The sequence below is a fragment of the Afipia sp. Root123D2 genome, assembly GCF_001425835.1.
GTDB lineage: Bacteria > Pseudomonadota > Alphaproteobacteria > Rhizobiales > Xanthobacteraceae > Afipia.
The window spans coordinates 168977-284319 of the sequence record NZ_LMDP01000001.1 but is presented as its reverse complement, the minus strand read 5'-3'; the positions used below and the strand labels follow the sequence as shown (position 1 = coordinate 284319).

Annotated in this window: 104 protein-coding genes, 1 tRNA gene, 1 other RNA gene and 2 pseudogenes (2 of these 108 running past the window's edge); 42 read left to right on the top strand and 66 right to left on the bottom strand. The window is 60.6% G+C overall.

All coding sequences use genetic code 11. From position 1 onward, the window contains the following. The 4 genes from ftsZ to ASC80_RS01305 form a co-directional block, all read right to left on the bottom strand. Nucleotides 1–37, bottom strand: the beginning of a protein-coding gene (gene ftsZ, locus ASC80_RS01320) for a cell division protein FtsZ (protein WP_056292142.1). 1739 nt of this gene lie to the left of the window's left edge; the window shows 37 of its 1776 coding nt (coding positions 1–37); its start codon is at nucleotides 35–37; the stop codon falls past the left edge of the window. Between the two features lie 87 nt (nucleotides 38–124). Then, the gene (ftsA, locus tag ASC80_RS01315) at nucleotides 125–1447 is read right to left on the bottom strand and encodes a cell division protein FtsA (RefSeq protein WP_056292140.1); all 1323 of its coding nucleotides are present in this window, start codon (nucleotides 1445–1447) and stop codon (nucleotides 125–127) included. After that, entirely contained in the window at nucleotides 1444–2409 is a 966-nt protein-coding gene (locus ASC80_RS01310) for a cell division protein FtsQ/DivIB (protein ID WP_056292137.1), read from the bottom strand. Before ASC80_RS01310 ends, ftsA begins: the two co-directional genes overlap by 4 nt. Next, complete coding sequence (locus ASC80_RS01305) at nucleotides 2376–3302, bottom strand: D-alanine--D-alanine ligase (protein WP_056292134.1); 927 nt, start codon at nucleotides 3300–3302, stop codon at nucleotides 2376–2378. The genes ASC80_RS01310 and ASC80_RS01305 overlap by 34 nt, the downstream gene beginning before the upstream one ends. Nucleotides 3303–3414: 112 nt before the next feature. Here ASC80_RS01305 and ASC80_RS01300 point away from each other — a divergent pair, with 112 nt between their 5' ends. After that, on the top strand, nucleotides 3415–4188 hold the full coding sequence (locus ASC80_RS01300; RefSeq protein WP_056292133.1) for a bestrophin-like domain: 774 nt from the start codon (nucleotides 3415–3417) through the stop codon (nucleotides 4186–4188). A 15-nt stretch (nucleotides 4189–4203) separates the two neighbouring features. Here the strand turns inward: ASC80_RS01300 and murB are convergent, their stop codons facing one another. From murB to rsmH, 13 genes are all read right to left on the bottom strand, one after another. Next, nucleotides 4204–5124 carry a UDP-N-acetylmuramate dehydrogenase gene (murB, locus tag ASC80_RS01295; RefSeq protein ID WP_056292130.1) on the bottom strand — a complete coding sequence of 307 codons (921 nt, stop codon included), beginning with the start codon at nucleotides 5122–5124 and terminating at the stop codon, nucleotides 4204–4206. Beyond that, a complete protein-coding gene (locus ASC80_RS01290; protein WP_056292127.1) occupies nucleotides 5121–5819 on the bottom strand; it encodes a glutamine amidotransferase in 699 nt (232 codons plus the stop codon). Before ASC80_RS01290 ends, murB begins: the two co-directional genes overlap by 4 nt. A gap of 30 nt (nucleotides 5820–5849) precedes the next feature. Next, nucleotides 5850–6329, bottom strand: a complete 480-nt coding sequence (locus ASC80_RS01285; RefSeq protein WP_056295406.1) for a DUF6653 family protein — start codon at nucleotides 6327–6329, stop codon at nucleotides 5850–5852. Nucleotides 6330–6343: 14 nt separating this feature from the next. Continuing rightward, a complete protein-coding gene (murC, locus tag ASC80_RS01280) occupies nucleotides 6344–7747 on the bottom strand; it encodes a UDP-N-acetylmuramate--L-alanine ligase (protein WP_056292124.1) in 1404 nt (467 codons plus the stop codon). 78 nt (nucleotides 7748–7825) lie between these two features. Next, the gene (gene murG, locus ASC80_RS01275) at nucleotides 7826–8926 is read right to left on the bottom strand and encodes an undecaprenyldiphospho-muramoylpentapeptide beta-N-acetylglucosaminyltransferase (protein WP_056295405.1); all 1101 of its coding nucleotides are present in this window, start codon (nucleotides 8924–8926) and stop codon (nucleotides 7826–7828) included. A 4-nt stretch (nucleotides 8927–8930) separates the two neighbouring features. Beyond that, nucleotides 8931–10076 (bottom strand): putative lipid II flippase FtsW, encoded by a 1146-nt coding sequence (ftsW, locus tag ASC80_RS01270; protein WP_056292122.1) that lies wholly within the window; start codon nucleotides 10074–10076, stop codon nucleotides 8931–8933. Continuing rightward, nucleotides 10073–11482 (bottom strand): UDP-N-acetylmuramoyl-L-alanine--D-glutamate ligase, encoded by a 1410-nt coding sequence (gene murD / locus ASC80_RS01265; RefSeq protein ID WP_056292119.1) that lies wholly within the window; start codon nucleotides 11480–11482, stop codon nucleotides 10073–10075. The genes ftsW and murD overlap by 4 nt, the downstream gene beginning before the upstream one ends. Before the next feature lie 4 nt (nucleotides 11483–11486). Continuing rightward, nucleotides 11487–12572: a phospho-N-acetylmuramoyl-pentapeptide-transferase gene (mraY, locus tag ASC80_RS01260; RefSeq protein WP_056292118.1), complete on the bottom strand. Its 1086-nt coding sequence runs from the start codon at nucleotides 12570–12572 to the stop codon at nucleotides 11487–11489. Nucleotides 12573–12581: 9 nt separating this feature from the next. Beyond that, nucleotides 12582–14021: a UDP-N-acetylmuramoylalanyl-D-glutamyl-2,6-diaminopimelate--D-alanyl-D-alanine ligase gene (locus ASC80_RS01255; RefSeq protein ID WP_056292117.1), complete on the bottom strand. Its 1440-nt coding sequence runs from the start codon at nucleotides 14019–14021 to the stop codon at nucleotides 12582–12584. After that, on the bottom strand, nucleotides 14018–15463 hold the full coding sequence (locus tag ASC80_RS01250; RefSeq protein ID WP_056292116.1) for a UDP-N-acetylmuramoyl-L-alanyl-D-glutamate--2,6-diaminopimelate ligase: 1446 nt from the start codon (nucleotides 15461–15463) through the stop codon (nucleotides 14018–14020). Before ASC80_RS01250 ends, ASC80_RS01255 begins: the two co-directional genes overlap by 4 nt. 45 nt (nucleotides 15464–15508) lie before the next feature. After that, entirely contained in the window at nucleotides 15509–17257 is a 1749-nt protein-coding gene (locus tag ASC80_RS01245; RefSeq protein ID WP_056292115.1) for a peptidoglycan D,D-transpeptidase FtsI family protein, read from the bottom strand. Next, entirely contained in the window at nucleotides 17254–17634 is a 381-nt protein-coding gene (gene ftsL, locus ASC80_RS01240; protein WP_056292112.1) for a cell division protein FtsL, read from the bottom strand. The genes ASC80_RS01245 and ftsL overlap by 4 nt, the downstream gene beginning before the upstream one ends. A 1-nt stretch (nucleotide 17635) precedes the next feature. Then, entirely contained in the window at nucleotides 17636–18634 is a 999-nt protein-coding gene (gene rsmH, locus ASC80_RS01235; RefSeq protein ID WP_200941134.1) for a 16S rRNA (cytosine(1402)-N(4))-methyltransferase RsmH, read from the bottom strand. A 521-nt stretch (nucleotides 18635–19155) separates the two neighbouring features. Between rsmH and ASC80_RS01230 the strand changes: the two genes are divergently transcribed. The 3 genes from ASC80_RS01230 (at nucleotide 19156) to ASC80_RS01225 (ending at nucleotide 21479) form a co-directional block, all read left to right on the top strand. Further along, nucleotides 19156–19932: an N-acetylmuramoyl-L-alanine amidase gene (locus tag ASC80_RS01230; RefSeq protein WP_056292107.1), complete on the top strand. Its 777-nt coding sequence runs from the start codon at nucleotides 19156–19158 to the stop codon at nucleotides 19930–19932. A 32-nt stretch (nucleotides 19933–19964) separates the two neighbouring features. Then, an RNA gene (gene rnpB, locus ASC80_RS09170) (RNase P RNA component class A) lies at nucleotides 19965–20384 on the top strand. A 183-nt stretch (nucleotides 20385–20567) separates the two neighbouring features. Then, entirely contained in the window at nucleotides 20568–21479 is a 912-nt protein-coding gene (locus ASC80_RS01225; RefSeq protein WP_056292106.1) for a DMT family transporter, read from the top strand. A 39-nt stretch (nucleotides 21480–21518) separates the two neighbouring features. Here ASC80_RS01225 and ASC80_RS01220 read toward each other — a convergent pair whose 3' ends face one another. From ASC80_RS01220 to ASC80_RS01210, 4 genes are all read right to left on the bottom strand, one after another. Then, entirely contained in the window at nucleotides 21519–23321 is a 1803-nt protein-coding gene (locus tag ASC80_RS01220; RefSeq protein ID WP_056292102.1) for an ABC transporter ATP-binding protein, read from the bottom strand. Between the two features lie 193 nt (nucleotides 23322–23514). After that, nucleotides 23515–23688, bottom strand: a complete 174-nt coding sequence (locus tag ASC80_RS23450; protein ID WP_156464210.1) for a hypothetical protein — start codon at nucleotides 23686–23688, stop codon at nucleotides 23515–23517. Nucleotides 23689–23729: 41 nt separating this feature from the next. After that, entirely contained in the window at nucleotides 23730–25334 is a 1605-nt protein-coding gene (locus ASC80_RS01215) for a DHA2 family efflux MFS transporter permease subunit (RefSeq protein ID WP_056292099.1), read from the bottom strand. A 41-nt stretch (nucleotides 25335–25375) separates the two neighbouring features. Further along, complete coding sequence (locus tag ASC80_RS01210; protein ID WP_056292097.1) at nucleotides 25376–26635, bottom strand: HlyD family secretion protein; 1260 nt, start codon at nucleotides 26633–26635, stop codon at nucleotides 25376–25378. 201 nt (nucleotides 26636–26836) lie between these two features. On the opposite strand from ASC80_RS01210, the gene ASC80_RS01205 reads away from it, so the two are divergent. Continuing rightward, a complete protein-coding gene (locus tag ASC80_RS01205) occupies nucleotides 26837–27469 on the top strand; it encodes a TetR/AcrR family transcriptional regulator (RefSeq protein WP_056292094.1) in 633 nt (210 codons plus the stop codon). A gap of 34 nt (nucleotides 27470–27503) precedes the next feature. On the opposite strand, the gene ASC80_RS01200 is transcribed toward ASC80_RS01205, so the two are convergent. Together ASC80_RS01200 and ASC80_RS23960 are read right to left on the bottom strand one after the other, a co-directional pair. Beyond that, nucleotides 27504–28706 (bottom strand): extensin-like domain-containing protein, encoded by a 1203-nt coding sequence (locus tag ASC80_RS01200; protein ID WP_056292091.1) that lies wholly within the window; start codon nucleotides 28704–28706, stop codon nucleotides 27504–27506. Between the two features lie 93 nt (nucleotides 28707–28799). Further along, nucleotides 28800–29048 (bottom strand): hypothetical protein, encoded by a 249-nt coding sequence (locus tag ASC80_RS23960; RefSeq protein ID WP_162244564.1) that lies wholly within the window; start codon nucleotides 29046–29048, stop codon nucleotides 28800–28802. A gap of 129 nt (nucleotides 29049–29177) precedes the next feature. Here ASC80_RS23960 and ASC80_RS01195 point away from each other — a divergent pair, with 129 nt between their 5' ends. The 3 genes from ASC80_RS01195 to ASC80_RS01185 all read left to right on the top strand — a co-directional run bounded on the left by ASC80_RS01195 (nucleotide 29178) and on the right by ASC80_RS01185 (nucleotide 32575). Continuing rightward, nucleotides 29178–30224, top strand: coding sequence for an MBL fold metallo-hydrolase (locus ASC80_RS01195; protein WP_056292088.1), 1047 nt, complete (start codon nucleotides 29178–29180; stop codon nucleotides 30222–30224). A 102-nt stretch (nucleotides 30225–30326) separates the two neighbouring features. Next, complete coding sequence (locus ASC80_RS01190) at nucleotides 30327–31877, top strand: DUF4403 family protein (protein WP_056292085.1); 1551 nt, start codon at nucleotides 30327–30329, stop codon at nucleotides 31875–31877. Nucleotides 31878–32092: 215 nt separating this feature from the next. Then, nucleotides 32093–32575, top strand: coding sequence for a transglycosylase SLT domain-containing protein (locus tag ASC80_RS01185; RefSeq protein ID WP_056292083.1), 483 nt, complete (start codon nucleotides 32093–32095; stop codon nucleotides 32573–32575). A 65-nt stretch (nucleotides 32576–32640) separates the two neighbouring features. Here the strand turns inward: ASC80_RS01185 and ASC80_RS01180 are convergent, their stop codons facing one another. From ASC80_RS01180 to ASC80_RS01140, 9 genes are all read right to left on the bottom strand, one after another. Continuing rightward, nucleotides 32641–33072: an acyl-CoA thioesterase gene (locus ASC80_RS01180; RefSeq protein WP_056292079.1), complete on the bottom strand. Its 432-nt coding sequence runs from the start codon at nucleotides 33070–33072 to the stop codon at nucleotides 32641–32643. A gap of 26 nt (nucleotides 33073–33098) precedes the next feature. After that, a complete protein-coding gene (locus ASC80_RS01175; protein ID WP_056292076.1) occupies nucleotides 33099–35186 on the bottom strand; it encodes a 3-hydroxyacyl-CoA dehydrogenase NAD-binding domain-containing protein in 2088 nt (695 codons plus the stop codon). 10 nt (nucleotides 35187–35196) lie between these two features. Beyond that, complete coding sequence (locus tag ASC80_RS01170; RefSeq protein ID WP_056292075.1) at nucleotides 35197–36480, bottom strand: acetyl-CoA C-acetyltransferase; 1284 nt, start codon at nucleotides 36478–36480, stop codon at nucleotides 35197–35199. Beyond that, entirely contained in the window at nucleotides 36480–38747 is a 2268-nt protein-coding gene (locus tag ASC80_RS01165) for an acyl-CoA dehydrogenase (protein ID WP_056292072.1), read from the bottom strand. Before ASC80_RS01165 ends, ASC80_RS01170 begins: the two co-directional genes overlap by 1 nt. Before the next feature lie 262 nt (nucleotides 38748–39009). Beyond that, complete coding sequence (locus tag ASC80_RS01160; RefSeq protein ID WP_056292067.1) at nucleotides 39010–39627, bottom strand: flavin reductase family protein; 618 nt, start codon at nucleotides 39625–39627, stop codon at nucleotides 39010–39012. Continuing rightward, entirely contained in the window at nucleotides 39624–40268 is a 645-nt protein-coding gene (locus tag ASC80_RS01155; RefSeq protein ID WP_056292065.1) for a TetR/AcrR family transcriptional regulator, read from the bottom strand. Before ASC80_RS01155 ends, ASC80_RS01160 begins: the two co-directional genes overlap by 4 nt. Nucleotides 40269–40294: 26 nt before the next feature. Further along, nucleotides 40295–43438 carry an efflux RND transporter permease subunit gene (locus ASC80_RS01150; RefSeq protein WP_056292063.1) on the bottom strand — a complete coding sequence of 1048 codons (3144 nt, stop codon included), beginning with the start codon at nucleotides 43436–43438 and terminating at the stop codon, nucleotides 40295–40297. Between the two features lie 20 nt (nucleotides 43439–43458). Then, on the bottom strand, nucleotides 43459–44568 hold the full coding sequence (locus tag ASC80_RS01145) for an efflux RND transporter periplasmic adaptor subunit (protein ID WP_056292059.1): 1110 nt from the start codon (nucleotides 44566–44568) through the stop codon (nucleotides 43459–43461). Between the two features lie 111 nt (nucleotides 44569–44679). Further along, on the bottom strand, nucleotides 44680–45201 hold the full coding sequence (locus tag ASC80_RS01140; protein WP_056292056.1) for a cupin domain-containing protein: 522 nt from the start codon (nucleotides 45199–45201) through the stop codon (nucleotides 44680–44682). Between the two features lie 134 nt (nucleotides 45202–45335). Here ASC80_RS01140 and ASC80_RS01135 point away from each other — a divergent pair, with 134 nt between their 5' ends. From ASC80_RS01135 to ASC80_RS01115, 5 genes are all read left to right on the top strand, one after another. Further along, on the top strand, nucleotides 45336–45551 hold the full coding sequence (locus ASC80_RS01135; protein WP_056292054.1) for a CsbD family protein: 216 nt from the start codon (nucleotides 45336–45338) through the stop codon (nucleotides 45549–45551). A 225-nt stretch (nucleotides 45552–45776) separates the two neighbouring features. Continuing rightward, the gene (locus ASC80_RS01130; RefSeq protein ID WP_056292052.1) at nucleotides 45777–46130 is read left to right on the top strand and encodes a nuclear transport factor 2 family protein; all 354 of its coding nucleotides are present in this window, start codon (nucleotides 45777–45779) and stop codon (nucleotides 46128–46130) included. 213 nt (nucleotides 46131–46343) lie between these two features. Further along, nucleotides 46344–46880, top strand: coding sequence for a hypothetical protein (locus ASC80_RS01125; protein ID WP_156464209.1), 537 nt, complete (start codon nucleotides 46344–46346; stop codon nucleotides 46878–46880). 351 nt (nucleotides 46881–47231) lie between these two features. Then, a complete protein-coding gene (locus tag ASC80_RS01120; protein ID WP_056292048.1) occupies nucleotides 47232–47894 on the top strand; it encodes a protoglobin domain-containing protein in 663 nt (220 codons plus the stop codon). 141 nt (nucleotides 47895–48035) lie between these two features. Then, a complete protein-coding gene (locus ASC80_RS01115; protein WP_244487214.1) occupies nucleotides 48036–49118 on the top strand; it encodes a substrate-binding periplasmic protein in 1083 nt (360 codons plus the stop codon). A 101-nt stretch (nucleotides 49119–49219) separates the two neighbouring features. On the opposite strand, the gene ASC80_RS01110 is transcribed toward ASC80_RS01115, so the two are convergent. From ASC80_RS01110 to ASC80_RS01040, 15 genes are all read right to left on the bottom strand, one after another. After that, a complete protein-coding gene (locus tag ASC80_RS01110) occupies nucleotides 49220–50305 on the bottom strand; it encodes a glycerol dehydrogenase (RefSeq protein ID WP_056292043.1) in 1086 nt (361 codons plus the stop codon). Further along, complete coding sequence (locus tag ASC80_RS01105) at nucleotides 50302–51078, bottom strand: SDR family NAD(P)-dependent oxidoreductase (protein ID WP_056292040.1); 777 nt, start codon at nucleotides 51076–51078, stop codon at nucleotides 50302–50304. Before ASC80_RS01105 ends, ASC80_RS01110 begins: the two co-directional genes overlap by 4 nt. Before the next feature lie 2 nt (nucleotides 51079–51080). Continuing rightward, nucleotides 51081–51914: a carbohydrate ABC transporter permease gene (locus ASC80_RS01100; RefSeq protein WP_056292037.1), complete on the bottom strand. Its 834-nt coding sequence runs from the start codon at nucleotides 51912–51914 to the stop codon at nucleotides 51081–51083. Continuing rightward, nucleotides 51914–52774: a carbohydrate ABC transporter permease gene (locus ASC80_RS01095; protein WP_056292036.1), complete on the bottom strand. Its 861-nt coding sequence runs from the start codon at nucleotides 52772–52774 to the stop codon at nucleotides 51914–51916. Before ASC80_RS01095 ends, ASC80_RS01100 begins: the two co-directional genes overlap by 1 nt. Nucleotides 52775–52838: 64 nt before the next feature. Further along, nucleotides 52839–54161: an ABC transporter substrate-binding protein gene (locus ASC80_RS01090; RefSeq protein WP_082512464.1), complete on the bottom strand. Its 1323-nt coding sequence runs from the start codon at nucleotides 54159–54161 to the stop codon at nucleotides 52839–52841. A 58-nt stretch (nucleotides 54162–54219) separates the two neighbouring features. Then, entirely contained in the window at nucleotides 54220–55272 is a 1053-nt protein-coding gene (locus ASC80_RS01085; protein ID WP_056292033.1) for an ABC transporter ATP-binding protein, read from the bottom strand. Nucleotides 55273–55275: 3 nt separating this feature from the next. Continuing rightward, nucleotides 55276–56802, bottom strand: coding sequence for a xylulokinase (xylB, locus tag ASC80_RS01080; protein ID WP_056292029.1), 1527 nt, complete (start codon nucleotides 56800–56802; stop codon nucleotides 55276–55278). A 41-nt stretch (nucleotides 56803–56843) separates the two neighbouring features. Then, a complete protein-coding gene (locus tag ASC80_RS01075; RefSeq protein WP_056292026.1) occupies nucleotides 56844–58325 on the bottom strand; it encodes an FAD-binding oxidoreductase in 1482 nt (493 codons plus the stop codon). 142 nt (nucleotides 58326–58467) lie between these two features. Next, complete coding sequence (locus ASC80_RS01070; protein ID WP_056292024.1) at nucleotides 58468–59469, bottom strand: LacI family DNA-binding transcriptional regulator; 1002 nt, start codon at nucleotides 59467–59469, stop codon at nucleotides 58468–58470. A gap of 238 nt (nucleotides 59470–59707) precedes the next feature. After that, the gene (locus ASC80_RS01065) at nucleotides 59708–60397 is read right to left on the bottom strand and encodes a response regulator (protein ID WP_056292023.1); all 690 of its coding nucleotides are present in this window, start codon (nucleotides 60395–60397) and stop codon (nucleotides 59708–59710) included. Further along, the gene (locus tag ASC80_RS01060) at nucleotides 60394–63111 is read right to left on the bottom strand and encodes a DUF4118 domain-containing protein (RefSeq protein WP_056292020.1); all 2718 of its coding nucleotides are present in this window, start codon (nucleotides 63109–63111) and stop codon (nucleotides 60394–60396) included. Before ASC80_RS01060 ends, ASC80_RS01065 begins: the two co-directional genes overlap by 4 nt. Nucleotides 63112–63152: 41 nt before the next feature. After that, on the bottom strand, nucleotides 63153–63755 hold the full coding sequence (locus ASC80_RS01055) for a K(+)-transporting ATPase subunit C (RefSeq protein ID WP_056292018.1): 603 nt from the start codon (nucleotides 63753–63755) through the stop codon (nucleotides 63153–63155). 12 nt (nucleotides 63756–63767) lie between these two features. Then, a complete protein-coding gene (gene kdpB / locus ASC80_RS01050; protein WP_056292016.1) occupies nucleotides 63768–65882 on the bottom strand; it encodes a potassium-transporting ATPase subunit KdpB in 2115 nt (704 codons plus the stop codon). Nucleotides 65883–65908: 26 nt separating this feature from the next. Beyond that, nucleotides 65909–67612, bottom strand: coding sequence for a potassium-transporting ATPase subunit KdpA (gene kdpA / locus ASC80_RS01045; RefSeq protein WP_056292013.1), 1704 nt, complete (start codon nucleotides 67610–67612; stop codon nucleotides 65909–65911). A gap of 43 nt (nucleotides 67613–67655) precedes the next feature. Then, nucleotides 67656–67745, bottom strand: coding sequence for a K(+)-transporting ATPase subunit F (locus ASC80_RS01040; RefSeq protein WP_007595755.1), 90 nt, complete (start codon nucleotides 67743–67745; stop codon nucleotides 67656–67658). Between the two features lie 528 nt (nucleotides 67746–68273). Here ASC80_RS01040 and ASC80_RS01035 point away from each other — a divergent pair. Together ASC80_RS01035 and ASC80_RS01030 are read left to right on the top strand one after the other, a co-directional pair. Then, on the top strand, nucleotides 68274–68741 hold the full coding sequence (locus ASC80_RS01035; protein ID WP_056292011.1) for a hypothetical protein: 468 nt from the start codon (nucleotides 68274–68276) through the stop codon (nucleotides 68739–68741). Between the two features lie 18 nt (nucleotides 68742–68759). Further along, nucleotides 68760–69143: a hypothetical protein gene (locus ASC80_RS01030; protein WP_056292010.1), complete on the top strand. Its 384-nt coding sequence runs from the start codon at nucleotides 68760–68762 to the stop codon at nucleotides 69141–69143. A 205-nt stretch (nucleotides 69144–69348) separates the two neighbouring features. Here ASC80_RS01030 and ASC80_RS01025 read toward each other — a convergent pair whose 3' ends face one another. After that, the gene (locus ASC80_RS01025) at nucleotides 69349–69639 is read right to left on the bottom strand and encodes a hypothetical protein (protein ID WP_056292009.1); all 291 of its coding nucleotides are present in this window, start codon (nucleotides 69637–69639) and stop codon (nucleotides 69349–69351) included. 503 nt (nucleotides 69640–70142) lie between these two features. Here ASC80_RS01025 and ASC80_RS01020 point away from each other — a divergent pair. The 4 genes from ASC80_RS01020 (at nucleotide 70143) to mgtA (ending at nucleotide 78062) form a co-directional block, all read left to right on the top strand. After that, entirely contained in the window at nucleotides 70143–70508 is a 366-nt protein-coding gene (locus tag ASC80_RS01020) for a hypothetical protein (RefSeq protein WP_056292006.1), read from the top strand. A gap of 119 nt (nucleotides 70509–70627) precedes the next feature. Continuing rightward, entirely contained in the window at nucleotides 70628–71785 is a 1158-nt protein-coding gene (locus ASC80_RS01015; RefSeq protein ID WP_082512364.1) for an efflux RND transporter periplasmic adaptor subunit, read from the top strand. Nucleotides 71786–71794: 9 nt separating this feature from the next. After that, nucleotides 71795–74953, top strand: coding sequence for an efflux RND transporter permease subunit (locus ASC80_RS01010; RefSeq protein ID WP_056292003.1), 3159 nt, complete (start codon nucleotides 71795–71797; stop codon nucleotides 74951–74953). A gap of 535 nt (nucleotides 74954–75488) precedes the next feature. Further along, nucleotides 75489–78062 (top strand): magnesium-translocating P-type ATPase, encoded by a 2574-nt coding sequence (gene mgtA, locus ASC80_RS01005; protein ID WP_056292000.1) that lies wholly within the window; start codon nucleotides 75489–75491, stop codon nucleotides 78060–78062. 36 nt (nucleotides 78063–78098) lie between these two features. On the opposite strand, the gene ASC80_RS01000 is transcribed toward mgtA, so the two are convergent. Together ASC80_RS01000 and ASC80_RS24610 are read right to left on the bottom strand one after the other, a co-directional pair. After that, the gene (locus ASC80_RS01000; protein ID WP_056291997.1) at nucleotides 78099–78761 is read right to left on the bottom strand and encodes a phosphoribosyltransferase; all 663 of its coding nucleotides are present in this window, start codon (nucleotides 78759–78761) and stop codon (nucleotides 78099–78101) included. A 195-nt stretch (nucleotides 78762–78956) separates the two neighbouring features. Then, complete coding sequence (locus tag ASC80_RS24610) at nucleotides 78957–79274, bottom strand: dienelactone hydrolase family protein (protein ID WP_349509644.1); 318 nt, start codon at nucleotides 79272–79274, stop codon at nucleotides 78957–78959. A 454-nt stretch (nucleotides 79275–79728) separates the two neighbouring features. Between ASC80_RS24610 and ASC80_RS00990 the strand changes: the two genes are divergently transcribed. The 9 genes from ASC80_RS00990 (at nucleotide 79729) to pstS (ending at nucleotide 89212) form a co-directional block, all read left to right on the top strand. Then, a complete protein-coding gene (locus ASC80_RS00990; protein WP_056291994.1) occupies nucleotides 79729–80415 on the top strand; it encodes a CBS domain-containing protein in 687 nt (228 codons plus the stop codon). 397 nt (nucleotides 80416–80812) lie between these two features. Then, nucleotides 80813–81796, top strand: a complete 984-nt coding sequence (locus tag ASC80_RS00985) for a zinc-dependent alcohol dehydrogenase family protein (protein ID WP_056291992.1) — start codon at nucleotides 80813–80815, stop codon at nucleotides 81794–81796. 39 nt (nucleotides 81797–81835) lie between these two features. Further along, entirely contained in the window at nucleotides 81836–83374 is a 1539-nt protein-coding gene (locus tag ASC80_RS00980; protein WP_056291990.1) for a bifunctional aminoglycoside phosphotransferase/ATP-binding protein, read from the top strand. A 136-nt stretch (nucleotides 83375–83510) separates the two neighbouring features. Continuing rightward, complete coding sequence (locus ASC80_RS00975; RefSeq protein WP_056291987.1) at nucleotides 83511–83909, top strand: hypothetical protein; 399 nt, start codon at nucleotides 83511–83513, stop codon at nucleotides 83907–83909. A gap of 47 nt (nucleotides 83910–83956) precedes the next feature. Continuing rightward, entirely contained in the window at nucleotides 83957–85012 is a 1056-nt protein-coding gene (locus ASC80_RS00970; protein ID WP_244487156.1) for an efflux RND transporter periplasmic adaptor subunit, read from the top strand. After that, on the top strand, nucleotides 85009–86244 hold the full coding sequence (locus tag ASC80_RS00965; RefSeq protein WP_056291986.1) for an ABC transporter permease: 1236 nt from the start codon (nucleotides 85009–85011) through the stop codon (nucleotides 86242–86244). The genes ASC80_RS00970 and ASC80_RS00965 overlap by 4 nt, the downstream gene beginning before the upstream one ends. Beyond that, nucleotides 86241–86948, top strand: coding sequence for an ABC transporter ATP-binding protein (locus ASC80_RS00960; protein ID WP_056291983.1), 708 nt, complete (start codon nucleotides 86241–86243; stop codon nucleotides 86946–86948). The genes ASC80_RS00965 and ASC80_RS00960 overlap by 4 nt, the downstream gene beginning before the upstream one ends. A gap of 130 nt (nucleotides 86949–87078) precedes the next feature. Next, entirely contained in the window at nucleotides 87079–87729 is a 651-nt protein-coding gene (locus tag ASC80_RS00955; RefSeq protein WP_056295399.1) for a BON domain-containing protein, read from the top strand. A 472-nt stretch (nucleotides 87730–88201) separates the two neighbouring features. Then, a complete protein-coding gene (gene pstS / locus ASC80_RS00950; protein ID WP_056291980.1) occupies nucleotides 88202–89212 on the top strand; it encodes a phosphate ABC transporter substrate-binding protein PstS in 1011 nt (336 codons plus the stop codon). 381 nt (nucleotides 89213–89593) lie between these two features. On the opposite strand, the gene ASC80_RS24090 is transcribed toward pstS, so the two are convergent. From ASC80_RS24090 to ASC80_RS24075, 4 genes are all read right to left on the bottom strand, one after another. Further along, nucleotides 89594–90064 (bottom strand): SGNH/GDSL hydrolase family protein, encoded by a 471-nt coding sequence (locus ASC80_RS24090; protein WP_200941133.1) that lies wholly within the window; start codon nucleotides 90062–90064, stop codon nucleotides 89594–89596. Continuing rightward, the gene (locus ASC80_RS24085) at nucleotides 90043–90591 is read right to left on the bottom strand and encodes a hypothetical protein (protein ID WP_200941132.1); all 549 of its coding nucleotides are present in this window, start codon (nucleotides 90589–90591) and stop codon (nucleotides 90043–90045) included. Before ASC80_RS24085 ends, ASC80_RS24090 begins: the two co-directional genes overlap by 22 nt. Next, nucleotides 90548–90916 (bottom strand): MBOAT family O-acyltransferase, encoded by a 369-nt coding sequence (locus tag ASC80_RS24080; RefSeq protein ID WP_056291977.1) that lies wholly within the window; start codon nucleotides 90914–90916, stop codon nucleotides 90548–90550. The genes ASC80_RS24085 and ASC80_RS24080 overlap by 44 nt, the downstream gene beginning before the upstream one ends. Before the next feature lie 244 nt (nucleotides 90917–91160). After that, nucleotides 91161–91370, bottom strand: a complete 210-nt coding sequence (locus ASC80_RS24075; protein ID WP_056291976.1) for a hypothetical protein — start codon at nucleotides 91368–91370, stop codon at nucleotides 91161–91163. Nucleotides 91371–91478: 108 nt separating this feature from the next. On the opposite strand from ASC80_RS24075, the gene ASC80_RS24690 reads away from it, so the two are divergent. The 3 genes and pseudogenes from ASC80_RS24690 to groL all read left to right on the top strand — a co-directional run bounded on the left by ASC80_RS24690 (nucleotide 91479) and on the right by groL (nucleotide 94136). Next, the gene (locus tag ASC80_RS24690; protein WP_162244563.1) at nucleotides 91479–91778 is read left to right on the top strand and encodes a cytochrome c3 family protein; all 300 of its coding nucleotides are present in this window, start codon (nucleotides 91479–91481) and stop codon (nucleotides 91776–91778) included. A gap of 102 nt (nucleotides 91779–91880) precedes the next feature. Continuing rightward, nucleotides 91881–92423: an Hsp20/alpha crystallin family protein gene (locus ASC80_RS00930; protein WP_056291973.1), complete on the top strand. Its 543-nt coding sequence runs from the start codon at nucleotides 91881–91883 to the stop codon at nucleotides 92421–92423. A 94-nt stretch (nucleotides 92424–92517) separates the two neighbouring features. After that, nucleotides 92518–94136 (top strand): annotated as a pseudogene (gene groL, locus ASC80_RS00925) (chaperonin GroEL). A gap of 244 nt (nucleotides 94137–94380) precedes the next feature. Here the strand turns inward: groL and ASC80_RS24070 are convergent. From ASC80_RS24070 to ASC80_RS00910, 4 genes are all read right to left on the bottom strand, one after another. Beyond that, nucleotides 94381–94548 (bottom strand): hypothetical protein, encoded by a 168-nt coding sequence (locus ASC80_RS24070; protein ID WP_200941130.1) that lies wholly within the window; start codon nucleotides 94546–94548, stop codon nucleotides 94381–94383. 389 nt (nucleotides 94549–94937) lie between these two features. Continuing rightward, on the bottom strand, nucleotides 94938–95756 hold the full coding sequence (locus ASC80_RS00920) for a universal stress protein (protein ID WP_056295396.1): 819 nt from the start codon (nucleotides 95754–95756) through the stop codon (nucleotides 94938–94940). Between the two features lie 121 nt (nucleotides 95757–95877). After that, on the bottom strand, nucleotides 95878–96330 hold the full coding sequence (locus ASC80_RS22860) for a host attachment protein (RefSeq protein ID WP_082512463.1): 453 nt from the start codon (nucleotides 96328–96330) through the stop codon (nucleotides 95878–95880). 41 nt (nucleotides 96331–96371) lie between these two features. Then, entirely contained in the window at nucleotides 96372–98414 is a 2043-nt protein-coding gene (locus tag ASC80_RS00910) for a protein-L-isoaspartate(D-aspartate) O-methyltransferase (RefSeq protein ID WP_056291967.1), read from the bottom strand. Nucleotides 98415–98541: 127 nt separating this feature from the next. On the opposite strand from ASC80_RS00910, the gene ASC80_RS00905 reads away from it, so the two are divergent. Beyond that, nucleotides 98542–98910 carry a hypothetical protein gene (locus ASC80_RS00905; protein ID WP_056291964.1) on the top strand — a complete coding sequence of 123 codons (369 nt, stop codon included), beginning with the start codon at nucleotides 98542–98544 and terminating at the stop codon, nucleotides 98908–98910. 327 nt (nucleotides 98911–99237) lie between these two features. Here the strand turns inward: ASC80_RS00905 and ftsH are convergent. Further along, nucleotides 99238–101080 (bottom strand): annotated as a pseudogene (gene ftsH / locus ASC80_RS00900) (ATP-dependent zinc metalloprotease FtsH). 446 nt (nucleotides 101081–101526) lie between these two features. Here ftsH and ASC80_RS00895 point away from each other — a divergent pair. The 4 genes from ASC80_RS00895 (at nucleotide 101527) to ASC80_RS00880 (ending at nucleotide 105572) form a co-directional block, all read left to right on the top strand. After that, nucleotides 101527–102105: a nucleoside deaminase gene (locus tag ASC80_RS00895; protein WP_082512361.1), complete on the top strand. Its 579-nt coding sequence runs from the start codon at nucleotides 101527–101529 to the stop codon at nucleotides 102103–102105. 118 nt (nucleotides 102106–102223) lie between these two features. Beyond that, nucleotides 102224–102631 carry an Hsp20/alpha crystallin family protein gene (locus ASC80_RS00890; protein WP_056291961.1) on the top strand — a complete coding sequence of 136 codons (408 nt, stop codon included), beginning with the start codon at nucleotides 102224–102226 and terminating at the stop codon, nucleotides 102629–102631. Nucleotides 102632–102640: 9 nt separating this feature from the next. Continuing rightward, on the top strand, nucleotides 102641–105046 hold the full coding sequence (gene lon / locus ASC80_RS00885; protein WP_082512360.1) for an endopeptidase La: 2406 nt from the start codon (nucleotides 102641–102643) through the stop codon (nucleotides 105044–105046). Nucleotides 105047–105071: 25 nt separating this feature from the next. Continuing rightward, a complete protein-coding gene (locus ASC80_RS00880) occupies nucleotides 105072–105572 on the top strand; it encodes an NUDIX hydrolase (RefSeq protein ID WP_056291958.1) in 501 nt (166 codons plus the stop codon). Nucleotides 105573–105810: 238 nt separating this feature from the next. Here the strand turns inward: ASC80_RS00880 and ASC80_RS00875 are convergent, their stop codons facing one another. From ASC80_RS00875 to mnmA, 7 genes are all read right to left on the bottom strand, one after another. Then, the gene (locus ASC80_RS00875) at nucleotides 105811–106080 is read right to left on the bottom strand and encodes a hypothetical protein (RefSeq protein WP_056291955.1); all 270 of its coding nucleotides are present in this window, start codon (nucleotides 106078–106080) and stop codon (nucleotides 105811–105813) included. Further along, complete coding sequence (locus ASC80_RS23955) at nucleotides 106080–106241, bottom strand: hypothetical protein (protein ID WP_210168402.1); 162 nt, start codon at nucleotides 106239–106241, stop codon at nucleotides 106080–106082. The genes ASC80_RS00875 and ASC80_RS23955 overlap by 1 nt, the downstream gene beginning before the upstream one ends. A 126-nt stretch (nucleotides 106242–106367) precedes the next feature. Beyond that, nucleotides 106368–106505, bottom strand: coding sequence for a hypothetical protein (locus tag ASC80_RS24065; protein ID WP_200941129.1), 138 nt, complete (start codon nucleotides 106503–106505; stop codon nucleotides 106368–106370). Between the two features lie 337 nt (nucleotides 106506–106842). Further along, nucleotides 106843–106919 (bottom strand) — tRNA-Met (locus ASC80_RS00870). Nucleotides 106920–107022: 103 nt separating this feature from the next. Further along, complete coding sequence (locus ASC80_RS24275; RefSeq protein ID WP_082512359.1) at nucleotides 107023–107394, bottom strand: hypothetical protein; 372 nt, start codon at nucleotides 107392–107394, stop codon at nucleotides 107023–107025. Nucleotides 107395–107446: 52 nt separating this feature from the next. Further along, the gene (locus tag ASC80_RS00865; RefSeq protein WP_056291952.1) at nucleotides 107447–108085 is read right to left on the bottom strand and encodes a class I SAM-dependent methyltransferase; all 639 of its coding nucleotides are present in this window, start codon (nucleotides 108083–108085) and stop codon (nucleotides 107447–107449) included. A gap of 21 nt (nucleotides 108086–108106) precedes the next feature. After that, nucleotides 108107–109300 (bottom strand): tRNA 2-thiouridine(34) synthase MnmA, encoded by a 1194-nt coding sequence (mnmA, locus tag ASC80_RS00860; protein ID WP_056291950.1) that lies wholly within the window; start codon nucleotides 109298–109300, stop codon nucleotides 108107–108109. Between the two features lie 276 nt (nucleotides 109301–109576). On the opposite strand from mnmA, the gene ASC80_RS00855 reads away from it, so the two are divergent. From ASC80_RS00855 to ASC80_RS00830, 6 genes are all read left to right on the top strand, one after another. Beyond that, the gene (locus ASC80_RS00855) at nucleotides 109577–111262 is read left to right on the top strand and encodes a flagellar hook-length control protein FliK (protein WP_056291948.1); all 1686 of its coding nucleotides are present in this window, start codon (nucleotides 109577–109579) and stop codon (nucleotides 111260–111262) included. A 10-nt stretch (nucleotides 111263–111272) separates the two neighbouring features. Next, complete coding sequence (locus ASC80_RS00850) at nucleotides 111273–111971, top strand: flagellar hook assembly protein FlgD (RefSeq protein WP_056291945.1); 699 nt, start codon at nucleotides 111273–111275, stop codon at nucleotides 111969–111971. 193 nt (nucleotides 111972–112164) lie between these two features. After that, a complete protein-coding gene (sciP, locus tag ASC80_RS00845) occupies nucleotides 112165–112440 on the top strand; it encodes a CtrA inhibitor SciP (protein ID WP_002714638.1) in 276 nt (91 codons plus the stop codon). A 172-nt stretch (nucleotides 112441–112612) separates the two neighbouring features. Continuing rightward, nucleotides 112613–114223 carry a flagellar basal-body MS-ring/collar protein FliF gene (fliF, locus tag ASC80_RS00840; protein ID WP_056291943.1) on the top strand — a complete coding sequence of 537 codons (1611 nt, stop codon included), beginning with the start codon at nucleotides 112613–112615 and terminating at the stop codon, nucleotides 114221–114223. Nucleotides 114224–114229: 6 nt separating this feature from the next. Then, nucleotides 114230–115324, top strand: coding sequence for a flagellar motor switch protein FliG (gene fliG / locus ASC80_RS00835; protein ID WP_056291940.1), 1095 nt, complete (start codon nucleotides 114230–114232; stop codon nucleotides 115322–115324). After that, nucleotides 115324–115343: the 5' portion of a FliH/SctL family protein gene (locus tag ASC80_RS00830; protein ID WP_056291937.1), read on the top strand. It continues 625 nt past the right edge of the window; 20 of the gene's 645 nt are visible here — the first part of the coding sequence; the start codon lies at nucleotides 115324–115326; its stop codon lies beyond the right edge, outside the window. The genes fliG and ASC80_RS00830 overlap by 1 nt, the downstream gene beginning before the upstream one ends.

Below are 115343 nucleotides of genomic sequence, written 5' to 3'. Positions count from 1 at the left end.
GCTCGCGAACATCAGGTGGGGTAAGATTGATGGTCATGGTTGCCTCTCGATTACGCGCGGGCGTTATGGCTTGGGCTGCACGCCAAAGCTGTTGATGGAATGGTCCGATCCGGTGTTGAGATCATCAGAAGCCCTCTCGAAGCCATCGTCCGACCTTTCCGAAATAGCCTGTGGTCCCTGTCATGACCTGCCGCGTATGCCGCGGTTCAACGTGTTCAAGATGAGCGAACTGCGGATAGACCAGCAGTCCGGCAGGCACCGCGAATGACGCGGTCTTGGCCATGTTGGGCAGCCGGCCGAAGCCGAGCGGACGGCCGACCCGCACGGGACGGCCCAGAATCTGGCTCGCGAGTTCGGGGATGCCGGTCAGCTGCGATGCGCCGCCGCTAAGGACAATGCGTCCCTGCGGCTCTGCCGCAAACGGAGAATCCGCAAGGCGGTCCCGGACCATCTCAAACGTCTCCTCGACTCGCTGCCGCACGATATTCGCGATCGTGGCGCGAGAGACGATCTGCGGCGTGTCGCGATCATGATCTCCCGCTGCGGGCACGCTCATGACTTCTCGCGCGTCAGACCCGCCGGTCAGTACCGTGCCATATAACGTCTTGATTCGCTCGGCATCCGCAATGCAGGCACCGAGTCCGCGAGCAAGATCCATGGTGACGTGTTGCCCGCCGAGCGCAAACCCGCTAGCGTGAACGAACTGCCCGCCGGAATAGGTCGCGATCGTTGTCGTTCCTGCCCCCATCTCAATGACGGCAGCGCCGAGATCGGCTTCATCATCGGTCAGGACCGAAAGACCTGCGACATATGGACTCGCAGCCATCGCCTCGACGTTGAGGTGGCAGCGCTCGACCACCAGCATCAGGTTCTTTGCCGCGGACGCATCGGCGGTCACGACATTCATGTCGACGCCGAACTGCCGGGCCACCATGCCGTTGGGATCACGGATGCCCTTGACGCCGTCGAGCGAGTAATTGACCGGCAGCGCATGCAGAACCGTGCGGCCGGGAGCGGTGGCGTGGTGCATTCCCGCGCTGACCACGCGTCCGATGTCGGATGGTCCGACCGCCCCGTTGCGAATCTCCGAAGAGGCTTCGATCAACTGGCCGCTCAGACGTCCCGACGAGACTGACAGCAAAACGGATTCGACCCGGACCTTGGCCATGCGCTCTGCAATCGCGACCGCCTGCCTCACGGCCTGCTCGCATTCGTTGAGATCGCTGACCGCGCCGGCCTTCACGCCGCGCGACTGGATATGGCTGATTCCGATCAGTTCCACCGCATGGGTCCGGCCCCGCAGCGAATCGCTCGGCGGGCACGGCTTCAACCGCGCGATCAGGCACGCGATCTTGCTGGTGCCGATGTCGAGCGCAGCCACCAACGCCGTCTTGTTGGGCGGCATCTGGCGTGTCTTCGGAGTCTGGCCGCCGTCGAGCCCGCTCATGCGTTACCCGCCTTGCGTTTGGCCTTCTTGTCTTTGTTGAGTGCTTCGTCACGCGCCTTCGCCGCATCGTCGGACAGACGCACGGTCAGGCGGTCCGGCAGGCGCAGATCGATCGCAGTGATGTCGCGAGAAAAGAGATGATCTTCCGCCTCGGCTCTGGTGAGGGTCGCGAGTGCGCGTTCGACATCATGCTCAGGCAGGCGGACGTCCAGCTTGTTGGCCAGCCGCAGGTTCCAGCGCCGCTCGCCGACGAACACGACCGCCTTCACCGCCGACCGCACCTGCGGATATTGCGCAAGCACCTTGAAAAACTCACTGACACGGCTCGCCGCACCCTTGCCTACCACCAGCGGCAGCGACACGAAACGGCGCGCCACGTAGGGCTCGAGGACGGTACCGTCCTCGTCGATCACGGAAACGCGGCCATCCTCCTGCCACAGCGCGAATGGCTTGCGCTCGGTGACATCGATCTGCAGGCGGCCCGGATAGAGCTTCTGGACAGTGGCCTCGCGAATCCACGGATCGGCTTCCAGCTTCTCGCGCACGGTCGCGGCATCAAGGAACAGCAGCGACGACCGGCCGTTGACGCCGCCGATCGCGAGGACCTCGTCCTGCGTGAGCTGTTTGCGGCCGGAAATCGCGACGGACGTAATCCGGAAGCCGACCGCATTGGCAGCCGCGTTCCGGGCATCGCTCATGGCGGAGGTGACGTCATCCGCATGGCCGCCCTTGACGATTCCCAGCGTAATCGCGCCGATCAGCACAGCCACGGTCGCAGCAAGGCCGGCCCCGCGAGGCAGACGTTCGAACACGGCAACCAGTTGGTTGAGCTTGGGATCGCGGAAAATCGGTTCCGACGACCGGCCTCGCGACCGGGAACCTCCGGACGCAGTCATCCCGACCGAATCAGACCGGCGCCCCGGCTGATTTACCGACCGAGAGAGGCGTCCTCCACCATCCATTGCACAAGCTCGTCAAATGTTATGCCCGCATCCGCTGCGAGCTCAGGAACAAGTGACGTCTCGGTCATGCCGGGTTGGGTGTTAACCTCGAGGCAGATGAGTCCACCCATCCCTTCGATGCGGTCGTCATAGCGGAAATCCGCACGACTCACGCCCCGGCAGCCAAGCGCCACATGCGCCGCCAGCGTTAACCTTCGGACTTCCTGGTAAACAAAAGGTAAAATAGGCGCAGGCAGGATGTGTTTTGATGCGCCTTTTGAATACTTTGCCTCGTAATCGTAAAATTTGAGCATTGGGACGATCTCGATGACCCCGGTGGCCTCCCCGCGAATCACCGCACAGGTCAGTTCCTTGCCGGCCACGTATTTTTCGACCAGCAACTGGTCACCGTGATCCCAATCGTCGCGAAAAAGCTCCTGCGGCGGATGGGCATGCTCCTCGGTGACGATGAAAACCCCGACACTGGAGCCATCCGCCACCGGCTTGATCACGTAAGGCCGCTCCATCGCATGCCCTTTCGCGACCTCGGCGCGTGTCAGGGTCAGTCCTTCCGCCACCGGAACGCCCGCCGTCGCCATCACCGTCTTGGCGAGGTCCTTCTGCATCGCCAGCGACGACGACAGCACACCGGAATGCGAATAGGGAATCCCGAGCGTTTCCAGCACGCCCTGAATGGTGCCGTCTTCCCCGGGCCGGCCATGCAGCATCACGAGCGCAACGTCTGGTTTCAACACATCGAGCACGGTCGCGATATCGCGCTTCACATCGACGCGCGTCACGCGATAGCCCCGGCGCTCCAGCGCGCTGGCGCAGGCTGCTCCCGATCGCAGCGAGACCTCCCGCTCCGACGACCACCCGCCCATCAGCACCGCAACGTGTCTGAACCGATTCATGACGCCTCCGATGCGCCTACCTACGCTGATTTGGACCGATGACCAAGCCACTGCAATTCGGCTATCGTTACAGTGATATCGAAATCCTGGCACCCGGACCGCGGCAACTCCCATGATCAGAACCTGGCTCGATCTGCCTATCCCCGGAATCTTCGCGTTACTCATCGCGCTTTATTTCGGCATGGCGATTGTGCTGGCGATCGTCGCCTTTTGCCGGCCGTTTACGAAGGGTGTTCAGTCGCTGGGCGGGGTCGTCGCTCCATTCTTCGGCGCGATAGCGCTGTTGTTCGCGCTGCTCGCCGGTTTTCTCGCCAACGATATCAGCACTCGCAATCGCCAAGCTTACAACGCGGTGCAAACCGAAGCTGGAGAATTGCACAACATCTACACTCTCAGCGTAGCTTCCGCTTCCGACATGCAACCAATCCGGGCGGCCCTTAAAACCTACGTCAGATCCGTGGTTTCCGATGAATGGCCAAAGATGGCCGACGGCAGCACCTCGCCAGCGACGAATACGGCTTACGACAAGCTGCTAAGCGAAATCAGTGCGCCGACGATCGACGCCAAGGCGGGCGGCGCGGTTCACTCCGCGTTGCTCAATGCGACAATCAGGTTGGCAACGGCGCGCAACGATCGGCTCGCTTTGTCTCTGGACCAGACCAATGACCTTAAATGGCTGGCCGTCATTATCCTCGGCCTGTTCACTCAGGCTGCGATCGCACTGGTGCATCTGGAACGTCCGCGAGCGTTCATCGCCTCCCTCATGTTATTTTCGGGCGCCGTCGTCGCCACGCTGGGTATCATTGCGTTGCAGGAATACCCGTTCTACGGCGCGTTCCAGATTTCGCCGGCGCCGTTTCAGGCGATCCTGTCCTTGAGCGATTGAACGGCGTCGTGCGTCTCAAGATGCGATTCCGATTCGCTTGATTTCCCATTGCAGATCGACGCCGGAGTGGTCCTTGACGCGGCTACGAACGGTCTCACCCAGCGTTTCGATATCGTGGCCGGTGGCCTCGCCGGTGTTGATCAGAAAATTGCAGTGCATTTCCGACACCTGCGCGCCGCCGATGCGCAAGCCGCGGCAGCCGGCGGCATCAATCAGTTTCCAGGCGCTGTGTCCCGGCGGGTTTTTGAAGGTCGAGCCGCCAGTCTTCTCGCGGATCGGCTGCGCGATCTCACGATGGGTTTGCACCTCGTTCATGCGCGTACGAATTTTTTCGGCGTCGGCGATTGCGCCGCGAAACAGCGCCGAGGTGAAGACGATCGACGGATCGACACCATTGCCGCGGTAAACGAACTTCATTTCAGCATTGCTGAACGTGACTGTCTCACCGGCGCGCGTGACGCCCCGCGCCTCGACCAGCACATCTTTCGTTTCGTCGCCATTGGCGCCGGCATTCATGCGCAACGCGCCGCCGATCGAGCCGGGAATTCCGAAGTAAAACTCGAGTCCACCGATGTTGGCGGCCGCTGCCGCTTCGGCAACCCGCTTGTCGAGCGCCGCGGTACCGGCGCGAACCATATCGCCGTCCGCTTTGCTTTCGCCGAAACCGCGGGGCGACAACCGGATCACCACGCCGGCCATGCCGCCATCGCGTACGATTAGGTTAGAGCCGACACCGACCACATAAACCGGAATCTCACTCGGCAGCTTCGAAAGAAAATAAGCGAGATCGTCTTCGTCCGCCGGCGTGAACAACACCTGCGCCGGGCCGCCGACGCGGAACCATGTCAAAGGCGAAAGGGATTCGTTGCCGAGCAGACGTCCCCGCAGATCGGGCATCGCGGGCTTCAGCGTCGGAAGAAGATCAGGAAAGCTCATGGTAACGCTCCGTCCAGCCACTCCTCTAGCACACGGCGCCCCGCAGCGGCGGTGGAGGCACCGTGCCGTGCTGCCTGCGCACGTAGCGCACCGGGGTCGATGCCCGCTTGCGCCAGCTCACACGCATGACCGATCACCCAGCGTTCCAGCGCTTGCGGTGGCGTTTCGATATGAAACTGAAGACCGAGGACATGCTTGCCGATCGCGAAGGCCTGATTGGGGCATGACTTCGTTGACGCAAGACGCTCCGCACCCGGCGGCAGTTCGAGATTGTCGCCATGCCAGTGCAGCACAGCCACGTCTTCAAGCGGCGCGATCGCCGAGCGCTGCCCCTCTTCTGTCAACATCAGCGGCGCATAGCCGATTTCCTTGGCTGGCCCGGCCGCGACGCGCGCGCCGAGCGCAGCCGCGATCAATTGTGCGCCGAGACAAATGCCGAGAGTCGGCCGTCCGGTATCGAGGCGCGCGCGCAGGCTGGCTATTTCCTCAACCAGAAACGGATAAGCACCGGTTTCGTAGACGCCGATCGGACCACCCAGCACCACGAGCAGATCGGGCTGCAACAGTTTCTCCGTGCCGAGCGGATCGACGCCCGCTTCGACATAGTTCAGATCAATACCTCGCGCGGCGAGAATTGGCGTAAGGAGGCCAGTATCCTCGAACGCGACATGACGAATGGCGAGACAGCGGGTCATCGCCGGATCAGCACCTAATATCAGGAAACATCAGTACAGCCATTCCCGGTATTCATCGCTGGTGCGGCTCCGTTCGCTGAACAGCCAGACCATCCGATCGTTACTCCATGATTTGCCGATCAACACGTTGAGCGTCGCCACCACGGTTAGCACGATGTCGGCGGAAATGATTCCCCATACCAGTGCCGCGAGATTGACGACCGCAGCTATCATCAGCGCATAAAAGACGCTCGCATGCTGATCAGGCAGAAAGCGCCTGTCCTCTTTCAACCAAACCCGCTCGCCAAGCACCGCTTTCGACGCCCAGTTCATCGTCGAACGTGGAGGCGGAAACAATCGCGGATTGACGATCAGGAATCCGATGGTCATGGCGACGGGGATCAGCGCCCACCAACCAACGGCATGATAGCTCCATACAGCGGCGACCAGTATCGGAAACGCGGCATAGCGCGTCCATACACTCCAGGGATTGGCATGGCGCTTCCAGGTTTCATCACTGAGAACAGCCATCGGCATTACTCCCGCTAACCCAGCGCCTTCAATTCATCCGGTAGCGCATAGGCCCACTGGGTGATATTACCGGCGCCAAGGCACACGACGAAATCGCCCGGCTTGGCGATATCGCCCACGAGTTCCGCAAGCTGCGCAGGTCCTTCGAGCGGGATTGCCTCACGATGACCATGGGCGCGCAGCCCGAGCACGAACGAGTCGCGATCGATGCCCGGAATGGGCGCTTCACCTGCTGGGTAAACGTCGGCAACGATCACTGTATCGGCATCGTTGAAGCAGGTGCAGAACTCTTCGAACAGCGACTGCAGCCGCGTGAAGCGATGCGGCTGCACCACCGCGATCACCCTGCCCTTGGTCGAGTCACGCGCGGCCTTCAGCACCGCTGCGATTTCGACAGGGTGGTGGCCGTAGTCGTCAATAATGGCGACGCCGTTCCACTCGCCGGTGCGGGTGAAGCGCCGCTTGACGCCACCAAACCCGGCCAGCGCCTTGCGGATGACGTCGTCCGGAATTCCGATTTCATGCGCAACCGCAATGGCCGCCGTCGCGTTGAGCGCATTGTGACGGCCGGGCATCGGCAAAACCAGGTCGCCGATTTCGTGAGCGATGTCGGTCTTGCGGTTACGGAATTCGACCGCGAACTTCGAACCACCGCTGAATGGCGACAGATTAACAAGGCGCGCATCGGCCTGCGGATTTTCTCCATAGGTGATGATGCGGCGATCCTCGATCTTGCCGACGAGTGTTTGCACCACCGGATGATCGATGCACATGACCGCGAAGCCGTAGAACGGCACGCCTTCGACGAAGTTCTTGAAAGCATCCTGCACAGCGTCGAACGTCTTGAAATGATCGAGGTGTTCGGGATCGACATTCGTGACGATGGCGACGTCCACCGGCAGCTTCAGGAAGGTACCGTCGCTCTCGTCAGCCTCGACCACCATCCACTCGCCGGCGCCAAGCCGCGCGTTCGTGCCATAGGCGTTGATAATGCCGCCGTTGATGACGGTGGGATCGAAATTGCCGGCATCGAGCAACGTGGCAACCATCGATGTGGTCGTGGTCTTGCCGTGAGTTCCGGCAATCGCGATGCAGCTTTTCAGCCGCATCAGTTCAGCGAGCATCTCGGCGCGCCGAACCACCGGAATCCGCAGGCCGCGCGCGGCAATCAGTTCGGGATTGTCGCGCTTGATCGCGGTGGAGACCACCAGAACGTCGGCGCCATTCACATTTTCCGCCTTGTGGCCGACAAAGACCTTGATGCCCTTATAGCGCAGGCGGGTCACGTTGGACCCTTCAGCAACGTCCGAGCCCTGCACGGTGTAGCCAAGGTTGCACAGCACCTCGGCGATGCCGCTCATGCCGATACCGCCGATACCGACGAAGTGAATGGGTCCGATCTCGCGCGGCAATCTCATGGGAATAATCCTTAGCACAAGGCTACTGGATGCCTTGCTTCGGCCCGGTATGACAAGGCCAAAATCTTTGGAAGCCGCCTAGATTCCGGCCACTTTCCCAACCAGATCAGCCAGCCGCTCGGCGGCATCGAGTCTTCCGACCGAACGCGCGGCCGCAGCCATCGCCGCCAGACGCGACGGCTCCGCCGCCAAAGCGGAGATTTCAGCGGCCAGACGATCCGGCGTGAACTCAACCTGCGGAATCCGCACCGCGCCGTTCACGGCGGAGAGAACGCCGGCATTGGCGAACTGATCCTGATCGATGGCGCCAGGCAGCGGCACCAGAATCGAAGGCCGCCCGATGGCGGCGAGTTCGGCAACGGTCCCCGCGCCCGAACGCGACACCACGAGATGGCTCGATGCGAGGCGTCGCGGCAGGTCGCTGAAAAACGGAGCCAATTCGGCATTGATCTTGAGCCGGTCATAAACCGCGCGCACCCGCGCCATGTCTTCGTCGCGCACCTGCTGCACCAGCACGAGCCTGTTCCACAATGCAGGCTCAAGACGCTCGATCGCGCCGGGGACGATATCGGCCATCACCCGGGCGCCTTGGCTGCCGCCGACGACGAGCAGCCGCAACGGCCCCTGCGCATCGGGCGCAACATAAGGAACCGCAGCCGCGGCAAGAATAGCCGGCCGCATCGGCGTGCCGGTCACGGTCGTCTTGCTGGCCAGCGCGGGATCACGATCCAGAACACCGGGCAGCGAGGTCGCGATCGCGCTGACGCGGCTCGACAGGAAACGGTTGGCGCGGCCGAGCACCGCGTTGGAATCATGGATAATTGTCGGCACACCAGCGAGCTTGGCAGCGAAGACCGGCGGCAGCGTCGGATAGCCACCGAAACCGACCACGGCAGTAGGCTTCAATCGCTTTATTAATGTGAACGCCTTGATCGTTCCGGCCGCAAGCATCGTGCCGGTTCGCGCCAGCGCCCACGGGCTGCGCCCGCGCACGGTTTCGCTCGGCACCACATCGATCATGTCCTTCGAGAACAAGCCGCTATAGCGAACAGCGCGGGAATCCGTCACCAGCCGCACCCGAAGGCCACGCTGCATCAGCACCGTTCCGAGCGCCTCCGCCGGAAACAGGTGACCGCCTGTCCCTCCAGCGGCGAGCAGAATAAGCGGCACGTCCGTCATCGCGTCAGGCATAAGCCGCGTTGGCGGCGCCGATCGATTCCATTTCGACCCGCGGCCGCTGCCGCGTCAGAGCCAGCAGCATGCCGACACCATAAGCCAGCGAGATCATCGACGATCCGCCGTAGGAAATGAACGGCAGCGTCATGCCCTTGGCCGGGATCAGATGCAGGTTCACCGCCATGTTGATCGAGGCCTGGGTGCCGAACATGACGGCGAGGCCGGCGATGGCGAAGCGCGAGAACAAATCCTCGGTGGCGTAGGCGCGCGACAGCGAACGGATGACGATAAAGGCGTAAAGCGCAAGCAACGCGAGACACAGGATGATGCCGAACTCCTCGGCCGCCACCGACAACACAAAGTCGGTGTGACTGTCCGGCAAGAGCCGCTTCACCGTGCCCTCGCCGGGCCCCTGCCCGAACCAGCCGCCATGCATGAAGGATTCCAGCGCCATATCGAGCTGATAGGTGTCACCCGACGCGGGATCCATGAAGCGTTTGATGCGACCGGCAACGTGCGGCACAAAAAGATAGGCGGTGAACAGGCCTGCCGCCGATGCGCCGACGAGACCGAACACCCAGATCATCCGCATTCCGGCGAGAAAGAACAGCGTCCCCCAGACCGCGAGCACCAGCATGGTCTGGCCGAAATCCGGTTCCGCCACCAGCAACGCGACCAGCAGCAGCAGCAGCACCATCGCCATTGATGTCGCCGGCATTTCCGGACGGCGCGCCGATTCCGAGAACAGCCATGCCACCACCACGACGAAAGCCGGCTTCGCCGCTTCGGAGGCCTGAATGTTGACACCGAGCAGCGTGATCCAGCGCCGCGAACCCTTGACCTCCGGGCCGAACAGCAAGGTCGCGACGATCAGAACGAGAGCGAAGGCGAGAATAATCAGCGCGCTGCGCCGGATGTGCTTCGGCGACAGGAAGGATGTCGCGATCATGACGGCCAATGACGGGACCAGGAACAACACATGGCGGTTGAAGAAGTGGAATGGATCGAGACCGATCCGCACCGCGACTGGGGGACTGGCGGCGAGCGACAGGATGACACCTGCGATCACCAGCGCCAGGATCGCCGCCAGTAGCAATCTGTCGACGGTCCACCACCATTCGCTCAAGGGCGTGCGTTGTTCGCGGGAGATCATAACGTAGCCTCCTTCACCGGCTCGATCGACCCGAGCGCCAGAACAAGATCGCGGAAGCGCGCGCCGCGCTTCTCAAAATTCGGAAACTGATCGAACGACGCGCACGCTGGCGAGAGCAGCACTACCGGAGCCGCAAGACCCGAGGCGGCCGCATCGCGCGCCGCATCGGGAATGGCTTCATCGAGCGTCTTGCTGATCGCATACGGCACATCGCCAAGCGTACGGGCAAATTCTTCCGCGGCCTCGCCGATCAGATAGGCCTTGCGGATGCGCGGGAAGAATTCGCGCAGGGATTCGATGCCGCCGGTCTTCGGCTTGCCTCCGGCGATCCAGAAAATATCGTCGAACGAGGACAGCGCGCGCGCTGCCGCATCCGCATTAGTGCCCTTGGAATCGTTGATGAACAGCACGTTGCCTTTGCGGCCGATCTGCTCCATGCGATGAGCGAGCCCGGGGAAACTGCGCAATCCCTTCAGCAACACGTCTGGCCCGACGCCAAGCGCCAGCGCACAGGCCGATGCGCAAGCGGCATTCTGCGCGTTGTGCAGTCCGCGCAGCGAACCGATGCCGCCGATTCTCGCGATATCCGTCCGCGCGCCGCCCGAGGCTTGCACGATGGTGTCGTGATCGAGATAGATACCGTCCGCAAGCGGGTGCTTCACAGAGACCCGGACAACTTTCTTGCCGGCGCGTTCGACGCGGTCTGCCGCGGCGGCGCAAAATGAGTCATCAACCCCGACGATGGCGGTACCGCCCGGCTGAACACCCGCGACCAGCCGCTCCTTCACCGCCGCATAGTGCTCGATGGTGCCGTGGCGATCGATGTGATCTTCCGTCACGTTCAAAAGAATGCCGACACTCGGATCGAGCGACGGCGTCAGATCGATCTGATAGGATGACATCTCGACGACGTGGACGCGCCCGGCGCGTGGTGGCTCCAGCGACAGGATCGCGGTGCCTATATTGCCACCCATCTGCGCGTCGTAGCCCGCTTCGCGCATCAGATGCGCAATCAGCGCGGTCGTGGTCGATTTGCCGTTGGTGCCGGTGATCGCGACGAACGGTGCATCCGGTGCATGGCGGCGGCGCTCACGGCAGAACAGTTCGACATCCCCGATCACCTCGATTCCGGCCTGTTGCGCCGCCAGCACGCTCCAATGCGGAGCCGGATGGGTCAGCGGCACGCCGGGCGTCAGCACCAGTGCTGCAAAGTTCGCCCACGATACTTTACGAAGATCGGCAGTCATGAAACCGGCGATGGCGGCTTCCGCCAGTTTTTCAGGACTGTCGTCGCTGGCGATCACTTGGGCGCCACCGGCCTTCAGGGCATGGCAACTCGCAAGGCCCGACCCGCCAAGGCCGAACACCGCAACCGTCTTGCCTGCAAAGCTGGTGACAGGAATCACGATCTCACCTCAGCTTCAGCGTTGCGAGGCCTGCGAGCGCGAGCATCACCGACACGATCCAGAACCGGATCACGATCTGCGGCTCGGTCCAGCCCTTCTGCTCGTAGTGATGATGGATCGGCGCCATCCGGAAAATGCGCTTTCCCGTCAGCTTGAACGACGCCACCTGAACGATCACGGACAGGGCCTCGATCACGAACAGACCGCCGATCACTGCCAGCACGATCTCGTGCTTGGTCGCAACGGCAATGGTGCCAAGCATTCCGCCCAACGCGAGTGAGCCGGTGTCCCCCATGAAAATCGACGCCGGCGGCGCATTGAACCAGAGGAATCCGAGACCTGCGCCCAGCACCGCACCGCTCAGCACCGCAAGTTCGCCGGTCCCGGCGACGTAACGGATCTGAAGGTACTCCGAGAACACGGCGTTGCCGACGAGGTAGGCGATCATGCCGAAGCTCGCGGCGGCAATCATCACCGGCACGATGGCGAGACCGTCCAGTCCATCCGTCAGGTTCACGGCGTTGCCCGCCCCGACAATGATGAAAAGGCCGAACACCACGTAGAACCAGCCGAGCTTGACGGTGAACTCCTTGATGAAGGGGATCGATACCGACGTCACCGACGGATCGCGACCCGCCCAGACAATGCAGATACAGGCGATCAGCGCGATCACAGCTTCTGAACCGAGGCGGAGGCGGCCGGAAAAGCCGTTATGCGTCTGCTTGGAAACTTTCAGATAGTCATCATAAAATCCGACGAAGCCGAAACCGAGCGTTACCAGCAACACGATCCAGACGTACGGGTTGCGCAGGTTTGCCCACAGCAGTGTCGAGACCAGCAGCCCTGACAGGATCATCAGGCCGCCCATGGTCGGCGTGCCTTTCTTGGTGACGATATGGGTGGGTGGCCCATCAGCCCGGATCGGCTGGCCTTTGCCCTGCGCAAGACGCAGGTGGTCGATGATCCACGGACCGAACATGAAAACGAACAGCGCGCCGGTGACGATCGCGCCGCCGGTGCGGAACGTGATATAGCGAAACACGTTGATGCCCGGGATCGTGCCAGCGAAATCAATGAGCCAATAAAACATCTGAACCGCCTATACCGCCAGATCGTCGAGTGAGGCGTTGGGTGGGAAGCGCTTTTCCAGCGCGGTGACAATCATCTTCATGCGCGAGCCAAGTGACCCTTTTACGGTAACGACGTCGCCGTTCCCGATCGCCGTGAGGACCTGCGGTTCGAGCGCTGCTGCGTTGTCGGCATAGCCGCCCTTCTTCGCCGCCGGAAGAACATCCCACAGGTTGCGCATCAGCGGCCCGCAGCAGAACACCGCATCGATCCGGTTCGCAATCACTGCCGCCGCAAGTCCGCGATGCAGATCCGGCCCTGTCGCACCGAGTTCGAGCATGTCGCCGAGCACCGCGATGCGCCGCCCGCGTGGCCCGACCTCGGCTTGCCCGAGAACATCGAGAGCAGCAGCCATGGACGCCGGATTGGCGTTATAGCTTTCGTCGATCAGCAAGGCGGAACCGGACGTCAATCCGAGATGGTGCCGCACGCCGCGTCCGGCCGCCGGTTGAATTCCCGACAGCGACAGTGCCGCGAGCGCCAGATCGGCACCTGCAAGCGCTGCAGCCGCCAGCACGGCCAGCGAATTCATCGCCATATGGCGGCCCGGCACGCCGAGCTTATAGGTGACCTCATGTCCCAGAATCTCGGCACGCACCGCCGAGCAGGCCGAATGCAGGGCCACATCGATCAGGCGCGCATCGGACTTCGCATCCGCGCCAAATGAGACGACCCGCGACACACCGGCTTCCCTGGCGCGGGCCTGCAACCGTTCGAACTGGCTGTTGTCCCGATTGAGCACGGCCGCGCCGCCCGGTTCGACGCCAGCGAAAATCTCGGCCTTGGCGTCGGCGATTGCCTCGATGCCGGAGAAAAACTCCAGATGCACGGGCTCGACCGTGGTCACGATGGCGACGTGCGGCCGCACCATTTTGACCAGCGGTTCGATCTCGCCGGCGTGGTTCATGCCGATCTCGAACACCCCGAACGCTGCCGATGCCGGGCATCGCGCCAGCGACAGCGGCACACCCCAGTGATTGTTGAACGAAGCCGCTGACGCATGGGTTTCACCCTGCGCGCTCAAGACGCTGCGGAGCGCTTCCTTGGTCGATGTTTTTCCGACCGATCCCGTAACAGCGATAATTTTGGCTTGAGAGCGCGCACGCGACGCATGCGCCAGATCGATCAAACCGGCCAGAACATCCGGCACCACCAGCAGCGGAAGGCGCTCGTCGAACGTTACACGATGGGATTCAGCAACGACCGCAAGTCCGGCGCCATTTTTCAGCGCAGCTTCGACGAAATCGTGACCATCGTGAACATCGCCCTTGATGGCGAAATAGGCTTCGCCATTGGTTAGCGTTCGGCTGTCGATCGAAATGCCGGTGATTGCGTCAGGCAGCGCGCCAACCCGCACCGCGTGCATCGCATCGGCCATCGCAGCAATGGTCCATAGCGGTTGCGTGCTCATGCCGCCTCCGCAAGCGCCGCTGCGGCGGCATCGTGATCGCTAAACGGCAATACGCGGTCGCCAACGATCTGTCCGGTTTCATGGCCTTTGCCTGCGATCAGCAGTACGTCACCCGGCTGCAATTCGGCAACCGCCACCCGTATTGCCTCGGCGCGGTCGCCAATTTCCTTCGCATCCTTTGCCGCCGCGAGGATCGCGGCCCGGATCGTCGCCGGATCTTCGCTGCGAGGATTGTCATCGGTCACGATGATCTTGTCGGCACCCTGCGCGGCGATGGCGCCCATCAACGGACGCTTGCCGGCGTCGCGATCGCCGCCGGCGCCGAACACGACAATGAGCTTGCGTTTCGCATAAGGCCGCAGCGCTTCGAGCGCCTTGGCCAGCGCATCGGGCTTATGGGCATAATCAACGAAAACCGGTGCGCCATTGCGTTCGCCGACGAACTCGAGCCGCCCCTTCGCACCTTCCAGATGCTCCAGCGCGGCAAATACCTGTTCCGCATCGCTGCCGGTGCCGATGGCAAGACCGGCCGCGACCAGCGCATTCTCGATCTGGAATTCGCCGACCAGCGGCAAGCGCAAGTCTCGCGCCCGCCCCTCGGACGCAATCGACAGAATTTGCGCAAAACCGTCGATCCGCGCGCTGAGCAGCTTGATCGCATCCCCCTTGCGGCCGACGGTCATCACGTTGAGCTTGCGGGCCTGTGACGCTTCAACCACCGCTGCCGAATGATCGTGATCGGCGGCAATCACCGCAGGACCGCCGTCCGCAACCAGATCGGTGAACAGCCGTAGTTTCGCTGCGAGATAATGTTCGACGGTCGGATGATAGTCCATGTGGTCGCGTGACAGATTGGTGAACGCTGCCGCCGTGATCCGCACGCCATCGAGCCGGTGCTGATCGAGGCCATGCGATGAGGCCTCCAGAGCCAGATGGGTGACACCCTCACGGGCGAGTTCGTCGAGCGAGCGATGCAGCGCGATTGGATCGGGCGTCGTCAGCGACCCATACACTTCTCGCTTGGGTGCAACGAGACCGATGGTGCCGATGCTGGCCGCCGAATGGCCGATGCGCTGCCAGATCTGCCGGGTGAAAGCGGCCACCGAGGTCTTGCCGCTGGTGCCGGTCACAGCGGCGATGGTCGCCGGCTGCTCCGGATAAAATCTCGCGGCCGCCAGCGCCAGCGCGCGGCGCGGATTCGGGCTTGCGATGAATGACACGCGGCGGTCGCCTTCCGGCGCGCGATCGCTGACCACGGCGACCGCGCCAGACGCGATCGCCTGCTCGATGAAGCGCGCGCCATCGGTCTTCGCACCCGCCAGCGCGAAGAAGACATTGCCGGCTTTTACCGCACGGCTGTCCATGGACAGCCCGGTGATGGCAACCGAACCGGCCTGCGCATCAACCACGGCATCGCCGCTGAAAAGGTCGCGAAGTTTCATCAGTCTCCAGTCCGGTCCGCGCAGAATTCGGCTTTCGCGCCGCGCTTACCGGCTCTCCTTCGATGTCGCAAGAATAAGGCGCTCGGACGGCGGCAAATCGAACCGGGGCTCGACGCCCAATAGCGGCGCGATCCGCGCAATCACCTTGCCTCCGGTCGGAACCGCGTTCCATCCCGAGGTGATGAAACCATGGGTTTCCGGCAACGGCTGCGGTTCGTCCAGCATAACCAGAAGCTGATACTGCGGTTTGTCCGCAGGCAAAATGGCGGTGAAAGAATTGAGAACGCGCTTCTTGGCATAGCGGCCGTTGATGACCTTTTCCGCAGTACCGGTCTTGCCTCCGATATAATAGCCCTTGACGTCCGCCTTTCTTGCGGTGCCGATCTCGGCGTTCAGGCGCATCAGAAAGCGCATCTTGTCGCTAGTGTCCGGCTTGATCACGCGCTTGGCGAGTGCCTTCGCCTCCTGTTCGGTGCGTTTGAGGAACGTCGGCGGGATCAGGTATCCACCATTGACCAGCGCGTCGATGCCCATCACCGCTTGCAGCGGCGCCACCGACAAACCATGGCCGAACGAGATCGTCACAGTGTTCAGTTCACCCCATCTGCGTGGCACAAGTGGCGAAGCGCTTTCCGGCAATTCGGTTCGCAGCCGGGTCAACTGGCCCATTTTGCCAAGGAATGCCTTGTGGGCCTCGACACCCTGCGCGAGTGCAAGACGTGCAGCCCCGATGTTCGACGAGAAGGTGAAGACCTCCTTCAGATTGATGAAACGGCCGAGCGGATGATCGTCGTGGATCTTGAACCGGCCATATCGCAGCGGCGCGCGCGCATCGACCATCGAATTCAGCGTCGCCTTGCCGGAGTCGAGAGCCATCGCCAGCGTGAACGCCTTGAAGGTGGAACCCATCTCGTAGACGCCCGTGGTCAGGCGGTTGATCCGGTCCGGGTCGTTGGCTTCGCGCGGGTTATTGGGATCGAAGTCCGGCAGCGACACCATCGCGACGATTTCGCCGGTATTGACGTTGCTGACCAGACCCGAGGCTGCCTTCGCCTTGAATTTTACCTTGGCCTTCATCAGTTCATCGCGCAGCGCGTGTTCGACGCGCAGATCGACCGCGAGTTCGACCGGAGCCTGCTGGCGGTCGGTGGCGAAGCCCGCGCGATGCAGATCGGCGAGACCGTTGGTATCGAGCCACTTCTCGATTCCGGCGATGCCCTGGTTATCGACGTTGACGAGGCCGATCAGGTGAGAGACATCGACGCCGCTGGGATAGACGCGCTTGTTCTCACGCAGGAACCCGATGCCGGGAATGCCAAGACGGAACACATCCTTCTGCTGCTGCGGCGTCAGCTCGCGCTTGAGCCAGACGAATCCCTTCCGCGATGACAGGCGCTCTCGCGCTTCCCGCTCGTCGAGATCGGGCAAGGTTGCGGTCAAAAGCTCGACGGCTTCGTCGACGTCGATGATGCGGCGCGGTTCGCCGAACAGCGATGACGCCTTGACGTCGGTCGCGAGAATTTCGCCGTTACGATCGAGGATGTCCGGACGCGCGGTGGCAATCGCATCCTGAGAGGCCGTGCGGCGGGTTCCGTGGCTGTCGCCGACGATCGCGTACATCAGCAGGCGCGCGGCAATAATCGCGAACACCGCGGAGAAGGCGAGGATGGCGAGACCGACGCGCGCGCGGGCCTTGGCCGCGCGGTCGACATTGCGCCCGTACAGCAGGGAGCGCACCAGCCGCTGGCGCCACGGCTCGGGAGGACGTGTGATCTGCGTCGCCTGATCGGTCATCGTCGGCCCTCCCGCGATGGGATCGACCCGGTGGTCTCGTCCTTTTCAACCATATCGATCATGGCTGCGATCGGGTCGGGCTCGTCCGGCGAGATCAGGCTTGGCGGTCGCGGCGGCAGGTTCTTCAATGAATCATATTGCGTCGCGTCGATGGGCCGCAGCGGAAGATGCCGCTCGACCAGACCCTGCAGACGGCTCGGAGCCTGGAGCTTTGCCCAGTCGGCGCGCAACCGTGCAATCTTGTTGCGTTCTTCTCGCACATCGTGACGCAGGCGCAGGACCCGCTCGGTGCGAACGGTCGATTCCATCTTGATGCGATAGACGTAGGCAGCGGCGAAGATCAGCGCGCAGATGACGAAGAAGTGGATGATCCGCATGTCAGCCCCCTCTCATCACGTCGGCAAGCGACGGCCAGCCGAACGTTTCATGATCGGGTTGCGCCGGTGCATCAGTGCGCTGCGCGGCACGAAGTTTGGCAGAGCGGGCGCGCGGATTGGCGGCGATCTCCTCCTGGCCGGGTGTGACCGGCCGCTTGGTTAGAATGTCGAAGCTCGGGGCCGCCTGCTCGATATCCGGCAGATGCCGCGAGCCACCGGCGCGCTTGCCGCGCTGCGCGATGAAGTTCTTGACGATGCGATCCTCGAGCGAATGAAACGACACCACGACCAGCCGTCCGCCCGGCTTGAGCACCCGCTCGGCCGCCACCAGCGATGTATGCAGTTCGTCCAGTTCCTCGTTGATGAAAATGCGCAAGCCCTGGAAGGTCCGGGTGCCGGGATGAATCTCGTTCGGCTTCGATCGCACAACTCGCGAGACGATATCGGCAAGCGCGCGCGTCGTGACGATCGGTGCTTCGCGCCGCGCTGCGACGATGGCGCGCGCTACAGCCCGCGAATGACGCTCCTCGCCGAAGATGTAGATGATATTGGCGAGATCGGTTTCGGAAGCTTTCGCGATCACATCCGCTGCGGTCGGACCGTCATGGCCCATGCGCATATCGAGCGGCCCGTCAAACCGAAACGAAAAGCCACGCTCGGCACGATCGAGTTGCATCGACGATACGCCGACGTCCATCACCACGCCGTCGACCCTATCGAGGCCCTGCGCCGCGCAGATTTCAGCAAGATTTGAAAACCGGTCTTCAACCAGCGTCAGACGCCCGCCCGAGGTATCGACCAGATCGAATCCCGCGGCGATCGCGGTACGGTCGCGGTCGATGCCGATCACGCGGGTGCCGGGAACATCGAGGATGGCGCGGCTGTAGCCACCGGCGCCGAACGTCGCATCGACGTAAATGCCACCGTCGCGTGGCGCGAGAAAATCCACCGCCTCGCGGCCCAGCACGGAAATATGCGGTGACGGCGCATTTGCTGTCATGACAAGCGCCCCCGCCTTTGAGTTAAAGCGTTGCCGTCCGGCACCAGGACGGAATCCGGGCATGCGCCGCCGTTCCGGCGCACACGGAAGCCCTTGAAATGTCCCACTATTATGAAACAGCGGCGCACTGACGGTTCCTTGTCGCAGGGTCGGGTATCCGCATGGAATTGGGTGGCCTGCCATGGGTTTTTAAGCACCAACGGAACCGCGATCGCTCCAATTTCGGCGCGATTCTTCACTCTTCAGTAGTGGTAATTATCGTTAAGGAATCGTTGATAAGGTCGAATCCAACCTTCCGATCATTCCGGCGCAGTTGCGGTATGCGCGCATGGCGTGTGGATAACGATCCCGCCGAATTGCACGCCATCCCCCGGTCTGGTTAGTGCCCGCAGGGATGCCGCCGTTGTCTTGCCCGCTTTGGGTTGTCATGTCGTAAGCCGCTTGCGTTTACGAAGGTCAAGGGACCGCACGGCTCCTGACCGCCGATCGCACGTCCCTAGTTCCGAGGTTTCAAGGCTGACATGCTGAGCTTTATGCCGGACTCGTCCGTCGTCTCCGATGTCATGCCGTCGGCCAATTTCGACGAACGCAGGAACGGCCGGGAGCCGGACATGATCCTGCTCCACTATACCGGCATGACCGACGCTGCCAGCGCGATTGAGCGCCTTTGCGCCACAGGCACGGAAGTCTCGGCACACTATATCGTGCTGGAAGACGGTGCTGTCATTCAGTCCGTGCAGGAATCCGCGCGCGCCTGGCATGCCGGCATTTCGTTCTGGGCAGGCGAAACCGACATCAATTCGCGGTCGATCGGCATCGAGATCGTCAATCCGGGTCATGATCTCGGCTATCCCGATTTTCCTCTGCGTCAGACTGCGGCGGTGATCGCGCTATGCAAAGGCATCATGCTCCGCCGCAATATCGCAAAAGCTCGCGTGCTCGGACATTCGGACGTCGCGCCCGCCCGCAAGAAGGATCCCGGTGAGAAATTCCCCTGGCGGCTGCTGGCCGATTCCGGCGTCGGCCACTGGGTCGAACCGGCGCCACTCGGGCGTAGTGAGCAGAAAATGCGCGGCGCAACCGGCGAACAGGTGCTGCAGCTTCAGCGCGCGCTGTCGCGCTATGGCTACAATATCGCGCTGACCAGCCAGTACGACACCACGACCCTCGATGTCGTGGCTGCCTTCCAGCGCCACTTCCGGCCCGAGCGCGTCGACGGCGTCGCCGATCACTCGACATTGACTACGCTGGAAAATCTCCTCGCCAGCCTTCCCCAGGAAACAGCTCCCGCCTCTTGACCCCGCGGACGGCCGCGCCCATCACTGCAGCGTCAGTCGGCTGGACGGCCGCCCCGGCAAGGATCGAAAGGTCGCCGGGGAGGAAAGTCCGGGCTCCATCGACATACGGTGCCGGATAACGTCCGGCGGGGGCGACCCCAGGGAAAGTGCCACAGAGAACGAACCGCCCCGTTTCGACGGAGGTAAGGGTGAAAAGGTGCGGTAAGAGCGCACCGCGTTTCCGGCGACGGAGACGGCATGGCAAACCCCACCGGGAGCAAAACCGAATAGGGACAGCATCGCGGAAAGTTCGCTCAACCGGGCGATAACTCCGCAGGGCGATGTCAAGCTCGCTGTCCGGGTAGGTTGCTTGAGGCGCCGGGCAACCGGCGTCCCAGAGGAATGGCCGTCACGTCTGCGTGGTGCAAACCATGCAGGCCCTACAGAACCCGGCTTACAGGCTGGCTGATATCTTGAACTGCGATCCGGATGGATCGCGGAACGACAACGAGGGGTTCGGCGCAACCACGCCGGACCCCTCGCCAGTTCTGACCGATATCTGCTTCACGCAATCAACTTTTCATTGCTGCCATGCCTGCTTGTCGGGACCGGCCTGCCTATGCCGGGCGGTGCAAAGCAGCTACGTTCCGCGCCCCATGCCTCCGTCATTCCGCTCTCACGAACAACTCGGCCTGCTGCTCGGCTTCATCGGCGTCGCCATCTTCGGTGGAACGCTGCCGGCCACGCGTCTCGGCGTTTCGGTCATCGATCCGCTTGCTTTCACCGCCATGCGCACGGCGATCGCCGGACTATGCGCGCTGGCACTGATGATCGTGCTGCGCCGGCCACTGCCACCGCGCCGGCTGTGGCCGCAGCTGGCACTCACGATGATCTGCGTGAGTGTCGGATTTCCGTTCCTGATGGCGCTCGCGCTGACGACGGTCGACGCCTCGCACGGCGGTGTCGTTCTGGGAATTCTGCCGATCGCGACCGCACTCGTTGCCGTCGCGATCACGCACGAACGCCCTAAAGCCATGTTCTGGATCGCTTCGGTCGCCGGTGCAGCGATCGTGGTCGCATTTGCGTTGCGTCAGGGTGGCGGCACAGTGTCGGCGGGCGATCTTTTGCTGTTCGCATCGGTGATCGTGTCCGCGATCGGGTATGGCTTCTCCGGCCGTCTGACAGCGTCGATGCCCGGTTGGGAAGTCATCAGCTGGGTGCTGGTGATGTCGCTTCCGATCTCGATTCCCGCGGCAGTTCTGACCATGCCGCCTGATCTCTCGAGCATTCCGCTTAGCCCGTGGCTGGCGCTTCTTTACGTCGCGCTGTTCTCGCAATGGATCGGCTTCTTTGCGTGGAATGCCGGAATGGCGATGGGTGGCATCGCGCGCGTGTCGCAGGTGCAGTTACTGCAGCCGTTCATCACTTTCGCGCTGGCGGCGGTGTTCAACGACGAGACGATCACGTTGCAGATTCTGTTGTTTGCAGCGGCAGTGGTCGTCACCGTTGCGATCAGCGCCCAGGTCCGGGTCAAACGGACGCCGCTCGCGTCGCCTCCCTCCCCCTGATTGGGGGAGAGAGGCCTCTGTTATCATTGCAGTGTGCACTCATTCGGCCGCAAGTATCCGGTCGAGATCCAGCACCTGCCGCTCGAACAGGGCGCGGTAGATGCCTTCCGGTCGCGCCGCAAGGGACGCATGTGTCCCTTCCTCGGCGATCCGGCCACGATCGAACACCAGAATCCGGTCGAGACGACGCACCGTCGACAGACGATGCGCGATCACGATCGCGGTGCGACCCTGGATCAGACGATCCATCGCCTCCTGGATCAGCGCTTCCGATTCCGAATCGAGGCTCGATGTCGCCTCATCGAGGATCAGGATCGGCGCATCCGCCAGAAAGGCGCGCGCCAACGCCACGCGCTGGCGCTCACCGCCCGACAGCTTCACGCCCCGCTCGCCGACCAGCGTTTCGTACCGCTTCGGCAACCGCATGATGAAATCATGCGCGTTCGCAAGGCGAGCCGCTTCCTCGATCTGCGCCAATGTCGCGCCGGGCCGCCCGTAAGCGATGTTCTCGGCCAGTGAACGGTGAAACAGGATCGGCTCCTGCTGCACGATCGCGATCTGACTGCGCAGCGATTGCTGCGTCGCCTTCGCGACATCCTGACCGTCGATCAGGATGCGGCCAGCCGTTGCGTCGTAAAGCCGCTGGATCAGCTTGACGAACGTCGTCTTGCCCGAGCCAGAGCGGCCGACCAGACCGACGCGCTCGCCGGGCTTGATATCGACCGAGAGCCGATCGTAGAGCGGCGTGCCATGCCCACGATAGTGAAACGTCACATCGTCGAACACGATGCCGCCGCCCGCGACTTTCATCGGCTGCGCATCCGGCGCATCGGCGATACCGATCGCTTCGTCGTGAATCTCGACCAGTTCCTCCATGTCGTTCACCGACCGCTGGAGGTGACTGATGTGCTGGCCGATATCGCCAAGATAGCCGTGGATGACGAAGTACGTCGTCACCACATAGGTCACATCGCCCGGCGACGCACGACCCGCGATCCATAGCAGCAGCACGCCGCCGATGACGGTCGCGCTCATCAAAACAAGCACCGCATGCTGCGCGGTACCCACATAGGTGTAGCGCAGCCATGTGCGCCCTGCACGGCGACGCCATTTTCTGAGCACGCCGGCGACGCGGGCGTCTTCCTGCGCTTCCGCACCGAACGACTTCACCACCGCGTTGCAGGTCAACGCATCGGCCAGCGTGCCGCCGACCTTGGTATCCAGCGCGTTGGACAACTGGGCGGCAGGCGCGATGTAGTTCGTCGTGAGGGCAACGGTCATCGCAACATAAGCGAGCGTGATCAACGCAATTGCCGCACCGAGCACCGGCCAGTGCCACCCGACCAGGATGGTCGAGCCAAGCAGCACCACCAATGACGGCACCAGAGCCATCAGGACGGTGTCGTTCATCAGGTCCAGCGCCCACATGCCGCGCGTGATCTTGCGCACGGTCGAACCGGCGAAGCTGTTGGCGTGCCAGTCCGTGGAGAACCGCTGAATCCGAACGAAAGCGTTCTGCGCCACGTCCGACATGATGCGCAGCGTGAACGGCAGGATCGCCTTCAGGCCGATGAAACGCAGCGCCATCGCCGCGAAGCCAAGCGCAACGATGGCGGCAAACGCAATCGTTGCGGCGCGATGGGCTGCGGCCTGATCGGTTGTCGCCAACGCAACCGCGTCCACCAGCTTTCCGGCAAACAGCGGCATGAACACGTCCGCGGCCGCCGCGGCGATCAGGCCACCGGCGACAACGGACAAACGGACCGGCTGATTGCGCCAGTGGCGGAAGACGAACAGCAACACCGCGCGGATCGCGGGTGTCTTCTTGTGAGGTCGGGTCATGACATTATCCGGCTGCTCGCAGGCAAGCCGGCTCCATTAATTGGTGCGACGACGCAGGACAGCGGTGCGTGGCCGCAAGGCAAATCAGTTGTGAAAGAAAGCGGGCGCGGGCTTCAGAACCCGATGCGTCGCAGCCTGGATCGATCCCGATATCCCAGGATCAGCCGGCAACTCGTCACGGAGGACCTCGGGGTTAACCGAGCGGGAAACCGGAGTTGGCGGCGCGAACGCCGATGACGCGCGGGGTCGCGATAAACGCAAAATTCAAATCCATGCGATCCTCCCGCGTTCGAGTGACGGCGCCGCAAATGCGCGCCGGGATTGTTTCCTTGCACATCAATTGCGGCAAATTTTTAGCTGCAGACATCGAAATGTCTTTCCAACTAACCATCCTGCCGCAGCCGGAGTTCAGTGCGCATCCGCAATCGGCCCGGCCATGGTCGGCTTGCGGACCATGACCACGCAGCAGCTCAGCCCGAGATAGAATAGCGTCAAGATGAAAAAGGCGTCGCCGTAGCTCATCACCACCGCCTGGCGATGAACGATCTGCGACAACTGCTTCAGCGCCATCAGTGAGGCGTCACCCATCCCCTGAAATTTCTTCGCGAACATATTGAGCGTTTCGACCGCGGTGGCGTTACCCCAGGTCACGTGGTCATGCAGGCGGGAGATATGCAAATCGGTGCGGTGATCCAGCACCGTGTTGATGAGCGCGAGACCGACCGCACCGCCGAGATTTCGGGTAAGGTTGAACAGCCCGGAGGCATTCTTGATTCGCTCGGGTGGCAGCGTGCCCAGAGCGATATTATTAACCGGAATCATCGCCATCATGATACCGCAGCCACGCAGGATCTGCGGCCGCAACAGTTCATAGAAATCGAAGTCCTTGGTCACCCAGGTCATCAGCCATGAACCGGCGGCAAACATCACCAGCCCGAATGCGATCATGACGCGCGGATCGACCTTGCCCATCATGCGCCCAACCAGCGGCGCCGTCAGGAACATCGCAGCACCGGACACGAACATGGTTTCGCCGATCATCAGGGCGCTATAGCCCCGCACTTCGGCAAGATAGCGCGGATAGAGATAGGTCAAACCGTAAAGGCCGATGCCGACGCAGAACGAGAACATCGACCCCAGCGCGAAATTGCGATCGGTGAAGGCGCGAATATCGACGATCGGTTCCTTCGCCGTCAGCACCCGGTAGAAGAAGGCGACGGCGGAGATGACGCAGACCACCGCGAAGAAGAAAATGGAATCGTCCTGAAGCCAGTCGTTGCGCGGACCTTCCTCCAGCACATATTCGAGCGAGCCGAGAAAGCCGCCCATCGCGATCAATCCCCACCAGTCGAAATGATCCAGCAGTTCAAGGTGCGGCTCGTCGAAATCGACCAGCGCCAGAACACCGATGGTGATGCCGATCCCGGGAATGACATTGATGAAGAACAGCCAGTGCCACGACATCAATTCGGTGATATAGCCGCCGACCGTCGGCCCGATGGTCGGCGCCAGCGTCGCCACCAGCCCGATGATTGGTGTGACGATGGAGAACTTCGAGCGCGGAAAAACCGTGTAGGCCGAAGCGAACACGGTCGGGATCATACCCGCGCCGACAAAACCCTGGATCGCCCGCCACAGGATCATCTGTTCGATCGTCGACGTGAATCCGCACATCAGGCTCGCCGCGGTAAAACCTGACGCCGAGATCGCGAACAAAAGCCGCGTTCCCAGCGCGCGCGACAGGAAGCCTGAGAGTGGAATCGCGATCACTTCCGCGATCAGATACGCCGTCTGCACCCATGCCACTTCGCTGGAACTGGCCGACAGACCGGCCTGGATTTCGGACAGCGATGCCGAGACGATCTGGATGTCCAGAATCGACATGAACATCCCGAACACCATGATCAGGAAGGCGAACAGCCGGCGCGGCGCGATCTTTTCGGATGGCGCAGCGGAAGCTGCCGGGCCGCGAGGGCCCGCGCCATCCATGGTTGGCGATGCACTGGACGCCATGTGGTGTTCCTCAGGCTCTCATCTTCGAGCCCGTGCTTCTCTTATCGCGCGGCAATCGGATCGACGCCGTCGGGCGATGGCTTGGTGTTGACGCTCACCACCACTGACATGCCGGCGCGCAGCATGTTTTCCTTCGCGACCGACGCGGGAATCCGGATTCGGACCGGCAGGCGCTGCACGATCTTGGTGAAGTTACCGGTGGCGTTGTCGGGCGGCAGCAAGGTGAAAACCGAGCCCGAGGCTGGGGCAATGCTGTCGACGGTGCCGGTGATGGTGCGGCCACTGATCGCATCGACGGAAATCTTCACGCGCTGACCGGGCTTCAACCGAGCGACTTGGGTTTCCTTGAAATTCGCATCGATATAGACGCCGTCAAGCGGCACCACGTTGGCGAGGCGCTGACCGGGCTGAATGAAGTCGCCCTCATTGACGAGCCGGTTGGAGAACACGCCATCGACAGGGGCGCGGATCGTCGTGAACGACAGATCGCGTTCCGCCTTTTCGAGTGCGGTTTTCAGCTCATTGAGCTGCCCCTTTGCTTCCGCCTGCTGGGACTTGATGACACCGACCTGCGCTTCGGCGGCGTCGAGAGTCGCCTTTGCGCCCTGCACCGAGGCGACAGCCTGATCGCGCGCGGCCTGCGCGACATCAAAGGTCGCCTTCGATGCGAAACCCCTGTCGGTCAATGTTTGCTGACGGGTGAAGTCCGCTTCCGCGCGTTTGGTTGCCGCATCAGCCGATGCAAGTTGTGCCTTGGCCTGCTCGACCGCACTTTCCTGTGCGACGGCCTGTCGGCCGATCCGTTCGATGGTTGCCTCCTGCGTCGCGATTTTCGCGCGCGCATTCTCGACCGCGATCCGGTAGTCACCGTCGTCGATCTGGAACAGCAGGTCTCCAGCCTTCACCCGCGTGTTGTCGCCAATCGCGATCTTCTCGATGTGACCGGACACCCGCGCACCGAGCGTGGTGTTGTTGGAGCGGACATAGGCGTCGTCGGTGGACACCATGTAGCGTCCCGTGACGAAATAATAATAACCGGCATAGATCGCCGCGAGCGCAGCGATTGCGCCAATTCCGGTCAAAACCTTCGTGCGCCGGCCGGATTTCACAGGAGCAGCCGGTGCATCAACCGTCGGCGCTTCGGCAGTAGCATCACCCGTGCGGCGCGCCTCCGGTTCGGCCGAACGCGCGCGGAGATTTTCAAGTTTGGAGACCGCCTCAGCGCGCTGCGCTTCGTTTTCGGAAGCGCCATCCTCCGGGCGGATGACCCGGGCGGCTTGATCTCGTCCAGACGCGGCCATTTCGGCCTCCCTCTCGTTCCGGCGATCGTTCCAGCCGAAAACAACAATCGGGGCGCACGCAGCCCCAAGGTGACAGTAATTACCATTGACCGAACGGTTCGGTCAATGGTAATTTAAGTGAGCGGACCATACAATTCGACACCGCCCGGGACATCGGCGCCGCGTGCCCATACAAGGGATATTCAAAAGCAGGCTAAACGAATGATTGCTTCAGCTCCGCTCACCCGCCCATCCGGCGAAGATGACAACGCCAAGCGCCGCCAGATTCTCGATGGCGCACGCCGGGTGTTCATGGAGCTGGGCTTCGACGGAGCCAGCATGGGGGAGATCGCGCGGGCCGCCGGCGTCTCCAAGGGCACTCTGTACGTTTATTTCGCCGACAAGAACGCCCTGTTCGAAGCCATTGTCGAACAGGAGTGTCTCGAGCAGGGCAAATTCGCGTTCGATTTCGATCCGACCAAGGACGTGGAAACAACGCTGAAGAATTTCGGCCGGGCCTATATCGAAGTGCTGTGCCGGCCTGACGGCGGCTCAGCAGTCCGAACCGTGATGGCGATTGCCGAACGCAAGCCCGAACTCGGCCGGCGCTTCTACGAGCGCGTGCTGGCCCATACCATCAACCGCCTCGCGGGCTATCTCGATGCGAGGGCGAAGGAAAACGACCTCACCATCGATAATAGCCAGCTCGCGGCTGCGCAGTTCATGATGATGTGCCAGGCGACGTTGTTTCAGCCCTACATTTTTCAGGCCAAACCCGCGCCGACCGCCGCGCAGATCGAAACGGTGGTCAAGAGCGCCATGCGCCTGTTTCTCGCAGGCTACCGCCGGAAATAATCACACGGCTCTGGTTGCGGCGGCGCATTGCGCACTAGCGAATGTGGGACTCGTCCTCGATGCCCTCGTCGTCGGCAGCCTCGCGGGCCTTCGCACTGAGCTTGCGTCCGCCGAGCGAGCCGGTGACGCCAGCATCGCGGCCGGCGTAACGGCCGCCTGACGCACGCGCGGCGATTTCCTCACCGGACACGGCTGCCGGCTTGCAGATCGAACGACCGGACGAACGTCGCATCAGATCGACGTGAATGTGGTTGTAGTGATAGATGTTGGCGCCCGGCGCCAGCACGGTGGTGAATTCCCGGCAGGCCGCGCCTTCGACATCTCGCAGGAAGCCCTGCTCTTCCGGCAAACCCTTCCAGCCATGCTGTACGGAAATGTAACGCCCGTCCGCCAGCGTGAATCCTGCGATATCGAGCGCGTTGCCGAACGCATGTTCGGAGATATGAGCGCGCGGGTTGCCGTTCATGCCGCGGCACGAATAGGCCGAGATCTGCTTGATTTCCACGACACGCGCGCCGAACCAGCGCATCGCGGCCGGCTGCACGGCTTCCGTCAGCCAGCGATCGAGCACCGACACGATGGGACACGCCAGTGTCGCCGCCGGCTTCAATGCGACAGGCCCGAACGACGCCACCGAATTTCCCTGCGCGGGCCCGAGGCGTGGCTGCGAATAAGGCGCGGTGTCGCGACCTTGCGGATAGGGCTGCGCGTTGTAACCCGCACGAGGCTGAGACGGCGCGCTGCCGGGCGGGGGAAGCGGTTCGGCTTCGACGTCATCGGTGTTGGAAGCAGGAATTCCCGGCGCATTCAACGATACCGGGCCACCCGGTGGATTCAAATTGTACTGCGCCGATCCGGACGCCGGATAAGGCTGTTGAGCTGGCGGTGGATAGGCCGGCCGGGCATATGACGACTGCGGCTGTTGCGCGACCGGCCAGCGCGGCTGGCTGCCGACGCTGCCTGGCGGACGGATTACCTCGGCATAGCTAAATGAACTGCTGCTTTCACCGAGAGCTGCGACCTTCAGAGGGTACTCGGCGCCGCAAACGCCCGGTCCCGCGATCGGCTTGATCCGGACCAGATCAGCGTTTTCCTTCACTACGCCCGATTTCAGGCATGCCATCTCGGCCTCTGCCCGCCAAGGTTCGCGCTCCGCGGTAAAAAAGCCGCGGCCGCACCCCACGAGGGAGACGAGGACCAAAGAACCTACAACACACAAGCTAATTCGACGTGCCATGCGGGCACGTTCGGTCAATAAACTTAAAGACTCTTCAACGCATTGTTTTTCAAAGTTTTTTAACCATAACGCTGCGGCTTCTGTGTTTCACCGCTATCCACAGGGAGCCGATGCAGCAGCATGGCTTACTTTTTTCCCCGGGAACGCTCCATTACGTTGCGCGTTACAGCGACGACCCGCGCGAACCAGGGAGCGTCCCATGACTTTCGGCAGCAGTCTGAGCGTTGTGGCCGCATATACGACGATCGCTTTTGTCGGCGCGATCATCCTCGGAATCTTCTGAGGCAAGCCGGCCACGAAATCGAATTCTCGACCGATCATGTGAACGGTGACTGTCGCCATGAATGACTGCGCCTCGTATGTCCAGCGAGGGTGTTGCCAAACGCGTCCTTTCGCGATGGCGTGACATGCGGACCGCCCCACACGGTGATATAAAGTCGGCACTCAGTCGCACCGCAGAATCGGAACGTCATGATCTTTCGCCAATTGTTCGACACCACCTCGAGCACTTACACCTACCTGCTCGCCAGCCGTCAGGGCGGCGAGGCCCTGATCATCGATCCGGTCATCGAGAAGGTCGACCGGTATATCCAGCTCCTGCACGAACTCGACCTCAAGCTCGTCAAGGCCGTCGATACGCACCTGCATGCGGATCACATCACCGGACTTGGCAAGCTGCGCGATCTCACCCATTGCGTTACCGTGATGGGTGAACAGAGCGGCGTCGATGTGGTCTCGATGCGCGTTGCCGACGGAGATCGCGTCAATATCGAAGGCGTATCGCTCGATGTCCTCTATACGCCGGGACACACCGACGACTCATACAGCTTTGCGATGGATGATCGCGTCTTCACCGGCGACACACTGCTGATCCGTGGCACCGGCCGAACCGACTTCCAGAACGGCGATCCTCGCGCGCAATATGAATCGATTTTCAACCGGCTACTGAAACTGCCGGACCGCACTCTTATCTATCCTGCACACGACTACAAAGGCGACACCGTCTCCACTATCGGCGAGGAGCGGGCTTGCAACCCGCGTTTGCAAGTCAAGTCCGTGGATCAATATGTCGATCTGATGATGAATCTGCATTTGCCAAATCCCAAGATGATGGACGTGGCAGTGCCGGCGAACATGCATGTCGGCCTTGCTCAGGATGAAGTGGCGCGGCGTGGCTGGGCACTGACTGCGGCGCAGGCGATCGAAACTATCGGGCGCCCCGGGGTGGTGTTTATCGATCTCCGCGAACCTCGCGAACGCGAGCGGCACGGCATCATTTCGGGATCGGTCCACGCGCCATACACCGACCTTGAGGACAATGTGAAGCCCGGCGGGATTCTTCATCAACTCGGCGTCGCTTCCGGCACTCAGCTTCTGTTCTATTGCGCGTTCGGCGAGCGCTCCGCGATGGCGGTGCAGGCCGCGCAACAGGCCGGGCTGCCGAATGCCCGTCATATCCAGGGCGGAATTGCCATGTGGGAAAAGGCAGGCGGCCCGGTCGCACGCGTCTCGCCTTAAACACCAGAACCCGAAATCGGTCTTCACACCGGCATGCGTTAAGGACTGGCGCGCATTGTCACATGACGATAGCATCGTTGGCCTCAACGAACCGGGGGCGACATGCGCTTGAAATTCATCTTGATCGGGTTGGCGGTCCTCGCCGTTTCGTTTTACGCAAGCCTGAAAGCGATGGATTGGCTGTGGCCGCGCGGCGTCGAGAAGCCGGTGCTGGCAAAACTGCCGCCGCTGCCACCCGTTTCGCGCAATTCCGAAATCATCGCGCCGGTGACGATCGCTCTGACAACCATTCGCGATACGCTCGACCGCGCCGCACCGCGCAATCTCAGCGGCAAGGCCGAGAATCCCGTAAGCCAGATTCTGTCGAACGCCGACATCAGCTGGACCGTCACCCGAGGGCCGGTCGTCGTCAATGGCGCGCAAAACGCACTGGCGCTTTCAACGCCGCTTGACGGCAAACTGACAGTCCTGGGATCGCTGTCGGCCGGAGCCGGAAGTGCGCTCGGCGATGCGCTGGGAGGCCTTCTGGGCAGCAACGCGGCCAAACAGATCGGAAGCGTGTCGATCAAGTCGCTCAATGCCAGCGCCGCCATCCGCGGAAATGTCGCGATGACGGCCCGCCCGGAAATCCTGACCGATTGGCACATCGATCCGAGACTGACCGCGCAGGTCAATCTCGGCGACACCACTCTCACGGTCGCCGGCGCCCGGGTCGCAGTGCCGGCGCAGGTCAAGCCGGTCCTGGACCGGACTGTGAACGAGCAGGTCAATCTGTTGCAGCAACGGCTACGCAGTGACCGCGCCCTCGAGCAGAGTGCGCGCCGCGAATGGACCAGGATGTGCCGCACGATTCCGCTTCCACCGGTCAATGCCGATGCGCCGCCGCTGTTCCTTGAAATGAAGCCGACCAAGGCGGTGGCCGCCCAGCCGCGCGTCGATGCGCGCAATGTCACGCTGATGGTTGGCCTGCAGGCCGAGACCCGCATCACCGCACGGCAAACCAAGCCGGACTGTCCGTTCCCATCGACGCTGCAGATCGTTGCACCGCGCGATAACGGACACGTCAGCATCGGCGTGCCGATCGACCTGACCTTCACCGAGGTCAGCCGGATCGTCGAGGCGCAGCTCAAGGGACGCACATTTCCTGACGATGGCAGCGGCGCCGTTGCCGTCACAGTCAAGGCCGCCAGCGTCAACGCCGCCGGCGATCGGCTGCTGATCTCGCTGCTGGTGAATGCGAAGGAGAAAAAATCCTGGTTCGGCCTCGGCGGTGAAGCCACGATCCACATCTGGGGACGGCCGGTGCTCGATCAGAAGAAGCAGCTGTTGCGGCTGGCCGATCTCGAACTCGCCGTTGAATCGAACGCGGCCTTCGGCCTGCTCGGTGCCGCCGCTCGCGCGGCGGTGCCGTATCTCCAGCATGCGCTGGAGGAACGGGCGACCATCGACCTCAAGGCTCTCGCAGCCAGCGCTCAACAGAAGCTCGCTGCCGTCATCACCGATTTCCGCAAGAATGATGATGGGCTGCGGATCGATGCAGCGGTGACTGGCGTTCGGCTCGGCGATATCGCCTTCGATTCCACAACGCTGCGGGTGGTGGCCGAAGCCACCGGCACGATCAACGTCGCCATTACGGCGCTGCCCGACCTGTAACGACCCACTACTCGCAGCGATTCAGCCCCGCAGTAGTCAGCGACCCGACCGGCCCGATAAGCCACTCGTTTCGCTGACAAATTCGGCTGCCACGATGTCTCCACATTATCCCCGCAAATGAGTATGCAGTTTTCATGTGCCGCATAAGTTGCCGCACCTCGTTCCCGCGCCGGTGATGCCGCCCGCCCGGGATGATTTGATCAGGGATAGACATCATGAAACGCATTCTGCTCGTCGCTGCTGCGGCGTTACTGATGATTTCATCCGCTCAGGCACAGCCCGCCGAATATCAGGCCATGGTTGCGAGCCACGCCGCTGCCAATGGCGTTCCCATCGAACTCGTCCATCGCGTGATCATGCGAGAGAGCCGCTACAATCCGCGTGCCGTCCATGCGGGCAACTACGGCATGATGCAGATCAAGCTGCAGACCGCCCGCGGCCTTGGCTACACGGGAACCGCGCAGGGCCTGCTCGATCCGGAGACCAATCTGACTTATGCGGTGAAGTATCTCGCCGGAGCCTATCGCGTGGCGAACGGCAACGCCAATCGCGCGGTGTCTTACTATGCCCGCGGCTATTATTACGCCGCAAAACGACAGGGGCTGATGCAAGCCCGGGCAGAGCAGACGCCGCTCAGCCTTCTGCCGGTGAGCGACGAAGTCCCGGCGCGGCGCCATCATCGTCACCACCGCCGCTGAGTATTTTGGCGATTTAACCTGCCCAGCAGAGAATCCCGGTTGCCCTTGCAGCCGGGATTTTTTCGTCAGGTTGTTATGGAGGCGCTGCCTCGCTTGATCGGCTGCGGATGACCGCTGTCGTCGATTGCGACATAGGTGAAATTACCGTCAGTCACCAGAATGCTGTTGCTCTCGTTGCGCCGCTGCACCCAGGCTTCAACGTGAACCGTGATCGACGTCCGGCCGATGCGGACCAGCGTTCCATAGACCGACACGACATCACCGACATAGACCGGCTTGCGGAAGGTCATAGCCTCGATGGCAACAGTGACACTGCGCGATTTAGTGTACTTGCTGGCAAAAATCCCGCCCGCGAGGTCCATCTGGCCGAGAAGCCAGCCGCCGAAAATATCGCCATTCTGGTTCGTGTCGGCAGGCATCGCCAGCGTTCGGATGGACAATTCGCCCTTCGGCTCGGTGTCAGCGGCTGGGGTGGCATGAACCGATGTATCTGTCATTGAAGGAGATCCGTCGTGTCGATATCTCAGGTGAAGGTAGCCCAACCGGCGTCCGGCTTGAAGCGGTCTCCGAATTTCGCTGCGAGCGCTTCAAGCGCCGACACGACATTCTGCGGTCCGCGCGCGCGCGCATAATTCAGCGGCCCGCCACGGAACGGAGCATAGCCCGTCCCGAAAATCATGGCGCCATCGACAACGTCCGCGTTGTCGACAATGCCTTCCCGCAGGCAGGCGACGCAGACATTCGACATCGGCAGGATCAGGCGGTCGGTCATTTCGGGCATCGGCTGGATTGCGGTCTTTACCTTCACCGCTTTGCCGTCCTTCCATTCATAAAAGCCCTTGCCGGTCTTGCGCCCGAGTTCGCCTTTGCTCACCTTCTCGCGCAGCCATTCCGGTGCCGGAGGCAGTGTACTGTCCAGCTTGGCGCGCAACATATCGCCGACCGCGAGGCAGATATCGAGACCGACCTGATCGGCAAGCTCGATCGGCCCCATCGGCATCCCGAATTTCTCGGCCGCGGCATCGATCACCGTCTTGTCGATCTTCTCGTCGAGCATCACCATCGCCTCGAGCATGTATGGCGTCAGCGCGCGATTGACGAGAAAGCCCGGCGAGCTTTTCACCGGCAGTGGCAGGCGATCGATGGCGCCGACAAACGCGCGCGCCATGGCGAGTGCATCCGCATCGGCCTGATCGTGGCTGATCACCTCGACCAGTTGCAGCCGCGACACCGGATTGAAAAAATGCAGACCGAGCAGACGTTGCGGCGATTTCAGCGTGGTTCGCAAATCCTGCAGTGGGATGCTGGAGGTGTTGGTTGCGAGAATCGCACCTGCCTTAATGCGCGGTTCGAGCCCGGCATAGACCTTCTGTTTCAGATCGAGCTTTTCCGGTACCGCCTCAATGATGAGATCGGCGTTGCGCACGCCCTCACCGTCCATATCCGGGATCAATCGATCCAGCGCATCGCGCACCTCGGTCTTCTTGCGGATGATCTTGCCGAACAATTCGCTGGCGCGCTTGATCGCGCCGGCGATCGGCTCCGGCTTCATGTCCGCGAGCGTCACGCGCAGACCCTGACGGGCGCACCACGCAGCAATATCGCCACCCATCGCCCCGGCACCGATGACATGCACGTGCTTAACGGTATTCGTGCCGTCGGCGAGCTTCTTCATCTCTTCGCGCAGGAAAAACACACGAATCAGGTTCTGCGCCGTCGGCGTTACCATCAGCTTGGCGAACGACGTTTTTTCCGCACGGAGCATCGCCGCCCGGTCGCCGCCGTGGCGCTCCCATAGATCAACCAGCGCATAGGGAGCGGGGTAATGATCCCTGCGCGCGGACTTGCGCACCTCCTTTCGCATCCGTGACGCGAGCAATCCACGCACAAAGCCGACATTCATCAGCCGTGCCAGTGCACCCTGCCGGTGAGGCTTCAAGCGGCCAAAAACCGCGTCCTTTACTGCGCTCCGGATGTGCCGTTCATGCGTCACAGCATCGACCAGCCCCAGCGATTTCGCCTTGCGCGCATCGATGGTCTTGCCGGTCAGCATCATCGTCATCGCCTCAACCGGACTGACGAGATGCGTGAAGCGAACGGTGCCGCCAAGACCAGGGTGAAGACCGAGCATCACTTCCGGGAATCCGAACCGCGCATCATCGATCGCGACACGCGTATCGCAGGCCAACGCCACTTCAAGACCGCCGCCAAGACAGAAGCCATGAATGACCGCAACGCGCGGTACCTTGAGCGCCTCAAGCCGGTCGATCACGGCGTGGGCGCGGCCGATCTCCGCTTCCACTGCCGCTGGATCGGACGCACCACGAAATTCGTTGACGTCCGCGCCCGCAATAAAACCCGATGTTTTCGCCGAACGGATCACCAACCCGGCGGGCCGCTCGCTTTCCAGCGCGTCGACGATCTGGTTGAACTCCTCCATCACGTCGGAAGAAAGTGTGTTGGCGCTGGCATCGGCACGGTCGAACAGAAGCCACGCGATGCCGTCTTCATCGCGCGTCAGTTTGAAATTCTTGTAAGGGCTCACCGCCGCCGGCGTCGGCCCGAGTTCGAGCACACGATCCTTGAGAACGTCCATGATCCTGCTGTCCATGATCGTTCCCTTATACTGTCTCGATGAGCATGGCGCCGCCGAGGCCACCGCCGATGCATTCGGTGGCAATACCACGCTTGGTGCCGAGCCGCTGCATGGCATTCACCAGATGCAGCACGATGCGGTTACCGCTGGTGCCGACCGGATGGCCGAGGCTGATCGCGCCGCCATCGACGTTCAGCTTCGCGCGCTCGATCTGGCCGGCGGCACCGTCTAGCCCGAGGACGTCACGACAGAACCTGTCATCGTTCCACGCGGCCAGGCACGCGAGCACCTGCGCCGCGAACGCCTCGTTAAGCTCCCACGTGTCGATATCGGTGAGTGTCAGATTGTGGCGCTTCAGCAGTTCAGTCGACGACAGCACCGGACCGAAACCCATGATCCCGGGATTGAGTCCCGCCCACGCGCTGTCCTTGATCACCGCCTTGGGCTTGAGTCCGTACTTTGAAATCGCATCTTCCGAAGCCAGAATGGTCCAGCACGCGCCATCGGTGATTTGCGACGAATTGCCCGGCGTCACCTGCCCCCACGGGCGCTCGAAGGCCGGCTTGAGCTTGGCCAGCTTGTCCGTCGACGAATCCGGCCGTACGCCATTGTCGTGATCGTAGAATGTGCCATCGCGCGCGAAGGCGACCTCAACTTCGTCTTTTAGAAAGCCCTGCTCCTGCGCGCGCGCCAGCCGCTGATGGCTCTCGACCGAGTAAGCGTCCGCCTGCTCGCGGGTCACGCCCATCAAATGCGCCACGACTTCCGCCGTCTGCCCCATGTTGAGATCGGTGACCGGATCGGTCAGCCCGCGCTCCAGCCCGATGATCGGCTTGAAATAGCTCGGCCGCGTTTTCAGGAATGCCGCGAGCTTGGCCATCGGCCCCTTGGCCGTAGCCAGTCTGGCGAACCAGCGAACGCCGGATTGCGGAAACACCAATGGCGCGTGGCTCAGTGCTTCAGCGCCGCCCGCGAGGATGAGGTCGGCCTTGCCGGCCTCGATATAGCGATAAGCCGTGTCGATCGACTGCATACCGGAGCCGCAATTGATCTGCACCGTGAAGGCAACCATGCGCTCACCCATGCCGAGGCGAAGTGCCGCCACACGCGCCGGATTCATTTCATCCGCGATGACATTGACGCAGCCGAGAATCACCTGATCAAACGCGGTGGCTGCGAAGGGTTGCCGTGCAAGCAATGGCCGCCCGGCCTGCACCGCCAGATCGACGGGGGTGAAAGGGCCGGGGCCGCCCTGAGCTTTCAAAAACGGCGTGCGGCTGCCGTCGATAATATAGACCGGACGCGTCATCAGCTTGCCGCCCTGTCTGGAGATGTGCGCCGCACAGCGGGCCGCTGATGATAGATCGGCGACAGCGCTTCCGGCGCGAAGTCATCGACCTCGATCACCTTCGCGACAGCTTCGTCTGCCACCTCAATGGCGTAACCTTCGTCGGCGGTGATCACGCCCTTGTTAACCGCCTCTTTCCAGTCTCGAATCTTGGCGGCATGCATCTTCTTATCGATCGGCGCATTGGCGGTCACCAGCGTGAACGCACGCTCCAGCCGTGTCAGCGGACCATCATCATTGGCCCCGGCATGATAGAGTCCGGCGGTGAGCCGGTCCCGTGCCGCACCCGGCGCCAGAATCAGCTGCGCGCAGCGATGCACGACATCGTCCGACGGACCGAGAGTTTTCGCGCCAAGCGGCTGCGTGACAAACTTCAGCAACGCAGCAACAGGCCGGTTGGGCATGTTGGCAAGAATTTCCGCAAAGCGGTTCTCGATGGTGCGGATGCCGTTCGCCATCACCCATTGCAGCGCGGCGAAATCATCCTTCTGACGCCCTTCGTCTTCCCACCGCTTGAGTGCCGCAGACAACAGATAGAGTTCAGAGAGAATGTCGCCGAACCTCGCCGACAGCATTTCACGGCGCTTCAGCGCACCGCCGAGCGTCAGCAACGCCATATCGGCGCACAGCGCGAACGCAGAAGAGTAGCGCGAGAGTTGACGATAATAGCCGGTCGCCTCCGCGGCATCGGGCGCAGGTGCAAACGCGCCGCCGGTCCAGCTTCGTCCCCACGCGCGGAACAGATTGCCGATGGCGTGGCCGACATGCTTCCAGAACGAGCGATCGAAATCCTCCAACCCCTTTGTCTGGTCGGGATTGGCGATCGCGTTCATTTCCTCGAGCAGATAGGGATGCGCACGAGTAGCCCCCTGTCCGAACACAATCAGGTTGCGCGTCAGGATATTGGCGCCCTCCACCGTGATCGCCACCGGCACTGAGCGATAAAGCGCGCCCATATAATTCTGCGGCCCATCGATCACCGCCTTGCCGCCGTGGATGTCCATCGCATCGTCGACCGCGATACGCAGGCGCTCGGTGGCATGCAATTTCATGATGCCGGAGATCACAGCCGGATGCTTGCCTTGATTAAGCGCCGCGCAGGTCAGCCGCCGCGCCGCATCGAGCTGATAGGCCGTGCCGGCGATGCGCGCCAGCGGCTCTTCGATGCCCTCGAACTTGCCGATCGGCACATGGAATTGTTCACGGATCCGCGCATAGGCGCCAGTCGCGCGCGCGCAATACGCTGCCCCTGCCGCGGATTGCGACGGCAGCGAAATGCCGCGGCCCGCAGCGAGCGCCGTCATCAGCATCTTCCAGCCCTGACCGATGCGCTCCTGCCCGCCGATGATGTAGTCCATCGGAATGAAAACGTCCTTGCCCCAGTTCGGCCCGTTCTGGAACACCTGCATTGCCGGCAGATGCCGATGGCCAATGGTGACGCCGGGCAGATCGGTCGGGATCAGCGCTACGGTGATGCCGAGATCTTCCTCGTTGCCGATCAGATGATCGGGATCGCGCGCCTTGAAAGCGAGGCCGAGCAGTGTCGCGACTGGCCCCAGCGTGATGTAGCGCTTGTGCCAGTTCAGCCGGAGGCCAAGCACCTCCTTGCCCTCAAATGTGCCCCGACAGATGACGCCGGTGTCGATCATCGATGCGGCATCGGAGCCAGCTTCCGGACTGGTGAGTCCGAAGCAGGGAATCTCGCGACCCTCGGCGAGACCGGGAAGCCACTTGTCCTGCTGCTCCTTGGTGCCGAAGCGCATCAGCAATTCGCCCGGCCCGAGAGAATTCGGCACCATCACTGTGACGGCGGCTGTGACCGACCTCGAGGAAATTTTCCGCACCACTTCCGAATGAGCATAGGGCGAGAAACCGAGCCCACCGAACTCCTTTGGAATGATCATACCGAGAAACTTGTTGCGCTTGATGAAGTCCCAGACTTCGGGCGGCAGGTCGCGCCATTCCCAATTGACCTTCCAGTCGTCGACCATCGCGCAAAGCTCTTCGACCGGGCCGGCGAGGAACGCGCTCTCCTCCTCGGCCAGCGTGGCCGGCGCATTGCTCAACAGCTTCGACCAATCCGGATTTCCGGTGAACAGATCGGCGTCCCACCACACGTCGCCGGCTTCGAGCGCCTCTCGCTCGGTGTCGGACATCGGCGGCAGCGCCTTGTGCGCCCACGCAAAAATCGGTCGTGTCAGGAGATCGCGGCGAAGGGAGAAGCTCATGGGATAGTCCCCGTATCGAAGGCGGCCGGTGGGATCGGCCGATTCAGAAATCCGACGGCGAGAATGATCAAAATACCTGCCGTTAATAGCAGCCTGTGATGAACCCGCATTTACACGTCATGTTGAACTTGATGCGAATTCCCGAGAACCCCTTGACCACTCATAAACAATCGCGATTTGCAAACATCGTTCCCAAACGCTTTTTGAACAATTTGACACACCCTGCCGGGAGATCTGCGATGCCCGGCAGGTGTGTCACATTTCACGCCGGACGCACCATCTCGAACATGGCATCGGGTCGAATCTCGGCGTAATCGCCAAGCCGCCCGGCACGCAGAATCGGGTGCGCGAGCGCCGTCTGGTAGACGCCGTCCTTGATGACGCTTTTATCGATATAGACCGCGACCACCTCTCCCAGCACCAGCCAGGAATTAGCCTTTTTGCCGTCGACGCCCTCAAGCTGAATGAGCTGCGTCAGCTTGCATTCGAACGAGGCGAGGCTTTCGCCGACCCGTGGCACGTTGACGATGCGGCTGGGCACCTTGGTCAAACCGGAAATCTCGAACTCATCGACCTCATGCGGCACGGTCGCCGATGTCTTGTTCATCGCCTCGCCGATGTGCTTTGTCGCGAGATTCCAGCAGAATTCCCTGGTCTCGGCGATGTTGGCGACGCTGTCCTTCCAGCCGACGCTCGAAAAGCCAATGATCGGCGGCACGTAGTTGAAAGCGTTGAAAAAGCTGTAGGGCGCGAGATTGATGCCACCCTTGGCGTCACGCGAGGAAATCCAGCCGATCGGGCGTGGGCCCACGATGGCGTTGAAAGGATCGTGCTTGAGGCCGTGGCCTTTGGATGGCTCGTAGTAGTGAATATCGCTCATGAAGGATTGTTGTCCGCTGTGGTCTTACCCGACGACATGTCGGGCGTGCCCAGCGTAAGGCCGGCGATAATAAAGTCTATCATTTGATCGAGGGTCGGCCCCGGTTTTCGCGAGCTTTGCTCGATCATCTGCGGGTGGAAGAAGCGCAGCATCCCCGCACAAACGATCTTGGCCGCGAGCTCCACGTTGGTCACCTTAAACTGACCAACCTTGGCGCCATCCGCGATGATCCCACCGATCGTTACAACGATATGCTGGATATGCGCTTCGCACACATTCCAGCTTTCCTCCATCGCGATCGCGACCATCTCGTGGATCTTGGCGTCGCCGACGAAGCGTTCGGCGTTCATCTTGCTGACCGTAGCCAGAAGTTCTCGCAGCCGCTCGACGGCAGGCGCGTCCTTGGCCGCGATCTGTTCGGCAGCCGATTCGACCTCACCCATCAACCGGCGAGCGACGCCTTCATGGATCGCCTTCTTGGAATCGAAGAAACGATAGACATTCGCCGGAGACATTTTGAGCGTCTTGGCGATGTCCGCGACCGTGGTCTTAAGATAGCCGATGTCGCGAAACAGCCGTTCGGCCGTTGCAAGAATGCAGGCTTTCTTTTCGGAATCGGCATCGTCGTGAAGCAGCGTCATGTCGGCATAGATACTCGTGGTTCGATTTACTCTGCCGCGGTCGCAAGCGGCGGCGCATGCCGGAGATGGTCCGGCTTCGCAGGTTCCTCATGCCCCGCCTCGCCTGGCCCGCGTTCATCCAGGCTCTTGCGAAACCATAGCGCATAAAGGCCCGGCAGGAACAGCAGCGTCAGGAATGTTGCAACGAACAATCCGCCCATGATGGTGATCGCCATCGGCCCCCAGAAGGCGGAGCGGGACAGCGGAATCATCGCCAGAATCGCAGCCAGCGCCGTCAAAATCACTGGCCGGGCACGCCGGACCGTGGCCTCCACGATGGCCTCGCCTCGCGTCATACCAGCGCTGACGTCGGCCTCGATCTGGTCCACCAGAATCACGGCATTGCGCATGATCATACCGGCCAGCGCGATCAGGCCGAGCAACGCCACGAAACCGAACGGACTGTTGGCGACGTTGAGGCCCAGCGACGCGCCGACGATGCCGAGCGGTGCGGTCAGGAACACCAGCGTCAGCCGTGAGAAGCTCTGCAGCTGGATCATCAGCAGCGTCAGCATCCCGATCACCATCAACGGGAAGAGAATAAAGATCGAGGCATTGCCCTTCTGGGATTCCTCGATCGCACCGCCGATCTCGATGCGATAGGCCGGCTGCAGGCTGTCGCGGATACTCTGAAGCTTGGGCCAGATCGCATTGGTGACGTCCGGCGCCTGCACGCCGTCGACGATATCGGAGCGAACGGTGATCGCCATGTCGCGGTTGCGCCGCCACAGGATCGGCTCCTCGTGGGCGTATTCAATCTTGGCGATCTGCGATAGCGGCACGGCGACGCCATTGCGCGAGTAGATCGTCAAATCGCCCACGTGCCCCAGCGCCAGCCGTTCGGACGGGACCGCGCGGGCGACCACGCCGACCTTCTCGACGCCATCGCGCAGCGTCGTCACCTGCACGCCGGAAATCAGCATGCTTAACGATTGCGAGACATCCTGCGGCGTCAGACCAAGCGCGCGGGCGCGTTCCTGATCGATTGCCAGCCTGAGCGAAGGCGTCTGTTCGTTCCAGTCGAGATGCGGGTCGACCACCTTGTCGTTGGCCCGCATCACGTCGCGAACCTTGTAGGCAATCTCGCGCACGGTCTTGGTGTCCGGTCCGACAACACGGAACTGAACCGGGAATCCAACCGGAGGTCCGAAATTGAAGCGGTCGACGCGCACCCGCGCCTCAGACAGGGCGCCATTTCCGACGGCTTTCTCAAGCCGTGCCTTGATGCGTTCACGCGCCTCAACGTTCTTGGAGACGATCACGATCTCCGCGAAGGACTCGTTCGGCAATTGCGGATTAAGGCCGAGCCAGAACCGCGGCGATCCCTTGCCGATATAGGTCGTATAGGTCGCGATATCCTTGTCGTCCTTGAGCAGGTTCTCGGCCTGCTTCGCCGTTTCCGTGGTGACGCCGATCGCGGTGCCCTCAGGCAGCCGCATCTGGAAGAACAGTTCCGGGCGTTCCGAGAGCGGGAAGAACTGCTGCTGGACATGACCGAAGCCGATGATCGATGCCGCGAAGATCCCAAGGGTCGCGAGGACCACGGTACCACGACGACGGACGCACCACTGGATCACGCTGCGCAGACCACGATAGAGCCGCGTCTCATAGATCGCATGCGGGTCGTGGTTATGTTTGCCTTTCGCAAAATCCGGCAGCAGCTTGACGCCGATATAGGGCGTGAAGATCACCGCCACGAACCATGACGCGACCAGCGCGATCGCTACCACCCAGAAAATGCCGCCGGCATATTCGCCGACCGACGAATTGGCAAAGCCGATCGGCAGAAAGCCGACTGCTGTCACCAGCGTGCCCGTCAACATCGGAAACGCGGTGGATTCCCAGGCGAAGGACGCAGCTTTGACGCGATCCCAACCCTGCTCCATTTTCACCACCATCATCTCGACGGCGATGATGGCGTCATCGACCAGAAGGCCGAGCGCGATGATCAGCGCACCAAGCGTGATGCGATGCAAATCCATGCTCATCGCGTTCATGACGATGAAAACGATGGCGAGCACCAGCGGCACCGACAGTGCCACGACGATACCCGTGCGCCAGCCGAGCGCCAGGAAGCTGACGAACAGCACGATCGCCAGCGCCTCGACGAAGGAGTGAACGAATTCACTGACGGCGTGCTCGACCACCACCGGCTGGTCGGCCACCTGCTCCAGTTCGATTCCCTGCGGCACCGCGCTCATGAATTGCGCCGTCGACTTCTTGACGGTTTCGCCAAGCTCGAGAATATTGGCGCCCTTGGCCATCACCACGCCGATGCCGATTGCCGGCTTGCCTTCCTGACGAACCACATAATCCGGCGGGTCGACGAAGCCGCGCGTTACGGTGGCGATGTCGCCGAGGCGAAACACCCGGCCGTTGCCTTCAACAGGCGTATCGGCCACGGCTTTCACGCCGTCGAATGCGCCGGTCACGCGCAGCGGCACACGCTGCGCTGATGTTTCCACCGTACCGGCAGGAACGACCGCATTCTGCTTGGCAAGCGAATCGAACAATGCCTGCGTGGTGACGCCGAGCGTCGCCAGCTTGGCGTGCGAGAACTCGACGTAGATCCGCTCGTCCTGCGTCCCGTACAGATTAACCTTGGTGACGTTCTCAGTCTTGAGCAGGTGCTGACGAAGCCCTTCCGCCACCTTCTTGAGCTGCGCATAGTCCGCGCCGGTGCCGGTCATCATGTAAAGGACTGAATCGACATCGCCGTATTCGTCGTTGATGTTCGGACCGATCAGATTGGCCGGAAGATCGCTACGAATATCGTTGAGCTTCTTGCGCAACTGATAGAACAGCTGCGGCACTTCCTTGGCGGGAGTCGAATCCTTGAAGCTCATCTGCATCGCGGTGAACGACGGTTTGGTATAGGTCGTCACCTTGTCGAAATACGGCAGTTCCTGAAGCTTCTTCTCGATCGGATCGGCGACCTGATCCTGCATGTCCTTCGCTGTCGCGCCCGGCCAGATCGCGTTGATGACCACGACCTTGATGGTGAATGACGGATCTTCCGCGCGGCCAAGCCGCTCATACGAGAAGAAGCCAGCAACGCCGAGCATGACGATGAAAAACAGGATGAGCGTCGGATGAGCAACCGCCCAGGCCGACAGATTGAACCGCTTCATCGCGTCCTCCGCGAATTCGATCAGAACGACAGGGCCGAGACGACCCGGACCTTCTGGTCGGGATCGAGCTTCTGCACGCCAAGCACGACCACCTTGGCGCCTTCATCAACACCGCCGCTGATAACGACGTCGCGAGACTCATAGGCTTTGACCGAGACGGGCTTGAGCGACAGTTTTCCGGTTTCCGGGTCCGCGACATAGAGCGACGCGCCCTTGCCCTGACTGAACAGGGCCGATAACGGCAACCGCGCAACCCGCTCGCTTTGCGGATCGGACATCGTCAAGGTAGCGGTCATGCCGAGCGACACCTGATTGCCGGCGTCTGGCAGCGAGAATTTCGCCAGATAGGTGCGCGTCGCCGGATCGGCGGTTGGTGCAAGCTCACGCAATTTCGCGACGTATTGCTTGCCGGGCTCGGACCACAACGTGACATAGGCCGCGCCGCTGCGGGCGAAATTCACCAGCGTTTCCGGAATCGCGACCACGGCCTCTTTCTCCTCCGATCGCGCGACGCGAATGGCGGTCTGTCCGGCGGCGACAACCTGACCGGGCTCAACCAGCGTCGCGGTCACGACACCCCGCGAGTCCGCCAGGAGATTGGCGTAGGACAGGCTGTTCCTGGTAAGTTCGACCGAGCGCTGGGCACGGTTAAGTCGCGCCCGCGCCTCATCGGCTGAGGCTTTGACCTGATCGAGTTGAGCCTGGGTCGACCAACCGCGACTGCGCAGATCGTTGGTTCGGGTTTCGGCGGCACTGGCCTGCGCCAACACGCCCGTCGCCGCGCTCAATTCGGCATCGGCCTGCTCAGCCTGCAATTTCAGATCGACTTCATCGAGCACCGCGAGAGGCTGGCCGACCTCGACCACCTGCCCGACCTCAACCAGGCGCTTGGCGACCTTGCCCGGCACGCGAAAGCCCATGTCGGTTTCAATGCGCGGCCGAATGGTGCCCACGAAAGATCGCTGCGGCGACAGCGTTTCGTAATGGACCGGCGCGACCAGAACCGGGCGGGCTTCTTCGCTCTTTTCCGCAGGTGCCTTGCTGCAGGCGCCCAGAGTAAGCGCCCCAAAGACAACTACAACAACAGCTAAGCCATTGAAATTTATGGGATGAAATCTGGAATCGCTCATAGCGCAACCTCGGTGTTAGCGAAGGATACGCTCCACTATTGATTGACGATTGTCAATATTCGTCAGTAGTCAGAGTGTCGCAATGCAACCAATTGGCAGGATTGCGGTATTTCAACGCTGCTTTTTCTCCGCCGGATCGCGGTGGATCGGATCGACCCATAGCACCGCCTCTGGCTTCTCGACCGGCTCAATATCGAGATTGATCGCAACCGCCTCGCCGTCGCTGCGGACCAGCACGCACTCCAGAACCTCGTCCGGGCTGGCATTGATTTCCTGATGCGGCACGTAAGGCGGCACAAAAATGAAATCGCCCGGCCCGGCTTCCGCCGTGAACTGCAGGTGCTCACCCCAGCGCATGCGCGCTTTGCCGCGAACGACGTAGATGATGCTTTCAAGATGACCGTGGTGATGCGCACCGGTCTTGGCATCGGGCCGGATCGTCACGGTACCGGCCCACAGCTTCTGCGCGCCGACGCGGGCAAAGTTGATCGCAGCCTTCCGATCCATGCCCGCTGTCGAGGGCACATTCGGATCGAGTTGATTGCCTGGAATCACACGTACGCCGTCATGCTTCCAGCGCTCCGCATCATCATGGCTGTGCGAATGGTCATGCGGATGATGATCGTGCGACATGGTTTTTGCTTTCGCGTTTGTTTGTCATTGGTTGCGAGCGTCGCTCGCGTGATTTCCCAAGCCAATCAACAGAAGCGGAACATTTCGTCAACTCGCCGGTTATCTCCTTGAACGCGCATGTAAAGGAGATTGTGATGGGTAGTACGGCTGACAAGATCAAAGGCGCCGCCAATGAGGCCATTGGCAAGGCAAAGCAGGGCGTCGGCGAGGCCACCGGTTCCGACCAACTGAAGGGCGAAGGCGCCATTCAGGAAGCCAAGGGCCACGGCCAGAAGGCAGTCGGCAATGCCAAGGAAGCGGCGAAGGAAGCCGTGAACAAGGCCGCAGAACTCGCCAATAGAAAACTCTGAATACGTGACGCTTTCTAACGTCATTGAAAAGACCGGCCGTCACGGCCGGTCTTTCTTTCGTCATGTCTGGTGCGTCGATCACCAGCAGGATTTCGGCAATCCCAGAATTCCCTTGGGTCAATGAAGCTGAGGATGAGTTCCGGATCGTCTTGAAAACGGCATTCAATCTCTTACGGTCGGGATACCTGCGATCTGCAACACAACGGCACTTTCAGGACGCAAACCATGGCATCCGACCACGACATCCTCGTCAGCCTCAATCGCGACTACATCAATTCGGTCCAGCATTGTGACGTCATGCGCTTCGACCAAATCCTGGCGCCAGAATTCTACTGCTCCAACCCCGACCGCTCGCTGGTCGACCGCGCCGGCTTCCTGAAGCAGACTGCGATCCCGGTTACCATTTCAAATCTCGAAGCGCAGGACGTCATGATCCGGATCATGGGCGACTTCGCCATCATCCACGCGCGCACCCGCTATCACACCGCCGACGGCCGCGAAGACGGCGGGCGGTACACCGACGTCTGGGCCAAGCGCGACGGCAAATGGCTCGCGGTCTCCGCGCATGTGACGCGCTGATTGCTCCAGCGACTCATGCGAAGCCCGATCCGTCGCTCGTGGCTCGGTTAACGATTTCATCCATGTTGAAGCGGCAGGATGCTGCGGCGGCGCGTCTGTATAAACCCTTGTTTCAGGGGTCATATTCGCTGGATTAATATCTGATTAACCATACCGGCCAACCCTCACGTCATGACACAGCGCGCGGAGACACCGACTACGGAAATCGAGAGCTTGCTCAAGCTGCTCGCCAGCAATTCCATCCACGTTCAGTCGGGCCGCACGACGACCACACTTCGCATTCTGATGATAACCGAGTGGAGCGCGCGGATCGTCTCGATCTCCGTCGCCACGCTGACTGGCATTGCGATCACGCTTATGCTTTCGACCAATGGGGAAACGACAGCGCGCGCCAATACTGTCATTGCGGACAACGCCAGCCATCAAGCGAAGACAGATCCGTTGTTCAGCCGGCATCGCCCGACCGCACGCGGCCAATTCGTGATTGCCGCACCGGCTGCAGCAACCGACACCATGACAACGCCGGGTTCGCGCTTCGCTTTTATCCGCGGCGGACTCGACGATACCATGTTGACCTGGAGCGCGGCAAAACGGCCGAAGGCAATCGAGCCCGTGGCGCAGGGGAAACGTCGGCCTCACCGAGCTCGCAAACCTCGCTTGAAGCCTGCTGTGCGCACTGTGACGACAGAAGACAGGCATCAGCCATGGCTGATTGACCTACTCGTCCGCCACCTCGCTCGCGGATCATGATTCACGAAATGACACCGGAGACAGCGATGCACGACAGGGCGCGAACACACGACACACTTCCCAACGCAGAAATCAAAGCTCTGCTGATCTTACTGCTGCTGAAAAACGGCACGCCGTCACGCGAAATCCAGACTGCGCTCCGCCTCGCGCGGGACGAGACTATGGGCTCAGATCCGAACGCATCATCCTACCTCTCGGCAAAGCCCCCAAGCCGCTCTGTCTCGCCGCGCCAGCGAATCCGGAACGACTACCTCGCTCCGATAAGACGTCCCGCACGAGGCGAGTCGATCGTTTCACAAATCTTCATTAACCATTCCGGAGTTAGATCAAGCCTCTGCTTGGGGCCAGCACATGACAACTGATCTCGCTGAGCTCGTCGGGTTCAGTTCGGCCGACACAGCCCATCTTCAGGCTCTCAAGCCATTGATGGTCAGCGGTCAGGAAGAGGTCATCAACGCCTTCTATAATCGCATCCTGTCGTTTCCCGCTTTCAAGGAAATGATCGAGAAGACGTGTGAGCGCGATAACATCAGCGTCGGACAGCTTGTCTCACACATCAACGGGGTGCAGTTCAAACACTGGGAGCGATTTTTCGACGGCACTCCGGATCAGGCCTTCAAAGATTTCGCACACAAGATCGGCATCGCCCACGAGCGCTGCCTCCTGAGTAGCGATCTCTATGTCGCAAGCTCCGCAGTTATCCTGGAAAAATTCATCACACGCGCGCTCGACCATCACCTCGGTGACGCAGGGCAAACGGAGACCGTCAAGGCCTCGCTCAGCGCCATGATCCATATGTTCTTTCTGGATTTGTCGCATGCGATCACCGCGTATGACAACGCCGCCGTCCGGAGCGCGTTCAGGCAGGTGTCCGAGCCTATTCTGAATGCATTTGAGGAAGACGTTGCCCGCGATCTTGATTCGATGGCAGAGGCCGCCGGCGAACTCAACGGAACGATCAAGAATATTTCCGCCCTCAACAAGGACAACATGCAGCGATGCCACGTCGCATGACCTGCGGACATCCGCCGGAACACTCTTCGTGCAATCAGAACCCTGATCGACATGTATGAACCGCGACCATCACGACCGATCCGCAGGCCGGCATGGCTTCGCCCATCGGCACTATTCCTGCCACGATTGACCCCATCCCGCGTGGCTATCTTGGCCGCACTCATTCTCGGCACACTGGCCACCACCCTTCCCTGCACTGCGCGGGACCTGCCGCCCATCGCGTCGCGCGAACTGGTGATCGGGATCAAAGAAGCCCCACCCTTTGCGATGAAGCAACCCGGTGGCGAGTGGCAAGGCATTAGCGTCGATCTCTGGCGCGAAGTAGCGAACAACCTGCGTCTTCGTTATCGCTTCGAGGAAGAACCCACCGTAGGCGCTCTGATCGATGGGGCGGCAAACGGCAAGTTCGACGTCTCCATCGGAGCGTTGACGGTCACCGGAGCACGCGCGCGGGTTCTGGATTTTACCTCGCCGTTTTACTCAACCGGCCTCGGCATCGCAGTACCGGCCAGCGGATCGCTGAGCTGGCTTCCCGTCCTGCAGGCATTCATGAATGTCGGTTTTCTGCAGGCCGTTCTTGCGCTGCTTCTCCTCGCACTCCTGGTCGGAGTCATCATCTGGTTTTTCGAACGCAAGAACGACGAGTTCAGCGGTGGTGTCAGAAAAGGACTGAGCTCCAGCATGTGGTGGGCGACCGCAGCCATGACCCGGAGAGGCATGGTTGAGTATAACCCGCAAACAGCCGCAGGACGCATCGTCGCGAGCATCTGGACGGTGACATCGATCGTCGCCGTTGCGGTGTTCACGGCGGCCGTAACGTCGGCGCTGACGGTCCGGCATCTGCAAGGTACGGTCCACAGCGTACAGGACCTGCGGACTGTCCGCGTCGGCATGGTCAAAGGGACGTCAACGCACGATGCGCTGTCGGAACTCCAGATCGCCGCTCATGAGTATGCGAACGCGCGCGACGGACTGCTCGCGCTGCGCTCGCACAAGATCGACGCGTTCGTCTACGACAAGCCACTCCTTGCCTGGGTGGTTCAGCAGCAATTTTCCTCATCCGTCGAAATGCTCGACACGACATTCCAGCCCCAGCACTATGCGTTCGCCATCCCCAACGACAGCCCGCTTCGGGGCTCGCTGAATATCGCGATCCTCGACGCCATCCAGAGCATGTGGTGGAAACAGACGACGACGCGTTATCTCGGCAGCAACGTATACTGAACGAGACTCCCGGCAGATCGCGAGCGGGGATACACGCTGGCGCTGTGCTTAGTATCCCAGGCCAAGATCGCTTGATAAACTTCCATAAAGAGGGCGTGCACCTAAGCTGCGCAGCGGTCCGCATCTTCCAGTGCGGCTATGAGATTCTGCACAGTCACAGCACCGACGAACTGCTTGAGATATGGCGCTTCGGCAATCGAGCGTTCGGCAATTGTCCGAATGCCCTCCTGCACGTTGCCGGAGAACCCGAGATCTTTCAGGCTCGTCGGCAAACCGACCTCGCGATAGAATGCAACCATATCAGTAAGAAACTTTGCCGGCCGCTTTTCGAGGCAGAGCTGTGTCAGGAGACCGAATGCCACTTGCTCGCCGTGAAGCGACGAATTGAGTGACGGAATTGCGGAAAACCCGCGGGTCAGCGAGTGTGCAATCGACAAGCCCCCGCTTTCGAAGCCAAGGCCACTGAGCAGGATCGTCGCCTCAACCACATTCTCGAAAGCTGGGTCCGGCTCCTTGCGATCGACCGCAGCAAGAGACGCAATCGCATCCCGCCGGATTACCTGATAGCACTGATCCGCGATAAAAACCGCCAGCGCGGCCGGACGCGCCTTGTAGAAATTCAGGCCTCCGGAATTGTAGCACTGTTCCGCCTCGAATTTCTTTGTGAGCGCGTCACCGATGCCGGCGACAAAGAACCTGCGCGGTGCGCGGGCGATAACGGACGTGTCGACAACGACCGCGTCCGGATTGGTCGCCATCATCCTGACTTCCTTCAGGACGTGATCGTCGGTGTACACAATTGCAAGCCGGCTGGTTGGCGCGTCATTCGAGGCCACCGTCGGCACGACGATGATTCCGCCGCCCCGCAGGATCCGAACACCCTTTGCGGTATCGATCGCCTTGCCGCCTCCGATCGCAACGACGACATCGCTCTTGGTGGCATCTGCCTTGCTTGCCATCAAGTCGATCTGCGACGCGGAGCATTCTCCAGAAAATTCAGCGAACACCCATCCATCGACGCAAGGCTTAAGCAGCGCTTCAAGCTGTGGCCGCAATGATCCCAGCACGGCAACATCCGCAACGATAAGCGGACGCCGCCCATACATCGGAACCAGCGTCGCAAGTTCGCTCAGGGCACCCGGCCCCTGAACATAACGATGCGGTCCGCCGAACGCGCGAATGGTCATTGGTCGCCCCAGAAAAAGTCGCGTTTTCCGCCATCCATGCAGATCAACGCGCCGTTGATGAAAGCTGCCTGAATGGAGCACAGAAACGCGATCAGCGATCCCACTTCTTCCGGCTGGCAGAAACGCCCGAGCGGGTTCTGGCCCGCAATAATGGCCCGTTTCTCCGCCGAGAAACCGGCGATCAACGCCGTCTCGACATAGCCCGGAGCAATTGCGTTGACCGTAATCCCCGCGCCGCCGACTTCCTTCGCCAGCGTTCGCGTGAAGCCGATAACGCCGGCTTTCGCGGCGGAATAATTCGTCACGCCGGGACGTCCGCCGCCGGTCACGTTCATCGACGAGGTATTCAAGATTCGCCCGAAACCCCGCTCCCGCATCAACGGGACCGCATGCTTGCTGCACAGAAATGTGCTGCGCAGATGAGTGCGGACAATGATGTCCCAGTCGTCGAGCGACATGTTCTCGGCGAGGCTGCCGAGATGACGGCCACCCGCGCCAGCATTGTTTACCAGAATGTCGAGCTTCCCCAATCCGCGATAGGCTTCGCGCACCACGGATTCCGCGCCCGCTTCCTCCGAGACGTCGCCGATAGCGACCACCGCAGCCGTGCCGGCGGCCTTCAGTTCGGCCACCGTCGCTTCCGCTGCTTCACGATCGATGTCGTTAATTGCGATGGAGCATCCCTCCGCCGCCAGTGCCAGCGCTTCCGCCTTGCCGATACCCCGCGCAGCGCCCGTGACCAGTGCGGCCTTGCCTTTCAGTCCGAGATCCATGTTTAACCCTTCACCGCGCCAGCGCCGAGGCCTTGAATGAAGTACTGCGTCAGCAACGCGAACGCGGCGAACAATGGCAGCGCGATCAACGTCGATCCCGCCATGATCTCACCCCAACGCAGATCGAACGATCCGACCATCGATGCCAGCCCCACGGGCAGCGTCTTGTTGGCGTCGCTGCCGATCATGATCAGCGCGAAGGTGTAGTCCGTCCATGACAGGAGAAACGAGAAGATCGCGACCGTAATCAATCCGGGCAGCGACAACGGCAGAACGACCCGCAGGAATGCGCCGAGGCGCGTACAACCATCGACCATCGCGGCTTCTTCCAGCTCGAACGGCATGCCCTTGAAGAAGCCCCACAGGAACCAGACGCCAAGCGGCAAGGTCAGCGTCAAATGCGATGCTATCAGGCTGATCAGCGTATCGCTGAGTCCGAGCCGTGCGAAGATCGTGAACATCGGAATCGCGATCAGCAGCGGCGGGAACATGTAGGCGTAAAGCATCGCGCCGACGATCAGTTTCTTGCCGCGAATCCGCTGCCGCGTAACGGCATAGGCAATCATGATCGAAAAAATCATCGTCACCACGACCGTCACCACCGCGACGATCACGCTGTTCATGAAATGCGTCGGATAATCGGTCAGTTCGAGCAGGTTGCGATAATATTCCAGCGTGAACGGACCTGGCACCAGCGAGACGGTGCTGAGCAGGCTCGTCGGCTCACGCAAGCTGGAAATGAACATCCAGTAGATCGGAAACGCCGAATAGACCGCGATCACGATCGCAGCGGCATAGAGGCTGAGCCGGGCGGGAAGCGATTTGACGGCGGCCATCAGTCGTCCTCCAGCGGGAAGATGCGGAAGTAGAAGAACACGGCCACCGACAGGATCGCGAAGGAGATCGTCGCGAGCGCGGCGCCACCGCCGATGTCGAACAGGCTGAAGGCGTGGCGATAGGACAGGATCGCCAGATGTTCGGTGGAGCCGACTGGACCACCGCGCGTCAGCAGCCAGATCACGTCGAACTTGTTGAACATCCAGATCGCCCGCAGCAGCACGACCACAGTCAGGATCGGCTTCAGCATGGGAAGCGTGATGTGGAAGAAGCGCTGAACGGCTGTGGTGCCATCCACCCGCGCTGCCTCATAAAGCGACGTCGGCACGGTCTGCAACGCAGCGAGAAAGCAGGTTGTCACGAACGGAGTCCACATCCAGACGCTGACAAGAATGACCGACGTCATTGCAGCGCCGGAACTCTCGAACCAGTTGACCGGCGGCAATCCCGCCGCTGCGATCGCCTTGGTCAGGATGCCGATGCTGCCGTCCACCATCCACTTGAACGTTAGAATGACGACAACCGTCGGCAGCAGATAAGGAAGAATGGAGAGGCCGCGCACGAAATTGCGGCCTGGAAACGTTTCGTTCAGGATCAGAGCAAAGCCGATGCCGAGCACCACCTGAAGCACGATCGAGCCGGCCGAATAGACCACGCCATTCCATAGCGCACACCAGAACTCGGGCAGTTGAACAATTGCAATGTAGTTATCGAGGCCGGCCCACTTGGCCTCACCGACAAACGAATCGAGCTTGTAGAAGCTCAGGCTGATCGCATACGCCACCGGCGCGACGATCAGGACGAGCGTCACGAGAAGTCCGATCACCAGGAAGGTGTATATCGTCGCCTTTGAACTCAAAGCCGTCTTTCCGGGGAAAAGCCCGGCCGGACGTATCCGGCCGGGCAGTTGGCACGTGCGTGTGTTACGCGATGAGCTTGCGCATCTTGTCGCCAGCCGCCTTGACGCAGTCGGCCGCCGGCATGTTTTTCAGAATGCGGTTTTGCAGCATCTCGGGGATCACGAAGCCCTCGAATACTTTCCCCGGGCGCAAGTCCGGCGCCGGGCCTTCGGTATCGACCGAGGTCAGGATGACCGACTTGTCGACGATAAAGTTCTTCATCGTCTCGACCGCATCCTTGTGCTTTTCGATCAGTGGATGAGCCCGCCAGCGCGCGTCCTCATAAACGTCGAGGCGTGGCGGCTGGAAGTGCAGCGGCGCGGTGTGCAGGAAGTTGATGTACTGCTTCTCGGTGAACCATTTCATGAACTTCATCGACTCGTCGGAGTTCGGCGTCTTCAGCACAACCCAGCCGTCATAACCGTGGTTGACCGCCTTTGCCTTACCAGCGCTGTCCATGTAGGGCATGATTCCGTACTTGGCCGCGAGAGCCGGCGATGTACGTTCCAGCGCCTCGATGATCCGGCCCGCATAGGCTGTGTGCCCAACCTTGTCCGAGGAGAAGTTGGAAAGCACTTCACCGAAACTTGCTTGGCTGGTGCCGGACGGCATGGTCTTGTAGAGGTCGGCAAAGAAATCGAGATAGGCTGCAACCTTCGGCGCCATTGTGGGATTGTCGATGGCGACATTCCACTTGTCGTCGAACAGCTTGACACCTTCGGCCCACATGAAGCCGGGCGACAGCCAGTTGGTCGCGCCGTTGCTGCCGATCGGGAATAGCGAGCCGGAGCGGCCATCCTCGTTCAGCGCCTGCGAATTCTTGAGCATCTCGGCCCAGGTCTTGGGAACGCTCAGGCCCTTCTTCTCGTACAAATCCTTGCGGTAATAGATCCACGCCAGATTGTAGTCGTAGGGATACCAGTAAGTTTCGTCCTTGATCGGGAAAAGAATCTTCGGACCCCACTTGTGCTTGCTGGTCAGTTCAGTGAGCGGCATCAGATGGCCTTCGGCCTGCAGCAGCAGGACGTGACCGACGAACGCGAATGTCGCGATGTCGTAGGGCTGCCCGCCGCGCAGCGAGGTCGTCACCTTGGTGAAGGCGTCGTCGAGCGGCACGGAATCGACAACGACCTTCGTGCCGAACTGGCGCTCGTATTCAGCACAAGCAACCTTCAGCGCGCGAATGCTGTCGATAGAAGTTTCGGTGTTCAGGAAGCGGATCGTCTTCTTGCCCTGCCCCCAAACCGCCGGCGCGCCGAGCGTGCCCGTGGCGAGACCTGCGCCGATTGCACCAGCTCCCTTGATGAGCGTACGGCGATCGATATTCAATTTCCCGTTTTTAGCCATTCCCTTGTCTCCCATGGCAATTCACTCCTGTGAATATTCGTTGGATTTCTTGGTGGTCTTAAAGTCGCTGCCCCGTCGATTTCGAAAACAAATGGAGCCGCCCGGCGTGAAGCCGGACGGGAATACGCTGGCCGAACGTCCAGTTATCGACGCGATCGGTGAGAATACGCAGACGCGCGCCGCTCACCTCGCCGATGCCGAGTGTCTGCGCACCGAGTTGTTCGATAACGCCGACTTCGAATGCGAGCGCATCAGAGCCCTCGCCGAGGGCGATATGCTCTGGCCGGATGCCGAGCACGATGTCCTCGTTGACCGTTCGATACTGATCGGGCAGCGCGATCCGCAGCGCACCGCTTTCGAATACGCCGTTCGAGGCACGCCCTTCGATCAGATTCATTTCGGGTGAGCCGATAAATCCGGCGACGAACAGATTGACCGGGCGGTCGTAAACTTCCAGCGGTGCGCCAACCTGCTGCACGTGGCCGTCGCGCATGATGACGATGCGATTTGCAAGCGTCATCGCTTCGACCTGATCGTGAGTCACGTACACCATGCTGGTGCCGACTTCCTGATGCAGCCGGGCAATCTCCTCTCGCATGCGCACGCGCAGCTTGGCATCGAGATTGGACAGCGGCTCGTCGAGCAGGAACACTTCGGGGTCACGCACAAGCGCGCGGCCAAGCGCGACGCGCTGCATCTGGCCGCCAGAAAGCTGCTTCGGCTTGCGCTTCAGGAATTCGTCGAGACCGAGCATCTTCGCAGCGCGTTGAACCCGTATGTCGATCTGCGCAGGATCCATCTTTCGCATCCGCAGACCGAATGCGAGATTCTCGTAGATGGTCTTGTGCGGATACAGCGCGTAGTTCTGGAACACCATCGCGATGTTGCGATCCTTCGGCTCCAGCGCCGTGACATCGCGGTCGCCTATGAAGATCTTGCCCGAGGTGATTTCTTCGAGGCCTGCCATCATGCGCAGCGTCGTCGATTTTCCGCAGCCGGACGGCCCCAGAAACACGACAAACTCCCCGTCGCGGATCGTCAGGTCCACGCCGTGGACAGCGACCACCGGACCGTAAGCCTTGCGAACTTTTTCAAGCCTGATTTCTGACATGCATCACTTGCCTTGGCCGGCCACGAAACCGTGGATGCGATGATTGATCGGCGCGAGCGCCGCCTGAATATCGCGGTAGATCGGGAAACCCCGATCGTAGACCGCAGCCCGCGCCGGGTCGGGCACCGCTCGCGATACAATGCGGACGACATCGGCTGCGGAACGCTCGTCCTTGAAGACGCCGATTCCCACGCCCGCCAGCAATGCGGCGCCAAACGAGGCATCCGCGACGGCAGGAAGCTCGACCGTGATGTTCAGCACATCGGCGACGATCTGCCGCCACAAGGCGCTGCGCGCTCCACCACCCGTCAGGCGCGCGGTCGAGAAGCCGAGCCCCTTGGACTTCATGACCTCGAGACAATCCCGCAGCGAATAGGCCACGCCCTCATAGAGCGCACGGACAAAATGACCGCTGCCATGATTGAAGCCCGCGCCGACAAAATCCGCGCGCAACAGCGGATCCCAGTACGGGCTGCGCTCGCCATTCAGGTACGGATGGAAGAACAAGCCTTCTGAGCCCGGTTGCACAGCGGCCGCACGGGCGTCCATGGCATCGAACACCGCGCTGCCGTCCTCACCCTCGCGGCGGAAGAACGTATCGCGCAGCCACTTATGCGCGGACGCGCAGGAGTTGGTGGCGGCGATGACGTACCAGTGATCCGGCACGACGTGATAGTAGTTGATCAACGAGAAATCCGGTCTCGGCTTCGGGGACAGCACATTCACGGTCGCCGCCGTCGCGAGTTTCACGACGCCCATGCCTTCGCGCACCATGCCCGCGCCGAATGTCTCGGCTGCGGTGTCGGACGTGCCGCAAACCACCGGCGTGCCCTCGGCCAGACCCGTCGCCTGCGCAGCCTTTGCCGTCACCTTGCCGACCACCGCGCTCGGCTTTACGATCGGCGGCAGCGTCGCCATCGGCCAGCCGATCATCTCACACAGTTCTTTCGACCATTCGGCGGTCTGCGCATCCAGCATCAGGGTGCCGAGCGCATCGATGGTGTCGGTTTCCCAGGTGCCGGTGAATTGCGCGCGCAGCCAGTCCTTGGCGACATACAGCCGCTTCACACGCGCGAATGCGTCCGGCTCATGCGTCCGCAGCCACAGCATCTGCGGCAGCGTCCAGGTCGGGTTGGCACGATTTGCCCCGATCTCGAGAATGCGCGCATCGGCCTTGTCGCGAAGCTGTTGCGTCTCATCGCGGCTGCGCTGATCGTTCCAGAGAATGGCCGGGCGGATCACGCGGCCGTCGGCATCCTCCAGCACTTGCGTGTGAGCGCCGGCGGAAAACGAAATCGCGGCAATGTCCGATGCAGGGCGGCCAGAGGCTTTCAGGCCGCGGCGCAACGCATCGCACGCCGCGATCCACCAGCCCTCCGGGTTCTGTTCGCTCCAACCCGGATGTGGCGACGATGTCGCAACCGGCGCGGACGCCTCACTGACCAGCGAACCATCAACCTTGATGATGCTGATCTTGAGCGAACCGGCGCCGAGATCGATGCCGACCAGAAGAGGATCAGACGCAGCCATGGCCTGCACCCTCCCCGACGGCAGCGCCGATGCGGGCCATGTCAATCACGGCGAATGTCTTTCGCATTCGCGCTCGCGCGCAAGCCGATCTTGCCGGGATTGAACAGATTGCCCGGATCGAGGGCGTCCTTGATCGCCTGCAACACCGCGAGGCCGGAACCCAATTCACGCTTCATCCACGGATTGCGGAACAGACCCGCTCCATGATGGTGCGAGATCGACCCGCCATGATCCAGCGTCAGCTGCTGCACGGCGTCCCAGAGCTTCTCGTGAATCGGCAGCGCCTGAGCTTCCGGCATCGGCGGCAACCGCACCGTCATGTATTGGCAGGCGCCTTCCGGATAGACGTGCGACCAGTGCGCGCCGAAATGTACGCCGGAATGAATGGCCCGCACGGCCTTGCCGATGGCGTCATACATCGCGGGGATCGACGACCAGTTGCCGGTCACTTCGATGGTATCGTTGAAATAGCCTGCGTCATGCCATTTCTGGGAATAGGCAACGTAGCGATTTTGCCTCCAGTGCTGGTACGGGCCGTCGGGACCGACCTCACCGCCCTGCGCCGCAGCGATCTCCAGTGCCATATCCTGTTCGGCCGTCACCACCGGCTCGCTGCCGGCGAATTGCAGCACCGCGAGAAACGGCTTGGTCTTGAACAGGGCGATATCCTTGGTCCGCTCGTCACTCTCGACCCGGTCGTAAAGGCGTACGATCGACGGACGTAGTTCCGCCTGCATGATAAGGCGTGCACTATCAAGCGCCGCCTGAAGCGAAGGGAATGCAAGCACGACGCCGCGCTCCACCGCCGGCTTCCTGAAAATACGCAGCGTCGCCTCGGTGATGATTCCCAGCGTGCCTTCGCTCCCGATCATCAGGTCGCGAATCGAGGGGCCAACTGCGCGCCGCGCAACAGGCCGTACTTCGAGCGGCGCACCATCCGGCAGCACAGCCTTCAAGCCGACGACAATGTCCTCGATCTTTCCGTACCGGCTGCTCAACTGACCGCCGCCCCGGCAGGCGAGCCAGCCCCCGACGGTCGAAATCTCGATGGACTGCGGCAGATGCCCGCTGGTGTATCCGGCCTCGTTGAGTTGGCGCTCGAAATCCGCGCCGTTCGTGCCGGCCTGCACGGTCACAACTGCATCGGTCGGATTGATGGAAATAATCTTGTCGAGCCGGCGGGTGTCCACCATGATTTCGCCGCCCAACGGAATAGCGCCGCCAAGCACACCCGAGCCATTTCCATAAGGAATGACCGGGACATTGCGCGCTTTTGCGAGCTGAACGACGCGAACGATTTCGTCCGGGTTGCCGGGACGAACGACAAGACGCGGCACCGCGCCGGCGATTTCCCCCACTCGCTCGCGGAAGACCGCGAATGGCAGCCGATCCCGCGAATAGCCGAGCCGTTCATCAAAGGACGTCAGGACATTGGCGCTGCCGACAATGGCACCGAAAGCGGACGCAAGATCTGCGTCGACATGGTCGGTGTCGCGAACTTTAGCGATGGTGCTTGCGGTCATGACAGCCCCTGTCCAGAGGCCAAATTCGCCACGCTCACTCGACGTACTCCCTGATCGCATCATTTCTGACAATTGAACAAATCGTTTGCGCAATCGTTTGTTCAAACGTCGTACAATCTCCCTTCTTGGTCAAGTTAAAAATTTAGCGTGGAACAGGGCCTGTGGAGGCGCGAACGACAAGCCCGTCCGGCGCCAATGGTGCAACGGGCTGCGGCGTGCCGCCGTTCAAGAGATCGATCAGCAGGTCCGATGCAATCTCGCCCATCAGTTCAGTGGGCATCTTCACTGATGTGAGTTGCGGATAGAGCATGGTCGCAACAGGCGCATCGTGCAGACCGATCACCGATATGTCGCGCGGGATTTGCAGGCCCGCCTCATGCAAGACAGCCATTGCTCCGGCCGCCGTCACCAGCGTCGCACCCAAAACCGCCGTTGGCTTCTGCGCAAGAAGACCACGCATCGCAGCGGCCCCGCCCTCCGCGGTGTATCCCGCGACAGCGACAAGGTTCGGATCGAACGGAATGCCGTGACGCGCGAGGCCGTCGCGATAGCCCGCAAGGCGCTCGCCGGCATTGAATCCACCCGGCCGCCCCGCGAGATGCGCAATCCGTTTGTGGCCCATCTGCGCCAGATGATCGACAGCAATTCCAGCGGCCGCGCGGCTATCCAGAACAACGCAATAGGGACTGCCCGGCAACTGCCGATTGAGAAGCACGAAGGGGGTGTGAGTCGATTCCAGTTCCTCGCGCAACAGACCGTCGTCGTCGAGACTGGCGACGAGCAGCCCATCGGCGCGATTACCGTGCGACAGACGATGATAGACCGCGTCGGTTGCGCCGGGCTCGCGATGCGCAATCAGCAGCGAATAACCATGCCGCGCCGAAGATTTCTCCGCCCCCCGGATTGCCGACGAAAATACCGGGTTATCGAGCTGCGGAACGATCAAACCGAGAGTCTGGCTTCGCGATGTTCGCAAACCCTGAGCAAGCGTGTTCGGCGAATAATCCAGCGCACGCGCGCTTTTTAAAATGCGTTCACGGGTCTCATCGCGAATACGCTGATTCGTTTCACCGCGAAGCACGCGGGATGCCGTTGAAACATCCACGCCTGCCATGCGAGCCACATCAGCCAGTCGCGGTCTCATCGATACACCATAATTGCAATGATATCTCAAGTTTAGGGGACCGTTTCCAATGAAGCAAGCGTGCGCGTTGCAACTGCCCGATTTCACCGGGATGATTCCGACCTTACACCGGCGATGAAGTCAGCTCGGCCCCACTCATCGGTCGCGTTTGCAGGTCGGAGATTTCCACGGCTGCTCCAACAGGACGCATCGCTGGAAGCATCGATCAGATCTCTCGTCAGCGAAGGAATTTGACGATCTAATCGGGCGCGCGCAGCCGATAGCCTATCCCGGTTTCGGTCAGGACGAACTGCGGGCGCTCCGGATCGGCTTCGATCTTTTGCCGGAGTTGGCGCACATAGACCCGCAGATACTGCGCATCGGTCAATTCATCCCACAATTCCTTCAGCAGAAAGCGATGGGTCAACACCTTGCCGGCGTGCTGCACCAGGACGCGCAGCAGTTCATACTCCTTCGGCGACAGCTTGACCTCCAGTTCGCCGACCTTGACGAGGCGGCGCACGAGATCGACCGAGAGATCACCCGACCGGAACACCGGGCGCTCGCCTTGGACCTGCAATTGATGCCGCAGCGCCGCGCGCATGCGGGCGAGCAGTTCCTCCATTCCGAACGGCTTTGTGAGGTAGTCGTCGGCGCCAAGATCGAGCGCCTGGACCTTGCCGGCCTCATCCCCGCGACTCGACAACACCACGATCGGGACACTTTCGTTACGGCCACGGATCATCCGCAGCAAGTCATGACCCTGGATGTCGGGTAACCCGAGATCGAGAATGATAAGCGCCGGCTTCTGGTCCAGCAATTCGAGTGCGATCTTGCCGTTGGAGGCTTCCAGGATCTCGTAGCCCTGCGTGCTCAACCCCATCCGTAATAGTTTGCGGATCGGCGGCTCGTCGTCGATGACCAGAACCTTGATGGGGCTGGCGTTCATGCGGCGGTATCCAGCGTATTTGATGACGCAGGGATCGGTAGCCGGATCGTCAGCATGGCGCCACTGCGGTCGGTGCGATTGGCTGCGATGATGGTGCCACGCATAGCCTCGACGAAGCCACGCGAGATCGCAAGGCCAAGCCCGGTGCCGGGGCGGACGTGGTCGCCCTTCTGGACGCGATAGAATTTATCAAAGATCATCTCCAGCTCCGCCGGTGGAATGCCCGCGCCCTCATCGAGAATTTGCAGCAACACCCAATTCTCATCGCGGAAACCCCGGATCGATATCGTGGTGTCGGCCGGAGCATATTTCGCCGCGTTGTCCAGGAGATTGAACAGCACCTGCTCGAACAGCACCGCGTCGAGTTCCAGCATCGGCAGATCGGCGCCAAGCTCGAGCGATACTTTGTGATGCACGAGGATTTTGCCAGCGCGCCGCAACACGCTGCCTATGATCTCGCCGGTGTCGTGCGGCGCGGTATTGGGGACGATCGCGCCGGATTCCAGCTTGGTCATATCGAGCAGATTGGCGATGAAACGGTTGAGCCGTTCGGACTCGTCGATCACCGTGGCGAGCAGGTCGCGCTTTTCCGGTTCGCTGAGGCCGCTGGCGAGATCGCGCATGGTCGAGGCAGCGCCGAGGACTGACGCCAACGGCGTCTTGAGATCGTGCGAGATCGAGGTCACCAGCGCCTGCCGCAAGCGATCCGACTCCACGGTGCGCTTGACGCGATCCATGTCCTCCACCAGTTGCACCCGTTCGATCGCCAGCGCGCCCTGATCCACCAGCGCATCGAGCAGACGGCGCTGGTCCGGCGTCAGCAGCGGCCCGGTCCGGTCGTCGTCGATGCCGATGACGCCGATCGGTCCACGTCCTGTCCGCATCGGCAGGAACAGGCGCTTGGCGCCCGGCAGCGTATCCGCACCGCGCCCGGCCGGGCGGTCGTTGCTCCATGCCCAGTTGGCCGCAGCAAGGTCGGCCTGGTCGAGTTGATCCTCCGGCGGATATCCTGTCTTGACGGTGAGAACTCCGTGCTCGGGCAACAGCAGCACCACCCTCACCCCGAGCATCAAGGCGGTCTGATAAGCGGTCGCCCACAACACGTCGTCGAGCGTCGCGGTGCCTGCGAGCTTGCGGCTGAAAGCATAGAGAGATTCGGTGGTCCGCACCCTGCCGATCGCTGACACCGCCTGGGTGCGAACCCGCGCAGCGACATTGGAAACAAGGATCGCAATCAGCATGAAGAAAAAGAATGCCGCGACGTTGGTCGGATCGGTGATCGTAAAGGCGTAAACAGGCGGCAGAAAAAAGAAATTGTAGCAGAGCGATGCGACGACGCTGGCCAGCGTCGACGGCAACAAGCCATAACGGACGGCCGCCCCGACCACCGCCGTCAAAAAAACAAGATCGAGATTTTCGATACCCATCCACGGATGGATCAAGAGGTTTACGCCAAGCGCCACGGCAACCAGCAGCAGCGATACCGCATAGGGCACCGGATCGAACGGATCCGAACGGTCGGCCGTGCGCACCGTCTTCTTCGGCACCGGCTCCGCCGCGAGTTCTTCGCCGGCGATCACGTTGACGCTGATGTTACCAGCCCGCCGCACCAGACTGTGCACCACCGAGCCGCGCCGCATCTCGAACCACCAGGAGCGCATCGACTTCCCGATGATGATCTGTGTGATGTTGTTGGCCTGCGCGAAACCAATAATGTCGTCGGCGATCCGGCGCCCAACGCCGGGAATAGTGAGCGCCTCGCCGCCCAGCGCTTCCGCCAGCCGCAGCGTATCGGCCAGCCGGTCGCGCTGTTCGTCGGTCAGTTGCAGGCTGCGTGGAGTCTCGATGCTGAGCGCGGTCCATGGCGCATGCAGACGGTCTGCCAGCCGCTTGGTGTAGCGCACCAGTCCCGCCGCCCGCGAATCCTCGTTGATACAGACCAGGATGCGCTCGCCCGCTGCCCAGGGGCCAGCGATCGCGTTAGCCTGCATATGGGTCAGCAGTTGTTCGTCGACGCGTTCGGCAGTCCGCCGCAGCGCCAGCTCGCGCAGCGCGGTCAGATTGCCCGGCGAGAAGTAATGTTCCAGTGCGTGCTCGGCCTGCCTGGGGACGTAGACCTTGCCCTCCTTTAGCCGCTGGATCAGATCGTCAGGCGTGAGATCAACCAATTCGATCGCATCTGCGCCGTCGAACACCGAATCCGGCACAGTCTCGCGCACCCGGACATGCGTGATCTGGGCGACCACGTCGTTGAGGCTTTCGATATGCTGGATATTAACGGCGGTATAGACGTCGATACCGTGAGAGAGCAGTTCCTCGACGTCGAGATAGCGTTTGGGATGACGGCTGCCTGGCGCATTGGTGTGGGCGAGTTCGTCGACCAGAGCGATCTGCGGCCGCCGAGCGATCAGCGCGTCGAGATCCATCTCCTCGAGCGTCTGGTCCTTGTAGCTGATCCGCTTGCGCGGCAACACCTCAAGCCCTTGCAACAGGGCCTCTGTCTCCACCCGTCCATGGGTCTCCACGATACCGACGACGACATCTGCGCCGGCCTTCTTCTTGGCATGCGCGCTCTGCAACATTTCGTAGGTCTTGCCGACGCCGGGCGCGGCGCCGACAAAGATTTTCAACCGGCCGGCCTGGTCGTTTTCCCGCCGGGCAGCCTCCAGTAGCGCATCCGGCGAAGGCCGCTGTTTAACGTCGCGATTTGCCATAAAGCATCATAGTCGCCGCGTCCGGTTGAGCCTAGCCGCCGTTATTTGGAGGCCGCGTCCAGTGCCAGGTTGAGCGCCAGGACGTTGACGCGCGGTTCACCGAGAAACCCGGCGAGGCGGTCTTTGGTGGTCTCGGTGACGAGCTGGCGGACACGATCCTCCGTCATATTGCGGGCCTTGGCGACGCGCGGCACCTGGAACAGCGCGCCATCGGGCGAAATGTCAGGATCGAGGCCGCTGGCCGAGGTGGTGACGAGATCGGCCGGTATCGCGGCGGACGAATTTTCCGCTTTCAGCTTCTCGATGTCCTTCGTGAGCCGGTCATTCAGCGCCTTACTGGTCGGGCCGAGGTTGGAGCCGCCGGAATTGGCGGCATTGTAAGGCGTCGACACCGTCTTGGTGGAGTCGGCCGGGTCGGGCCCCAGGGTCGCCGAGGGCCGGCCGTGGAAGTATCTGTCGCTCTTGAATTCCTGCCCGATCAGGGCGGAGCCGATCACCTTGCCGTCCTTCTCGATCAGGCTGCCTTGCGCCTGCTTCGGAAAGATCGCTCCGGCGATCCCGGTGATCGCAAGCGGATAGGCCACGCCCGTGATCGCAGTCAGGAGCAGCAGGATGAGGATGGCAGGACGGATTTCTCTAAGCATGTGCGTAACTCCTCATACCAGGCCCAGCGCGGCAACGGCGAGATCGATGGCCTTGATGCCGATAAAGGGAATAATGATACCGCCGAGGCCGTAGATCATCATGTTACGGCGCAAGAGCGCCCCTGCCTCGACGGCGCGATAGGAAACGCCCTTCAACGCCAACGGAATCAACGCGATGATGATCAGCGCGTTGAAGATGATCGCTGACAGGATGGCGCTCTGCGGGCTCGCCAGATTCATGATGTTGAGCACCTTGAGTTGCGGATAGAACGCCAGGAACATCGCGGGGATGATGGCAAAGTATTTTGCAACGTCGTTGGCGATGGAGAATGTGGTCAGGGCGCCACGGGTCATCAGGAGCTGCTTGCCGATCTCCACCACCTCGATCAGCTTGGTCGGGTTGGAATCGAGATCGACCATGTTGCCAGCCTCGCGTGCAGCTTGCGTGCCGGTGTTCATGGCGACGCCGACATCGGCTTGTGCAAGCGCCGGCGCGTCATTGGTGCCGTCGCCGCACATCGCCACCAGCTTGCCCTTGGCCTGCTCGGCGCGGATCAGCTTCAGCTTGTCCTCGGGCGTCGCCTGGGCCAAAAAGTCGTCGACCCCGGCTTCGGCCGCGATGGCCGCCGCCGTCATCGGGTTATCGCCGGTTATCATGACCGTGCGGATGCCCATGCGGCGCAACTCGGCAAAGCGTTCGCGAATGCCACCCTTGACGATGTCCTTCAGGTGAATGACGCCAAGCAGGCGGCCATCCTTGGCTACCGCGAGCGGCGTACCGCCAGCTTTTGATATCTCTTCGGAGATTGCCTGGATCTCGCGGGCAACATCGGAACCCGCGATGGCCTGGATCGCCCTGACGGTGTTTCCGGAAGCCATGGATTGCGACGTTCCGCTTCCAACGTAGTTGAGGATCGCATCCACCGCACCCTTGCGGACCGACAAAGACCCCGCATCGATGCCGCTCATGCGGGTCTGCGCCGTAAAGGGGACGAACGTGGCGGCAAGCTCATGCATGTCGCGGCCTCGGATGCTGTACTTCTCCTTGGCCAGCACGACGATCGACCGACCTTCGGGTGTTTCGTCGGCTAGCGAAGCAAGCTGTGCCGCATCCGCCAGTTCCCGCTCGGTAACGCCGCGCACGGGACAAAACGCGGTCGCCTGGCGGTTGCCCAGCGTAATGGTACCGGTCTTGTCGAGCAGCAGCGTATCGACATCGCCTGCGGCCTCAACCGCACGGCCGGACATCGCCAGCACATTGAAGCGCACCAGCCGGTCCATGCCGGCGATACCGATCGCCGACAATAGCGCGCCGATCGTGGTCGGGATCAAGGTGACGAATAGCGCCACCAGCACGACCACCGAGATCGAGCCGCCGGCATAGGCCGCGTAGCTCGGGATCGTGACGGTCGCAAACACGAAAATGATGGTCAACCCGGCTAGCAGGATGTTGAGCGCGATCTCGTTTGGCGTCTTCTGTCGCTCCGCGCCCTCGACCAGCTTGATCATACGGTCGATGAAAGTCGCGCCTTGCGCGGCGGTGATGCGGACGCGAATCCAGTCCGACAATACCTGCGTGCCGCCGGTCACCGCCGAGCGGTCGCCGCCGGACTCGCGGATCACAGGCGCGGATTCACCCGTGATAGCGGCCTCGTTCACAGAGGCAACGCCTTCGATCACCTCGCCGTCAGACGGGATGTTATCGCCCGCCTCGACCAGAACAATGTCGCCAACCTTGAGCGCTGTGCCGGGCACCAGACGATAGCTATTGTCGGAGTCCGTCAGCAGCTTCGCCTGGCTCTCGGTGCGGGTTTTCTTCAGCGACTCGGCCTGCGCCTTGCCACGGCCTTCGGCGACGGCTTCGGCGAAATTCGCGAACAGTACCGTGAACCATAGCCACAGGATGATCTGAAACGTGAATCCGAGATCTGCACCGCCGGTGACAAGGTCGCGCAGGAAGATGACCGTGGTCAGCACCGCGACGACTTCGACCACGAACATCACGGGGCTCTTGATCATCAGGCGCGGATCGAGCTTGACGAAGGCCGATCTGATTGCAGGCATCAGGATTCTGGGATCGAGCATCGCCGACGCCGTCACCTTTTTCTGCAGTTTCATAGCTTCCATGGAAGTAACTCCGAAAAGGGAATCGATCAGAACAGCGTGTGGGCGTTCATCGCGAGGTGCTCGACGATCGGCCCGAGCGCAAGCGCCGGGAAGAAGGTGAGGCCGCCGAGGATCAGGATCACGCCGATGACGAGCCCGACGAACAGGCCGCCCGTGGTCGGGAACGTACCTACCGACGGAGGAATCGATTTCTTTTCCGCAAGCGAGCCCGCGATCGCCATGGCCGGAACGATCATGAAGAAGCGGCCGACGAACATCGCCATCGCTCCGGTCAGATTGTAGAAGAAGGTATTGCCGGTAAGGCCTGCGAAAGCAGAGCCGTTATTGCCGGTTTGGGAGCTGTAGGCGTAAAGCACCTCGGTGAACCCGTGCGGACCGGCGTTGGCCATCGACGCCACCGCCGACGGGAATACAACCGCAACCGCCGTCCAGCCAAGGATCATCAACGGCAAGACCAGGATCGCGAGCATCGCCATCTTGACCTCGCGCGCCTCGATCTTCTTGCCGACGTATTCGGGTGTGCGACCGACCATCAGCCCGGCGACGAAAATCGCCAGCACAATGAACAGCAACATGCCATATATGCCGGCGCCAACACCGCCGACAATGATTTCGCCGAGCTGCATATTGATCAGCGGGATCATGCCACCGAGCGCGGTGAACGAGTCGTGCATGGCGTTGACCGCACCACATGAGGCCGCCGTGGTAACGACCGCGAACAGGCTGGAAGCGACGATGCCGAAGCGGACTTCCTTGCCCTCCATGTTGCCGCCGGTCAGCCCCAGCGCGTGCATGGCGGTGGTGCCGTTGGCTTCAGCCCAGTAGGTGACGGTCACGCCAGCGATGAACAGCACACCCATCACCGCGAGGATAGCCCAACCCTGACGCTGGTTGCCGACCATGCGGCCGAACACGTTGGTCAGCGCCGCGCCAAGCGCGAAGATCGCGAGCATCTGGGTAAAATTCGACAACGCAGTCGGATTTTCGAAGGGATGCGCGGCATTGGCGTTGAAGAAGCCGCCGCCATTGGTGCCGAGCAACTTGATCGCGACCTGTGACGCAACTGGGCCCACTGCGATGGTCTGCTTGGCGCCCTCGAGCGTCGTGGCGTCGATGTAAGGGCCCAGCGTCTGCGGTACGCCCTGCCAGACCAGGAACAGCGCATAGACGACACAGATCGGCAGCAGCACATAGAGTGTGCAACGGGTTACATCGACCCAGAAATTGCCGATAGTGCGCATTGAAGAACGGGCGAAGCCGCGGATCAACGCCACCGCGAGCGCAATACCGGTCGCGGCCGACAGGAAATTCTGATGCGTCAGGCCGACCATCTGCGTCAAATAAGACAGCGTGCTTTCGCCGCCGTAGTTCTGCCAGTTGGTGTTGGTGATGAAGGAGATCGCGGTGTTGAAGGAAAGGTCTTCAGCGACCGCGGACTGCTCCTGCGGGTTAAACGGCAACAGCGCCTGCAGCCGCATCAGGCCGTAGATGATAAGAAAGCCGCCGACATGGAACAGCAGCATCGCAACCGTATAGGTCAGCCAGTGCTGCTCGCGCCTCTCATCGACACCGCCGACCCAGTAAAGCCCGCGCTCGACCGGACGCAACGCCGGAGACAGAAACGTGGATTCGCCGTTGAATACGCGGGTCATGTACCCGCCAAGCGGTTTGACCAGCGCTACCACGACCGCGCAGTACAGAATGATTTGAACCCAGCCAATGAAAGTCATCGGGATGTGCCTTTGAATTTGCGCGTGATCGGTGACTAAACGATCAGAACCGCTCGGGCCTCAGCAGCGCGTAGGTCAGGTAGAACAGCAGGCCCAGCGACACGACTCCGGCAAGTGAGTAATCGAAGATCATGGCTCTGCTCCGTTACAGCCGCTCACAGACGTAAGCGTAGCCTATTCCCGCCACGAAGAAGCCGAAGCCAAGGGCGAGTATGACGATGTCCCACATGGGAGAAGCTCCTTGCCGCGCTTGCTTGCGTTTGCCGCCTTACGACTCTTTCAGTCGAGCGTATTGCGTTGGATCAACGACCATTGACGCTGATCGCGAACGACCATGAGGTGCCAGCTTGCACATATCTTTTCGAGGTGGATGCGACGGCAACGTTATAGGAATCTCATAGTGATCCGGTTTCATCTGGAATTGCCCGGCGAGCGCCGGAATCCGTAACTCCTTATCTTTGTTGACGACGCATCTGCCTCATCGCCCAAACGGAGGGCCGAGATGCCGGATCACCCATTGGTCATGGGGGATTGCCTTCCCACCTCTTCTTATGACGTGCCTATTTTATGAACCCTCACTCCACCTCGTTTTCAAATGGCGTTTTGACCATCTTGCGGGTGCGGCCGCAGATCGCGGCCTTGCTTGAAGTGAGATACGGTCATGTTTGCTTTTTCAGAACGCCGACGACCCGCCGAACTCAATCACCGGCTGCGCAATACGCACACCGTGACGGCAGAGCTCATCTCCGACATCATCGGCGAAACCTGCCGGCGGTTGCCCTCGACCGGTCAGGCCGAAAAGACAGCACGGATCGAACGGTTGGTTGCATCGGGAGCATGGACCGATGCTGCGCTTGCGTTGATCGATCTGAAATTGCCGTTATGGCAAGTGCGACGTATCGCCTATGACGGGGGCGAGTGGTATTGCGCACTGTCGCGCGAGCGTGAGCTTCCGGCCTGGCTCGACCGATCCATCGAGGCCCGTCACACGGATTTGCCGCTGGCCATCCTGAATGCATTCGCTGACGCCCAGCACGTCAGCACCCCGGCGCGCCCGACCAGTGTCCACATCGCGCCGCGAGACGCCTTGCCGCTCTATGAACCTGTCTGCTGCGATAATTTCGGCTAGGTCGCGGAAGTTTCCGGCATGGAACGACATGCAAGAACACTGCGCGCCTGGCAACTCGCGATTCTGCGATTCGCCGTAACACTCGACGACGCCGACAGACTGGCCGTACTGATGATTGGGGCCGAGATCGATGGACTTGGCCCCAAACAGAACATCAAGCCTGAGTTCAGCTTCTTCCGAAAGACCAGCGCTGAACTTTGCGCAGCTATCCTCCGGCCGGATAAACTTAATGCCATGGTCTTGCGGCAATATCTTGCACGCATCGACGATCGTCACCTCAAACGCGTGTTCGCGGCAGCCGTCGAAATGGACCAACCGAAAACTTCTGTGGTCAGCAAGTCCGTCAAACACGACAACGATTTATGGAGAGGGCTTTCCTCACGCAGCGCCCGTGCGCGGTAGCGGTGTTTTCGCGTAATTCTGGGGAACTGGTTACTTTAACTCATGTGCCGCCGGAGAAGCGCGATCGAGAACCCACTTTTTGCGCCCTAACGCCGACAGCACTGTGGAGTAAAGAACCGAAATAATACGAAAAACGGAAGCTGGCGCATGTGATTTTCCACGCGAACAGTTGAATTTCGGTCGGCAGGCACAAGTCTGGCCACGATCAACCCTGGCGAACGCCGGTCCGGTCGGGTTTGCACACCACCCAATCGTTATTGCGCCGATCGTAGCGGATTCCGCGCAACTCCAGCTCGCGCTCCAGGCGGCGCAGCTTCGAAGCGGCGATCGCTCTGATCACGATCTTCAGGAAGCCGCGCACACCCGTGTGTTTTCCATACATCCGGTTGAACCGGTAGTCATTCAGCGAATTGGTTCGGGTGATGAGATACGACCGATACGCATCGTCGTAGATCAAATCGCGATATTCGTCGTCGCTCGTCATCAGATGAGTCATCTTGCATCACCACGATCGGCTCAACGCGCGAGCCATTGGACCGAAGGTGCATATGGCGGCATAGGAAATCGAGACGACTTACTGCCCTCTCTCATAGTCGCGGCATAAATGCCCGCGAGGCCTGGACTGCAACTGACATCGAGGCTTGATTTCGACGTGTATGCGATGCGAGCCCATCCGACGCTTTGCAGAAACGGATCCATGGTTCCATAGCGACTCACCCGGATGCAGCCCGGATTGTTCCGGGATCTTTCCGGCGAGCCCATCCGACGCTTTGCGTGGCGTCCGCTGGTTCCGCCATAGAGTGCTGGAGTGTAATAGTATTCAGGCTTGCGTGACCCCATAACGAAGACAGGTCGTGCAAGCCGTCGCAGCGGGCGCGATTGCAAAACGGCGAATGTGAGGAGTCCGAATGTCAGGCCACCGTTGCCGCTCCAGAGGTTGGCGTCTGACACCGCGGTTTGATATATTGGTTCAAAGGCCCTAAAGGTTCGCCAGCAGTCATGACAATCGTTGACACATACAGCACCTCGCGTGCCACGATCGGAAGCTGGCTTGCCCGGCTGGTGGTGCTTGTGATGCTGATGGGTCAACTGGCCTCACTGATTCAGTGCGCCGGCTGTGAGCTACACGTCACATCTACCGATGTGCCGGCCATGACGCTGAGCCACAATCAGAACTCGTCGACCGATATTCCTGAACAACTGCCGCCGTGCCACAGCGGCCATTGTCTTTGTCACGTGACCACTCAAACAGCCTCAACCGTTGTGTTGCCGGCCGACACACTTCCGCGCGCACATGCGCTGCGCCAGGAGCCAATCCTGGTTTCGTTTGCCGGCCTGCCGCTGTTTAAACCACCCCGCGCCTGACCACGCACCCGGCCCCTGCGGGCCGTTGCAGCCCGTTGCCCTGAGGGCAACCGGGCGTCTGCATGCGTTCAAGTTTGGCGAAGTCACGAGTTGCGAAAGCTCGTCGCGGGATAATTACAATGATCAGAATGCTTTTTACGGCTGCGGCACTCACGCTTGGCCTCTGCCTGCCAGCTATGGCCGATGCCGGCAAACCTTCAACTGGCATGGAACACCATGATGAGGTGATCAGGCTGACCGAGCCGCAAATTGAAGCCGGAAAATTTGCGGTAGCCGAAGTCCGCGAGAGCGAACTGAAGAAGCGCATCCGCGTGCCGGGATCAATTACTCCGAGCGGCGATCGAATCGGCCGCGTGGCGGTGCGCTTGCTCGGCACCATTGTGGAACTGCGCAAGCGTCTTGGCGACAACGTGAAGGCAGGAGAAGTCGTGGCCGTGATTGAAAGCCGCGAGGTCGCCGATGCCAAGAGCGAGTATCTTGCAGCGCGGCTCGTGTTTGACCTGCAGCAGACATTGTTCAGCCGCTCCAAAAGGCTGTTCGAGAACAAAATTCTCAGTGAGAATGATTTTCTTCGAGCGCGTACGACTTTCGAGGATGCTCGGGTCAAAATCGAGACCGCCCGGCAGAAGCTCTTTGCTCTGAGCCTGACAGCCGAACAAATCGAAGAGCTGCCTCAGCAACCAGTCGAGACCTTGCGTCTACAAGAGCTGAGGGCGCCGATTGCCGGTCGTGTGGCCGAACGTCGCGTTGAAATCGGGTCACTGGTCGGCCGCGAGGGGCAGGAAAGCGAACTCTACGTCATTGTCGATCTGGCTGAGCTATGGGTCGATCTGGCTGTATCGCCAACCGAGTTGCCGAACATTCGCGAAGGCCAGCAAATCACGGTCTCGGCCGGCAGCATTTCCTCGGCGGCGACCATCATGTTTGTCAGTCCGCTGCTTGACAAGGACACACGCTCGGCCCGCGTCGTAGCCTCGATAGATAACGCGGCCGGCAAATGGCGTCCAGGCGCCTTTGTGAGCGCAGAGATTCCGCTCGGGGAAACGCTTGCGGCGCTGGCCGTGCCTCTCACCGCCATCCAATGGCTCAAGGATGAGCCCGTCGTGTTCGTGCGCACTGCGGAAGGCTTCGAAGCACGCAAGGTCGGCCTCGGCCAGCGCGATACCCGCGTCGCCGAGATCAGCAAGGGCCTGACGGCCGGCGAGCAGGTCGCCACCCTGAACACATTCACGCTCAAGGCTGAACTCGGCAAGGCCGCAGCCGAACATCAACATTGAGGCGCGTTCATGATTAGCCGCATTCTCGCGCTATCGATCCAGAACCGTTGGCTGGTGGTGCTGACCGCTATCGGCTTTATCGCACTCGGGGCTTGGTCGCTGACCCACCTGCCGATCGACGCGGTGCCCGACATCACCAACAAGCAGGTGCAGGTCAACACCACGGCCTTTGCATTGTCGCCGGCCGAGATCGAAAAGCAGGTAACGTTTCGGATTGAGACGGCGCTGGCCGGCATTCCCGGGCTCGATGACACGCGTTCGATCTCGCGCAATGGCTTTTCTCAGGTAACGGCGATCTTTGCCGAGGACACCGATATCTATTTTGCACGGCAGCAGGTGATCGAACGACTGCTGGAGTTGCGCCCGCAATTGCCACCCGGAGTCGAACCCAAGATGGGGCCGGTCTCGACCGGTCTCGGTGAAATCTACATGTGGACCGTGACGTTCACACCGGATGCCTTGAAGGCGGGGGACTTCGTCACGCCGGAAGGCGCTCTACTTAAAACCAAAGTCGAGCAAGCGGCTTATCTCCGCACGGTGCAGGACTGGATTGTGCGCCCCCAAATCAAAAGCGTGCCGGGGGTCGCCGGCGTCGATTCGATTGGCGGCTACGTCAAGCAATACCAAGTACTGCCTGACCCGATGAAGCTGATAGCTTTCGGTCTATCCTTCGCCGATGTGACCAAGGCAATCGAGGCGAACAACACCAGCCGGGGCGCGAGCTTTATTGAGCGCAACGGCGAAGGCATTGCCGTGCGCACAGGCGGACGCCTAACGAGTCTTGCGGACATCGGCGAGGTCGTGGTCAGTACGCGCGGCGCCGTGCCGGTTCGCGTCCGCGACGTCGCTCAGGTCGAGATTGGCGGCGACATTCGAACCGGTAGCGCCAGCGAAAATGGCCGCGAGGTGGTGGTCGGCACAGCGTTGATGCGGATCGGCAGCAATAGCCGCGAGGTCGCCAAGGCAGTCGACGCCAAGCTTGACCTGGTTCGCCGGACTTTGCCGGCCGGTATCGAGCTTCAAACTGTGCTTAACCGCACCCAACTCGTCGAAGCGACGGTTCAAACCGTCGGCACCAACCTCGCCGAAGGCGCGCTGCTGGTGATCCTGGTGCTGTTTGCCATGCTCGGCAATTTCCGGGCCGCGCTCATTACCGCACTCGTCATCCCACTGGCCATGCTGATGACAGCAGCCGGAATGCTGCAGGTCCGGATAAGCGCCAATCTGATGAGCCTGGGCGCGCTCGATTTCGGACTGATCGTCGACGGCGCAGTGATCATCACAGAGAACGTGCTGCGTCAGCTGGCCGAAAAGCAGCGGGCGGCGGGACGCGTGCTTTCAACGGCTGAACGGCTCAAGACAGTCCAAGCGGCCGCGGAAGAGATGATCGGGCCAACCGTCTACGGCCAAGCCATCATCATCCTGGTCTACGTGCCGCTGCTAGCCTTCGGCGGCATCGAAGGCAAGATGTTTGAACCGATGGCTCTGACCGTCATCCTGGCGCTGGTGGCAGCCTTCGTGCTGTCGCTGACCTTCGTGCCGGCGCTGATTGCGATTTTCATCACAGGTCGCGTCAGCGAAAGCGATAACGCGGCCGTGCGGCGGCTGAAGACCCTCTACCGTCCCCTGCTCGTGTACACGATCAAGAGTCCCCTGCCGGTGCTGCTCGGCGCCACCGGGCTGCTTGTCATCACCCTGCTCATTTTCCTTCGCCTCGGTCAGGAGTTCATCCCGACCCTCGACGAAAAGAACGTTGCCATGCACGCGATACGCATCCCGAGCACAAGTCTGATGCAGGCGCAGGCGATGCAGCTCGATATAGAACGGAAAATCAGCGCGCTGCCCCAAGTCGCTTTTGTGTTTTCAAAGACCGGTACGGCCGAGATTGCCACGGATCCAATGCCGCCGAATGTATCGGATACCTTCATCATCCTAAAACCCCAGGCGCAATGGCCCGACCCCAAACAGACGAAGGAGCAATTAGTCGAGCAAATCGAACATGGGGTCCACGAACTGCCCGGTAACAACTTCGAGTTCACACAGCCGATCCAGATGCGTTTCAACGAGTTGCTCGCTGGCGTTCGGGGCGACATCGCAGTCAAGATCTTCGGCGATGAGTTCGGGCCGTTGTTGCAGGCCGCCGACCGCGTAGCGGCAATTCTGCGCGCCACCCACGGCGCCGCAGACGTAAAGATCGAACAGGCCAGCGGCTTGTCGGTTTTGGACATCGAAATCGACAGAGCGGCAATCGCCCGGCGCGGCCTGAACCTGAGCGAAGTGCAGGAGGTCATCAGCACGGCTATCGGCGGCCGCAATGCCGGGCTGGTGTTCGAGGGGGACCGCTATTTCGAGATCGTGGTGCGGCTGCCTGAAGCTGCCCGCAATAATCTTGAAGGTCTTAAAAGCCTGCCGGTCTCGCTGCCGGGCGCTGCTGGCAGCGTGGCGCTAACGGTCCCGCTTGACCAACTGGCGACGTTCACTCTCAGCGAAGGCCCCAATCAGATCAGCCGCGAGAACGGCAAACGGCGCGTGGTGGTGACGGCCAACGTGCGCAATCGTGACATCGCCTCGGTCGTAAATGACGCGCGGGCGGAGATCGATTCGCAACTCAAGCTTCCTGCCGGTTATTGGGTGACGTGGGGTGGGCAGTTTGAGAACCTCATAGCGGCTCAGCAACGGCTGTCGATAGTGGTACCGGTGTGCTTCGTCTTGATCTTCCTCTTGCTGATGGGAGCACTGGGTTCGGCGCGCGACGCGTTGTTGGTGTTCAGTGCGGTGCCGCTGGCGCTCACAGGCGGCGTGTTAGCGCTGTGGCTCCGTGGCCTGCCCTTTTCGATTTCGGCGGCCGTGGGCTTTATCGCGTTGTCGGGGATCGCTGTGTTGAACGGCTTGGTGATGCTGACTTTCATCAAGCAATTGAGAGATCGCGGCTATAGCAAGCTCGACGCCATCCGCGAGGGCGCATTGACACGCTTGCGACCGGTCAGCATGACCGCGTTGGTCGCCTCGCTAGGCTTCGTCCCGATGGCGCTGGCAACCGGGACAGGAGCCGAGGTCCAGAGGCCGATTGCGACGGTGGTGATAGGCGGGTTGATGAGCGCGACGCTGCTCACGCTCCTCGTATTGCCCGCCCTTTACGCATGGGTTGGCCGCGACCGCCCGACCTGATCCCACGCAGCTACCGACGAGGCGCAGACACACTTCTGTTGATTTGCATCAATCCGGGTTGGCCGTACGCTTCGTAACTTGGATCATCGTGAATCAGGAAGAGTGGAAATATTGACACGCCGCTCCTGACGGCGTCGAACCGCTCTTGGTTGCAGTGCCGGTGGCAGTCGCAAAGGAGATTTTTTCGATACCCGCAACTTCGCGTGGCGCTACGGATTTCAGTTCGGCGCGTCGGCGCCGGCACTACCATCGGCGAGGAAATGCTACAGGGCTCATGCGGTTTGGAACGATGGCTGCGGCCATTGCTGCTTGAGATGACTACTGTGGCGGAAGGCCTACTACGGCCGACCGTATTACGGTCCCCGGTACTATTATCATTCCTATTAAGGCTATCCCGGCACCGCGGTATCTCTGTCGTCGCGGCTCGGGCCAACGTCCGATCGATACTCCGCACCCTGCATTTGCCCTGCGGCAGACGCTGCCCGCAATTGCTGGGCGTCGACGACGAACGCTCAATTAGAGATCGAGATCGTGAATGGACGGTTTAAACATTGATGGTCCCTACTGGAACCGGGGCGCCAACGAGCTGATGACCGCGCTGGGATCGGGGCCGGGCGGCCTTTCGACGGAGAAAGCCATCGCGAGGCTTCGCGCCGTTGGTCCCAACACTGTTGAGGAATCGTCGCATCTAAGCGCATTCCATTTGTTTCTACGACAATTCGAGAGCCCCCTCGTCCTCATTCTGATCTTTGCCGCCGCGATCTCGCTAGTGCTGCAACAGTGGGTGGACTCGGCCATTATCCTTGCGATTGTGCTCGGAAGTACCCTGCTCGGCTTTTTTCAGGAGTATCGCGCATCGACAGCGGTCGAGGAACTGAAACACCGTTTGGCGCTGACATGCCGTGTCATACGGGACGGCATCGAGCTGGTCGTGCCGGCCGGCACAATCGTGCCTGGCGATGTTATTCTGCTGTCGGCAGGAAATTTGATCCCGGCGGACGGCCTCATAGTGGAGGCTGTAGACTTCCTGGTGAACGAAGCGAGCATGACAGGCGAGTCGTTCCCGGTGGAGAAAAGGCCTGGAATCATAAAGCCGGAGGCAGCTGGTTCGGCTCGGACGAATGCAGTCTTTCTCGGCGCTTCGGTGCAAAGCGGCACGGCGAAGGTGCTTGCCGTCGAAACCGGTCTGCGGACCGCGTTTGGCGCAATCGTGGCACGGCTTAAATCTCGCGAACCGGAGACGGATTTCGGGCGCGGCGTGCGTCAGTTTGGATATCTTCTGATACGCGCAATGGTTATCATTGTCCTATTCGTCCTGACCGTGAATCTGCTGCTCGGTCGCCCGGTGATCGAGTCACTCCTGTTTGCCGTCGCACTCGCCGTCGGCCTGTCGCCCGAGTTGTTGCCGGCGATTGTCAGTGTAACACTCTCCGCAGGCGCACGGGCGATGGGACGGCGCGGCGTCATCGTCCGCCACCTAGAAGCCATCGAAAACCTCGGCAGTATGGATATCCTGTGCACCGACAAGACCGGCACGCTGACCGAGGGCACAATCGTTCTTAACGGTACGCTGGACGCGGACAACCGGCCATCGGACGAAGTCGGCAAGATTGCCTACCTCAATGCGGCGTTCGAGACTGGCATTGAAAATCCGCTCGATGCGGCAATCGTGAACGCAGGCAGGGCTGGGGGCCTGACGACACATGGGTTCGCCAAGATCGACGAGATTCCCTATGACTTCGTTCGACGTCGGCTGACCATTGTCGTTGCGGAAGACGGGAATCATGTCCAGCATCTCATCATCACCAAGGGAGCATTTTCCAATGTGCTGGATATCTGCTCCTCATTCCAACGCGATGCCGTCGATATCCCCCTTACGACCGCATTGCGCACTGAGCTGAATGCGGTATTTGAAGCCAAGGGGACCGAGGGGTTCCGGGTCCTGGCTGTGGCCACACGCAGGGTCGCGGCCGAGCCGCATTATGGGCGCGAACAAGAGCGGGACATGACGTTTCGCGGCTTTCTGATCTTCTTCGACCCGCCCAAGGCGGAAGCTCGGCGCACGATCCACGATCTCGCCCAGCTCGGAATTCGCATCAAGGTGATTAGCGGTGACAACCGTCACGTGGCAGCACATTTGGCCAGGGCTGTCGGTCTCAATCCGAAATCGATGTTGACCGGCGAAGCCTTAGGTAAACTCAGGGATGAGGCGTTATGGCATCTCGCGCCATCCACCGATCTTTTTGTTGAAATCGATCCCCAACAGAAAGAACGGATCGTCCGCGCCTTGCAGAAGACCGGGCACTCGGTCGGATATCTCGGCGACGGCATCAACGACGCGCCGGCCCTGCATGCAGCCGATGTCGGTATTTCGGTCGAGGGCGCCGTGGATGTCGCACGCGAGAGCGCCGACATCATCCTGCTGAGCCGTGATCTAGATTGTTTGCGCAGCGGCGTGGAGGACGGACGCCGGACATTCGCCAACACGCTCAAATATATCTCGATCACCACCAGCGCGAACTTCGGAAACATGCTGAGTATGGCAATGGCCGCGCCGCTGCTTCCGTTCCTGCCGCTGGCGGCCAAGCAGATTCTGCTGAACAACTTCCTTTCCGACATACCGTCGATCGCGATCTCGAGCGACAATGTCGATCCTGACCGCCTGCGTCTACCTCAGCGCTGGAACATCAGGGACATCAGACGTTTCATGATCGTCTTTGGACTGATCAGCTCGGTCTTCGATCTCGTAACATTCGCGGTACTGCTGGCTGTTTTTCATGCCGACCAACCAACGTTTCAGACGTTTTGGTTCATAGTCTCGCTGCTGACTGAACTCGCTGTCGTGCTCATCCTGCGAACGCAGAGACCGGCTTTTCGCAGCAGGCCGAGTCGCCTGCTACTATGGGCAACGTTTCTCGTCGCCGCCGGAACACTCGCGATTCCGTTCCTCGGCCCCTTGAGCTCGGTTTTTAGCTTTGTGCCGCTATCTGGCCTGCAGATGGTCACCGCCGTTGCGATCGTTTTTGCCTACATTGTGGCGACGGAAGGAGCCAAGACTTTGTTCTACGGACGAATGTTCATGCGGAAGCTGCAATCGCACCACGGATGACCATACCTATCGAATAAGATGGCCATCTTCCCGAATTCAAGGAATCGAAGCTGTTCGCCTGGCCGGAAAATGCTTCAGAATTGCCACGACTTCCTGATCGCTAACCTGCCGGAAATCACGATAGAAATAGCCAACGGCTCCGAATAATTCGGGCGTCTCCAAACAGATCAATGCATCGACTTCTTGGCGCAATTCCGTAATTGTCTCGGGCGGAGCGACGGGAACGGCGAGCACCAGTTCCTTCGGCTTCCGGTTGCGGATCGCCTGCAATGCCGCCTTTGTCGTTGCGCCGGTTGCGATACCGTCATCGACTACGATCACCACCTGTCCTGTGATCTCCGCCCGGTGGCGCTCTCCGATGTAAAATTGGCGACGGCGTTCGATCTCTTCGATCTCCTTTTTGCACGCCGCGTCGAACTCATCCGATGTAATACCCGAAAGCTCAATCACCTCCTCATTACGAACGACGATCGGCGCGGTGCCGTCCACTACTGCTCCCATGGCAAGCTCCGGCTGGGCGGGCACGCCGATCTTGCGAACAAGGATCAGGTCGAGAGAGGCATCAAGCGCCGCCGCGACCTCAGCCGCGACGGGGACACCGCCGCGTGGCAGCGCCAGAACGACAACATTGCGGCCCTTATATTCTGATAGTGCTTTGGCTAGTCTCTGGCCCGCATCCGATCTGTCCTGGTACGTCATTATTGCCCCTCACTTCGATTGACGCTTGCTGGATCGACGACAAGATGGCGTTCGAACCATCCTGCTGCGAGTACGATGACTGCCTCAAGTGCGCCGGGCTCCGGGAAGAGATGTGTAGCACCTGGTATAATTTCGATACGCGTTTCTCCTCGCAGGAGTTCCAATGCCGATTGATTGAGTTCGATCAACCTGGAATCAGCACCTCCCACGATCAGGGAGGGTCGGAGCCTTGACCTGGGGCAGTATGCCGCCGGCAAGATCCGGGCGCCCACCGCGCGAAACCACAGCACCAATGCGATTACCGAGCGAACCAGCCGCAACCAGCACGGCGGCGGCGCCCGTGCTCGCTCCGAATAGTCCAATGGGCAAGCCGACCACATCTGGTTCCTCAACGATCCAGCGCACAACATGAATCAGGCGGCGGCCGAGAAGCTCGATGTCGAAGATATTCTTCCGGTCATTTTCTTCCTCGGGCAGAAGAAGGTCAAGCAACAGAGTTGCGACACCGATCATTCAGCGCTTCCGCAACCTGAACGTTACGTGGACTGAAACGGCTCGAGCCGCTGCCATGGGCAAAGATAACCAAAGCCCTAGCTCCGGCCGGATGTTTCAAAGTACCCGCCAGACCGAGCGGTGGAATCTGCACATCTCGCGAAAAGGCCTTCGATTGAGCCTCGCCCTTTGCATCAAGGCTGAGCGCAGGAACCTGTGGCACGGTCGTTCGCTCCATTGAAGCAAAAAATGTTACACCTCTCGCCACGGACGATGTTGATCAGCGTCAAACAGCCTTGGCTCTCTCGGTGATTGAAGATGCTTACCGCAGGATCGGCGAAACCGACGCATGCCGCCTACCAAAAATTCTTGAGATCCATCCCTCGCAGCCGACGACTTAGATCAGTTGTTGATTTGCATCAACGTCAGCAGCACTTCGAAGGGCTCTCCTACACACTAACGAGGGAGATCTGCTATGCATGCTCGTGACGTCATGGTTGCGCCAGTCATCACGGTGAAGCCTTCTACTTCCGTGAAGGAGGTAGCCGAACTGTTCCTGAAAAAAAAGATCAGTGCAGTGCCTGTGATCGACAGTCAGGGAAAACTCGTTGGCATTCTCAGCGAAGGCGACCTCCTGCACCGCGTTGAGGCCGGCACAGAGCGACACCGCCCATGGTGGTTTGAGATCTTTATGGGCAGCGATACGCTCGCGGCCGAGTATGTCAAGTCTCACGGCCGTAAAGTTTCAGATATAATGACCCGCAAGGTCATTGTGGCCTCTCCAGAGACACCACTGCACGAGGTCGCGACCTTAATGGAGAAGAACGCGATCAAACGGGTGCCTATTGTGGAGAACGGCCAGTTGGTCGGCATTGTCAGCCGGGCAAACCTCATTCAGGCTGTAGCAACCGCTCGTAAATTGCTCGATATTCCGCTTTCCGATACCACGATCCGGGAGCGGATACTTTCTCACCTGAAGAATCAACCGTGGGCGCATACGGCGATGCTAAACGTGACTGTCAATGCGGGTGTCGTGGACCTCTGGGGCATTGCCGAATCCCTAGCTGAACGGAAGGCCATCAAGGTTGCCGCTGAATCGGTCCCTGATGTATGCGCAGTCAATGACAATCTGACTATCCGCCCCGCTGGCGGATGGGAGTGAGCTGGGGCTGCACAGACCAGTTATCCCGGGCCGGCAGCAGACTGGTGTGTTGGGGATATCAACCTGCCGCCTTGCCGCGCCGGCGTTTCGCGATGCAGCGCCGTTCCTAAAGCGGGCGCAAGTCATCAATATCGATGAATCGGAGACGCCCGCTGAGCATCTGCGAAAAAGCCGTATCAATCCATCTGGCTCAGTATGGCGCGATCGTACCGATCCAGCAGATGGATGCCGACCACGCCGATAGATCGCGGCGAACGACGGTCTCTGATTGTAACGGGCGGCCATGGTCATTTGCAACTGCAGGAGCGCATTCTGGGCGACGTCACGCGTGGCATGATCAGTCCATGGTCGTGCCGACGCTGATGTCGCACTGACGGCCGTAGCGGGAGAAACAGATTTGCGAGCGATGGCACTCACCTCTCCTAGATCGCTTCTGGAACTTCAGGAGCGCGACGATCCGCTTCCGCACGCCAACGAGGTTCGCGTGAAGGTAGGCGCGTGCGGAGTCTGTCGAACCGATCTTCACGTTTTGGATGCGGAACTGCCTGGCATCCGATACCCCATCGTTCCAGGCCATGAAATCGTCGGTCGTGTCGACCTCCTTGGCGCCGACGTGACCAACCACCGGATCGGCGACCGGGTGGGCATTCCCTGGCTCGGGTACACGTGCGGCGTCTGCCGTTTCTGCAGGGAAGGCATGGAGAATCTTTGCGACCGCCCGCTATTTACCGGCTATACGCGAGACGGCGGTTTTGCCACGCACGCCATTGCCGATGCCCGCTACGCTTTCCCGTTGGGCGATCAGGGCGCCGATGTTTCGATCGCACCACTGTTGTGTGCCGGCTTGATCGGCTGGCGATCACTGGTGATGGCGGGCAGCGCCGAGCGGCTTGGTATTTATGGTTTCGGCGCCGCCGGGCACATCGTCGCCCAAGCTGCACGCTGGCAGGGTCGATGCGTATACGCTTTCACCCGTAGCGATGACATTGCGGCGCAAGATTTTGCCCGTGGTCTGGGCGCGGTATGGGCCGGCGCATCGGACCAATTGCCTGACGCTCCGCTCGATGCCGCGATCATCTATGCTCCCGCCGGGCGATTGGTGCCGGCTGCGTTGCGTGCGGTACGCAAGGGCGGCCGGGTCATATGCGCCGGCATTCACATGAGCGATATTCCGGGTTTTCCCTATCATTTGCTATGGGGAGAACGACAACTGGTGTCGGTCGCCAACCTGACGCGCCAGGACGGGCTGGATTTCTTCAAAATCGCACCTCAGGCGGGGATCAAGACCCAGACGACAGCGTTCCCGTTGGTCGAGGCCAATGAGGTTCTCAAAAAGCTGCGAAACGGACAGATTTTGGGTGCGGCAGTTCTCAAACTCTAGATACTCGACATGACGAGTTCAGCGGCAGAGCAAGCTTAAATGACAGCCGACTCCCACGATCAGGAGCGTGTCTTTGCCTTTCTGACCGACCCGGCGACCCATCCGCAGGTTCACCGGATCGATACCCACGCGGCATCGGTCTTTCTCGAAGGTAAACGGGCGCTAAAGATCAAGCGCGCTATCCGTTTCCCCTATCTCGATTATTCGACGCTGGCGAAGCGAAAAGCGGCCTGCGAGCAGGAGATAACCATAAGCCGCCGGTTTGCACCGCAGATCTATCGCCGCGTCATCCCGATTACCGAGGACAGCCAGGGTTCGCTGAGCATCGATGGGGAAGGAACGCCGGTCGAGTTTGCGATCGAGATGGTCCGCTTTGATGAAAGCCGGACCATTGATCATCTCGCAGAAGCCGGTCCGCTCGATCCCGCGCTGATCGACGCCATCACCGACACGATCTCGGCGTCCCACCTCGCTGCCCCACCCGTCGCTGCTGGCCCATGGATTCAATCGATTCCAGGCATACTCGCCGGCAATACCTCGGCGTTCCGCGCGGCAGCCTGCTTCCCCGAACGTCACATCGACCAGCTCGACGACGCATCGTATTCCGCACTAGGTCGGATTGGCGGGCTGTTACAGCAGCGAGGCAGTGCGGGCTTTGCGCGGCATTGCCATGGCGATCTGCATCTAGGGAATATTGTGTTGATAGATGACAAGCCTGTTCTATTCGACGCCATCGAATTCGACCCAACGATCGCATCCACCGATGTGCTCTATGACCTTGCATTTCCGCTGATGGACTTCATCCGCTACAATCAGCACGCTGCGGCAAACGGCCTCATGAACCGATATCTAAGCAGGTCTCCCCTCGAAAATCTCGATGCGCTCGGAGCGCTCCCGTTGTTGATGTCGTTGCGCGCCGCCATTCGCGCCAATGTGATGCTTGCCCGGCTTGGTCCGGCTTGTCGCGATGAAGCGGACATCAGGCAATCGGCCCGCGTCTATTTCGAGCTGGCGCTCCGATTGATCCGGCCGGTTGCGCCGATCATGATCGCGGTTGGCGGCCTGTCCGGAACCGGAAAATCCGTGCTGGCCCGAGCGCTCGCGCCCTACGTCAACCCCGATCCAGGCGCCGTCGTGCTACGGAGCGACGTGCTAAGAAAGCGGCTCCTGCACGTCAACGAAACCGATCGGCTCCCCGAGACCGCATACCGGCCGGAGATTAACCGGCAGATTTACGAAGTGCTCGGGCAACAGGCTACTCGCATTCTTTCGCAAGGTCATTCGGTTGTGATCGACGCCGTATTCGCCGACCAAGCCGAACGAACCGCGATCTGCGACGACGCAAGCAAGTTGGGCGTCAGGTTCGCCGGTCTCTATCTCCATACCGACCTTGCGACACGACAGCGTCGCGTCGGCACCCGCGGACGCGATGCGTCCGACGCCACACCCGAGATCGCTGCGCTTCAGGAAAAATACCATATAGGCGCGGTCGATTGGTCGCTCATCGATGCGTCGGGAACACCAGAGCAGACGTTGCAATTATGTCAGTCTGCCATTCCTGGCTTGCGAGGCGAGTGAGGCAGCAAACTGCTATCTCGTAAGTTACGGCCCGGCACCACGGCCACGCCTGCCCTCACTGATCTGGATCAAGGCCATGCCGAGGATGGCGTAGCAGAATGGAGTTTAACCACGAGGCTCACGCAAGGACATGGCTATGCCTACCCACCTCCGCGCGATCGTCTGTATCGACCATTCGCAGGTTCGGCTCCACATCGGGCTCTCCGGCGAAGAGCAGATTGTGCCGCATCCTCATCTGCCGACCCGTCACCTCCATCACAAGGCCAATACGATTGGCAGTGGTCACGCGGCTCCGGATCTCAAATTCCTAGCTCAAGTGAGGGACGCCGTCCGTGGCGCCGCTCAGATCCTGATCATCGGCCCTTCCACCGCCAGGACGGAACTCGCCAAATGCTTTCATGATCAGGATTCGAAAATCGGTCACTGCATCGTTGCTGTGGAAGCGGCGGATCATCCGAGCGATGGCGAAATCGTCGCTTATGCCAGACACTATTTCGGCATCGGTCCGGCGCGAGCTGGCGCAATCACCGGATAAGCGCACACGGCTTAATCATCATGGACATGAGGTTACCCGCAACCGAAGTGAAAGAAGTCGCTGCCGGGCAACCAGCGGACATGTCGCGTCGATATCCGTGGAAGCTGGGGATTGTGGTTGCGCTCGGTTTCGGGATGGCGGCCATGATGTGGTGGTTGTACCGCGGACCGGCAGTTTCGGCGGTTCGAGTGACGCGCGGCTCGGCAGCGGAAATCGTCTACGCCACGGGAGCGGTCGAGCCTGAAACATGGTCGCGCTCGACGCCGCTCGTCCGTGGCCGCATTGTCGAGCGTTGCAGGTGTGAAGGCAGGACTGTCCAGAAAGGCGATGTGCTGGCCCGCCTTGACGACAAGGAAGCGGTCGCCACGCTGAATGACCTGCGAGCGTTGGAGGAATTTCAGCGTCGCGAATTTGACCGCCAGGACCAGTTGCTGGCGCGCGGCGTGACGACATCCCAGGCCCACCAGAAGGCGGAGAGCGACCTTGCCCGCATCAGGGCGCAGGTCGCGGCACAGGCGCAACGGCTTCAATACTATAAGGTGATAGCACCAATGGATGGGACCGTCTTGAAGGAGGACGGCGAAGTTGGCGATATGGTCGAGCCGGGGACCATTTTGTACCGTATCGGCCTCGAGAGGCCGTTATGGGTCGTCGCTGAAGTCAATGAGGAGGATATTCCCCGCGTCCGCGTCGGACAGCGGGCTTTGCTGCGCACCGATGCGTTCGCTAACCAGGTCTTGCCCGGCGTCGTCAAGCAGATAACGCCGGCTGGCGACCCTGTTGCGAAGACCTTTCGGGTCAGGATCGGCTTGCCCTACGACACGCCGTTGCCGGTTGGGATAAGCGTCGAGGCGAATATCGTCAGCCGCGAAAAGCCGGATGCAATCCTGGTGCCGGCCAATGCCGTCGTGGGCAATAGCCTGTTCATTATCGAAACCGACCACGCTCGCCAGCGCAAGGTCGAGATCGGGATTCGCGGTACGGGCTTCGTCGAGATCGTCAAAGGGGTGACCGAGGGAGAACTGGTTGTCTCCCCTGCCACGACGAACATCAAGGATGGATCGCGCGTCCGTTCCCTAATCGCGGAGCCGGTAACACCGTGAGACTGGTCCTCACCATAGCCTGGACCCATGTGCGCCGGCGCGCCCGTCAGACGCTGGTAGCGATTGCAGGTGTCACGACCGGTGTTGGTTTTTCAATCATGATGGCGGCCATGATGGAAGGATCGCAGGACGATTTCATCAAGACCCTGGTTGACGCCTTGCCGCATATCTCCGTGACCGACGAACTCCGCGAGCCGACGCGCCAGCCCGCTAACATCATCTTTCAGGCCGCCGAGTTTCACGGCTTGACCCCCGAGGCACGCCGACCGGGGATCAAGAATCCGATGGCCACGATCGCATCGCTGCAATCCTGGGTAGCGGGAGCGCTGACTCCCTCGGTGCAATCAAAGGCGGTGCTGCGTTTCGCCGGCCGCAACCTGACGATATCGGTCATTGGGATCGACCCACGCACCGAAGGCGAAGTATCCAATCTGGCCACGCATATGCGCCAGGGGACTTTGGCGTCGCTGTATCGCTCCTCGAATGCGATCCTGCTGGGCGACCGGCTGGCAGACAAGATCGGCGCTCGGGTTAATTCCAGCATCACCCTTGCCTCTGCAGAAGGCGCCATAATGAGCGCCAACGTGGTCGGCACCTTCCACTCCGGCTTCCGCGCCACCGACGAGACCACCGGTTATGTCCTACTCAAGACCGCACAGATCCTCGAACGGCAAACCGGCGTCGTCAACGAGATTCGCATACGTACTCGTGACCCGATGGAAGCCCGCCTGATCAGCGAGCGGATCGGTGAGCAGACCGGCTATAAATCGGTCTCCTGGCAGGAGGCACAGGAAGATCTGTTGGCGGCGATCACGCTGCGCAACGTGCTGATGTACACGATTGTTGGAGCCATTCTTCTTGTCGCCAGCTTTGGTACCTACAACATCATCTCCACCATCACACATGAAAAGACCCGGGATATCGCGATTCTGAAATCGCTCGGCTTCAAGACCGCGACCATTCGATCGATCTTCATTATCGAAGCAATACTGATCGGACTTGTTGGAGCCATGCTGGGCTGGGTCTTCGGATATCTGCTGACGCGGGGGCTGGCCACCCTCGAATTCAAGACGCCGTTCTCCGATTATAATCATCTACCGGTGCTCTATTCGGCAAAACACTATTTGCTCGCCACCGGCGTTGCGTTGTTGTCCAGCCTGATAGCCGGCTACTTTCCGGCGCGCGCCGCAGCGCGGCTGCATCCTGTCGACATCATCAGGGGCGCCACATGACCCCCCTCATCGAGGCAAGGAGGGTGACTAAAATCCTGAGCGGGATCGTGCCGGTGACACTCGTCCAGGACATCAACCTCGAGATCATGCCCAGCGAATTCATCGGCATCACCGGCCCCTCCGGTTCAGGAAAATCATCCCTGCTGTACCTCCTGGGCCTGCTCGACCTGCCGACCAGCGGCGACGTCCTGATCGACAACCGCTCAACGACTGCCATGACCGAGGACGAACGCTCCGAAGTGCGGCTGACCCGCATAGGGTTCGTCTTCCAGTTTCACTTTCTGCTCCCTGAGTTTAGCATCACCGAAAATGTGGCACTGCCGATGCACGCTCTGGGTAAGCTGTCGCCTCGCGCCGCCAGCTCACGCGCCGAGGATTTGTTGGCCTCGTTCGGGCTTGGCGACCATCGCCACAAGACCCCCGACCAGTTATCCGGTGGACAGCGCCAGCGTGTCGCCGTAGCACGCGCGCTGGCGAACGATCCGCCAGTAATTCTCGCCGACGAGCCGACCGGGAGCTTGGATACCCTTGCCACCTCTCAGGTGTTCGGAATTCTCCGCGACTTGGTGGCGCTGCGCGGAAAAACGGTCGTGGCAGTCACCCATGACCTCAATCTCGCCTCCCAAATGCACCGCCGGATTCATGTTGTCGACGGCCGGCAGGCAAAGGACGAAACGACATCTGATCCCGTTGGAACCCTGTAAGAAATCGACTTTGTTAAGACGTGGGAGTTGTCGGATCAGGAATGCCATCATCCTAGCACTTGATTCGGATCAAAGTTTGGCTTTCGCATGAGCAGAAGATGCGTCTCCCACTCTAGCCATGGAGGCAAGCATGACTGACTCTATACTCCGACAAGACATCATCGACGAACTTGAATTCGACCCGCGTTTTGATGGCGAGCACATTGGCGTTGCCGTTGACAAGAATGTCGTCAGCCTTACCGGTCACGTCAACAGCTACGCGGAAAAAGTTGCGGCGATCACAGCGGCGCGACGTGTCAAAGGCGTCCAAGCTATCGCCGAGAACATCGAAGTGCGCTATCCGTTTCAAAAACAGGCGGCGGACGATCAGATTGCCAAGCGCGCCGCCGATATCCTGAACTGGGATATTCTGATCCCAAACGGCGCGGTCGACGTTCTGGTCCAGGACGGATGGGTGACTTTGAGCGGAAATGTCGATTGGTATTACAACAAAACCGCAGCCGAAGATGATGTCCGCAAGCTGTCGGGCGTACGGGGCGTGACCAACAAGATCACTATCAAGCCGCGCATCGAAGCCGCAAACGTGAAGGCCAAGATCGAGTCCGCGCTGAAGCGCCACGCCGAGGTCGAAGCCAAGGCCATCCGTGTCACCGTGCAGGGCGGCAACAAAGTGGTGCTTGAGGGTAAGGTCGACAACTGGGATGAGCGCCGAGCCGTCGAGAACGCGGCTTGGTCAGCTGCAGGCGTCGCGTCGGTCGAGGACCGCCTCACCATCACTTAAGGTCGCTTGCTTACGGCGTCCTCGACACGGGACGCCGTAAGTTTCCATCGACAAGGCTGCCCTCGAGAGCGCGGCGGCGCCAGATTTTTCTACACTGATCCGTCCCGGAGCCACCAATGGGCCAGAATTCCTCAGATGAACTGCAAGGGCAGTCCAATCTGACTAAGACGGAGGCCGGACGTCTGCTCGCGCAGAGCGGGCCAAACGTCGTTCAAATCACGCAAATTCGCACCCGCCACTCAACTTAAGCTGTCCGAGGCACATAATTCGTGGCGCGTTGTTCGTTTCATGGGCTTTGCCGGGTTCGCGCTTACGCAAGTCGTGGCCGGTGAGTGATAGACGCGCGATTGACCCTTTAAGACCCGGGCGAGATTTCTTGATGCAGGTCAATGTAAGGCTTCCGAATTTACAATCTGATTCCTGACCGTCTTGAGATAGCGACATGACGTGTCGCTCACCAATGGAGCCAGCTATGACTTTTGCGAGAACCATCTTAGTTGCTGGTTGCGTCGCCGCAGCGACGTCGGCATTCGCCGCCAACATTACCGGAGCGGGCGCGACATTTCCGTTTCCGCTCTATTCGAAATGGGCTGATGCCTACAAGAAGGAGACCGGAAATGCCATGAACTACCAGTCGATCGGCTCGGGCGGAGGTATCAAGCAGATCCAGGCAAAGACCGTAGCATTCGGCGCTACTGATATGCCGTTGAAGATCGAGCAACTCGAGAAGGACGGCCTAGTCCAATGGCCGATGGTGATGGGCGCGATCGTTCCCGTGGTCAATCTCGAAGGTGTAAAGCCCGGCGAACTGGTACTCGACGGCGAAACCCTGGCGAACATTTATCTCGGCAAGATCGCCAAGTGGAACGACCCGGCGATCCAGAAGCTCAATCCGCATGTCAAGCTGCCACCCGACGCCATCACCGTGGTGCGACGCTCGGATGGCTCGGGCACGACCTTTAATTTTACCAACTACCTGTCCAAGGTTAGCCCGGACTGGAAGTCCAAGATCGGCGAAAGATCTGCCGTTGAGTGGCCGGTCGGCATTGGCGCCAAAGGTAACGAAGGCGTCTCCAGCAATGTCAGCCAGTCCAGGAACTCGATCGGCTACGTCGAGTACGCCTATGCCAAGCAGAACAAGATGACCTATACCACGATGGTCAACAAGGCTGGCAAGACCGTGCAGCCGAACGTCGAGACGTTCCAGGCAGCCGCCGCGAACGCCGACTGGGCGAAGGCTCCAGGCTATTACATGATCCTTACCGATCAGCCGGGCGAAAAGGCGTGGCCTCTCACGGCAGCCACTTTTATACTGATGCATAAGGAGCCCGCAGATAAGACTGCCTCCGCCGAGGCCATCAAGTTTTTCAGATGGGCTTTCGCCAAAGGCGACAAGATGGCCGAGGAACTCGACTACATCGCGATTCCGGACAATGTCGTGAAGCTTATTGAGACGACATGGTCGGTCGAAATAAAGAATTGAGGGGGAACTGCTCTCGCTGCCCGTTTTAGGTTGCTTTCCACGCTCAGGATTCCGTCTTGTTCCCACGATCTCGATCCAAGGGCACGGACGAAGCGACGCTTGCTCAACAATGATCGCATCGTGTCGGCGTGATCCTGATCAAATACTGTTGACGGTGTGCGTTCAGGGCCGGTGGGCCATGGTGCAAACGGCAAAGCGATCGTGATGGGTTTTGTCGAGCGTGGCGCGCCGTACCACAATCTAAAGCGCCGCTCTACCCGAAGGGTTCATCGGGCAGATCCTTAGGTATCGTTTCAGCATCCGGGAGTTCGAGTTTCTTTGAATGAACACGGCTGCCGTTCCAAACTATCAAAGCCGCCGGACGGCGAGCACGACTCTCGTTCAATTTGCGCGCGCGACCAGAACTGCCTTTAGGTGGCGAGCGAACAACTCATTGATCCCGACCTTGTTCAAGTGATCGGTATCGAAATAGTAGCGTGGTTCGTTCAGTTCGGCGGAGAGATCAATGAAGCTGGTCCCGCGCCTTTCCAGCGTCACTGCCATTGCCTGATTGAACGCGGCCTCGTTTGGCAGGGCTGCCCGAAATTGACCCGGCATCGGCATCTTGATCACAACCACTCGAATATTGTGCTGGTCGGCGAGTTCAAGCATCTGTTCAAGCTCCATCAGATAGCGCTCTAGGTCTTTTCCACGCTCGGACTCCGGGAATAAATACTTGATCCGATTTTTCACTGCCGTCGCCGACGGACGATAAACGCGATCGAATTGCAGTTCCCCTTCCCATGCGTCCTTCTGGAAGCGGTTCCGATTATTGATCTTCGAGAATCCGGTCAGTCGGCAACCGCGCGCCAATCGATGCCTTCCTGCCGGCTGTATTGCAACAGCAAGCGCGCGGCATATAGATCGAAGGGGGTAGCCCTGAGCAATTTGACATCGCCAAAACGATCCTCATTCCAAGCGCGCGAATAGAACGCGAAGGAATCGGCGACATAGAGCAGATTCCTGGTCCGGTGTTTGCGCAGAAATGTCTCCAGCACAAAGCGATTGTATAGGGGTCCGGTCCCGGGCGACGCGAGGTTGATGATCGTCTGTCCGGTGTCGCGCTGCATCAGGTCGTTGGAGTTGGAGAAATCGAGAGGCATCGCGTGGGACGCCCCCAGGATCACCCAATCGAATGCCTGCACCTCGGTGGTTGCGATTTTGAAGACGGGATTGCCATGACCGTTGCGGTACATGAGTTGCTCAGCGGCGAAATAAACGCAGGCATAGATCAAGAGGCCGATTCCAATAAAGGCAATCGCCGCCCTGCCCTGACGTGTCATTGTTCGTTCGCCTTCAAAATTGCATGTAGATGAATTCCTTGGCCTGCCATCGGCCAAGGATCAACACGCCGAAGATCACGAGGTAGTAGCAACCCCAACGCAGAACTACTGGTGCTGCGGCCATTCGCTGTACGATCGGCCGGCGCTCGTCGAGCGTTTCCACAAATAGTAGAAGGGCAATGAGCCCGAACCCGAGGCCCTGCTCATAAGTGAAGGGATACTGGACAAGTAGAGACGGGATCTCGAGCAGACTTGTCGCTATCTTCTGGATGACGGTCAGCGCGTCACCAACGGACTGGGCTCGGAAGAAAATCCACGAGATAGCGATCAGATGAAATGTCAGAAGAATGCGCACCAGCGATAGCGCAGCATTCTGGCGCAAGGCCGGTAGAATTCCGCCTAGCCGTTCCCACAATCCGCGCGTGGCCAGTCCTATCCATTGATAGGCGCCATTCAGGACGCCCCAGATTAGGAATGTCCACCCCACCCCATAGCCGGGGCCAGCGTGCCAGACCGCTGACGACGAACACAAGCATGATGTTGACGTACCGACGTAGTGATCCTGACTGGCTGCCGCCCAAAGGAATGTAGAGATAGTCGCGAAACCAGCGACCCAGCGAGATATGTCATCGCTCACCCCAGAATTCGGCTGTGCTGCGCGACAAATAGGGTCGTCGAAAATTCTCCATCAACTTTAAGCCAAACAGCAGGGAGACGCCGATGGCGATATCGGTATAGCCGGAAAAGTCACAATAGATCTGGAACGCGAAGAAATAGACGCTGATGAGAAGTTCGATCGGCGAGGCAAACGCCACTATGCCGAAATTGCGATCCACCAGGGGGCGCCAGATTGTCGGCAACAACGACCTTTTTGAAAAGACCCCAGCCGATCAGTTGAAGACCCAGTACGGCGCTCTTCGGTTACGACGAATATCAGTCACGCGTTGCTGGCGGACGACCGGCCGTTGCTGGTCGATATCCATCGCAGGGCCGGACTGAAATGCACGCAATGCCATCAGGAGCAAGCGCCCAAGCTGACGCCACCGAGCACAACCTGCTTCCGCTGTCATGGAAACCAACAGTCGATCGCCAACAAGACCAGAGAATCCTTTCCTAACCCGCACGCGTCTCCTCACCTTTCCGCCGGCCAAACCTCTATCTGTGCTGAATGTCATCATGTGCACCGGCCGTCGGAGGTCTCTTGCAGCGCTTGTCATCGCGACTTCTATTTCAACGTGAAGTGAGTGATTTAATTCTTGAACGCTTCCGTGTTTGATGGAGATCAAGGAAACCGCCTGCACCAGACATATGCTTTTAAAATAAACAGTCTCAAAGGAGTATTTGTCATGGCGGAACCTGCCACCAAGTTACCCATCAAGACCGAAACGACCCCGGCTTCCCAGGTCACTAAAGCCTCGGACTGGCAACCCTTCGAAGCTCTGCGCAATCAGGTCGACCGACTGTTTCATGACTTCCAGACCGGATTCCTGCAGGCTCCGTCCTACCGTTCGCTGCTGGACATCGAGCCGTTTTGGCGTCGTGATTTCGGTCTCAACGTCACGCCGGCCATCGACATCGTCGAAAAGGACAAGGCGTTCGAAGTAACGGCCGAACTTCCGGGGCTTGATGTCAAGAACATCGACCTTCAGCTTTCCGATAACGTGCTGACGATCAAGGGCGAAAAGCAGGAGGAGAAGGAAGAGACGGCCAAGGATCGCTACGTCTCCGAACGCCGCTACGGCTCTTTCCGCCGCTCGCTGCAGGTGCCAGCCGGCGTCGACGCCGACAAGATCGAAGCGGCGTTCAAGGGCGGCATTTTGACTGTCACGCTTCCGAAATCTCCGGACGCGCAGAAGCAGCAGAAGAGGATCCCCGTAAACGAGAAGTGAGCGAGCTGCTGGCCCCGCCGTATCACGCTGGATCGGTGGGGCCACACTGCCACGGCCGTTTCACTTGATGATTGGCTTCCGGGAGGAACCGCGAGTGGCACACAAGCAAATCCTATTTCATTCAGCGGCGCGCGAAAAAGTGTTGCGGGGTGCAACGCTTCTCGCTGATGCCGTGCGCGTCACGCTTGGCCCGAAGTCAAAATCAGTCCTGATTCAAAAGAGTTGGGGCGCGCCTATCGTCTGCAATGATGGCGTCACCATCGCCAAGGAATTCGATCTCAAGGACCCGGAGGAAAATCTCGGAGCGCAGGTGCTTCGCCAGGCCGCGGAGAGAACCGGCGACGTCGTCGGCGACGGCACTAGCACATCTACGATCCTAGCACATGCGATCCTTGCAGACGGTGTGCGGAATGTCGTGGCCGGCGCCAGTGCGATCGATCTCAAACGCGGATTGGACCGGGCAGCGCGCGTTGCGATTGCGGCGCTGCAGGCAATGTCTCGCCCGGTAAAGACCAAGGCCGAGAAGGCGCAGGTCGCAACCATTTCGGCCCACAATGACGCCGCCATTGGCGCCCTGGTCGCCGACGCGATCGAAAAAGTCGGTGGCGAAGGTGTGATTTCGGTCGAGGAATCCAAGACCACCGAAACCACGCTGGATGTCGTCGAAGGCATGAAGTTCGATCGCGGCTTCATATCCCCTTATTTCGTCACCGACGCCGAGCGGATGGAGGCCGTGCTGGAAGATCCATTCGTGCTGCTTTGCGATCACAAAATCAGTGCGTTACGCGCTTTGATCCCGGTGCTTGAGCAGGCCGCCAAGTCCGGCCGGCCGTTGTTCATTATTGCCGAGGATATCGAGGGTGAAGCGCTTGCGACAATAATCGTCAACCAGCTTCGCGGTACTCTCAAAGCTTGTGCGGTCAAGGCGCCCGGCTTCGGTGATCGTCGCAAGGCAATGCTGGAAGACATCGCGATACTAACGGGAGCACAGGTTTCCCAGGAGCTCGGATTAAAGCTTGAAAGCGTGACATTGCAACAGCTCGGGCGTGCTGCCCGGATCGTCGCGGACAAGGAAAATACCACGCTGATCGGCAGCGGAGGTGACCGCGTGCGGATTGACGCCCGTATTCAACAAATCCGGCGAGAAATCGAAAGACGACCAGCGACTATGACCGTGAAAAGCTCGAGGAGCGGCTCGCCAAGCTGTCCGGCGGCGTTGCGGTAGTCCGTGTCGGAGCTCCGACCGAAGCGGAGATGAAAGCGAAGAAAGAGGCGCTGGATGATGCTATCAGTTCGACAAAGGCCGCTATAGCCGAGGGAATTGTGCCTGGCGGCGGGCTGGCGCTGTTACGGTGCATCGAGGCGGTGACACGGGAAGAAGGCGCCTGCGAAGGCGACGAGAAGACCGGCATCCAGATCCTGCGACGGGCGCTCGAAGCGCCGGCGCGGCAGATTGCGGAGAACTCCGCCGTGGATGGAGGTGTGGTCGTTGCGCGCATGCTGGCGAGCCAGGGCAATTCTGGCTTCGATGCCGCACGCAAGGAGTATGTCGACTTGGTCAAAGCCGGCATCGTCGATCCGACCAAGGTGGTTCGCATCGCGTTGGAGAATGCGGTCTCGGTTGCCAGCGTGCTGCTGCTCACTGAGGCGACCATGACGGAAATTCCGGAGACGAAGCGGGAACGGCCGGCTGAGCCGGAAATGGCAATGTGACCTGCGGCGCGCAGGGGGTGCAAAGCGTATATGAGCACCTCAGGAACGAGCTGGTCATGACGATGCAGTTCGCCGGCACGCCGACGATCAAGAGTATCGTTCGAGGCTGCGTTGAGAGCGCGGGGTCCTAGGACGCAAAATACCACGGGCTGTCAGCGATCCGCTCAGCCTTTGTCGAGACGAAGCGTGCGACGCGCGACCAGTCGAAACGAAAAGAGGCCGTCAAACGAACGGCCTCTGACCATTATAGAAATTTGGGAGTTTCGCGCCGCTCTTCTGGGCTTGCCGGTACTTCCTTGGCCTCTTCCTCGGCCAGGAGTTTCCGAATGAAGCTCCGCTTCTCCTCATTTTGCTCCTCTGCGAGGAGCTTTCGGTAGCGGCGGATATTCTCAGTGTGAATGAAACGCTCCATGGTGTGTACCCTTGATACTCACCGCGCTCGGCACCGCAGCTGAACAACCATTCGACGAAAAATCAAATCACAATACTGAGGGATTCGCCGAGGATTTTCCAAGGCACGGAGCCACAGCTTAGGCAGCATTGGTAAGTTTCGTTGACCCAAGCTTAGCCTCCAAGACTTAGACTATCTCATTCTTCAAACATCGGGAGATTCCTGCTGCGCGCCTCATTGCCCTATCGACTGATCCAAGGCGCTTCAAGTTCGATGTCGACCCATTCCTTCTCAATAAGGCCCCGAGCTTCTCGGTCTTTTCTGATGGCTGGGTACGCCTTTTGTTGCGAGGTGGCGCTGTCTCAGAGCCATTTCTTTGGCTTGAGTATGTGCCCTCACAACTCATCGCCTCAATAAGACATCAAGCAGCAGATCGGGCTTGAGGTCAGCAGATCGCGGGTCATTCCGCCAAAAATCCATTCGTTGATCCGGCTGTGACCGTATGCGCCGGTCACCAGCAGATCGGCCTCCTCATCCTCGGCCAACATGATGATCTGATCGGCACCAGATCCGTGCGCCCGTGATTCAACCCGGGACTCAGCCTTTATCTTGTGTTGCGCCAGATACCGGACGACGTCATCGCCCCCCTGGCGTGCGACGTCCATGGCGTCCTCACATATTTGCACGATGGTGACGCGCTTAGCCATTTTTAGGAACGGCAACGCGTCCCGTACAGCACGTCGGGCCTCGCGCGTATCCTTCCAACCGACCATGATGTGGTTGGCGATAAGGGATTTCACTGCCGCCGGCACTACCAAGAACGGGCGCCCGGCTCCGAGAATAGCAGCCCCAACATCGACAGTTCGGTGAATTTCGCTCGAGAATCTGCCTTTTTCAACCAGGATCAAATCCGCACACCGCGCTTCACTTATCAGAACTTGGGTGGGATAGTCGATGGCCGATCGCCATTCGGTTTTCCGGCGAGATCCGGCGGCCACTTCAAACTTGTTTCCGGCGTCCGCAAGCGCGGCCTCCATCTTCGCAATATCGAATTCTGTCGCGTTGTCGACAATCACGACACCTTCGGCAACAACCGGCGGTATAACCGCAAGAGCCGACACCCCGAGCAGCTTGGCAGCGAATCTGTCTGCCACGCTCGCGGCGATGCTAACCAGCGGTTTCGAAACATGATCGGCATTTACCCAAACCATCAGCGTTGCGTAGGACACGGCAGTTTCCTTTTTTGGCAATCACGTCTGCCATTACGTCCACGTTCAGGCTCGGATCTCTTGAGCCAAATCAATTCCTCAGCCGAGCGGGTTCGCCGCAGAGACTGGCCGCAATCAGGGTTCAAGCATCGCTCATCAGATGCTTTTCAATTTCTCCAACCGAATGACTGGTCAGGTCCTTGTTTATCTCAGCGATAACGCAAGCCTTTACATCGGAGTGGAACGCATTTCGCAAATCGGCGAGTGTTCGGGGTGGCGCCACAACAATGAGGGCCTTCGCCTTTCTCGTCCGAACCAATTGCTCCATGGCCGCGGCAACCCTTCGTGCGAAGCGGTGCTCTTCGATGTCATGCCAATCGGTCGCTTCGACGGCGCTTCGGCGGCCTGCCGATCCAGCCGCAGTCACACGTCCGGGGCGGTCGCTGCCCTGTTCGTGAGTCGGCGGATTTTCCTCTTCAAAAACCTTTTCGGTTCGGAGGTTCGGAGATATCGCGTCGCCATCATTTCGCAGGAACAAGGCTCTTCGGCCATCACCGACAAATACCAAGGCGTTATGTGGAATCTTGAAGTGCATGCTTTCCTCCTGGCAGTTATGCGACGCTAACGCTCTCCGGCTCACACGCCGAACGGGTATGTATCTGGAAGGCCCTTGATCTCGGCGGTATCCAGCGGGGTGACGGCATGGCTGTCATCAAACCAGATATACTCGTCGAACTGTTGCGGCAGGCTGGCCCGGAAGTAGTGGCTGGCGAGTTCGGTTTCGGGCCGATAGATCACGCCGATTGCGCGCTCCAGGCGCCCCTTGCCGAGACCAGCCGACCCGCACAGGTCACCCTGGTCACGAAGACCCAGCATGAAACGCGCGAGCCCGGTCGCGTGGCATAACTGCTCGTAGCTGTCGGCGACCGCCGGACGGACGGTCTTGATTTCCATCGGGCCATCCCAATTCGATGCCGCTGCGACCGTTCCGCTGTGGGTACCGAACCCAACGAGGTAGGCCTGCTCCCCGAACTCCTGGCGGCAGAGTTGACCCAGATTGTGTTCCCCGCGAGCGGCCATCTCGGTGGCTCCTGCGTTGCCCACGTGCGAGTTGTGCGCCCACACGATGGCCTTGCTGTCGGGACCGTGAAACGCAAGCAAATTCTTCAGTGTTTCAAACATGTGACTGTCGCGCAGATTCCACGACGCGCGCGAGCCGTAGTACATGATGCGATAATAGCGCTCTGCGTTCGCGACCAGACGCGCGTTTTGTTCGGCATCGAGAAAGCGTTCACCATCGTGCTCGGCGTAAGCTCGGCGCTTTGCCAGTAGATCGGAGAGCGCACCCACCACATGAGATTCGCAGGTGGGATAGGAGCCCGTCAGCGCGGCATGGCCGTAGGTCGCGGGATCTCGCTGCCACGGCGTCAGGCACCCGTAGCGCTCGCGAGCAACCTTCGCCGATTCCGGGTCGACGGCGTCGAGATAATTCAAAACCGAACGGATCGAGTCATAGAGACTGTAGAGATCGAGGCCATGAAACGCGACGTGCTCGTTGCGCCCGACCGTCCCATTGTGCTTGCGCAGCCAGCTCACGAAATCGCGAACCTCGGTGTTGCGCCACATCCAGGTTGGAAAGCGGGCGAACGCGGTCCACTCGGATGGTGGATACTGGAAATGCCGCACATAGTGGTCGACCCTCGCAGCATCGGGCCAATCCGCCTCGATCGCCACAAACCGAAATCCCTTTTTGACAATGAGGTCCCGAGTGATGCGTCCACGCATCTTGTAAAATTCGGAAGTGCCATGGGTCGCCTCGCCCAGCAATACGATCCGCGCTGACCCAATTCGCTCGAGCAGCGGATTCAGATCGGCAGTTTCGATCGATGGAAAGGATTCTGCGGCATCCGCGAGATTTCGGATCAATACTTCCTCGTCCGAAGAAACGGGAATCCGTGCTCGGCGCACGTGCGTGCGTCCAACTCCTCTGGCGGCCGTCCAACCTTGCTCTCCGATCAGGGGGACGAAGCGGACATCGGCAATATCTTCGCTGTGATACTCGCTGGCCGAAACCCTGGTAATCCTCACCAGTTCCTGGCTGCGCTGGTCGGTACCCACCGGCATCACCAGCCGGCCGCCGATCTTCAACTGCTGCTTCAGGGATTCCGGAACCTGCGGCCCGCCGACGGCCACGACAATGGCATCATAGGGAGCATGCTTCGTCCATCCCTTTGTGCCGTCGCCATGCAGCACATGAACGTTGTCATAACCGAATTCAGCCAGTGTCGCCGCGGCCTTCTCGGCAAGCGGGCCGAGCCGTTCGACCGTGTAGACGTCGGCCGCTATCTCCGACAATACCGCGGCGGCGTAACCGGATCCGGCGCCGATTTCGAGAACTTTCTCGCCTCCCTTCAGCAACAACGCTTCGGCCATGAAGGCGACGATATAGGGTTGGGAAATGGTCTGTTCCCCGGTAATCGGGAGCGGTGAATCCTCGTAGGCGAATTCACGAAGGTCTTTTGGCAGGAACAGTTCACGCGGCACTCGGCGCATCGCATCGAGAACGAGTTCGTCGCAGACACCGCGTGCGGCGATATTTTTTTCAACCATCGCCTTACGGAGCGATGGAAACGAGGTCATTTCACTGGAAGGAAGTTCCTGCGAGGCCGGAATTCCCATGATAACGCCTCCTGCGACATCCAGTTAGAATTGCCACCCGTCGTGGCATAATTGAATTGAAGGTATTCATTCCGCCAACCGAGCAGCTTGACCGACATCAAGGAAGAGCCCGGCATATCGGGCTGGAATGGAAATATTGCTACGGCTTGCAACGACAGTGGACGTCAAAGAGGCAATCTGGATCGGGTTTGTGCAAGGTTGGCTCAGGAGCGCCGACGGCAGGTCGGCCCTGAAGTTACGTGACACCGATATCCAAGGATTGATTGGATTCGTAGAAACACAGCATGACAACATCCTCGCCCAGCCTCTGCATGTCACCAAGGCGTGTGGAACGCCATCGCCGCAACCGAAGAAGCCGGAGAACTCGAAACGGCAAGGTCGGCGGAAGACCGCCAACGTGTCTTGGTACGGCAAGCTTCTGATTATTGGCACATTGATGGTCGCGGCCGGATGGGAGATTTTCCAATTGATCCTCACGATCATTACGCCCGACTGAACGCCGGCTTGATGAAGATCGATCCTGAATCAAGCGACACTGCCCAGGATTGACGTTACCAAACCAACAAGGAGCTCTGATCACGCAAGCGCGCGATCATCAGCCGGGCGACTCTGATCCATGTCGCCGCCAGCGCGCGACCCAAGCTGGAAATGACCCTTCCGGATTTGGCGATTCGACAGAAGTGTTTCACGAAAGGAAGAAGAAATCGTGGGCGATCAACGGAGAGCGCTCCTCGTCGCAGCTGAAGCCATTGCAGGCGTCATTGCGGTCAACGATCACCTCGCGGACAGCCCAACTTTTGTTTACTGACCGGCAAAACCTGCCTCAGGCCGCCGCCTGATTGCTGGCGGTGCCTGATGAGCGCAAGGGAGCGAATTGCTCTGCCGTCAGGGATTCATGTGCAATCAAAAGCTCGACGCCGGCCTCAAGGTCCGCCCGTCGCTTTTCCAGAATCTGCTTTGCGCAGGCTTCTCCGGCTTCAATCAACTCACGGACGGCGAGGTCTATCTCTCGCCCTGTTGCTTCTGCGGCGCTCGCTACCGAATCCTGGAGCGCGGGCAGGAAGATATGCGGCCGCGGCGCATAGGTGCGTTGCCCTACCCTTGCATCCATTCCGTATTTCGTGACCATCTCGATCGCAATCTCAGTTGCTCGCTGTAAATCATCGGCGGCCCCTGTTGATACGTCGCCATCGAAGATCAGCCGCTCAGAGGCGCGGCCTCCCATCAATACCGCGATGCGGCTTTTCAAATCGCTTGCTGAAAGCAAGAACCGGTCCTCGGTAGGCCGCTGCATGGCGTAGCCGAGCGCACCGACACCGCGCGGAACGATCGAGACTTTCTGAACGGGGTCAACGCCGGGCAAGCTTGCAGCGACCAGCGCATGGCCCATTACGTGATAGGCAACCCTGCGGCGCTCTTCCTTGCTGAGCACCCTGCTCTTCTTTTCGATTCCGGCTACGATCCGCTCGATCGCGACCGTGAAATCGTCAAAAGATACCTCGTCGGCATTCCGCCTTGTCGCGGCGATGGCCGCTTCATTGATCAGATTGGCAATGTCGGCTCCGGTGAAACCGGTGGTGGAGACCTGCGATCTTGTCGAGATCGACCTGCTTGCCGATCTGGATTTTGCGAATGTGCACCTTGAGGATGGCAACACGACCGTTCTTATCCGGTCGATCCACCAGCACCTGCCGATCGAACCGCCCCGCGCGCAATAATGCAGGATCAAGGATCTCGGGCCGATTGGTGGCTGCCAGCAAGATTACACCGACCGTCGGATCGAAACCGTCGAGTTCCGCAAGCAGTTGGTTCAAGGTCTGCTCCTTTTCATCGTAGCCACCAAACGAACCGGCAGAGCGGCTGCGCCCCAACGCATCAAGTTCATCGATGAAGATGATGCAAGGCGCGGCCTTGCGCGCCTGTTCGAACAGATCGCGGACCCGCGCCGCGCCGACCCCAACGAACATTTCGACGAATTCCGAGCCGGAAATCGAGAAGAACGCGACCCCGGCTTCACCCGCGACGGCGCGGGCGAGCAAGGTCTTCCCGGTGCCTGGCGGCCCTAGCAACAATATCCCTTTGGGAACATGGGCCCCGAGCCGGCCGTAGCTCTTGGGGTTCTTGAGAAAGGATACCACTTCCTGCAGTTCGAACTTGGCTTCGTCGACGCCGGCCACATCGGCAAAGGTTACCTTGATATCCTTCTCGACGTAAACTTTTGCCTTGGATTTACCGATCGACATGAATCCGCCAAGGCCTTGTCCACCCGTGAGGCGACGGCTGAGAAAGATCCAGACCACAGAGAACAGCACGACGGGTATAACCCACGATAGAATCGCTTGAAGCAGCCCGCCCGGCAAAGCGCCGGTCACTACCACGCCCTTCGCCACAAGTTTATCGGCGAGCGCCGCATCCACACGTGCGGTCTCAAAGGCGGAGTTTCCGCTTGGCAGCTTATCCTTCAATCTGCCTTGGATAGTATCCTGGCCGACGATAACCTCGGTAACGGCGCCTTCGGCAACAAGCTGCTCGAATTTGCTGAAGGGAATGCTGTCGATCCCATCGTAAGATATCACCGCCCATTCCAGCACCAGCGCACCCAAGGCGGCCGCAAACATGATAGCGATTATGATGTTCTCTTTTCGGGATGGTCGATCGGAAGCCATTTTCTTTTCCTGGTAGCTCGGAATGTCCAGCGTGGAATGGCCAGATGAACAAGGGCCATTTTGTCAATTATGGTGAGCTTAAGGTGTCCCAGCTTGCTCTGGATCAATTCGCATCAACGGCCGGGGTTTACGTTTTTTTGCTAGGATGTCCCTCGCCCCGCAAACGCGGAGGAAACCACTTGGCCTGCGCATCGATTGCGGACCTCTCCCCGCAAGCTAAGTCGCATTTGCCGCTTCACGCGCAGGAATTTACCTGGCCGCCTTCAATAATATCTAGAAGGAATATCAATCTGATCCGGAGGCTCCGTCGCTGATGCACCATGCCTGCGCAACCGATCCAATTGATTCCGATCAACGTCCGCCCTTAGAAACGATGACATCAAATCCAGCGTGAGGGGTGAGACGATACGAGTTCATAGTCGAGCGAATGATGTGCGAGTGACAAAATGAACGAAGCTACCAAAAATCTTGATGTGGATTTGATGCGGCGATGCATCTCACTGGCTAAATCGTCAATTGACGCCGGCGAGTATCCTTTTGCGGCCGTTATCGCGTGCAACGGTGCATTCTTGTGCGAGTCAATCAACAAGGTAAAATGCGATCGTGACGTCAATCGCCACGCCGAGATTGCCGCTGTTTCGAAAGCACAAACGGCCCGAGGTGCAAATCTATCCGATTGCACGATCTATTCGACAGTCGAACCTTGTGCTCAGTGCTCGTACGCCATCCGGGAAGCTCGGATAGGACGAACCGTGTACGGCCTGAAATCTCCATTAATGGGTGGCCACTCTCGCTGGAACATACTCTCGGACCCGGATTTATCGAAGCTGCTTCCAGAAGTTTTTCGACCGGCTCCGGAGATTGTGTCGGGATTTCTGCAGAACGAGGTCGAAGCCCTTTTTCAGCAATGGAATCCCCTGATTTGGCGCATTATCAAAGCGAGAGGAATTTTCGTCAGCGATCTCGGCGCAAACAACATTTGTTCGCCCTCCCACGGCGGAGGCCAGACTGACAAGTTTGCTTGAAACACAAGTGATTGACCGCATCAGGCAAGCAGGAGCCAACGCGAACGGTGATGCATACATCTCGCTCCGCTAGTTGCAGTGAGCTTTCAGTATTCCAGGACCGGTGAGGAGAAATGCAATGCCGCCGAAGGATCCCATCAACTGGATGCTTTCCGATGCGATCGAGACGCTGGCCCGAGCCGAGCGCCTACACCAGCAGTTCCTTAATCTTCGACCGCCGGCCGAAACGCGTGAGCCAAGCTGGGAGCCGCCCATCGACGTGCTGGAGACCGATCAGGAAATATTGATCTTCATTGCTTTACCCGGCGTCGATCCCAACGAGGTCGAAGCGGTCCTCGACGAGGGCGCCCTCGTGGTCAAGGGGCGCCGCGCACTGCCGGCAGAACTCCGCAATGCCCGCATCCTCCGCCTTGAACTGCCACAAGGCAGGTTTGAGCGCAGAATCCCCTTGCCGTCCGGCCGTTACGTCATAAGCCGCTTCGCTACGAACGGTTGCATCGGCTTGCGCCTTGCCAAAGCGAGTTGAGGAGAAGCCATGTCGTCAGTCAATGACACAGTCACATCGGACCAACCCTCCGCGTCGCGCCCCGATCAGCCTGTTCCGATCCCGCCAGACGCTCTCATTATCGTGCCGGTACGCAACACTGTCCTGTTTCCGGGCGTCGTCATGCCGATCACCATAGGGCGGCTGAAATCGATCGCGGCCGCCCAGCAGGCGGTCCGCGAGCAGCGGCAGATCGGCCTTCTACTCCAGCGCGACGCGGAGGCGAGCGAACCGGGACCTGACGATCTCTACCGCGTCGGTACCGTAGCCAATATCGTGCGCTACGTCACCGGACCCGACGATAGTCATCATCTCGTCTGTCAGGGTGTGCAGCGCATTCGGGTGCTCGACTATCTTTCGGGCACTTCGTTTCTGGCGGCGCGCGTTCTTCACATACCGGAGCCGACGACGACGTCACCGGAAATCGAGGCCCGTTTTCTGAATTTGCAGCGGCAGGCCATTGAGGCTGCAGAATTGCTTCCGCAAGCGCCCCAGGAGCTGGTCGCAGTCCTGCAAGGCACAACCTCGCCCTCCACTTTGGCTGATCTTGCAACGTCTTACCTGGATATCAAACCCCAGGAGAAGCAGGAAATCCTCGAAACGGTCGATCTCGGGCTCCGCATGGAAAAGGTTTCGCGCCATCTGGCCGAACGCATCGAAGTGTTGCGGCTCAGCCATGAAATCGGGCAGCAGACAAGGGCGACGTTCGACGAGCGCCAGCGGGAAGCTATCCTGCGCGAGCAGATGGCAACCATTCAGCGCCAGCTTGGCGAAGGCGACGGCAGGACCCATGAGGTGGCGGAGCTGAACGAGGCCATCGCCAAAGCCGGTATGCCGGCCGAGGCGGAGAGCCAGGCGCGAAAGGAGGTCCGCCGCTATGAACGGATGCCGGAGGCCGCTGCCGAGGCAGGCATGGTTCGGAGCTACCTGGACTGGCTGATCGAACTGCCTTGGAGACTGCCGGAGGAGAACTCGATCGACATCGCCGGGGCGAGGCGAATTCTCGACGAGGATCACTACGGCCTGGAGAAGATCAAGAGCCGGATCATTGAATATCTAGCCGTCCGGAAACTGGCGCCGCAGGGCAAGGCGCCAATCCTGTGTTTCGTCGGTCCGCCCGGCGTCGGCAAAACCTCACTCGGACAGTCGATTGCGCGGGCGATGCAGCGGCCGTTCGTGCGGGTCAGCTTAGGCGGCGTTCACGACGAAGCGGAGATCCGTGGCCACCGACGCACCTATATCGGAGCCCTCCCCGGCAACATCATTCAGGCGATCAAGAAAGCAGGCGCCCGCAATTGCGTCATGATGCTCGACGAGATCGACAAGATGGGACGCGGCAATCAGGGCGATCCTTCGGCCGCGATGCTCGAGGTGCTTGATCCCGAGCAGAACGGCACCTTCCGCGACAACTACCTTGGAGTGCCATTCGATCTCTGTCGGGTGGTGTTCGTGGCCACGGCCAACATGCTTGATACCGTCCCGAGCCCGCTGCTGGATCGGATGGAGATCATCAGCCTGGCCGGGTACACCGAAGAGGAGAAGCTGGAGATTGCGCAGCGGTATCTGGTTCGCCGCCAGCTCGAAGTCAATGGGCTGAAGCCGGACCAAGTCGAGATCGAACTGGATGCGCTGCGGCTGATCATCAAAGGCTATACGAGGGAGGCAGGCGTTCGCAATCTGGAGCGCGAGATTGGCAAGGCCTTTCGCCACGTCGCTGTCCGGACCGCCGAAGGCAGCGCCAGTCGGGTCGTTCTCACCACCAGGGAAATCGCGGCTGTCCTTGGCCCACCCCGGTTCGAAAATGAGATCGCCATGCGCACCAGCGTGCCCGGCGTGGCAACGGGCTTGGCCTGGACGCCGGTTGGCGGCGATATTCTTTTTATCGAGGCCTCGCGCACGCCCGGAAAGGGAATGCTGATCCTGACAGGCCAACTCGGCGAGGTGATGCGCGAAAGCGTACAGGCCGCGCTGACCCTGGTGAAGAGCCGCGCCTCCCAGCTCGGCATTGATCCCTCCGTGTTCGAAAAGAGCGACATTCACGTCCATGTTCCGGCGGGCGCTACGCCGAAGGATGGGCCAAGCGCGGGCGTTGCCATGTTCATCGCCCTCACCTCCCTCCTCACCGACCGCACCGTCAGGAGCGACACCGCCATGACCGGCGAAATTTCGCTGAGAGGGCTGGTGCTACCGGTTGGCGGCATCAAGGAAAAGGTCGTCGCCGCCGCCGCCGCAGGCCTGACCCGCGTGATGTTGCCGGCGCGGAATCGGCGTGACTTTGACGAGATTCCGCAGAGCGCCCGCGACCGGTTGGAGTTCATCTGGCTCGAGCAGGTTGATGACGCGATGGCCGCGGCCCTCGAGCCAGCAGTCAGCACGGCAACTGCCGCCGCTGAATGATAGAGTTGATGACGGATCCCACACCATGCCGATCAACAGCGCGGGCATTCTGATGTACCGCCGTAGCCGCGAGGGGAAAGAAGTCCTGCTGGTCCATCCGGGTGGCCCTTTTTGGCGCAAGCGCGATCTAGGTGCCTGGTCGCTGCCCAAGGGAGAGCTGAACGATGGAGAGGATCCGGAGACCACCGCACGGCGGGAGTTCGAGGAGGAACTCGGGGTAAAGGTCACCGGACCACTCCAGCCGCTTGGCCAAGTGCGCCAGCGTGCCGGCAAGACGGTCCTGGGCTATGCGCTGGTGGGTGATCTCGACGTCGTTAGCATTCGCAGCAATGACGTTTCGATCGAATGGCCTTCCCACAGCGGCCAGACCATCTCTTTTCCGGAAATCGACCGCGCCGCGTGGTTCGCGCTTCCGCTCGCCCGGCAGAAGATTCTTGCAAGCCAGCGCCCCTTTCTCGATCGTCTTGAAATGCTCTGGACTAACGCATCACCATCTCAAACGCATGGTCATAAAGAGCCGATATGACCCCCGACCAAATGCCGGCGACGCGCCCTGACGCCGAAACCGCTCTCTCCGGCCACCTCACGTCGCGTATCCACGAATTCGATCGCAGATGACGTGGTCGCTTTGGCATACTCCTCGGCAGGCACTCGCCTTGGGCCGCCCCGCCCTACAGGCGTGGTAGGATTGCGCTTTTCATCTAGTGCTCTCAAGCGGCAAGCAGATCGAGCCTCGGCTATATGACGCGCTGGCTGGATTCGCATCAGAAAGAAACATTGGAAGACATCGCCAATGGGCTCATGGACGTAATGGACGACAACTTCAAGGAAGCCAAAGCACCGGCCAGCATCCTCGCTGCATCGAGCACGCCGACAAGTTTTTCGGTGCGGGGAAAAGAAGCAAGTGCTGCACGAGCACTATTCGTGTTTATGCGATTTTGCTTATCCGAAGTTTCAACAAATAGGCATTCAATCGCGATAAAGAAACCGGACGCATGGTGCTTCGAAAATATGGCAACGTTACCGAGGACCATTACCAGATGCTGGTCACGCTCAGCATGAGCAGTAATTTACAGCGAGCAACGATCTGATGTGATCCGTCAGGTGGCGGCCACTGCAGGCGCAATGATTCCTCGGCCGGCGCGCGCATCCAGGTGTCGACCTCTTCGGGCGTTGTCAGGGTCATCAGCATCAATGGCTGAATCCTCTCCCCGACAAACAGACCTACGAACGAAGGATCGTTGAGCGGTTCGGCGATCAGAGAGTTTGAGTTTATCGTTTCCACCGTCAGAAATGAAAGAGGTTGCCCACTGAGCCGGCCTTACTCTTTCGGCTTTGGCTCTTTTGCCATTTCATCCCGGATCAATTCGAGCAGCAATTTGCGCTTGCTCTCGTCGGTCGTCTCATCAAGCACCTTTCGGTAAAGCTTGAGGCTCTCCGTATGAATGAACCTGTCCATTGCGGCCTCCGTGAGGGGCCAGAGTACGATGGTGCGACGCTGCGCCTAACCAGAAACAGAGTCCAGTAGTCAAATTAGGAAACTCCCAAAATCAACTTAGGACACTGGGGGGGGCTAAATACGGACAGTACCCCTGCCGCATCAGACAAGAACGATAGAGTCGAGACTGACGCGCGGGCAGGTACAACGCGGAGGTCAAAAGCTCGTCGTGCCCCCCTGCGTCGTACCATCGTCATGCGAGTCGCCGAGCGAAGCACGATCTAGATCAGGTACAAAAGTGGTACAAGGATTTCTGGCGAGCCCGCAGAGAGGAGAAGCTGATTTTGCGGCGGTTGCTTGGTAGCGAGAGAGGGACTCGAACCCCCGACCCCAGGATTATGATTCCCGTGCTCTAACCAGCTGAGCTACCTCGCCACAAGCTCGCTACGAGACCCTGCGGTCACCGCTTGCGAACGGGCCGCATATAAGAAGTCAGCCAAATACATGTCAAGCAAAGCCCGATCCTGTTTCGGCCCTATTATTTCGGCCGCACGTCCGGATTGCCTCCCGGACTGCCCGGCGGAGGAATAACCGGCATTTTTCCCGTTTCCGGCGTCGGTGCGTGCATTCCGGGATCGACTCCGGTGGGTGGACACAAAACCCCATCCGATCTTGCCAGCTTGTCGCCGAGCGCTTCGCTGCTCTGGCCGGTTGTGGACCCGCCATGCGGGGCAATGGTGCCGTCATTGGGCCGCGCCTGTGTCGGGGCGCAATTCTGCTGCTGACGCGATGGATTGGGCGGCGCAGTCTGGGGCGGTGGCGTGGCCGGTGACGGCGGCGCCTGCGCAAGCGCCAGCCCGGGGAGGGTGCCAAACAAACATGAACAGAGAAGGAGTGGTGTCATCCGCATGGAAGAAGAACGGCGCGGCGACGCGCAAGTTCCGTGCTCTATCAACGCAAAATCAGGACTTCCGATAGCGGATCAGCGAAAAATGCCCCATCGGCGGCATCGGACGGCGCTCGATCAGGTCGACGCCGCCGTGCTTCACGGTCCAATCCACGAGGCGCTGCCACGGAAATTCGGGCCGCCAGCCAAGTCTGCGCGCCAGCGGCGCGAACGCCATTTCAAACACCTTGCGCGGACCACTCTCGGCGCCGATGTGATTGACCAGAATCAGTTCACCGCCGGGCTTCAGGACACGGATGAAATCATCCAGCGTCGCTTCCGGATCCGGAACCGCGGTGATGACATATTGCGCCACCACCGCATCGAACGCCGCATCGGGGAACGCAAGATTCTTGGCGTCCATCACCGACAACGATTCGACGTTTGTCAGATTGAGAGTACGGACGCGTTCCTGCGCCTTGCGCAGCATCGGCTCTGAAATATCGACGCCGCACAGCTTCGTCGAGCGAGAATAATCGGACAATGACAGCCCGGTGCCGACTCCGACATCGAGAACACGGCCGCCGATGGCGTCGGCGACGGCGATGGTGGATTTTCGTCCTTGATCGAAAACAGCCCCGAACACCAGATCGTAAACCGGAGCCCACGCGGCGTACGCCTTCGCCACTCCGGCGCGATCGATATCGTTGCCCATGCCGCCCTGCTCGCCTGAACGCTAACCCGCCGCGACCGATTGCGGCTCAAGGGCACCGCGCGCCGGCGCAGCGCGGCCTCCGCGAGAAGCGCTCTTGATGAATCCGCCGCCGAGAACGCGGGCCTGACCGCTGGCGGCATCGTAGAACACACAAGCCTGCCCCGGCGAAACGCCTTCCTCGCCGGCAACCAACTCGATTTCATACTCGCCATCGATCAGGCGCAACCACGCCGGCTGCGGCGCGCGGGTGGAGCGCACTTTGACGAACAGCTCAAGGCCACCACCGGCAACCGCGCGCTCGAGCGAGCCGCCGCCGATCCAGTTGATGTCGCGCAATGCGATACGGCTCATCCGCAACGCCTCGCGCGGCCCGACGATGACGCGGCGCGACGGTGCATCGAGCCCGACCACATAGAGCGGCGCATGGGCGGCGATGCCGAGACCTCGGCGCTGGCCGACGGTGAAATTCACGATGCCCTGATGCTGCCCGATGACGCAGCCGTCGAGATCGACGATATCACCGGGCTCGACCGCATTCGGCTTCAGGCGCTCGATCACGTCGGTATAGCGGCCGGTCGGCACGAAGCAGATGTCCTGACTGTCGTGCTTGTCCGCGACCGACAGGTCGAAGCGGCGTGCGAGTTCACGCGTCTGCGCCTTGGTCATGTCGCCGAGCGGAAAGCGCAGATCTGCCAACTGGTCCGGCGTGGTGGCGAACAGGAAATAGCTCTGGTCCCGATCGGCATCGGCCGCACAAACCAGCGCTCGCGAGCCGTCATCGAGGCGGCGTGACGCCACGTAATGGCCCGTGGCGAGGGCCTTGGCGCCGAGTTCGCGCGCAGTCGCCAGCAGATCGCGAAACTTGATCGAACGATTGCACTCGATGCACGGTACCGGCGTCTCGCCATGCACATAGCTCTCGGCGAAACGGTCGATCACGGATTCGCGGAAGCGGCTTTCATAATCGAGAACGTAGTGCGGAATGCCGATCCGTTCCGCGACATCGCGAGCGTCATGAATGTCCTGCCCGGCACAGCACGCGCCTTTGCGATGAGTCGCCGCACCATGGTCGTAAAGCTGCAGCGTGATGCCGACGACGTCGTAGCCTTCGGCCTTGAGCAACGCCGCCGTTGCCGAGGAATCGACGCCGCCTGACATGGCGACGACGACCCGCGTATCTTCCGGGCGACCTTCAAGATCGAGGCTGTTGAGCATGAGCTGGCCAATCTTCGGCTGCAGCGGCGCAAGCCAGCTGCAAGCGGTCTGGGTGTTGCTCTTTATGTATAGTCCGGCATCCCGTGAGGCAATCGCGGCCGCTTTGATCCGTTCAAAGAGGCAAATCTTGCCGCCGGGCAGAAACAGGCGGGTTCCCGATCATCGGCCACATCTTGTTGGATCAGATAAGACGTTGATTTCTATTTGTTTTTATAACTGAAAGCCTTGGCCCGGTCCTTGCTCCATTGAGGGAGATATCACCGCAAGGGGCCGCCCGTGTACAGTGTCACCTCCGAAACAACCGTTGCCGCCGCATCGCAGGCGACGCGGTCGAAGCAGGCGCCGAACAGCCAACCGTCCCAGACCGACGGTTTTGCGGCATTGGTGGATGGCAACGCGGCCGCCGCGGCAGACCATGACCGCCCCGCATCCGACGACCGGCAGCCACGCACGGGGGGTTCCGCCGATCACAAGGCGCGAAACGACAATCCGCCGAAAACCGATAGAGCATCGAACACTGCCGACCAGGGCTCCAGCGTAGCCGCCGGTTCTGACCCGGCGACCCAGGATGCGGCTCAAACCACGAAACCGTCCACCGGTATCGTGCAAGGCTCCAAGCCCGGCGTCATCATCAAGCCCGGCAAGTCGAATAACGGCGCGGATCAGGACGCCGGCGAGCAGACCGCTGCGGACGGTCAAGCCGCGCAGACCGCCGCCAACACCGTCATCCTGAGTGCAGGACCTGTTGCGGTCGTCATTCCCGTCGCTGCTTCCGCGGATACATCAACCACGCCGGCCACCGGCGATACCGCCGTTGCCAGTTCCGCTAGTTCATCGCCCGTGATCGTGCCTGCGGATTCGCTCGCCGCCGCAGCGATCGCAAACGCGTCAGCCGCCGTGGCGGCCACCGAAACATCGGCTGAAACGGCAACGCCGACGACCGCAGCCGGTGCCGAAACCAAATCCGACGCCACGGCCCCTGGAAATATCGCTGCCGCAAACGCAACGGCAGCGGCGGCAACGACATCTTCGCAGCCTGATCCCACTGCTTCGCAGCCCGATCCCGCTGCCGCCGCAGTGGACGCCGATGCCGCAGTGTCTCTTGCCGCCGCCGCTCCTGCGGCTGTCGCGGTCACGACCAAATCGGCAACCACGCCGGCCGCCATCCAGATGGCCGGCGATGCGAAAGCTGGCGACGCCAAAACCGATGCAGCACCCGCCGCAGCCAGCCCGCTGACGCAGGCGGCGATCGATCCCGCCGCGTCCGACAACAAGACCTCCGCGCACGATCCCAAGCAGGAGGCCGTCGAGGCCAAAACCGACGCGCCCATCAATGACACCGACGCCCACAAGCCTGTCGCGACCCGGGATGCAGCGCCGACAATCGCACCGCACGATCATCGCGCAGCATCTTCGCCATCGATTCAACCCGACCCAAGCCTGCAGGCTGCGGCAAATGCCCCTCAGCCGACACAAATTCAGCCGGTAAACAACGTCGCGATTCCAACATCACAGCTGAGCGTCGCGCTGGCGACCAGTATGCCGGTGCCGCTGAATGGCCTCGCCGTCGATATCGCGCTGAAAGCCGCCAGCGGCAAAAGCCGGTTTGAAATCCGCCTCGATCCCGCCGATCTCGGCCGCATCGACGTGCGCCTCGATGTCGACAAGCATGGTCAGGTGACATCGCATCTGACAGTCGAAAAGTCGTCGACGCTCGACATGCTGCGCAGGGACGCGCCGCAATTGCAGCGCGCGCTCGAAGATGCCGGACTCAAGACCGGCGACAGCGGACTCCAGTTCAGCCTGCGCGATCAATCATCCGGCCGCAACGACGACAACGGCTCGGGACGCAACGCGCACCGCCTCGTCATTACCGAAGACGACGCGATCCCCGCGCCTGTTGCAGGGAAAACATACAGCCGGATGCTTGGAGCGAGCAGCGGCGTCGACATCAGGATTTGAGGAAACGGATATGGCCGTAGACGCATCATCGCCAATCATCCCGACGTCCGGGGTTGCGACCGTTCCCACCGGAACCACCACAGGCACGACAAGTTCGACCGCGACTGCGGGCATCGCCGATAATTTCCAGACCTTCCTGACGCTGCTGACCACGCAGTTGCAGAACCAGAATCCGCTCGATCCGCTGGACACCAATCAGTTCACCCAGCAGCTCGTGCAGTTCGCCCAGGTCGAACAGCAATTGAAGTCCAACGATCAGTTGACCGCGCTGGTGAATATCGAGAAAGCCGCGCAATCGACCCAGGCGCTGGTCTTCGTCGGCCAGACCGTCGCCGTCGACGGCAGCACCGCGCATTTCGACGGCCATGCAACGTGGAATTTGAATGCGGCGAAAGACACCAACGCCACGATCAATATCACCAACTCGGCGGGACAGACCGTCTACTCCGGCAATTTCGCCGTTAGCGCCGGCAATGCCAGCTTCGTCTGGGACGGCAAGGGCAATGACGGGACCTCGTGGCCGGTCGGCGACTACAAGATGACGGTCACGGCGAAAGACAGTTCCGGCAACAACGTCGCGGTCACGACCGAAGTGCAGGGCGTGGTGGATTCCGTGGATCTCACGGCCAGCCCGGCCCTGCTGTCGATCGGGGGACAGAACTACACCACCGACCAGATCAAGCGCATCGTGCGGCCGACGACGACCTGATGATACCGCCGCCCCGCGGCGGCAATCTCACTCACATCAGACGGGCTAGACACCCGGCCGCCGGGGAACCCGGTGGCCGGGTTTCCGACGTGTGCAAGGAGAATCGTATTGGAGCCTTGAGCTTAGGCAAATTTTAAGCGGCGGCGCGTAGGTTGTTTTCACGAGTTCAGTAGTTCGAGTTTGTGAGTACACCATGACAGAACCCCACCGCCCGAGGGTGAAGTACGTCATCGGGCCAGATGGCAGCCCGCTTACGATTGCGGATTTGCCAGCGCCCGGAACCAAACGGTGGGTCATCCGCCGTAAGGCCGAAGTCGTTGCGGCGGTCCGCGGCGGCCTTCTTTCCCTTGAGGAAGCCTGCAGCCGCTACACGCTGACGGTGGACGAATTCCTGTCCTGGCAGTTCTCGATCGACCAGCATGGTCTCGCCGGTTTGCGCACTACGCGCATCCAGCAGTACCGTCAGTAAGACTTTCCATCAAAATTCGACGCTTTTGACAAAAACCGGCCTCTTTTTAGAGGCCGGCGTTTGTCGTTTCCACGATTTGTCCTCGGACGTTAACCGGCGTTAACCATATCGAAACCATACCTAGGCAAATTCTGCCCAGTCGGCGCGCGGTGCCGATTCTTGGGGTTGGGCAGTGCAAGGTCTGGTGGCATTTCTTCGAGGTCTGGGCGCAGCGCGGATGGCGGCAATGGCCGCCGTCACTCTCGCGCTCATTGGATTCTTCGGTTTCGTCATCATGCGCGTCACGACGCCGCAGATGACCACGCTTTTTACTGATCTGAGCTACGAGGACTCCTCGGGCATCATCAAGGAGCTGGATCGTCAGGCGATCCCGTATGAGCTGAAGAACGACGGCGCCATCATCATGGTGCCCAAGGACAAGGTCACCAAGCTGCGGATGAAGCTCGCCGAGGGCGGCCTGCCGAAAGGCGGCGGGGTGGGCTACGAGATCTTCGACAAGGCGGATGCGCTCGGCTCCACAAGTTTCGTTCAGAATATCAATCATTTACGAGCGCTCGAAGGCGAACTCGCCCGCACCATCAAGGGCATCGACCGGATTCAGGCCGCGCGGGTCCATCTGGTGCTGCCAGAACGGCCGCTGTTCTCCCGTGAAACGCCCCAGCCCTCTGCCTCGATCGTTCTGCGCGTGCGGGGCCAGCTCGAGCCGCAGCAGGTCCGCGCGATTCGCCATGTCGTCGCTTCCGCCGTCAACGGCCTGAAGCCGCAGCGTGTCTCGATCGTCGACGAAACCGGCCAGTTGCTCGCCAATGGCGACCCCGGCGATGCCGGCGCTGACGGCCTGACTGGCGACGAGCGCCGCGCGGCCTATGAGAGCCGGATGCGCCGTGAGGTCGAGAGCATCGTCTCCTCGGTAGTCGGCGCCGGCCGCGCCCGCGTTCAGCTCTCCGCCGACTTCGACTACAACAAGGTGACCCAGACCTCCGATAAGTTCGATCCGGAAGGCCGGGTGCTGCGCTCCAGCCAGACCCGCGAGGAATCCTCGACCACCGCCGACAACAAGGACGGTCAGGTCACCGTCAACAACGAGCTGCCCGGCGGCCAGCAACAGGGCGGCAGTACGCCGACGGCGAAGGACGAGAGCAAGAAGAGCGAAGAAATCAACAACTACGAGATTTCGCGCGTCACCAAGACCGAGGTCGTCGAAGGCGGCCGGGTCAAGCGGATGTCGGTCGCGGTGCTGGTCGACGGCAGCTATGCCAAGAACGACAAGGGCGAACTGGTCTATACGCCGCGCTCCAAGGAAGACCTCGACCGCATCTCCACCCTTGTCCGCTCCGCCATCGGCTTTGATGAGAAGCGCGGCGACCAGGTGCAGGTCATCAACCTGAAATTCGCCGAAGGGCCGACGTCGATCCCGACCGCTGAGCCGACCGGCTGGCTGGGCATGTTCCAGTTCACCAAGGACGACATCATGTACTTCATCCAGCTCGGCGTCATGATGCTGCTGAGCCTGGTCGTGCTGGTGATGGTGATCCGGCCGCTGCTCAAGCGCGTATTGGCCGCCGATCCGGCGAGGCCCACCGAAGCGCCGCTCCCGGCGCTGCCGGAAGCGCCCCCCGCGCAGCCGCAGCTCATGAACAATGCGACCGGCCAGATGATCGACGTCGCCCAGGTTCAGGGCCAGGTCCACGCCCAGTCGGTTCATCGCGTCGGAGAACTTGCCGAGCGCAACCCGACCGAAACCGCCTCCATTATCCGTCAATGGCTTGCAGAACCGGCGTAACGCGACATGGCAAATACACCCGCTCTTTCGAACAACGCCAACACCAACGACATCGCCAGTGTCGTCGCTACCCTTGCGAGCCGTCAGGGCGGACGCCAGCGCACTGCACCGCTGAGCGGCCCCAAGCGTGCTGCGATCATGATGCTGGCGCTCGGCGAACAGTATGGCGGCAAGGTCTGGGCGATGCTCGATGACGACGAAGTGCGCGAACTCTCCGCGGTGATGTCGTCGCTCGGCACCGTCGAAGCCGATGTGGTCGAGGACCTGCTGCTCGAATTCGTCTCGCGGATGTCGGCCTCCGGCGCGCTGATGGGCAACTTCGACGCGACCGAACGGTTGCTGCAGCAATACCTGCCTTCCGAGCGCGTGACCGGCATCATGGACGAAATCCGCGGTCCGGCCGGACGCAACATGTGGGAGAAGCTTTCCAACGTGCAGGAAGAGGTTCTCGCCAACTATCTCAAGAACGAATACCCGCAGACCATCGCCGTGGTGCTGTCGAAACTGAAGCCCGAGCACGCCGCGCGCGTGCTGGCGATCCTGCCCGAGGAGATGGCGCTGGACGTCGTCGGCCGGATGCTGCGGATGGAAGCCGTCCAGAAAGAAGTCATCGAGCGCGTCGAGCAGACGCTGCGCACCGAATTCATGTCGAACCTGTCGCAGACCCGGCGCCGTGACGCCCACGAGGTGATGGCCGAAATCTTCAACAATTTCGACCGCCAGACCGAGACCCGCTTCCTGACTTCGCTGGAAGAAGACAACCGGGAGTCGGCCGAACGCATCAAGGCGCTGATGTTCACCTTCGACGATCTGGTGAAGCTGGATTCGGGTTCGGCACAGACGCTGATGCGCCATATCGACAAGGACAAGCTCGGCGTCGCGCTCAAGGGCGCCAACGACGCGGTGCGCGAATTCTTCCTCAGCAACATGTCGAGCCGCGCCGGCAAGATGCTGCTCGACGACATGGCCGCCGCCGGCCCCGTGCGCCTGCGCGATGTCGACGAGGCGCAGGCCCTGCTGGTCAATCTCGCCAAGGATCTTGCCGCCAAGGGCGAGATCATGCTGCAGAAAAACCGCGCTGACGACGAGCTGGTGTACTGATGGCCGCGCCCGCAAAATT

What these genes read in the sequence shown, in the direction of transcription:
- ASC80_RS01165 (WP_056292072.1), bottom strand. Translation starts at nt 38,747, where the DNA reads ATGAGCTTCTCCCTTCGCCGCGATCTCCTGACACGACCGATTTTTGCG.
- sciP (WP_002714638.1), top strand. Translation starts at nt 112,165, where the DNA reads ATGACAGAACCCCACCGCCCGAGGGTGAAGTACGTCATCGGGCCAGAT.
- ASC80_RS24275 (WP_082512359.1), bottom strand. Translation starts at nt 107,394, where the DNA reads ATGCGGATGACACCACTCCTTCTCTGTTCATGTTTGTTTGGCACCCTC.
- ASC80_RS00905 (WP_056291964.1), top strand. Translation starts at nt 98,542, where the DNA reads ATGGAAATATTGCTACGGCTTGCAACGACAGTGGACGTCAAAGAGGCA.
- ASC80_RS00960 (WP_056291983.1), top strand. Translation starts at nt 86,241, where the DNA reads ATGACCCCCCTCATCGAGGCAAGGAGGGTGACTAAAATCCTGAGCGGG.
- ASC80_RS01225 (WP_056292106.1), top strand. Translation starts at nt 20,568, where the DNA reads ATGCCTCCGTCATTCCGCTCTCACGAACAACTCGGCCTGCTGCTCGGC.
- murG (WP_056295405.1), bottom strand. Translation starts at nt 8,926, where the DNA reads ATGACGGACGTGCCGCTTATTCTGCTCGCCGCTGGAGGGACAGGCGGT.
- murC (WP_056292124.1), bottom strand. Translation starts at nt 7,747, where the DNA reads ATGAGATTGCCGCGCGAGATCGGACCCATTCACTTCGTCGGTATCGGC.
- ASC80_RS00890 (WP_056291961.1), top strand. Translation starts at nt 102,224, where the DNA reads ATGCCGCCGAAGGATCCCATCAACTGGATGCTTTCCGATGCGATCGAG.
- ASC80_RS01175 (WP_056292076.1), bottom strand. Translation starts at nt 35,186, where the DNA reads ATGGACAGCAGGATCATGGACGTTCTCAAGGATCGTGTGCTCGAACTC.
- ASC80_RS00955 (WP_056295399.1), top strand. Translation starts at nt 87,079, where the DNA reads ATGACTGACTCTATACTCCGACAAGACATCATCGACGAACTTGAATTC.
- ASC80_RS24610 (WP_349509644.1), bottom strand. Translation starts at nt 79,274, where the DNA reads ATGATCGGTGTCGCAACTCTGTTGCTTGACCTTCTTCTGCCCGAGGAA.
- ASC80_RS01130 (WP_056292052.1), top strand. Translation starts at nt 45,777, where the DNA reads ATGGCATCCGACCACGACATCCTCGTCAGCCTCAATCGCGACTACATC.
- ASC80_RS24065 (WP_200941129.1), bottom strand. Translation starts at nt 106,505, where the DNA reads ATGGACAGGTTCATTCATACGGAGAGCCTCAAGCTTTACCGAAAGGTG.
- ASC80_RS01180 (WP_056292079.1), bottom strand. Translation starts at nt 33,072, where the DNA reads ATGACAGATACATCGGTTCATGCCACCCCAGCCGCTGACACCGAGCCG.
- ASC80_RS01060 (WP_056292020.1), bottom strand. Translation starts at nt 63,111, where the DNA reads ATGGCAAATCGCGACGTTAAACAGCGGCCTTCGCCGGATGCGCTACTG.
- ASC80_RS01140 (WP_056292056.1), bottom strand. Translation starts at nt 45,201, where the DNA reads ATGTCGCACGATCATCATCCGCATGACCATTCGCACAGCCATGATGAT.
- ASC80_RS01155 (WP_056292065.1), bottom strand. Translation starts at nt 40,268, where the DNA reads ATGACGCTGCTTCACGACGATGCCGATTCCGAAAAGAAAGCCTGCATT.
- murB (WP_056292130.1), bottom strand. Translation starts at nt 5,124, where the DNA reads ATGAGCTTTCCTGATCTTCTTCCGACGCTGAAGCCCGCGATGCCCGAT.
- ASC80_RS01195 (WP_056292088.1), top strand. Translation starts at nt 29,178, where the DNA reads ATGATCTTTCGCCAATTGTTCGACACCACCTCGAGCACTTACACCTAC.
- ASC80_RS01220 (WP_056292102.1), bottom strand. Translation starts at nt 23,321, where the DNA reads ATGACCCGACCTCACAAGAAGACACCCGCGATCCGCGCGGTGTTGCTG.
- ASC80_RS01145 (WP_056292059.1), bottom strand. Translation starts at nt 44,568, where the DNA reads ATGAGCGATTCCAGATTTCATCCCATAAATTTCAATGGCTTAGCTGTT.
- ASC80_RS01085 (WP_056292033.1), bottom strand. Translation starts at nt 55,272, where the DNA reads ATGTCAGAAATCAGGCTTGAAAAAGTTCGCAAGGCTTACGGTCCGGTG.
- ASC80_RS01025 (WP_056292009.1), bottom strand. Translation starts at nt 69,639, where the DNA reads ATGACTCATCTGATGACGAGCGACGACGAATATCGCGATTTGATCTAC.
- ASC80_RS01290 (WP_056292127.1), bottom strand. Translation starts at nt 5,819, where the DNA reads ATGACCCGCTGTCTCGCCATTCGTCATGTCGCGTTCGAGGATACTGGC.
- ASC80_RS01160 (WP_056292067.1), bottom strand. Translation starts at nt 39,627, where the DNA reads ATGAGCGATATTCACTACTACGAGCCATCCAAAGGCCACGGCCTCAAG.
- ASC80_RS01105 (WP_056292040.1), bottom strand. Translation starts at nt 51,078, where the DNA reads ATGGATCTCGGACTGAAAGGCAAGGCCGCACTGGTCACGGGCGCTGCG.
- ASC80_RS01055 (WP_056292018.1), bottom strand. Translation starts at nt 63,755, where the DNA reads ATGCTTAGAGAAATCCGTCCTGCCATCCTCATCCTGCTGCTCCTGACT.
- ASC80_RS01300 (WP_056292133.1), top strand. Translation starts at nt 3,415, where the DNA reads ATGATCAGAACCTGGCTCGATCTGCCTATCCCCGGAATCTTCGCGTTA.
- xylB (WP_056292029.1), bottom strand. Translation starts at nt 56,802, where the DNA reads ATGGCTGCGTCTGATCCTCTTCTGGTCGGCATCGATCTCGGCGCCGGT.
- ASC80_RS01205 (WP_056292094.1), top strand. Translation starts at nt 26,837, where the DNA reads ATGATTGCTTCAGCTCCGCTCACCCGCCCATCCGGCGAAGATGACAAC.
- ftsW (WP_056292122.1), bottom strand. Translation starts at nt 10,076, where the DNA reads ATGATCTCCCGCGAACAACGCACGCCCTTGAGCGAATGGTGGTGGACC.
- ASC80_RS00910 (WP_056291967.1), bottom strand. Translation starts at nt 98,414, where the DNA reads ATGGGAATTCCGGCCTCGCAGGAACTTCCTTCCAGTGAAATGACCTCG.
- ASC80_RS01215 (WP_056292099.1), bottom strand. Translation starts at nt 25,334, where the DNA reads ATGGCGTCCAGTGCATCGCCAACCATGGATGGCGCGGGCCCTCGCGGC.
- ASC80_RS01030 (WP_056292010.1), top strand. Translation starts at nt 68,760, where the DNA reads ATGGAACGACATGCAAGAACACTGCGCGCCTGGCAACTCGCGATTCTG.
- mgtA (WP_056292000.1), top strand. Translation starts at nt 75,489, where the DNA reads ATGGACGGTTTAAACATTGATGGTCCCTACTGGAACCGGGGCGCCAAC.
- mnmA (WP_056291950.1), bottom strand. Translation starts at nt 109,300, where the DNA reads ATGCTCAACAGCCTCGATCTTGAAGGTCGCCCGGAAGATACGCGGGTC.
- ASC80_RS01010 (WP_056292003.1), top strand. Translation starts at nt 71,795, where the DNA reads ATGATTAGCCGCATTCTCGCGCTATCGATCCAGAACCGTTGGCTGGTG.
- ASC80_RS01150 (WP_056292063.1), bottom strand. Translation starts at nt 43,438, where the DNA reads ATGAAGCGGTTCAATCTGTCGGCCTGGGCGGTTGCTCATCCGACGCTC.
- ASC80_RS00865 (WP_056291952.1), bottom strand. Translation starts at nt 108,085, where the DNA reads ATGGGCAACGATATCGATCGCGCCGGAGTGGCGAAGGCGTACGCCGCG.
- ASC80_RS24070 (WP_200941130.1), bottom strand. Translation starts at nt 94,548, where the DNA reads ATGGAGCGTTTCATTCACACTGAGAATATCCGCCGCTACCGAAAGCTC.
- ASC80_RS23960 (WP_162244564.1), bottom strand. Translation starts at nt 29,048, where the DNA reads ATGGCGACAGTCACCGTTCACATGATCGGTCGAGAATTCGATTTCGTG.
- ASC80_RS00895 (WP_082512361.1), top strand. Translation starts at nt 101,527, where the DNA reads ATGAACGAAGCTACCAAAAATCTTGATGTGGATTTGATGCGGCGATGC.
- ftsL (WP_056292112.1), bottom strand. Translation starts at nt 17,634, where the DNA reads ATGCGGATCATCCACTTCTTCGTCATCTGCGCGCTGATCTTCGCCGCT.
- lon (WP_082512360.1), top strand. Translation starts at nt 102,641, where the DNA reads ATGTCGTCAGTCAATGACACAGTCACATCGGACCAACCCTCCGCGTCG.
- ASC80_RS01070 (WP_056292024.1), bottom strand. Translation starts at nt 59,469, where the DNA reads ATGAGACCGCGACTGGCTGATGTGGCTCGCATGGCAGGCGTGGATGTT.
- ASC80_RS01310 (WP_056292137.1), bottom strand. Translation starts at nt 2,409, where the DNA reads ATGGATGGTGGAGGACGCCTCTCTCGGTCGGTAAATCAGCCGGGGCGC.
- ftsA (WP_056292140.1), bottom strand. Translation starts at nt 1,447, where the DNA reads ATGAGCGGGCTCGACGGCGGCCAGACTCCGAAGACACGCCAGATGCCG.
- ASC80_RS01015 (WP_082512364.1), top strand. Translation starts at nt 70,628, where the DNA reads ATGATCAGAATGCTTTTTACGGCTGCGGCACTCACGCTTGGCCTCTGC.
- ASC80_RS00880 (WP_056291958.1), top strand. Translation starts at nt 105,072, where the DNA reads ATGCCGATCAACAGCGCGGGCATTCTGATGTACCGCCGTAGCCGCGAG.
- ASC80_RS01065 (WP_056292023.1), bottom strand. Translation starts at nt 60,397, where the DNA reads ATGAACGCCAGCCCCATCAAGGTTCTGGTCATCGACGACGAGCCGCCG.
- ASC80_RS01120 (WP_056292048.1), top strand. Translation starts at nt 47,232, where the DNA reads ATGACAACTGATCTCGCTGAGCTCGTCGGGTTCAGTTCGGCCGACACA.
- fliG (WP_056291940.1), top strand. Translation starts at nt 114,230, where the DNA reads ATGGCAAATACACCCGCTCTTTCGAACAACGCCAACACCAACGACATC.
- ASC80_RS01185 (WP_056292083.1), top strand. Translation starts at nt 32,093, where the DNA reads ATGAAACGCATTCTGCTCGTCGCTGCTGCGGCGTTACTGATGATTTCA.
- ASC80_RS01250 (WP_056292116.1), bottom strand. Translation starts at nt 15,463, where the DNA reads ATGAAACTTCGCGACCTTTTCAGCGGCGATGCCGTGGTTGATGCGCAG.
- ASC80_RS01000 (WP_056291997.1), bottom strand. Translation starts at nt 78,761, where the DNA reads ATGACGTACCAGGACAGATCGGATGCGGGCCAGAGACTAGCCAAAGCA.
- ASC80_RS01285 (WP_056295406.1), bottom strand. Translation starts at nt 6,329, where the DNA reads ATGGCTGTTCTCAGTGATGAAACCTGGAAGCGCCATGCCAATCCCTGG.
- ASC80_RS01200 (WP_056292091.1), bottom strand. Translation starts at nt 28,706, where the DNA reads ATGGCACGTCGAATTAGCTTGTGTGTTGTAGGTTCTTTGGTCCTCGTC.
- ASC80_RS00975 (WP_056291987.1), top strand. Translation starts at nt 83,511, where the DNA reads ATGCCTACCCACCTCCGCGCGATCGTCTGTATCGACCATTCGCAGGTT.
- ASC80_RS22860 (WP_082512463.1), bottom strand. Translation starts at nt 96,330, where the DNA reads ATGCACTTCAAGATTCCACATAACGCCTTGGTATTTGTCGGTGATGGC.
- ASC80_RS01090 (WP_082512464.1), bottom strand. Translation starts at nt 54,161, where the DNA reads ATGGCTAAAAACGGGAAATTGAATATCGATCGCCGTACGCTCATCAAG.
- ASC80_RS01170 (WP_056292075.1), bottom strand. Translation starts at nt 36,480, where the DNA reads ATGACGCGTCCGGTCTATATTATCGACGGCAGCCGCACGCCGTTTTTG.
- ASC80_RS01245 (WP_056292115.1), bottom strand. Translation starts at nt 17,257, where the DNA reads ATGACCGATCAGGCGACGCAGATCACACGTCCTCCCGAGCCGTGGCGC.
- ASC80_RS00990 (WP_056291994.1), top strand. Translation starts at nt 79,729, where the DNA reads ATGCATGCTCGTGACGTCATGGTTGCGCCAGTCATCACGGTGAAGCCT.
- kdpA (WP_056292013.1), bottom strand. Translation starts at nt 67,612, where the DNA reads ATGACTTTCATTGGCTGGGTTCAAATCATTCTGTACTGCGCGGTCGTG.
- ASC80_RS01075 (WP_056292026.1), bottom strand. Translation starts at nt 58,325, where the DNA reads ATGACCGCAAGCACCATCGCTAAAGTTCGCGACACCGACCATGTCGAC.
- ASC80_RS01230 (WP_056292107.1), top strand. Translation starts at nt 19,156, where the DNA reads ATGCTGAGCTTTATGCCGGACTCGTCCGTCGTCTCCGATGTCATGCCG.
- ASC80_RS01190 (WP_056292085.1), top strand. Translation starts at nt 30,327, where the DNA reads ATGCGCTTGAAATTCATCTTGATCGGGTTGGCGGTCCTCGCCGTTTCG.
- ASC80_RS01040 (WP_007595755.1), bottom strand. Translation starts at nt 67,745, where the DNA reads ATGATCTTCGATTACTCACTTGCCGGAGTCGTGTCGCTGGGCCTGCTG.
- mraY (WP_056292118.1), bottom strand. Translation starts at nt 12,572, where the DNA reads ATGTTTTATTGGCTCATTGATTTCGCTGGCACGATCCCGGGCATCAAC.
- ASC80_RS01305 (WP_056292134.1), bottom strand. Translation starts at nt 3,302, where the DNA reads ATGAATCGGTTCAGACACGTTGCGGTGCTGATGGGCGGGTGGTCGTCG.
- ASC80_RS00850 (WP_056291945.1), top strand. Translation starts at nt 111,273, where the DNA reads ATGGCCGTAGACGCATCATCGCCAATCATCCCGACGTCCGGGGTTGCG.
- ASC80_RS23450 (WP_156464210.1), bottom strand. Translation starts at nt 23,688, where the DNA reads ATGTCTGCAGCTAAAAATTTGCCGCAATTGATGTGCAAGGAAACAATC.
- ASC80_RS00980 (WP_056291990.1), top strand. Translation starts at nt 81,836, where the DNA reads ATGACAGCCGACTCCCACGATCAGGAGCGTGTCTTTGCCTTTCTGACC.
- ASC80_RS01020 (WP_056292006.1), top strand. Translation starts at nt 70,143, where the DNA reads ATGACAATCGTTGACACATACAGCACCTCGCGTGCCACGATCGGAAGC.
- pstS (WP_056291980.1), top strand. Translation starts at nt 88,202, where the DNA reads ATGACTTTTGCGAGAACCATCTTAGTTGCTGGTTGCGTCGCCGCAGCG.
- kdpB (WP_056292016.1), bottom strand. Translation starts at nt 65,882, where the DNA reads ATGGAAGCTATGAAACTGCAGAAAAAGGTGACGGCGTCGGCGATGCTC.
- ASC80_RS00930 (WP_056291973.1), top strand. Translation starts at nt 91,881, where the DNA reads ATGGCGGAACCTGCCACCAAGTTACCCATCAAGACCGAAACGACCCCG.
- rsmH (WP_200941134.1), bottom strand. Translation starts at nt 18,634, where the DNA reads ATGACAGCAAATGCGCCGTCACCGCATATTTCCGTGCTGGGCCGCGAG.
- ASC80_RS01100 (WP_056292037.1), bottom strand. Translation starts at nt 51,914, where the DNA reads ATGGCCGCCGTCAAATCGCTTCCCGCCCGGCTCAGCCTCTATGCCGCT.
- ASC80_RS01035 (WP_056292011.1), top strand. Translation starts at nt 68,274, where the DNA reads ATGTTTGCTTTTTCAGAACGCCGACGACCCGCCGAACTCAATCACCGG.
- ASC80_RS00875 (WP_056291955.1), bottom strand. Translation starts at nt 106,080, where the DNA reads ATGGTCCTCGGTAACGTTGCCATATTTTCGAAGCACCATGCGTCCGGT.
- ASC80_RS01135 (WP_056292054.1), top strand. Translation starts at nt 45,336, where the DNA reads ATGGGTAGTACGGCTGACAAGATCAAAGGCGCCGCCAATGAGGCCATT.
- ASC80_RS01210 (WP_056292097.1), bottom strand. Translation starts at nt 26,635, where the DNA reads ATGGCCGCGTCTGGACGAGATCAAGCCGCCCGGGTCATCCGCCCGGAG.
- ASC80_RS01110 (WP_056292043.1), bottom strand. Translation starts at nt 50,305, where the DNA reads ATGACCATTCGCGCGTTCGGCGGACCGCATCGTTATGTTCAGGGGCCG.
- ASC80_RS01255 (WP_056292117.1), bottom strand. Translation starts at nt 14,021, where the DNA reads ATGAGCACGCAACCGCTATGGACCATTGCTGCGATGGCCGATGCGATG.